Source organism: Pseudomonas sp. SG20052, from assembly GCF_031766055.1.
In the GTDB taxonomy this organism is placed as follows: domain Bacteria; phylum Pseudomonadota; class Gammaproteobacteria; order Pseudomonadales; family Pseudomonadaceae; genus Aquipseudomonas; species Aquipseudomonas mandelii.
Window position 1 is genome coordinate 3,082,111 of record NZ_CP134498.1, and the last position, 113,096, is coordinate 3,195,206.

At 57.9% G+C, this 113,096-nt stretch carries 110 protein-coding genes and 1 pseudogene (2 of these 111 only partly in view); 67 read left to right on the forward strand and 44 right to left on the reverse strand.

Annotated elements, in window-relative coordinates; genetic code table 11:
• The 3 genes from RHP74_RS14045 to RHP74_RS14055 all read right to left on the reverse strand — a co-directional run.
• Positions 1-937 carry the 5' portion of an FAD-binding oxidoreductase gene (locus tag RHP74_RS14045; protein WP_304873853.1) on the reverse strand. It extends 356 nt beyond the left edge of the window, so 937 of the gene's 1,293 nt are visible here — the first part of the coding sequence; its start codon is at positions 935-937; the stop codon falls past the left edge of the window.
• A complete protein-coding gene (locus RHP74_RS14050) occupies positions 934-2,022 on the reverse strand; it encodes a polyamine ABC transporter substrate-binding protein (protein WP_221109489.1) in 1,089 nt (362 codons plus the stop codon). The genes RHP74_RS14045 and RHP74_RS14050 overlap by 4 nt, the downstream gene beginning before the upstream one ends.
• Positions 2,023-2,168: 146 nt before the next feature.
• Positions 2,169-3,527 carry a glutamine synthetase family protein gene (locus RHP74_RS14055; RefSeq protein ID WP_077748402.1) on the reverse strand — a complete coding sequence of 453 codons (1,359 nt, stop codon included), beginning with the start codon at positions 3,525-3,527 and terminating at the stop codon, positions 2,169-2,171.
• 162 nt (positions 3,528-3,689) lie between these two features.
• On the opposite strand from RHP74_RS14055, the gene RHP74_RS14060 reads away from it, so the two are divergent.
• Positions 3,690-4,604, forward strand: a complete 915-nt coding sequence (locus tag RHP74_RS14060; protein ID WP_311100026.1) for a helix-turn-helix domain-containing protein — start codon at positions 3,690-3,692, stop codon at positions 4,602-4,604.
• A 62-nt stretch (positions 4,605-4,666) separates the two neighbouring features.
• Here RHP74_RS14060 and RHP74_RS14065 read toward each other — a convergent pair whose 3' ends face one another.
• Positions 4,667-7,054: a DUF3772 domain-containing protein gene (locus tag RHP74_RS14065; protein ID WP_311100028.1), complete on the reverse strand. Its 2,388-nt coding sequence runs from the start codon at positions 7,052-7,054 to the stop codon at positions 4,667-4,669.
• Positions 7,055-7,263: 209 nt separating this feature from the next.
• Here RHP74_RS14065 and RHP74_RS14070 point away from each other — a divergent pair, with 209 nt between their 5' ends.
• Positions 7,264-7,719, forward strand: a complete 456-nt coding sequence (locus tag RHP74_RS14070) for a YMGG-like glycine zipper-containing protein (RefSeq protein WP_145307195.1) — start codon at positions 7,264-7,266, stop codon at positions 7,717-7,719.
• Here RHP74_RS14070 and RHP74_RS14075 read toward each other — a convergent pair.
• The 5 genes from RHP74_RS14075 to RHP74_RS14095 all read right to left on the reverse strand — a co-directional run bounded on the left by RHP74_RS14075 (position 7,704) and on the right by RHP74_RS14095 (position 13,646).
• On the reverse strand, positions 7,704-8,729 hold the full coding sequence (locus RHP74_RS14075) for a DUF2955 domain-containing protein (protein WP_311100030.1): 1,026 nt from the start codon (positions 8,727-8,729) through the stop codon (positions 7,704-7,706). The two genes, RHP74_RS14070 and RHP74_RS14075, sit on opposite strands and share 16 nt — an antisense overlap.
• On the reverse strand, positions 8,719-9,858 hold the full coding sequence (locus RHP74_RS14080) for an HlyD family secretion protein (protein ID WP_311100032.1): 1,140 nt from the start codon (positions 9,856-9,858) through the stop codon (positions 8,719-8,721). The genes RHP74_RS14075 and RHP74_RS14080 overlap by 11 nt, the downstream gene beginning before the upstream one ends.
• Positions 9,855-11,393, reverse strand: a complete 1,539-nt coding sequence (locus tag RHP74_RS14085; RefSeq protein WP_102593790.1) for an efflux transporter outer membrane subunit — start codon at positions 11,391-11,393, stop codon at positions 9,855-9,857. Before RHP74_RS14085 ends, RHP74_RS14080 begins: the two co-directional genes overlap by 4 nt.
• A 219-nt stretch (positions 11,394-11,612) precedes the next feature.
• Positions 11,613-12,245, reverse strand: coding sequence for a response regulator transcription factor (locus RHP74_RS14090; RefSeq protein WP_010460104.1), 633 nt, complete (start codon positions 12,243-12,245; stop codon positions 11,613-11,615).
• Between the two features lie 33 nt (positions 12,246-12,278).
• Positions 12,279-13,646 (reverse strand): cache domain-containing protein, encoded by a 1,368-nt coding sequence (locus RHP74_RS14095; protein WP_077748407.1) that lies wholly within the window; start codon positions 13,644-13,646, stop codon positions 12,279-12,281.
• A gap of 380 nt (positions 13,647-14,026) precedes the next feature.
• Between RHP74_RS14095 and RHP74_RS14100 the strand changes: the two genes are divergently transcribed.
• From RHP74_RS14100 to RHP74_RS14115, 4 genes are all read left to right on the forward strand, one after another.
• Entirely contained in the window at positions 14,027-16,084 is a 2,058-nt protein-coding gene (locus RHP74_RS14100; RefSeq protein ID WP_010460108.1) for a carbon starvation CstA family protein, read from the forward strand.
• Between the two features lie 16 nt (positions 16,085-16,100).
• Positions 16,101-16,298 (forward strand): YbdD/YjiX family protein, encoded by a 198-nt coding sequence (locus RHP74_RS14105; RefSeq protein WP_010460111.1) that lies wholly within the window; start codon positions 16,101-16,103, stop codon positions 16,296-16,298.
• 220 nt (positions 16,299-16,518) lie between these two features.
• Entirely contained in the window at positions 16,519-17,340 is an 822-nt protein-coding gene (ppk2, locus tag RHP74_RS14110) for a polyphosphate kinase 2 (protein ID WP_010460112.1), read from the forward strand.
• Positions 17,341-17,481: 141 nt separating this feature from the next.
• Positions 17,482-20,367 carry an EAL domain-containing protein gene (locus RHP74_RS14115; RefSeq protein ID WP_311100036.1) on the forward strand — a complete coding sequence of 962 codons (2,886 nt, stop codon included), beginning with the start codon at positions 17,482-17,484 and terminating at the stop codon, positions 20,365-20,367.
• An 11-nt stretch (positions 20,368-20,378) separates the two neighbouring features.
• On the opposite strand, the gene RHP74_RS14120 is transcribed toward RHP74_RS14115, so the two are convergent.
• The 6 genes from RHP74_RS14120 to RHP74_RS14145 form a co-directional block, all read right to left on the reverse strand.
• On the reverse strand, positions 20,379-21,287 hold the full coding sequence (locus RHP74_RS14120) for an amino acid ABC transporter substrate-binding protein (protein WP_083376791.1): 909 nt from the start codon (positions 21,285-21,287) through the stop codon (positions 20,379-20,381).
• Between the two features lie 47 nt (positions 21,288-21,334).
• A complete protein-coding gene (potE, locus tag RHP74_RS14125; protein WP_083376790.1) occupies positions 21,335-22,675 on the reverse strand; it encodes a putrescine-ornithine antiporter in 1,341 nt (446 codons plus the stop codon).
• Between the two features lie 113 nt (positions 22,676-22,788).
• Positions 22,789-24,222, reverse strand: coding sequence for an efflux transporter outer membrane subunit (locus RHP74_RS14130; protein ID WP_311100040.1), 1,434 nt, complete (start codon positions 24,220-24,222; stop codon positions 22,789-22,791).
• A gap of 1 nt (position 24,223) precedes the next feature.
• On the reverse strand, positions 24,224-27,433 hold the full coding sequence (locus RHP74_RS14135; RefSeq protein WP_169857770.1) for an efflux RND transporter permease subunit: 3,210 nt from the start codon (positions 27,431-27,433) through the stop codon (positions 24,224-24,226).
• A complete protein-coding gene (locus RHP74_RS14140; RefSeq protein ID WP_371857840.1) occupies positions 27,430-28,512 on the reverse strand; it encodes an efflux RND transporter periplasmic adaptor subunit in 1,083 nt (360 codons plus the stop codon). The genes RHP74_RS14135 and RHP74_RS14140 overlap by 4 nt, the downstream gene beginning before the upstream one ends.
• 208 nt (positions 28,513-28,720) lie before the next feature.
• Entirely contained in the window at positions 28,721-29,911 is a 1,191-nt protein-coding gene (locus tag RHP74_RS14145; RefSeq protein ID WP_010460127.1) for a sodium:proton antiporter, read from the reverse strand.
• Positions 29,912-30,379: 468 nt separating this feature from the next.
• Between RHP74_RS14145 and RHP74_RS14150 the strand changes: the two genes are divergently transcribed.
• From RHP74_RS14150 to RHP74_RS14195, 10 genes are all read left to right on the forward strand, one after another.
• A complete protein-coding gene (locus tag RHP74_RS14150; RefSeq protein WP_077748412.1) occupies positions 30,380-30,823 on the forward strand; it encodes a CopD family copper resistance protein in 444 nt (147 codons plus the stop codon).
• 116 nt (positions 30,824-30,939) lie between these two features.
• Positions 30,940-32,286 carry a coproporphyrinogen III oxidase gene (locus tag RHP74_RS14155; protein ID WP_311100045.1) on the forward strand — a complete coding sequence of 449 codons (1,347 nt, stop codon included), beginning with the start codon at positions 30,940-30,942 and terminating at the stop codon, positions 32,284-32,286.
• Positions 32,287-32,308: 22 nt separating this feature from the next.
• On the forward strand, positions 32,309-33,697 hold the full coding sequence (gene hemN, locus RHP74_RS14160; protein ID WP_311100047.1) for an oxygen-independent coproporphyrinogen III oxidase: 1,389 nt from the start codon (positions 32,309-32,311) through the stop codon (positions 33,695-33,697).
• Between the two features lie 110 nt (positions 33,698-33,807).
• On the forward strand, positions 33,808-35,988 hold the full coding sequence (gene nosR / locus RHP74_RS14165; RefSeq protein ID WP_311100049.1) for a transcriptional regulator NosR: 2,181 nt from the start codon (positions 33,808-33,810) through the stop codon (positions 35,986-35,988).
• Between the two features lie 53 nt (positions 35,989-36,041).
• Positions 36,042-37,964, forward strand: a complete 1,923-nt coding sequence (gene nosZ, locus RHP74_RS14170; RefSeq protein ID WP_370654475.1) for a TAT-dependent nitrous-oxide reductase — start codon at positions 36,042-36,044, stop codon at positions 37,962-37,964.
• Between the two features lie 27 nt (positions 37,965-37,991).
• A complete protein-coding gene (locus RHP74_RS14175; protein WP_077748417.1) occupies positions 37,992-39,281 on the forward strand; it encodes a nitrous oxide reductase family maturation protein NosD in 1,290 nt (429 codons plus the stop codon).
• Positions 39,278-40,201, forward strand: a complete 924-nt coding sequence (locus RHP74_RS14180) for an ABC transporter ATP-binding protein (RefSeq protein ID WP_010460143.1) — start codon at positions 39,278-39,280, stop codon at positions 40,199-40,201. Before RHP74_RS14175 ends, RHP74_RS14180 begins: the two co-directional genes overlap by 4 nt.
• On the forward strand, positions 40,198-41,028 hold the full coding sequence (locus tag RHP74_RS14185) for an ABC transporter permease (protein WP_010460145.1): 831 nt from the start codon (positions 40,198-40,200) through the stop codon (positions 41,026-41,028). Before RHP74_RS14180 ends, RHP74_RS14185 begins: the two co-directional genes overlap by 4 nt.
• A gap of 33 nt (positions 41,029-41,061) precedes the next feature.
• Positions 41,062-41,565, forward strand: coding sequence for a nitrous oxide reductase accessory protein NosL (locus tag RHP74_RS14190; RefSeq protein ID WP_311100053.1), 504 nt, complete (start codon positions 41,062-41,064; stop codon positions 41,563-41,565).
• Positions 41,566-41,673: 108 nt separating this feature from the next.
• On the forward strand, positions 41,674-42,417 hold the full coding sequence (locus RHP74_RS14195; RefSeq protein ID WP_311100055.1) for an SDR family oxidoreductase: 744 nt from the start codon (positions 41,674-41,676) through the stop codon (positions 42,415-42,417).
• A gap of 705 nt (positions 42,418-43,122) precedes the next feature.
• On the opposite strand, the gene RHP74_RS14200 is transcribed toward RHP74_RS14195, so the two are convergent.
• The 11 genes from RHP74_RS14200 to nirS form a co-directional block, all read right to left on the reverse strand.
• Positions 43,123-44,616, reverse strand: coding sequence for a cytochrome D1 domain-containing protein (locus RHP74_RS14200; protein WP_311100057.1), 1,494 nt, complete (start codon positions 44,614-44,616; stop codon positions 43,123-43,125).
• Positions 44,613-45,452 (reverse strand): uroporphyrinogen-III C-methyltransferase, encoded by an 840-nt coding sequence (gene cobA, locus RHP74_RS14205; RefSeq protein WP_311100059.1) that lies wholly within the window; start codon positions 45,450-45,452, stop codon positions 44,613-44,615. The genes RHP74_RS14200 and cobA overlap by 4 nt, the downstream gene beginning before the upstream one ends.
• Positions 45,453-45,522: 70 nt before the next feature.
• Complete coding sequence (gene nirJ / locus RHP74_RS14210) at positions 45,523-46,701, reverse strand: heme d1 biosynthesis radical SAM protein NirJ (RefSeq protein WP_311100060.1); 1,179 nt, start codon at positions 46,699-46,701, stop codon at positions 45,523-45,525.
• A gap of 26 nt (positions 46,702-46,727) precedes the next feature.
• Positions 46,728-47,231, reverse strand: coding sequence for a nitrite reductase (locus RHP74_RS14215; RefSeq protein WP_311100062.1), 504 nt, complete (start codon positions 47,229-47,231; stop codon positions 46,728-46,730).
• Positions 47,206-47,649, reverse strand: a complete 444-nt coding sequence (locus RHP74_RS14220) for an Lrp/AsnC family transcriptional regulator (RefSeq protein WP_010460162.1) — start codon at positions 47,647-47,649, stop codon at positions 47,206-47,208. The genes RHP74_RS14215 and RHP74_RS14220 overlap by 26 nt, the downstream gene beginning before the upstream one ends.
• Positions 47,642-48,157 (reverse strand): Lrp/AsnC family transcriptional regulator, encoded by a 516-nt coding sequence (locus RHP74_RS14225; RefSeq protein ID WP_010460165.1) that lies wholly within the window; start codon positions 48,155-48,157, stop codon positions 47,642-47,644. Before RHP74_RS14225 ends, RHP74_RS14220 begins: the two co-directional genes overlap by 8 nt.
• The gene (locus RHP74_RS14230; protein WP_010460166.1) at positions 48,154-48,612 is read right to left on the reverse strand and encodes an Lrp/AsnC family transcriptional regulator; all 459 of its coding nucleotides are present in this window, start codon (positions 48,610-48,612) and stop codon (positions 48,154-48,156) included. The genes RHP74_RS14225 and RHP74_RS14230 overlap by 4 nt, the downstream gene beginning before the upstream one ends.
• Position 48,613: 1 nt before the next feature.
• A complete protein-coding gene (locus tag RHP74_RS14235; protein WP_169857764.1) occupies positions 48,614-49,792 on the reverse strand; it encodes a cytochrome D1 domain-containing protein in 1,179 nt (392 codons plus the stop codon).
• Positions 49,789-50,112: a cytochrome c gene (locus RHP74_RS14240; RefSeq protein WP_017338897.1), complete on the reverse strand. Its 324-nt coding sequence runs from the start codon at positions 50,110-50,112 to the stop codon at positions 49,789-49,791. Before RHP74_RS14240 ends, RHP74_RS14235 begins: the two co-directional genes overlap by 4 nt.
• A gap of 19 nt (positions 50,113-50,131) precedes the next feature.
• Complete coding sequence (locus RHP74_RS14245; RefSeq protein ID WP_042932083.1) at positions 50,132-50,446, reverse strand: c-type cytochrome; 315 nt, start codon at positions 50,444-50,446, stop codon at positions 50,132-50,134.
• Between the two features lie 24 nt (positions 50,447-50,470).
• The gene (gene nirS, locus RHP74_RS14250) at positions 50,471-52,039 is read right to left on the reverse strand and encodes a nitrite reductase (RefSeq protein ID WP_311100483.1); all 1,569 of its coding nucleotides are present in this window, start codon (positions 52,037-52,039) and stop codon (positions 50,471-50,473) included.
• Between the two features lie 322 nt (positions 52,040-52,361).
• Here nirS and RHP74_RS14255 point away from each other — a divergent pair, with 322 nt between their 5' ends.
• The 6 genes from RHP74_RS14255 to RHP74_RS14280 all read left to right on the forward strand — a co-directional run bounded on the left by RHP74_RS14255 (position 52,362) and on the right by RHP74_RS14280 (position 58,026).
• Positions 52,362-53,153 (forward strand): CbbQ/NirQ/NorQ/GpvN family protein, encoded by a 792-nt coding sequence (locus RHP74_RS14255; protein WP_010460176.1) that lies wholly within the window; start codon positions 52,362-52,364, stop codon positions 53,151-53,153.
• A complete protein-coding gene (locus RHP74_RS14260) occupies positions 53,137-53,724 on the forward strand; it encodes a cytochrome c oxidase subunit 3 (RefSeq protein WP_077748427.1) in 588 nt (195 codons plus the stop codon). Before RHP74_RS14255 ends, RHP74_RS14260 begins: the two co-directional genes overlap by 17 nt.
• 10 nt (positions 53,725-53,734) lie before the next feature.
• On the forward strand, positions 53,735-53,992 hold the full coding sequence (locus RHP74_RS14265) for a cytochrome C oxidase subunit IV family protein (protein WP_077748428.1): 258 nt from the start codon (positions 53,735-53,737) through the stop codon (positions 53,990-53,992).
• A gap of 242 nt (positions 53,993-54,234) precedes the next feature.
• Complete coding sequence (locus RHP74_RS14270) at positions 54,235-54,675, forward strand: cytochrome c (protein WP_311100067.1); 441 nt, start codon at positions 54,235-54,237, stop codon at positions 54,673-54,675.
• Between the two features lie 3 nt (positions 54,676-54,678).
• Complete coding sequence (locus tag RHP74_RS14275) at positions 54,679-56,106, forward strand: cbb3-type cytochrome c oxidase subunit I (protein ID WP_311100069.1); 1,428 nt, start codon at positions 54,679-54,681, stop codon at positions 56,104-56,106.
• Between the two features lie 78 nt (positions 56,107-56,184).
• Positions 56,185-58,026, forward strand: a complete 1,842-nt coding sequence (locus RHP74_RS14280) for a VWA domain-containing protein (RefSeq protein ID WP_311100071.1) — start codon at positions 56,185-56,187, stop codon at positions 58,024-58,026.
• A 15-nt stretch (positions 58,027-58,041) separates the two neighbouring features.
• On the opposite strand, the gene RHP74_RS14285 is transcribed toward RHP74_RS14280, so the two are convergent.
• Together RHP74_RS14285 and RHP74_RS14290 are read right to left on the reverse strand one after the other, a co-directional pair.
• Complete coding sequence (locus tag RHP74_RS14285) at positions 58,042-58,242, reverse strand: protein DnrP (RefSeq protein WP_077748430.1); 201 nt, start codon at positions 58,240-58,242, stop codon at positions 58,042-58,044.
• On the reverse strand, positions 58,239-58,922 hold the full coding sequence (locus RHP74_RS14290) for a Crp/Fnr family transcriptional regulator (RefSeq protein ID WP_010460193.1): 684 nt from the start codon (positions 58,920-58,922) through the stop codon (positions 58,239-58,241). Before RHP74_RS14290 ends, RHP74_RS14285 begins: the two co-directional genes overlap by 4 nt.
• Before the next feature lie 485 nt (positions 58,923-59,407).
• Between RHP74_RS14290 and RHP74_RS14295 the strand changes: the two genes are divergently transcribed.
• A complete protein-coding gene (locus RHP74_RS14295) occupies positions 59,408-60,598 on the forward strand; it encodes an NnrS family protein (protein ID WP_304818695.1) in 1,191 nt (396 codons plus the stop codon).
• 28 nt (positions 60,599-60,626) lie between these two features.
• Positions 60,627-61,064: a CopD family copper resistance protein gene (locus tag RHP74_RS14300; RefSeq protein ID WP_145307128.1), complete on the forward strand. Its 438-nt coding sequence runs from the start codon at positions 60,627-60,629 to the stop codon at positions 61,062-61,064.
• 137 nt (positions 61,065-61,201) lie between these two features.
• Here the strand turns inward: RHP74_RS14300 and ytfE are convergent, their stop codons facing one another.
• Positions 61,202-61,876 carry an iron-sulfur cluster repair protein YtfE gene (gene ytfE / locus RHP74_RS14305; protein WP_017338886.1) on the reverse strand — a complete coding sequence of 225 codons (675 nt, stop codon included), beginning with the start codon at positions 61,874-61,876 and terminating at the stop codon, positions 61,202-61,204.
• 155 nt (positions 61,877-62,031) lie between these two features.
• Here ytfE and norR point away from each other — a divergent pair, with 155 nt between their 5' ends.
• The 8 genes from norR (at position 62,032) to RHP74_RS14345 (ending at position 69,985) form a co-directional block, all read left to right on the forward strand.
• Positions 62,032-63,561 (forward strand): nitric oxide reductase transcriptional regulator NorR, encoded by a 1,530-nt coding sequence (norR, locus tag RHP74_RS14310; protein WP_010460201.1) that lies wholly within the window; start codon positions 62,032-62,034, stop codon positions 63,559-63,561.
• An 88-nt stretch (positions 63,562-63,649) separates the two neighbouring features.
• On the forward strand, positions 63,650-64,297 hold the full coding sequence (pdxH, locus tag RHP74_RS14315; protein WP_311100080.1) for a pyridoxamine 5'-phosphate oxidase: 648 nt from the start codon (positions 63,650-63,652) through the stop codon (positions 64,295-64,297).
• A gap of 316 nt (positions 64,298-64,613) precedes the next feature.
• Positions 64,614-65,561, forward strand: a complete 948-nt coding sequence (locus RHP74_RS14320; RefSeq protein WP_042932411.1) for an IS110 family transposase — start codon at positions 64,614-64,616, stop codon at positions 65,559-65,561.
• A gap of 154 nt (positions 65,562-65,715) precedes the next feature.
• Entirely contained in the window at positions 65,716-66,270 is a 555-nt protein-coding gene (gene moaB / locus RHP74_RS14325; protein WP_010460206.1) for a molybdenum cofactor biosynthesis protein B, read from the forward strand.
• Positions 66,267-67,502 (forward strand): gephyrin-like molybdotransferase Glp, encoded by a 1,236-nt coding sequence (gene glp, locus RHP74_RS14330; RefSeq protein WP_311100082.1) that lies wholly within the window; start codon positions 66,267-66,269, stop codon positions 67,500-67,502. Before moaB ends, glp begins: the two co-directional genes overlap by 4 nt.
• Before the next feature lie 122 nt (positions 67,503-67,624).
• Positions 67,625-68,620, forward strand: a complete 996-nt coding sequence (locus RHP74_RS14335; RefSeq protein ID WP_010460211.1) for a peptidase U32 family protein — start codon at positions 67,625-67,627, stop codon at positions 68,618-68,620.
• 10 nt (positions 68,621-68,630) lie between these two features.
• Positions 68,631-69,521 carry a U32 family peptidase gene (locus tag RHP74_RS14340; protein WP_010460213.1) on the forward strand — a complete coding sequence of 297 codons (891 nt, stop codon included), beginning with the start codon at positions 68,631-68,633 and terminating at the stop codon, positions 69,519-69,521.
• Positions 69,515-69,985, forward strand: coding sequence for an SCP2 domain-containing protein (locus RHP74_RS14345; protein ID WP_010460215.1), 471 nt, complete (start codon positions 69,515-69,517; stop codon positions 69,983-69,985). Before RHP74_RS14340 ends, RHP74_RS14345 begins: the two co-directional genes overlap by 7 nt.
• 120 nt (positions 69,986-70,105) lie before the next feature.
• On the opposite strand, the gene RHP74_RS14350 is transcribed toward RHP74_RS14345, so the two are convergent.
• From RHP74_RS14350 to RHP74_RS14365, 4 genes are all read right to left on the reverse strand, one after another.
• Positions 70,106-70,492, reverse strand: coding sequence for a putative zinc-binding protein (locus RHP74_RS14350; RefSeq protein ID WP_102593695.1), 387 nt, complete (start codon positions 70,490-70,492; stop codon positions 70,106-70,108).
• Between the two features lie 74 nt (positions 70,493-70,566).
• Positions 70,567-71,241, reverse strand: a complete 675-nt coding sequence (locus tag RHP74_RS14355) for a Crp/Fnr family transcriptional regulator (RefSeq protein ID WP_010460219.1) — start codon at positions 71,239-71,241, stop codon at positions 70,567-70,569.
• Positions 71,242-71,327: 86 nt separating this feature from the next.
• Positions 71,328-71,975: a two-component system response regulator NarL gene (narL, locus tag RHP74_RS14360; protein WP_010460222.1), complete on the reverse strand. Its 648-nt coding sequence runs from the start codon at positions 71,973-71,975 to the stop codon at positions 71,328-71,330.
• Positions 71,972-73,774, reverse strand: coding sequence for a HAMP domain-containing protein (locus RHP74_RS14365; RefSeq protein ID WP_311100089.1), 1,803 nt, complete (start codon positions 73,772-73,774; stop codon positions 71,972-71,974). The genes narL and RHP74_RS14365 overlap by 4 nt, the downstream gene beginning before the upstream one ends.
• 304 nt (positions 73,775-74,078) lie before the next feature.
• On the opposite strand from RHP74_RS14365, the gene RHP74_RS14370 reads away from it, so the two are divergent.
• The 13 genes and pseudogenes from RHP74_RS14370 (at position 74,079) to RHP74_RS14425 (ending at position 90,444) form a co-directional block, all read left to right on the forward strand.
• The gene (locus tag RHP74_RS14370; RefSeq protein ID WP_077748434.1) at positions 74,079-75,383 is read left to right on the forward strand and encodes a nitrate/nitrite transporter; all 1,305 of its coding nucleotides are present in this window, start codon (positions 74,079-74,081) and stop codon (positions 75,381-75,383) included.
• Entirely contained in the window at positions 75,361-76,758 is a 1,398-nt protein-coding gene (locus tag RHP74_RS14375; RefSeq protein WP_145307108.1) for a NarK family nitrate/nitrite MFS transporter, read from the forward strand. The genes RHP74_RS14370 and RHP74_RS14375 overlap by 23 nt, the downstream gene beginning before the upstream one ends.
• A 69-nt stretch (positions 76,759-76,827) precedes the next feature.
• Entirely contained in the window at positions 76,828-80,601 is a 3,774-nt protein-coding gene (locus RHP74_RS14380; RefSeq protein WP_311100092.1) for a nitrate reductase subunit alpha, read from the forward strand.
• Position 80,602: 1 nt separating this feature from the next.
• Positions 80,603-82,141, forward strand: a complete 1,539-nt coding sequence (gene narH / locus RHP74_RS14385; RefSeq protein WP_010460230.1) for a nitrate reductase subunit beta — start codon at positions 80,603-80,605, stop codon at positions 82,139-82,141.
• Positions 82,142-82,143: 2 nt separating this feature from the next.
• The gene (gene narJ / locus RHP74_RS14390) at positions 82,144-82,899 is read left to right on the forward strand and encodes a nitrate reductase molybdenum cofactor assembly chaperone (protein ID WP_010460232.1); all 756 of its coding nucleotides are present in this window, start codon (positions 82,144-82,146) and stop codon (positions 82,897-82,899) included.
• Positions 82,892-83,572, forward strand: a complete 681-nt coding sequence (gene narI / locus RHP74_RS14395) for a respiratory nitrate reductase subunit gamma (RefSeq protein WP_010460234.1) — start codon at positions 82,892-82,894, stop codon at positions 83,570-83,572. Before narJ ends, narI begins: the two co-directional genes overlap by 8 nt.
• A gap of 10 nt (positions 83,573-83,582) precedes the next feature.
• Positions 83,583-84,542: a peptidylprolyl isomerase gene (locus RHP74_RS14400; RefSeq protein ID WP_311100096.1), complete on the forward strand. Its 960-nt coding sequence runs from the start codon at positions 83,583-83,585 to the stop codon at positions 84,540-84,542.
• 25 nt (positions 84,543-84,567) lie between these two features.
• The gene (moaA, locus tag RHP74_RS14405) at positions 84,568-85,560 is read left to right on the forward strand and encodes a GTP 3',8-cyclase MoaA (RefSeq protein ID WP_311100098.1); all 993 of its coding nucleotides are present in this window, start codon (positions 84,568-84,570) and stop codon (positions 85,558-85,560) included.
• Positions 85,561-85,823: 263 nt separating this feature from the next.
• On the forward strand, positions 85,824-87,839 hold the full coding sequence (locus RHP74_RS14410; protein WP_311100100.1) for a ribonucleoside triphosphate reductase: 2,016 nt from the start codon (positions 85,824-85,826) through the stop codon (positions 87,837-87,839).
• 32 nt (positions 87,840-87,871) lie between these two features.
• The gene (gene nrdD / locus RHP74_RS14415; protein WP_010460242.1) at positions 87,872-88,039 is read left to right on the forward strand and encodes an anaerobic ribonucleoside-triphosphate reductase; all 168 of its coding nucleotides are present in this window, start codon (positions 87,872-87,874) and stop codon (positions 88,037-88,039) included.
• Entirely contained in the window at positions 88,036-88,731 is a 696-nt protein-coding gene (locus tag RHP74_RS14420) for an anaerobic ribonucleoside-triphosphate reductase activating protein (RefSeq protein ID WP_311100102.1), read from the forward strand. Before nrdD ends, RHP74_RS14420 begins: the two co-directional genes overlap by 4 nt.
• Before the next feature lie 162 nt (positions 88,732-88,893).
• Positions 88,894-89,304 (forward strand): annotated as a pseudogene (locus RHP74_RS31395) (MCP four helix bundle domain-containing protein); the annotation flags it as partial.
• A gap of 3 nt (positions 89,305-89,307) precedes the next feature.
• Positions 89,308-90,444 carry a methyl-accepting chemotaxis protein gene (locus RHP74_RS14425; protein WP_409201936.1) on the forward strand — a complete coding sequence of 379 codons (1,137 nt, stop codon included), beginning with the start codon at positions 89,308-89,310 and terminating at the stop codon, positions 90,442-90,444.
• Positions 90,445-90,477: 33 nt separating this feature from the next.
• Here the strand turns inward: RHP74_RS14425 and RHP74_RS14430 are convergent, their stop codons facing one another.
• The 5 genes from RHP74_RS14430 to RHP74_RS14450 form a co-directional block, all read right to left on the reverse strand.
• Positions 90,478-91,857 carry a 4Fe-4S binding protein gene (locus RHP74_RS14430; protein WP_311100105.1) on the reverse strand — a complete coding sequence of 460 codons (1,380 nt, stop codon included), beginning with the start codon at positions 91,855-91,857 and terminating at the stop codon, positions 90,478-90,480.
• A complete protein-coding gene (locus tag RHP74_RS14435) occupies positions 91,845-92,696 on the reverse strand; it encodes an FTR1 family protein (RefSeq protein ID WP_311100106.1) in 852 nt (283 codons plus the stop codon). Before RHP74_RS14435 ends, RHP74_RS14430 begins: the two co-directional genes overlap by 13 nt.
• Positions 92,697-92,718: 22 nt before the next feature.
• Positions 92,719-93,051 carry a cupredoxin domain-containing protein gene (locus RHP74_RS14440; RefSeq protein WP_010460251.1) on the reverse strand — a complete coding sequence of 111 codons (333 nt, stop codon included), beginning with the start codon at positions 93,049-93,051 and terminating at the stop codon, positions 92,719-92,721.
• Positions 93,052-93,582: an iron transporter gene (locus tag RHP74_RS14445; protein ID WP_017338861.1), complete on the reverse strand. Its 531-nt coding sequence runs from the start codon at positions 93,580-93,582 to the stop codon at positions 93,052-93,054.
• A gap of 87 nt (positions 93,583-93,669) precedes the next feature.
• Positions 93,670-94,008: a hypothetical protein gene (locus RHP74_RS14450; RefSeq protein ID WP_311100109.1), complete on the reverse strand. Its 339-nt coding sequence runs from the start codon at positions 94,006-94,008 to the stop codon at positions 93,670-93,672.
• A gap of 157 nt (positions 94,009-94,165) precedes the next feature.
• Between RHP74_RS14450 and RHP74_RS14455 the strand changes: the two genes are divergently transcribed.
• The 3 genes from RHP74_RS14455 to RHP74_RS14465 all read left to right on the forward strand — a co-directional run bounded on the left by RHP74_RS14455 (position 94,166) and on the right by RHP74_RS14465 (position 96,191).
• Complete coding sequence (locus RHP74_RS14455) at positions 94,166-94,405, forward strand: DUF3079 domain-containing protein (RefSeq protein ID WP_077748447.1); 240 nt, start codon at positions 94,166-94,168, stop codon at positions 94,403-94,405.
• Positions 94,406-94,788: 383 nt separating this feature from the next.
• The gene (locus tag RHP74_RS14460) at positions 94,789-95,367 is read left to right on the forward strand and encodes a hypothetical protein (protein WP_311100111.1); all 579 of its coding nucleotides are present in this window, start codon (positions 94,789-94,791) and stop codon (positions 95,365-95,367) included.
• 299 nt (positions 95,368-95,666) lie between these two features.
• Complete coding sequence (locus RHP74_RS14465; protein ID WP_311100113.1) at positions 95,667-96,191, forward strand: hypothetical protein; 525 nt, start codon at positions 95,667-95,669, stop codon at positions 96,189-96,191.
• A 398-nt stretch (positions 96,192-96,589) separates the two neighbouring features.
• On the opposite strand, the gene RHP74_RS14470 is transcribed toward RHP74_RS14465, so the two are convergent.
• Both RHP74_RS14470 and RHP74_RS14475 read right to left on the reverse strand, forming a co-directional pair.
• Positions 96,590-96,889 carry a hypothetical protein gene (locus tag RHP74_RS14470; protein WP_311100115.1) on the reverse strand — a complete coding sequence of 100 codons (300 nt, stop codon included), beginning with the start codon at positions 96,887-96,889 and terminating at the stop codon, positions 96,590-96,592.
• Positions 96,890-97,004: 115 nt separating this feature from the next.
• A complete protein-coding gene (locus RHP74_RS14475) occupies positions 97,005-97,334 on the reverse strand; it encodes a helix-turn-helix transcriptional regulator (protein ID WP_311100117.1) in 330 nt (109 codons plus the stop codon).
• 159 nt (positions 97,335-97,493) lie between these two features.
• On the opposite strand from RHP74_RS14475, the gene RHP74_RS14480 reads away from it, so the two are divergent.
• The 9 genes from RHP74_RS14480 (at position 97,494) to RHP74_RS14520 (ending at position 103,748) form a co-directional block, all read left to right on the forward strand.
• Positions 97,494-98,627 (forward strand): phage/plasmid replication protein, encoded by a 1,134-nt coding sequence (locus RHP74_RS14480; protein WP_311100119.1) that lies wholly within the window; start codon positions 97,494-97,496, stop codon positions 98,625-98,627.
• A complete protein-coding gene (locus RHP74_RS14485; protein ID WP_311100121.1) occupies positions 98,624-98,857 on the forward strand; it encodes a hypothetical protein in 234 nt (77 codons plus the stop codon). Before RHP74_RS14480 ends, RHP74_RS14485 begins: the two co-directional genes overlap by 4 nt.
• Entirely contained in the window at positions 98,857-99,117 is a 261-nt protein-coding gene (locus RHP74_RS14490) for a hypothetical protein (protein WP_311100124.1), read from the forward strand. The genes RHP74_RS14485 and RHP74_RS14490 overlap by 1 nt, the downstream gene beginning before the upstream one ends.
• A 9-nt stretch (positions 99,118-99,126) precedes the next feature.
• Entirely contained in the window at positions 99,127-99,423 is a 297-nt protein-coding gene (locus tag RHP74_RS14495) for a propanediol utilization protein (protein WP_311100126.1), read from the forward strand.
• A 234-nt stretch (positions 99,424-99,657) separates the two neighbouring features.
• A complete protein-coding gene (locus tag RHP74_RS14500) occupies positions 99,658-99,885 on the forward strand; it encodes a hypothetical protein (protein ID WP_311100128.1) in 228 nt (75 codons plus the stop codon).
• Between the two features lie 177 nt (positions 99,886-100,062).
• On the forward strand, positions 100,063-101,112 hold the full coding sequence (locus RHP74_RS14505; protein ID WP_311100129.1) for a hypothetical protein: 1,050 nt from the start codon (positions 100,063-100,065) through the stop codon (positions 101,110-101,112).
• Positions 101,113-101,121: 9 nt separating this feature from the next.
• Positions 101,122-101,409, forward strand: a complete 288-nt coding sequence (locus RHP74_RS14510) for a DUF2523 family protein (protein ID WP_311100131.1) — start codon at positions 101,122-101,124, stop codon at positions 101,407-101,409.
• A 3-nt stretch (positions 101,410-101,412) separates the two neighbouring features.
• Positions 101,413-102,450, forward strand: a complete 1,038-nt coding sequence (locus RHP74_RS14515) for a zonular occludens toxin domain-containing protein (RefSeq protein ID WP_311100133.1) — start codon at positions 101,413-101,415, stop codon at positions 102,448-102,450.
• 53 nt (positions 102,451-102,503) lie between these two features.
• Positions 102,504-103,748, forward strand: coding sequence for a hypothetical protein (locus RHP74_RS14520; protein ID WP_311100135.1), 1,245 nt, complete (start codon positions 102,504-102,506; stop codon positions 103,746-103,748).
• On the opposite strand, the gene RHP74_RS14525 is transcribed toward RHP74_RS14520, so the two are convergent.
• Positions 103,720-103,986, reverse strand: a complete 267-nt coding sequence (locus tag RHP74_RS14525) for an XRE family transcriptional regulator (RefSeq protein ID WP_311100138.1) — start codon at positions 103,984-103,986, stop codon at positions 103,720-103,722. The two genes, RHP74_RS14520 and RHP74_RS14525, sit on opposite strands and share 29 nt — an antisense overlap.
• Positions 103,987-104,124: 138 nt before the next feature.
• Entirely contained in the window at positions 104,125-104,679 is a 555-nt protein-coding gene (locus tag RHP74_RS14530) for a hypothetical protein (RefSeq protein ID WP_311100141.1), read from the reverse strand.
• Between the two features lie 392 nt (positions 104,680-105,071).
• Here RHP74_RS14530 and RHP74_RS14535 point away from each other — a divergent pair, with 392 nt between their 5' ends.
• On the forward strand, positions 105,072-105,596 hold the full coding sequence (locus RHP74_RS14535; protein ID WP_311100113.1) for a hypothetical protein: 525 nt from the start codon (positions 105,072-105,074) through the stop codon (positions 105,594-105,596).
• Between the two features lie 398 nt (positions 105,597-105,994).
• Here the strand turns inward: RHP74_RS14535 and RHP74_RS14540 are convergent, their stop codons facing one another.
• Positions 105,995-106,294: a hypothetical protein gene (locus tag RHP74_RS14540; RefSeq protein WP_311100115.1), complete on the reverse strand. Its 300-nt coding sequence runs from the start codon at positions 106,292-106,294 to the stop codon at positions 105,995-105,997.
• 115 nt (positions 106,295-106,409) lie between these two features.
• Positions 106,410-106,739 (reverse strand): helix-turn-helix transcriptional regulator, encoded by a 330-nt coding sequence (locus tag RHP74_RS14545; protein ID WP_311100117.1) that lies wholly within the window; start codon positions 106,737-106,739, stop codon positions 106,410-106,412.
• Between the two features lie 159 nt (positions 106,740-106,898).
• Between RHP74_RS14545 and RHP74_RS14550 the strand changes: the two genes are divergently transcribed.
• The 9 genes from RHP74_RS14550 to RHP74_RS14590 all read left to right on the forward strand — a co-directional run.
• Positions 106,899-108,032: a phage/plasmid replication protein gene (locus tag RHP74_RS14550; protein WP_311100119.1), complete on the forward strand. Its 1,134-nt coding sequence runs from the start codon at positions 106,899-106,901 to the stop codon at positions 108,030-108,032.
• Positions 108,029-108,262 (forward strand): hypothetical protein, encoded by a 234-nt coding sequence (locus tag RHP74_RS14555; protein WP_311100121.1) that lies wholly within the window; start codon positions 108,029-108,031, stop codon positions 108,260-108,262. The genes RHP74_RS14550 and RHP74_RS14555 overlap by 4 nt, the downstream gene beginning before the upstream one ends.
• Complete coding sequence (locus RHP74_RS14560; RefSeq protein WP_311100124.1) at positions 108,262-108,522, forward strand: hypothetical protein; 261 nt, start codon at positions 108,262-108,264, stop codon at positions 108,520-108,522. Before RHP74_RS14555 ends, RHP74_RS14560 begins: the two co-directional genes overlap by 1 nt.
• Positions 108,523-108,531: 9 nt before the next feature.
• The gene (locus RHP74_RS14565; protein WP_311100126.1) at positions 108,532-108,828 is read left to right on the forward strand and encodes a propanediol utilization protein; all 297 of its coding nucleotides are present in this window, start codon (positions 108,532-108,534) and stop codon (positions 108,826-108,828) included.
• Between the two features lie 234 nt (positions 108,829-109,062).
• On the forward strand, positions 109,063-109,290 hold the full coding sequence (locus RHP74_RS14570; RefSeq protein ID WP_311100128.1) for a hypothetical protein: 228 nt from the start codon (positions 109,063-109,065) through the stop codon (positions 109,288-109,290).
• Between the two features lie 177 nt (positions 109,291-109,467).
• Positions 109,468-110,517, forward strand: a complete 1,050-nt coding sequence (locus tag RHP74_RS14575) for a hypothetical protein (protein WP_311100129.1) — start codon at positions 109,468-109,470, stop codon at positions 110,515-110,517.
• 9 nt (positions 110,518-110,526) lie between these two features.
• Positions 110,527-110,814: a DUF2523 family protein gene (locus tag RHP74_RS14580; protein WP_311100131.1), complete on the forward strand. Its 288-nt coding sequence runs from the start codon at positions 110,527-110,529 to the stop codon at positions 110,812-110,814.
• A 3-nt stretch (positions 110,815-110,817) separates the two neighbouring features.
• The gene (locus RHP74_RS14585) at positions 110,818-111,855 is read left to right on the forward strand and encodes a zonular occludens toxin domain-containing protein (protein WP_311100133.1); all 1,038 of its coding nucleotides are present in this window, start codon (positions 110,818-110,820) and stop codon (positions 111,853-111,855) included.
• Between the two features lie 53 nt (positions 111,856-111,908).
• A protein-coding gene (locus RHP74_RS14590; RefSeq protein ID WP_311100135.1) for a hypothetical protein crosses the window boundary here: on the forward strand, positions 111,909-113,096 show its 5' portion. 57 nt of this gene lie beyond the right edge of the window; 1,188 of the gene's 1,245 nt are visible here — the first part of the coding sequence; the start codon lies at positions 111,909-111,911; its stop codon lies off the right edge, out of view.

Here is a 113,096-nt window from a genome sequence, read left to right on the forward strand (position 1 = left end):
CAGCCGGATCGCGCCCGGAATAATGGCAGGCGCCGCCAAACAGCAAGCGCCGGTCCGCCGAGAGCCGGTAGTAATCCAGGCCGACTTTCTGGTCGCATAACGCGAGGTTCTGCGGGATCAACTGCGCGGCAACCTCAGGTGCCAACGGCTCGGTGGCAATGATATAGCTGCCGGCCGGGAGCACCTTGCCGCTGAGCTTCGGTTCGAGTTCTTCAAGGTGCGCGTTGCAGGCCAGCACCAGACTTCCCGCGCGTACCGTGCCACCGGCACAGCGAACCTGCACCGTGCTGCCATGGATCAACTCCAGAACCGGGCTCTGCTCGAAGATCTGCACCCCAAGGGATTGCGCCAGCCTTGCTTCGCCCAGCACCAGATTGAGCGGATGCAAATGGCCCGAACCCATGTCGACCAGACCACCGGCATAGACGCTTGAGTCCACCACTTGCTCACGGATCTGCTCCGGCCCGACCAGACGGGTTTCGTGGGCGTAACCTGATTCGGCCAGACTGTCGCGCTCCGTCTTGAACGCCGCGAATTGCGCCTTGGTGTTGGCCAGCTCGCAGAACCCCCAGCGCAGGTCGCACTCAATCCCGTGTTCACGGACGCGATTGCCCACCAGTTCCACCGATTCGATCCCCGCACGCTCCAGATAGCGCACCCCGTCCTCACCGACGTACCGGGTGAAACCGCTGACGTCATGGCCGATTCCGCGGATCAACTGCCCGCCATTGCGCCCGCTGGCGCCCCAGCCAATCCGCCGGCCCTCCAGCACAATCACCGAGAGCCCGCGCTGAGCCAGCTCGATCGCGGTGTTGACCCCGGTAAAACCGCCGCCGATCACGCAGACATCGGCCACCAGGTCCGAGGCCAGCGTGGGGTAGGGCGTCAGGCCTTTGGCGGTGGCCGCGTAGTAGGAATGTGCGTGTTCGTTATTCATTTGTTGGACTTCACTTTGCTCCAGGAACGGGTCATCAGTCGCATGATCGCCTGGGGCGGGGTGGTCGAAATGTAGAGTTTGTCGAGGACTGCCTGAGGTGGGTAAACCTCAGGGTTGTTCACCAGCTCCGCGTCCATGTATTCCTTGGCGGCGGGGTTCGGGTTGGCGTAGCCGACCGAGGCGCTGACCTTGGCAATCACTTGCGGGTCCAGAAGGTAGTTGATGAAGGCATGGGCTTCTTTCGGGTTGCTGGCATCGGCAGGAATCGCCAACAGGTCAAACCACAAGTTACTGCCTTCCTTCGGAATGGCGTAGGCGATGTTCACGCCGTTTTTGGCTTCCTTGGCCCGGTTGGCGGCCTGGAACACATCACCGGAATAGCCGAAGGCAACGCAGATGTCGCCGTTGGCCAGGTCCGACACGTATTTGGAGGAGTGGAAATAGGTGATGTAAGGCCGGATGCTCAACAGTTTGGCTTCGGCTTTTTTGAAGTCTTCAGGGTTCTCGCTGCGCGGGTCCATGCCCATGTAATTGAGAATCGCCGGAAACACCTCATCGGCCGAGTCCATCATCGATACGCCGCACTGGCTGAGTTTCTTGATGTTTTCCGGTTCGAACAGCACTTCCCAGGAATCGATGCGGTCGATGCCGAGCACTTGCTTGACCTTGTCGACGTTGTAGCCGATGCCGTTGGTGCCCCACAGGTACGGCACGGAATGCTCGTTTCCCGGATCGTTTTTCTCCAGCAGCGTCAACAATTTCGGGTCGAGGTTCTTGAAGTTGGGCAACTGCGCACGGTCCAGCTTGAGGAACGCGCCGGCCTTCACCTGACGGGCGAGGAAGTGGTTGGACGGCACGACCACGTCATACCCGGTACGCCCGGCGAGCAACTTGCCCTCCAGGGTTTCGTTGGAATCGAAGACGTCGTAGATCACCTTGATCCCGGATTTGGCCTGGAAGTCGGCGAGGGTGGTTTCGCCGATGTAATCGGTCCAGTTGTAGACGCTGACGGTGGGTTGAGCCTGGGCAACGGCACTGAACAGCACGGCAAGCGCGGCCGGCACCATGGATTTCAATAGACGCATTCGACACCTCTTTAGTTATTAGACTGTGTAGGAGCGAGGCTTGCCCGCGAAGGCGGCCTGACTGTCAACGATGATGTTGAACGGACCGGCCTCTTCGCGGGCAAGCCTCGCTCCTACAGGGGGGGGCGCGTGATCTCGCGTGGTTTTCAGACGCTAAGCATCAAGAACTCACGCTCCCAGGAACTGATCACCCGCTTGAAGTTCTCGTGTTCGGCACGCTTGACCGCCACGTAACCGCGCACGAATTTGTCGCCCAGATACCGTCCGATGGTTTCGCTCTCTTCCATCTGCGTCAGCGCATCCTCGATGGTGATCGGCAGGCGCAGGTTGCGGCGCTCGTAGGCTCGACCTTGCACCGCCGCACTCGGTTCGATGCGTTCAACCATGCCCAGATAACCGCACAACAAACTGGCCGCGATCGCCAGGTACGGGTTGGCGTCAGCCCCCGGCAAGCGGTTCTCCACGCGCATCGAATCTGGCGTCGAAGTCGGCACTCGCAGGCCGACGGTGCGGTTTTCTTCGCCCCATTCAACGTTGACCGGGGCCGAGGTGTCCGGCAGGAAGCGGCGGAACGAGTTGACGTTGGGCGCGAACATCGGCAGCACTTTGGGGATGTACTTTTGCAGACCGCCGATGTGGTGCAGGAACAGCTCGCTCATCGTGCCGTCGGCATTGGCGAAGATCGGCTGACCGGTGGCAATGTCGACTACGCTCTGGTGGATGTGCATGGCGCTGCCGGGCTCGTCGCCAATCGGCTTGGCCATGAAGGTTGCCGCGACGTTGTGCTTGAGCGCCGCCTCACGCATGGTGCGTTTGAACACAGTGATCTGGTCGGCCAGGTCCAGCGCATCGCCATGACGGAAGTTGATTTCCATCTGCGCCGGGCCGTCTTCGTGGATCAGTGTGTCGAGGTCCAGGCCTTGCAGTTCGCACCAGTCGTAGACGTCTTCGAACAGCGGATCGAATTCGTTCGCGGCGTCGATGGAAAACGACTGACGACCGCTTTCCGCACGGCCCGAACGACCCAGCGGCGCCTTGAGCGGCAAGTCCGGGTCTTCACAGCGCTGGGTCAGGTAGAACTCCATTTCCGGCGCGACAATCGGCCGCCAGCCTTTGTCGGTGTACAGCTGCAGCACTTTCTTCAGCACGTTGCGCGGCGACAGTTCGATCGGGTTGCCGAACTTGTCGAAGGTGTCGTGGATCACGATGGCGGTCGGCTCGATGGCCCATGGAATCACATACACCGCGTCGGCGACGGGCTTGCAGACCATGTCGATGTCGGCCGGGTCGAGCAGGTCGTAGTAGATGTCGTCGTCGACAAAGTCCCCGGTTACCGTTTGCAAAAGCACACTTTCCGGCAGGCGCATGCCTCGCTCATGCAGGAACTTGTTGGTGGGTGCGATTTTGCCGCGTGCAATGCCGGTCAAGTCACTGACCACACACTCGACTTCGGTAATCTTGTGATCTTTCAGCCACGTGAGGAGCTGATCGAAAGGGGCATTCATAAAGACCTCGTTATTGGTTTTTTTTAACGCCGGGGAGGACGGTTACATCCACCGCACACTTCCCCTGAGACGCGTTGACGACTATCTTGGGCGAGCCTTGCGGTTCCATCTATCCACTTTCAGCAGCACCAAAACGCACCAAACGAGTGCGTAAGGTCATTCATGTCAGCGTCCAGTCCAATACAGGTTCAAGCGTTCAACACCGACGATGTCGCTGCGCAAATCCGCGCCACGCCGGGTTGGGTCCAGCATTACCAGCAAATGTCGCCGGGGCATTTCGCCGGGCGTGTGCGCTACCTGGACCTGCAAGGCGTGGAGATTTACGAAGAGCAGATGAACACCCGGGTCGAACAGAATTTCAGCGCGCCCGAGGGTTCGCTGGCGTTCTGTTTCGATCGCAGCGACAACACGCTGTATGTGTTGAATGGCGAAAGCCGCAACATCTGGATCACCCCGGAGAACTACCAAGAAGTCGCCGTGGTATTTGGTCCGGAGTTCGTGCAGCGTCACGGTTTGAATGTTGCGCGGCTGGAAGGCTTGTTCATGTCGCCGCTGAACTCGGGGCAGAACGCCTTGTTCAGCCGCTGGTTGAGCGGCACCTTGACCCGCCTCGCCGAAACGCTCGACCCGCCGAGCAAAGAAGCGCTGACCCAGCAACTGCTCGAAGACTGCCTGTACATCCTCGACAACGCCTGTGTGTGCCTCGATCACGGCGGCCTGCAGCGCCGCACCGAAGAACGCGCAGTGATGAAACGCATCGGCGAATGGGCCGCCGACTCACCGGAAGAAACCCTCAACCTGCTGGAGCTCTCCCAGGTGGCCGGGGTTTCCCTGCGGCAGTTGCAGCACGCGTTCAAGGCCTTCACCGGGATGACGCCCACCCATTGGCTGCGCCTGCGCCGCCTCAACAGCGCCCACCGCGAATTGCTTGCGCGAACACCGAATGACACCACCGTTGCCGAAGTGGCGATGAATTGGTCGTTCTGGCATCTGGGGCGGTTTTCCAGCAGTTACCGGGCGCTGTTCAAGGAACTGCCGAGTGAAACGCTCAAGCGCATTCGCCCGAGCAGGACCTGATTCACCAGTTCAGCCTCGCCGAGAGGGCGCAGTGACTGGCTGAACGACCGGTTTCTTGTTGTTCAAACCGTCGATGCAGGTTTCGCCAGTTCAATACCCGCCGCCCCCAATCGCTTGAGGATCTCAAACAGCAGATCGCTTTTAGTCGTGCCGACGATTCTCGGGCTGCTGACGTAGCCCGTGACCGTCAGCGTGATGCCTTCGGGGGTCAGTTTGCTGAACCGGACGAAGGTAGCCGGTTTGTCGAGGATGGTTTCGTTCTCGCGGTACGTGTCGTACAGCAGGTTTTGAACTTGCTCCGGATCGATGTCCAGCGGGAACATCAGCTCCAGAGTCGCCACCCCTTGTGCGCTGCCGCCGAGGGTGACGTTGCGCAGGTTCTGCGAGATCAGTTGTGAGTTGGGCACGATGACGATCGAGCGGTCACTGAGTTGTATTTCGGTGGCCCTGACGTTGATGCGGCGGATGTCGCCTTCGACGCCACTGATGCTGATCAGGTCGCCGACCTTGACCGGGCGCTCGGTCAGCAGAATCAGCCCGGAGACGAAGTTCTTGACGATTTCCTGCAAGCCGAAGCCGATCCCCACCGACAGGGCGCTGACAATCCACGCCAGGTTGGTCCACTCGATGCCCAGGGATGACAAGGTCAGCAGAATCACCAGGGCGTAGCCGATATTGGAGAACAGTGTGCTGAGCGAGGCACACATGCCGGGGTCCATGTCGGTCTTGGGCAGGAACTCGTTATCCAGCCATCGGCGCAGTGCGCGAATCAGATAGATGCCGATGAACAGGGCCAGTAGCGCATTCAGCAAATGGCCCGGGATGATATTGAGTTTGCGCAGGCCATCGCCGCCGAGGATGGCGAACGTCTGGGTAAACAGTTGCCCCAGCGTCGTGCCGACGCCACCGACAAACAGTGAAATGACCGCCAGCAGCATTAAACCGGCGCGACCGACACCGGACAGAATGATCGACGCTTGCTCAAGGCGTACATCGCCGATTCCGAGCAATTGTTTGAGCGCCTTGCCGCTTGGACTCTTGGGTGAAAACAAGTACTCACAGCTGTCTCTGAACAATTGCGTCAGCAAGTAGAAGCCCGACAGGATGATAAAACCCCAGACCAGTTGGTACGTGATGAACCGTGCCAGGGAGATGTAGCCGATCAGCAGCGCAATCAGCGATACCACCGTCGCAAAACCGGCCAACGAATAAATCAGGCCGGCAAGGGTGGTACTCGATTCGGGCGCTTCCCCGGTAGCCGCAACGGCTCGGCGGACTCTGCTGGCTCGCCGGAACAACGTGCCGATAATCAGCGTGACCACCAGCGCGATCAAACCGCGGCCAAACAGAATGGCCGGCGGGCTCATGCCGGTGACGTTGGTGATTTGTGCCAGGCTGACCAGAATCAGCAGTGTGACGGCCAGTATCCTGGGGAAGGGCTGGATTGCCAGTGCCACGGGATCGGAGATGGCCGGCAGCCGCCAGGAAGGATGTCGGGTCGACAGCAGCGCCCGGCTCAGACCGGTAATCAGGATGCACACATAGATGATTTTTTCGAATTCATCGGCAAAGTTCTGAATCAAAGGCGACAACGGCAATTGCCGGGTGAGCGCATAAAACAACAGTTGCATTGCAAAAGCCGTGGTCAGCAGCGTGGCCACGACAGAGGCCAGTGCGAGCGAGCTTCGACGCAAACGTCCTTCCGGCATTCGATGAATACACACCCAGGTCAGCCCGCGCTCCGCGATTCTTCGGCCCCAGGACCAAATCCCCAGGGCCAGCACGATCAATGCGACGGCGAACAGGCGCTCGCCGGGTTGCCAGGCGGCCTTGATTGCGCTGGAAGCCTGCTGGATGAATTCGCTCAGCCGCTGGCGGTCCTCCTTCAGCGGACTGAACAATGGCGCCCAGAACCCCGGCCCCAGGATACTGCCGCTGCGCAGCGTGACTTCGGATTCCAGCAGGTTGCGGCGAATGCCGGCGATTTGAATAAGGAGACCGGCAGCATTGTTTCTGAGTGCTGTCAGGGTTTTGAGGCTGGAATCGACTTTGGTCTTTTGCTCGGAGAGATAGGCTCTTTGCGTCGCGATATCCGATTTCTCTGACTCTACATCGTCGAGTGATACCGGGCCCAACACATCAAGTTGGGCTTGCAGTTGCTTCTGTTCGGGCAGCAGGGATGACTGCAGGCTATCCACGTCGTTGATAAACGACTGAACAGCATCTTGCAGGCCGACCATCTGGGTGAGGTTATTGGCCAGCGAAATCTGTTGCTTGATTCGGTCAAGGCGAATTTGCAGGTTTTGCAGATCACTCTGAGAAATGACTAACGACGAAGTACCCGATGTAATACCTGCAGCCGGCAGTATGTCGGCGGCCGACAGCGCTCCGTCACTGGTTGCAAGCAGCGTGAGCACGACGAACATCATTGACTTCAATGCATTACGCATGGGGGTGCTCGACTCTGTGGTGGGTCGCTCAACCTATGAGGTTAGGCCATCAAGCCAAAACGATCGAAAAGAATCCTGTTCGCCGTCAGGATCAGGCAATACCGTGCAGAGAGTGGGTGCCGCGTGATCTACACTCTTTGTTGCTGAATCAAGCCCGGGATCAGCTACCCGGGGTTAATGCAGAGTGACGGGCTGCGTTGGAGGTCATTATGAGCAAGGTGTCATCCATCGGCCTGAGCATCGCATTGGCGGTTGCGTGCACCCAGGGTTGGGCTGCAACGGTCGTTCCGATGAAAGGGCAGAGTTCGCAACAGACCCAGCTGGACATCAATGAATGCAACAGCATCGCGTCCAGTCAGGCCGCGTCGACCGCACAGCCTGCTTCCGGAGGGCGATTGCGCGGTGCTGCCGCGGGGGCCGCCGCGGGATCGGCCGGGGCAGAAGTGCGCGGGCGTCAGCATGACGAGTTTTATGAGCGCATCGATGACGACACGAAACAGGACTATCGGCAGGACCGCGCGAAAGAGACCGCCGTGGCCGGTGCCGTGGTGGGCGGCTCGCGTCAGCGTCAGGAACGCCGGGCACAAGAGAAAACCAGTGCCGCAACGACCTCGACGGCGTACACCAGTTGCCTGCAGGGCAAGGGGTATCAGGTTAACCCCTGAGCCTTTCGCGGCCGCTGCTCGAGCAGATAAACCATCAGGCAGGCGTACAACGTGACGGCAAGGAACAAGCCCATGCGCACCGCAAACGCGGTGTACACGTCCTTGCCTGCGATGCTGTCCTGAACCGACTGGCCCAGCAGGATAATCAGCGTGATCAGGGTGTTGAGCCAGAACCCCGGGCTGAACCCGGTCGGGCTCAACGCGTAGAGCTTGCGCGCCAGCACCAGGCCGAACAGCAGCATCCACAGAAAGAACATCCACAGGTGCACAAACAGGCTGAGGGCGCTCCAGAACAGGATCGCCAGCAGGCCTGCGAGCAAGGTTGAGCCAACGAGTTCGCGACCGGCTGTGTGGGCGTTGGTCGTGGAGCTTTGTTGGCCCAGGCTGACGGCCTTGAGGATGATCGGCAGGTAACCGGCCGGGTCGATCAACGCGAGCAGGAACGTCGGTAACACGATCAGGGTTGCACGTAGCGCCACTCGGCTGACCTCTTCGGCGGGCAACGTCGGGGCAGGCGGCGGGGAAGGGGCGTTGGGCGGATCCGGGAATAACCCGTGACTGACCGCCACGACCGCTACGGCGAGCAGCAAGCCCTTGACCAGGGCACCGATGACCATCGCCGCCAGATCGAATTCGGCAACGCCGGCCGAGGAAATCATCGTCAGGCCAATCACCAGAAAGGTCACGATCAGGGCATTTCCACCGCGCAGGCCAAAACGGAAGACCAGGAACAGGCTCAGACCGATCAGCAGCACGCCGCTGAAGGGGTAATAACGCAGGATCGGGATCAACAACAGGCCAAGGCCCGTGGTCAACATCGCAGCCAGTGCGAGCACCACGGCTGCCTTGAACGGCAACGGGCGATTGATCGAGGCCAGCAGGATCAGGCACAGCACCGGCGCGAGAAAGGGTATCGGCAACCCGAGGCCGAAGCTGGCGGCAAGGCACAGCGCCGTGCCAGTGGCCAGGCGTAATGCGCGCTGTTCCCGGGGCGTGCGTTTAGTAGGCATAGCTCAGCCAGCTCATGAAACCCACAAACAGCCGACCCAACGGGTTCAGCGGGTTGCCTTGAGTCGGGAAGGCCATGACTTCGGCCTGCCCGCCAGCACGGATGGCGCCGCTGTCACGCAAGGTTTTTCGGGCGTCTTCGGAGAGCTCGATAATCACCGGAAAACGCTGGGCCGGTCGCAGCCAGTCGCGGCTGTTCTGGACACTGGGCAAGGTGCCAGGCGCCGGTGTCTGTCCGACACTGACGCCATAACCGACACTGCGCACGCGTCCGTCGAACACTTCGCCCGGGAATGCATCCAGGACGATCGCCACGGGCGTATCGACTTTCACCAGACCGAGGTTGTTTTCAGTCATGTCCGCGCTGATCCACACATCGTGGATGGCAATCAGGGTCATGACCGGGCCACCGGCCGCGGCGAACTGCCCGGCGTCGGTGCGCAGGTCGGTGACCAACCCCGCCGAACGGGCGCGGATCTGTGTGTTGGACAGATCCAGCTCGGCTTTCGACAGCGCCGTGGCGGCGCTTCGCAGCAGGGCGTTGTCTTCCTCGCTGCCACCTTCTTGCTCGCGGGCGCGTTGCACTTCGGCGTGGGCGGCCGCGACCTGGCTGACCGCCTGTTCACGATTGGCGCGGGACACTTCGAGCAGACGCACGGAAATGGTTCCGGGGTCTTCGCGGTACAAACCTTCCAAACGTTGATTGTCTTGTTTCGCCTTCAGTTCGTTGGCCTGGGCCGCGCGCAAGTTGGCTTGCGCCGAAGCGATGCCGGCGGTGCTGGCGCCGATCTGCCGACGGGTCGATTCAAGGTCTGCGCGGGCGCGGTCGACGGCGATCTGATACGGCTGCGGGTCCACTTCGAACAGCACGTCGCCCGCCTGGACGTCCTGATTGTTGCGCACGTTGACGCGGATCACCCGGCCGGCGACTTCCGAGGCGACCGGAATGACAAAGGCGCCTACGCGGGCTTGTTGCGTATAGGGCGTGAAACGGTCGGCCGCCAGGTACCACGCCAGGCTCAGGAGGATCAGGAGCAGCACCCATTTGATGCCTTTTTTCGCCGGGTCGGCGGCAGGCTCAGGAGGCTTTGGGGCGGGCGCCTCGGGGACAGGCTGCGCGGTTTCACTCATGGCTGTTTACCTTGTGAGGCAGGGAGGGCGGCGGGCTCGCTCAGCAGGTCGCCCCAGTCGGTGCGTTTTTCCATCTGCTGGCGGGTGGCTTCATCGACTTTGGGCTGGGCGCTGTACCAACCGCCACCGAGGGATTTGTACAGGGCAATCAGGTTGCTCACCGCGTTGCTGCGGGCGACCAGGTAGCTGTCCTGCTGTTCGAGCAGTGCTCGCTGAGCATCGAGCACCCGCTGAAAGTCCGAGTAGCCTTCGCGGTACTGCGTGCTGGCCAGCACCAGCGAGCGTTTGGCGGCCACTCCGGCTTCGCTCAGGATGCGTTCGCGCTCCAGCGATTTGATCAAACCAGTGGCGGCATCGTCAGCCTCCCGCGCGGCCTGGCGGACTTTGTCGCGGTACGCCTCGATCAGTTGCTGCAACCGCGCATCCTGGACGCGCACGTTATTGCTGATCTGGCCATGGTCGAACAGGTTCCAGCGCAGGCTGGGACCGCCGATCAGGTCCAGGCTTCTGGACGTACCGTTGAGCGTGTCGGCCGACCAGACGATGCTGCCAAGCAAGGTCAGCGACGGATAGAAATCACTTTCGGCCACGCCAATCAATGCCGACTGGGCGGCGACATTCAGCTCGGCGGCGCGCACATCGGGCCGACGCAGCAGCAGATTGGCCGGCACATCCTGGAGCACGGCGCGATCGACCAGCGGGATCAAGCCTTCGTTGCTCACGAGCATCGGTAACGCGCCGGGCGGTTGCCCGATCAGCACGGCCAACGCATTACGCGTTCGTTGCAACTGGTCTTCGAGGGAGGGGATGGTGCTCAGGGTGCCGAGGTATTGGGTTTTGGCCTGTTGCAGGTCGAGTTCCGCTTGCTGGCCGCTGTTGAACAGTTTTTCGGTGATCTCGAAATTACGCTTTTGTTGTTTGGCGTTCTCCCGGGCGACGCGTAACCGGGCCTCAGTGGTGCGCAATGAAAAGTAGGTGTCCGCGACCTGGGCGCGCAGCAATACCAGCACGTCTTCATAGTTGGCCTGAGCGGCAAAATAACTGGCGTCGGACGATTCAATGGCCCGGCTGAAACGCCCCCAGAAGTCCAGCTCCCAGCCCATGTCGAACCCAGCGCTGTATTGCCAGAAATGGCTGTCCTGGGGATTGGTGCCACCCGATTGCCGGCGATTGAAGTACAAACTGTCGGCGCTGGCTTGCTGCAGTTGCGGGTACAGAGCGCTTTGCGCAATGCCCAGCTGGGCACGGGCTTCCATCACGCGCAAGCCGGCGATTTTCAGGCTGGAATTATTTGCATCCGACTCGGCGATCAGCTGATTCAGTAGCGGATCGTTGAAGACCTGCCACCACTGGCGGATATCCGGATTCGGTCCGCGTTGACTGGCGTGTTCAAGGGCTGCGGTATTCCAGTGTTCGACCCACGTTTCGCCCGGCGGCTGGAAGTCCGGCCCCAGCCGCACGCAGCCACTCAGGCCAAGTGCGCCGAGCAGGAGGAGGTGGCCTGGCAGTCTTTGCAAGGAACGGCCTCGAGGCATCGCGTATCGTCCAACCAGAGAAGGTCACTGGAGCATAGCCGTCCAAATGAGCAACCGGCTGTTAAGCTTCTCAGGCAACCTCAAACCTTCTGCGATCATTGATAGGCAGGACACTCATGAGTCTTTTTGTGCTGGGGGGCAATTTCTGGGAGAAGGTGCGGGCGTTGTTTATCCGCTCTGCCAAGGTGGTCAATCCCGAGGCGGGGTAAGGCGTGCCTGCTAGCGCGAAATGATCCCGTGATCGATCGCGTATTTGACCAGGGCTGCGGGTTTGTCGATGTTCAGTTTGCGGCGGATGCTCAAACGATGGGTTTCCACAGTGCGCACGCTGATGTCGAGCTCGCGGGCCATTTCCTTGTTGTTCAATCCTTGCGCCATTTTGTACAACACCTGGCTTTCGCGAGGGGTCAGCTCATTGTCGGTGCTTTTGTCGGCTATCAGCCGCTGGGCGATTTCGGCGCTGTAGAACGTGCCGCCACTGACGATGGCTTCGATGGCCGCAATGATTTCCCGCGACGGTGAATTTTTCAGCACATAGCCGCTGGCGCCGGCGCGAACGGATTCACTTACGTATTCATAATTGTCGTACATGCTCAGCATCAGCACCTTGAGCGACGGATACTGGCTGCGCAGCACGCGGGTCAGCTCAAGCCCGTTCATGTCGCGCAGGCTGATGTCGACCAGCAACAAGTCTGGCTGGCAGCGCCCGACCATCTCGATGGCCTGCGCGCCACTTTCGGCTTCGCCCACCACTTCCAGGGGCGCCATGACCGCGAGCAGCGCTTTGATCCCGTCGCGGACCAGGGAGTGATCGTCGACCAGGGCGACGCGGATCGGATAGGGCAGGTTCATCGCAGATATTCACTCTTGTTGTAAGGGGGTGGGTCAGCGTTTCGCACCGGGCATTTTCATCGGCAGCAGCACGTCCAGCTCACTTCTTCCAGGCATCGATATCAGGTCGAACCGCCCGCCAAAATGTTCGACACGCTCACGGATATTACGCAGACCGATGCCCGCGTGGCGACGTTCGACCTGGGCGACATTAAAACCGACACCGTCGTCGACCACCGTCAACCGCACGGATTCTTGTGACCCATGCAGGGTAATCGAAACGTTTTTGGCCTGTGCGTGGCGTTCAATGTTGGTCAGGCCTTCCTGCACAATCCGGAACAGCGAAACCGCCGCGCCGTCGACCAGGTCACAGTCAAATTCATTATCGTCGTAAGTCACGGTGAGACCGCTGCGCTGCTCGAATTCGGCGGCGAGCTGCCCGATCGCCGCCGGCAGGCCCAGCGTGTCGAGCAATGACGAGCGCAGATCGTGAGAGAGGCTGCGAACCTCGCCAATCGCGTCGCCAAGGCGTTCCGTGGCATCTTTCAGCGTATTCAAACCCTTGTCGTTGGCCTGGCCATTCTCCAGCAGCAGGCTGGCCAGTTCGAACTGGAATTTTATGGAGACGAGCACCTGGCTGATGCCGTCGTGCAGCTCCCGGGAAACCCGTGAGCGCTCTTCCTCCTGGAGGCTGACGATCCGCTGGGTCAGGCGCTGGAGCTTTTTGTCCGCCAGGCGATGCTCGCTGACGTTGAGCGTCATGCCGCTGGCGAAGACAAACAGCACGGCCACGAGGGCCACCGCGGCAATCGCCAGCATGGTCTTGCGGATGCCGTGGGCCACTTCGTCACGCGCCTGCTGGGTGGCGCGCTCAACGTCTTCAAGGTAGATGCCGGTACCGAGCATCCAGCCCCAACGGTCCAGCATCACTACATACGCGAGTTTGTCGGTGACCTGACCGGAGGAAGGCTTGTTCCAGGCGTAGCGCTGAAAACCTTCGCCGGATTGCGCACTTTTGAGCAGTGCCTGAATCACCGGCAAACCTTGGGGATCTTTCATGTCCCACAGGTATTTGCCCACCAGTTCCGACTGGCGCGCGTGCATCAGGCTGCGACCCTCACGGTCGTAGACGAAGAAGTAGCCGTTGATGCCAAAGCTGAGCTTGCGCAGTTCTTCCAGCACCTGTTGCTGGGCGTGCTCGTCACCGTGGCCGTCGTCGTAGAGCGGCGCGATCAGGCTCTGGGCCATTTCCACGTAGTTTTTAAGCTCGGCGCGTTTGCTCGCCAGAATGCTGTCTTCAATCAGCTGCGCCTGTTGATCGCCGAGTTGGCGATTGAGGGAAATCACCAGCGCGCAGATCACCGCGATCGCCAACACCAGCGGCAGAATCCCGAGCGCGACGATTTTGTGTTTGAGCTGCATCTTGGCTCCTGACCGGACCGAGGGAAGGCGATGGCCCGGCATCATATGCCAAAGATACGCGCGTCCAGTAGCGGTGCTGGACGGAATAACCTGCGGCGGGGATGTCTGTCAGGTGAAATGCAAAACCCTTGTAGGAGCGAGCCTGTTCGCGATAGCGGTAGTCAGACGACATTGATGGTGAATGTCAGTCCGCTATCGCAAGCAGGCTCGCTCCTACAGAGGAATCAGCGCATCTACGTAGAACTACGTAGGCGCCATGTACGTAGTAACGCGGATTTATTTGTGGACGGCATGCGGGGATATTGGGCCAGCTCCGCACCGCGGACACAATTATAAAAAATTACCGCCGCAGTCCACTGGCTGTCGGCAGGAGACACGCTATGCCCCGTATGGCTAAACACCTCGCCTGGTTTGCCGTGGCTGTTCTGGGAGCGTTTGCGCTAAGTGTCGTGGCCTTGCGCCGCGGCGAAGCGATCAACGCCCTGTGGATCGTAGTCGCAGCAGTCGCTATCTACCTCGTTGCCTACCGCTACTACAGCCTGTTCATCGCCACCAAGGTGATGCAACTCGACCCCAATCGTGCCACGCCCGCCGTCATCAACAATGATGGCCTGGACTACGTGCCGACCAACAAACACGTACTTTTTGGTCATCACTTCGCGGCCATCGCCGGCGCAGGTCCGCTGGTCGGTCCCGTTTTGGCGGCGCAGATGGGCTATCTGCCCGGTACGCTTTGGCTGATTGCCGGCGTGGTGCTGGCCGGTGCGGTTCAGGACTTCATGGTCCTGTTCATGTCCACCCGCCGCAACGGCCGTTCCCTGGGCGATATGGTCCGGGAAGAAATGGGCCGCATCCCCGGGACCATTGCGCTGTTCGGCTGCTTCCTGATCATGATCATCATCCTTGCGGTGCTGGCATTGATCGTCGTGAAAGCCTTGGCCGAGAGCCCGTGGGGGATTTTCACGGTGATGGCGACCATCCCGATCGCGATGTTCATGGGCATCTACATGCGCTACATCCGCCCGGGTCGCATTGGTGAAATCTCCATCATTGGTGTGCTGTTGCTGCTCGGTTCGATCTGGCTCGGTGGGCAGATTGCTGCTGATCCGGTCTGGGCCAAAGCGTTTACGTTTACTGGCATTCAGATCACCTGGATGTTGATCGGCTACGGTTTTGTCGCCGCGGTATTGCCGGTGTGGCTGATTCTGGCCCCGCGTGATTACCTGTCGACTTTCCTGAAGATCGGCACCATCGTGGCCTTGGCGATCGGCATTCTGATCACCATGCCCGACCTGAAAATGCCGGCACTGACCCAGTTCATCGACGGCACTGGCCCGGTGTGGAAAGGCGGGTTGTTCCCGTTCCTGTTCATCACTATCGCCTGCGGCGCGGTCTCGGGTTTCCATGCACTGATTGCCTCCGGCACCACGCCGAAACTGTTGGCCAGCGAAGGTCATGCCCGTTACATCGGTTACGGCGGCATGCTGATGGAATCCTTTGTCGCCATCATGGCGATGGTCGCGGCTTCGGTGATCGAACCGGGCGTGTACTTCGCCATGAACAGCCCGGCGGCGCTGGTTGGCTCTGATGCTGTTTCGGTTGCTCAGACCGTCAGCAGCTGGGGTTTTGCAATTACTCCGGAAGCGCTGCAAGCGGTGGCCAAGGACATCGGTGAAACCACGATCCTGGCCCGTGCTGGCGGTGCGCCGACCCTGGCGGTCGGTATCGCGCAGATCCTGCATCACGTTCTGCCAGGTGAAAACACCATGGCGTTCTGGTACCACTTCGCGATCCTGTTTGAAGCGTTGTTCATCCTGACAGCCGTCGATGCGGGCACCCGTGCCGGGCGTTTCATGTTGCAGGATTTGCTCGGTTCGTTCGTACCGTCGCTGAAGCGCACTGAATCCTGGACCGCCAACCTGATCGCGACCGCTGGTTGCGTGGCGATGTGGGGTTATCTGCTGTACCAAGGCGTGATCGACCCTCTGGGCGGCATCAACACCTTGTGGCCGCTGTTTGGTATCTCCAACCAGATGCTGGCCGGTATCGCGCTGATGTTGGCGACCGTTGTGCTGATCAAAATGAAACGTCAGCGCTACGTCTGGGTGACCATGTTGCCAGCCGTGTGGCTGCTGATCTGCACCACCACCGCAGGCTTCATCAAGCTGTTCGATGCCAACCCGGCGATCGGTTTCCTGGCCCTGGCCAAGAAGTACAGCGATGCGCTGGCCAACGGCCAGATCCTCGCCCCGGCGAAGAGCATCGACCAGATGCACCACGTGATCTACAACGCCTACACCAACGCAACGCTGACCGCGCTGTTCCTGCTGGTGGTCTTCAGCATCCTGTTCTTTGCGCTCAAGGTCGGCATTGCGGCCTGGGGCTCCAAGGAGCGTACGGATAAAGAAGCCCCATACCAGGCGCTGCCGCAAGCGTGAGGGAGGAGGGCGCCAAATGTTCAATGACCTGAGTCGCCTCGGTAAATACCTCGGTCAGGCCGCGCGCTTGATGGTGGGCATGCCGGACTACGACACCTACGTCGAACACATGCAGGGCAAACACCCGGACAAGCCGGTGATGAGCTACGAAGTGTTCTTCCGGGAACGCCAGGAAGCGCGTTACGGGAGCAAGGCCGGGCCTAAATGTTGTTGAGGTAACTGGCGGCTTGATGCAATCCCCGTGGGAGCGGGCTTGCTCGCGAAAGCGGTGTGTCATTCAACACTGATGTTGAATGACACGACCTCTTCGCGAGCAAGCCCGCTCCCACTTTTGTTTTGTGTTGTCTTTTAAATCCTCGACGGCGTCCTCGGCGCCGGTAAATCTTCAACCATGGACTAAACTCAGCGAGCCAATCGACTGCGAGGTGTTGTTCATGGCAAAGGACAAGAAATCCACCAAGAAACGTCATTCCGTCGACATCGCGAAGATGTCCAATAAGGACTACCTGAGTGAACTGCGCCGACTGCATGTCGAAATAGTGAAGTTGCAGGAATGGGTGCGGCATGAGGGCATCAAGATCTGCATTGTCTTCGAGGGCCGCGACGGGGCGGGCAAGGGCGGCACCATCAAGGCGCTGACCGAGCGCGTGAGCCCACGGATCTTTCGCGTTGTGGCGTTACCTGCCCCGACCGATCGCGAAAAAAGCCAGATGTATGTGCAGCGTTACCTGCCACATTTGCCTGCGGCTGGCGAAGTGGTGATCTTTGATCGCAGCTGGTACAACCGTGCGGGCGTCGAGCGCGTGATGGGGTTTTGCACCAAAGAGCAGGCGGTCAGTTTCCTGAGGGCTGTCCCCTTGGTCGAGCGCGCAATCGTCGACTCGGGCATCATGCTGTTCAAGTATTGGCTGGAAGTCAGCCCGCAGGAACAGACCCGACGGCTTGAAGCGCGGATTGAGGACGGCCGCAAAATCTGGAAGCTCACCCCAATGGACCTGAAGTCGTACAGTCGCTGGTATGACTACTCGCGTGCACGTGATGACATGTTCAAGGCGACGGATACCGGACATGCTCCCTGGCTGGTAGCCAACTCGAACGACAAACGACGGGCTCGCCTGAACATCATCACCGATTTGCTCAGCCGCATTCCTTATGAAGAGGTGCCTCGCGAGAAAGTGAAGTTGCCCAAGCGTCAGCGGCCAGGCGGTTATCACGAACCGGATTACCCACTAAAACGCATTCCCGAAAAGTTCTGAGTGCGTCGTCAAATCTTTCATGGGTACTAAAGCGAATAAAACTATTGATAAAAAGGTACATAAGCTTTAAACGGGAAGAACACTGGCGTATTGCTAGCAACTAAAAAGTGGATATCGCCAGTTTTGGCACAGGGAGCGCTGATGAGTTTTTGTCCATTGTCCGACTCCCCGCAGCAATCCGTTGTCGCCACGCTACCGAAGAGTCGGCCGGATGCTGTCGGCACAGCCTGCAAGGGCCATGAAGAAACGGTTGAACAATTGCTGACTTCGGCTCGCCACTGGGCACACACCACCGCATGGGTGGTGTACCGTGCCGGCGAACACATGCACCTGGTCGGGCAGGGCGACCCGCAGGCGAAGTGGCCGTCCAGCGTGGCGAGTGAAGAATTTGAGACCTTTTGCCAGGCCCGGCACTTGCACCGATGGCCGACCGGTCGAGGCGAAAGTGTATTGGGATGGCTGCTCGCGCCCATCAAGGATGCTGCGGAACCGGCGCTCGCCGAATTTGCCCAGCGCCTGGGCATGCAGGTACAGACCGATACCCTTGCCCGAGCGCAAATTACTCAACGGGTGCTGTATGAAATTACCTACCTCGCGAGTTCGACCCGCGACCGGTTTGTATTTCTGGTGGGGGTTCACCGGCTACTCGCCAGCCTGATCGACGCCGAGAACTTCTATCTCGCACTGTATGACCCGCACACCGGCAAGATTGACTATCCGTATTACGTCGACATCATCGACGTTGATGCCGTGGAGGCCGAACACTACGAGTACCTTGATGTTTCACACCTGTCGTTGACCGGCCAGGTGTTGACCACCGGCCAGCCGTTGCTGATCGACGCCGCCGGCATTCGCGCGGCTCAGGCCGAGGGCCGCTTCTACTGCGTGGGGGATCGTCCCGAGTTCTGGATGGGCGCGCCGTTGAAAAATGCCTCGGATGACGTGTTTGGCATGCTGGCCATGCAGGTCTACGACGTTTCCCGTACCTACAGCGCTGAAGACCGCGCATTGTTTCTGGTGGTGGTCCGCCACGTGGCCATGGCGCTGGACCGGATCCTGCACCGCGAGAATCTCGAAGGGATCGTCATGCGTCGCACCCTGGAGCTTTCGGCACTCAACGACGCCTTGAGGCAGGAAGTGGCAGAACGTGAGCGCGCCGAACATTTGCAGAGCGCGCTGTTCCAGATTGCTGAACTGTCAAGCCAGCCTGGCGATATGGCTGAACTGTTTCAAACATTGCATGGCATCGTCGGTGATCTGCTGTTCGCGCAGAACTTCTACATCGCACTGTTCGACGACACGACCACTGAAGTGACTTTTCCGTATTACGTTGATGAGCGGCAGACAACTTGTCCGTCGGCACGGCGTGGACGCCGGGGCCTGACTGAGTACGTTATTCGTCAGCGTCGACCTTGCTTGATTGACGCCGACGAGGCTGAACGATTGCATGTGCACGGTGAAATCGAAATTGCCGAAGAGTGTTACCGGTCCTACTCCTGGCTGGGCATTCCCTTGTTCGATGGCGATGTGGTGCGTGGTGTACTGGCGGTACAAAGCTATACCTCGCAAGTGCGGTATACCCTGCGTGATCAGGAACTGCTGACGTTTGTGTCGCGGCACATCGACACCGCGTTGTCGCGACGCACGGCCGCCGAAGCCATCCATTCCGCCAACCTCAAGCTCGAAGCCCGGGTGCAGAGCCGCACCCGAGAACTCGATCACGCCAATGCCAAGCTGCAACACGAAAACTCCCACGATGCGCTGACCGGGCTGCCGAACCGAACCTACCTGCAACAGCACCTCAATCAGGCCTGGTTGCGATTCGGCAGCGAAGGCGGGCACCTGGCGGTGATGTTCATCGACCTTGATCGTTTCAAAATGGTCAACGACAGCCTCGGCCACCATTTTGGCGATCTGTTGTTGAGGCAAGCCGCCCACCGTTTGCGCAGTTGCCTGCGTGACACCGACATGCTCGCGCGACTGGGGGGCGATGAATTTTCGGTGCTCGCTCCCGACGCGCCGCTGGACGTGGTGATCGAAATCGCCGAACGGATCCTGGTGGCGTTTGACCTGCCATTTTTTATCAATGGCCATGAGGTTTTTTCATCCTGCAGTATCGGTATTGTCAGCGCCGACAATCAGTTCCATCACGAACCGGCCGACTTGCTGCGCGATGCCGATGCGGCGATGTACCGGGTCAAGAGTGCCGGTCGCGACAGCTACGCGGTGTTCAATCAGGAAGTGCGCCGAGAAGTCTCGGACCAGATGGAGCGCGAAGGGGCCTTGCGCAATGCGCTGAAACGCACCGACGAACTGCTGCCGTATTTTCAGCCGATTGTCAGCGTTGAAACGGGTGAACTCCTGGCCCTTGAAGCGCTGATCCGCTGGCATCAGCCGGGCGCCCGAGTGATCGCACCAGGGGAGTTTTTGCCGAACGTCGAAGGGTTGCGCCTGATCGGTCGACTGGACCTGTACATGCTCACCAGCGTTGCAGTAATCCTCGCACTCCCTCAACACGCCAATTGGCCGCCGGTGCATGTGAATTGCTCCAGCTACAGCATGACGCGCCCGGACTTTGCCAGTGATGTGCTTGCCCTGTTGGCGCAGCACCGGGTCGCGCCGTCGCGGATCTGCCTGGAGTTGACCGAAGGTGCCCTGGTGGCCGAGCCGGCTATTGCCCGGCAGAACATGCAGCAATTGGCCGACAATGGCATGTCGGTGGTGCTCGATGACTTCGGTGCAGGATTTTCATCCCTGAGCTACGTGCATCAATACCGTTTCAGCGGCTTGAAGATCGACAAGTCTTTCATCCTTGAACTGACCACCAGCGCCCGCAGTCGGGCGATCGTGCGGGCAATTGTGCGGATGGCCGAATCGCTGGACCTGAGCGTGGTGGCCGAAGGTGTCGAGGATGAAGCGACGCTGATCTTGCTGCGCGAAATGGGGGCAGGGCAGGCTCAGGGTTATTATTTTGCCAAGCCGATGGGGCTGCAGGCGTTGCTGGATACGTTACTTGTCGCTCGCTAAAACGGGGTGTGTTATTGCGGCAATGCATAGACCTTGAACAGCTTTTTAGCCGTGTCGTCGGCGCCACCCAGGTATTTGTCGAATGCCTGCTCAATCTCGCCCGAACGGTACATGTCACTTAGCGCGGTATCGACCAGCAAACGGAAGTCTTCATCGTTTCGATCCACTGCCATTGCAGTCGGTGCGTACTCGAAAATTCGGTCGAGCAAAACCAGATTGCTTGCAGACTTATCCGTGGCGAGAAGATTTTTCAGCACCATGCGTTCGGCGAAGAAGGCATCGGCCTTGCCTTCGGCGACCTGCTTGAGGCCTGCCGCGGTATTTTCGACAGTGACAAGCGTGGCCACGACCCCGAGTAATCGCATCCGCTCACGGATCCATGTCTCGGTGACTCCGCCTGCAATGGCTGCATAGGTCTGGTTGGACAACCCATGGTTGATCGTCGCTCGCCACGTTGGTCCGGTGTTAGCCACCTTGCCAGCAAGCGCATTGAGCAACGGCTGCGGTGCATCCTGACGCACCACTACCGAAAGGCCAGCCGTGTAGACCGGTACTGAGTAGCTCACCCTCTTGCGCCGCTCCAGAGTGGGGGCGGTCGGTGTACAGAGAATGTCGATTTTCCCCGAGCTGACGGCATTTATCTCGTCGGTGGGTGAGACCGACAGGTAGCGTATTTGCAAACCAGGCAGAGCCAGTTCGGTCTTGACCTTGTCGGCGATCTTCAGGCACAGATCGATCGCATAACCGCTCGGTATATCGCTTGCCTGGGCGCTAAAAGGGGGGAAGTTCGGCAAGTAGCCGAGGGTGAAGGATTGAGTCGTCCGCACGCGCTCAAGCGTATCGGCACCCGCCAATACCGGCATCAGCGTGAGCAGGCAGACGAGCAGCAGGTTGTTGGCTTTGGACAATTTAACGTTCATATCCTGGTTCCCCGAATTCAGATGGCTGGCAGTCCTGAAGACGACGGTCAAGGGATGTTGGCCTGAGTCTGAGGCGGTGCAGATGGCTCGACAAAACGTTTGGAGAGGAAGCCGTAAAGCAGGTAGCCGAACGCCAGGACAAGGGCGCCGCCGAACACGGCTTCTTTGCCGCAGGCATACAAAGCGTACAAGGAGTAAGCCACGGCAATCAGTAACAGCGCCGTATTGCGGGTGTATACGCCTGCGCTGACTTTGGCTTTGTACATCATGACCAGCAGGCCGGTGGCCGCCGTCACATAGGGGATCAGGTTGGTCACTGCCGCCAGGCTGACGAGTTTTGCAAACTGAGCGCTGGCGTTGGGCGAAATGGTCGACAGCGCCATCAAGGTCTGCAACACACCGCAGACAAGCATGCCGACAATGGGCGCGTTCAGCGCGCTGACCTTGCTGAACAGTTTGGGAAACATGCCCTGGTCAGCCGTCATCTTGGCCGTTTGCGCCAGGGTGAACTGCCAGCCCAGCAGCGAACCGACACAAGCCAATACAGCCAGCGCCATGATGATGTTGCCGACTGTCGGGTTGAACATGTGTGCGTAGACGAGCGCGAAAGGGGCCGATGAGTTGGCCAGTTCGGCATTGGGTATGATGCCCTGAATAACGGATGTCGACAGCACGTAAACCACTGCTGCACCGAGCGTGCCGAACAGGCAAGCCAGCGGCACCGTGCGCTTGGGATCTTCCACGGCATCGGAAGCCTGAGCCGCCGACTCCATGCCGAGGAAGGCCCACAGCGTCAGGGGGATCGCTTTGCTGATGGCTTCGGAGATGGGCAGTTCGTTCGGGTTCCATGCGGCAGCCAGCACGTCAGGCTTGAACCAGAACCAACCGATGATGCACAAGCCGGCCACCGGGATGATGACACCCCACACGGTGATCGCACCGATCTTGCCGGTGATGCCGGGGCCGCCAAAGTTGGCCACGGTGGTCAACCAGAGCAAGCCGACCGTTCCGATGAACAATGGAATGGCGCCACTTCCCAGCCACGGCAGGAACGATGTCATGTACCCCACCGCGGAGATGGCGACGGCCACGTTGGCGATGGCCAGCGAAAGGAAGTACAGGTACGAGCAGAGGAAAAACCCTGATTTGGCGTGTGCCTCTTCGGTGTAGGCAGACAACCCTCCTGGACGCGGGCAGAAAATACCGCACTGGGAAAAGCAGTAGGCGATGGACATTGAGCCAATGGCCGTGACGATCCATGACAACAATGAAACGGCCCCGAGTTGCGCCATGCTTGTCGGCAACATGATGATGCCTGAGCCCATCATGTTCACCGTCACTAGTGTGGTGAGCCCCATGAGGCTCATTTTCTTGCTTGAGTCGGCCATCGGAAACTCCTGGATCTGCTCGACGCATTGACCCTGTGCCCGACGCTTGGATACTTGGCGTCGGGCAAGGGCTTAACCTTGGTGTTTTTGTGACCCCATCTGTCTAGCGCTAATCAGGGTGGCTTTTCGCTGGCAGTGACAGTCAGCTTGTCCGCTTCGGTAACCCAGCCTCCGCCAGTGGCCTTGTAAACATCGACCATGGCGCTGAACACCGAACCCCGGGTCCGGGTGTAATTCAACTCGGCGTCGAACAAGCTGCGTTCGGCATCCAGTACTTCTATGTAGCTGGTGTACCCGTTGTCGTAGCGCAGGCGCGCAAACCGGGTGTAAGTGCGCAACGCCTCGACCTGATTGGCCTGGGACATCATCTGCTCGCGGGATTTGCTCGCCGCCACCAGTGCGTTTTCAACATCCCTGAAAGCCGACTGAATGGTCTTTTGGTAGGCCAGCAAGGTTTGTTGCTGGAACGCCTCGGCTTGCTGGACTTCACCGGCGATGCCACCCGCGGTGAAAATTGGCATGCTCGCGGCGACACCATAGGACCAAGTGGCGGCCGGCCCGGTGAACAAATTCGAGAGTTGATCACTGACTGAGCCCAGTAGCCCGGTCAGGGAGATCGTCGGGAAATACAGCGCCTTGGCGGCACCGATGCGGGCATTGGCGGAAATCAGATCCAGCTCGGCCTGACGCAGATCGGGGCGTCGTTCCAATAAGTCCGAAGGCAAACCGGCAGGCACCAACGGTAGCGTCAGTTGGGCCAGGTCACGTCCGCGCAGGATTGGGCCCGGGTTGCGTCCCAACAGCACGGCCAGGTTGTTTTCCTGCTGCGCAACCTGGGACTCGAATTGCGATACAGAGGCCTGGGTGCGCTGGAACTCGGAGAGGTTTTGCGCCAGTTCCATTTCGGAAATGGTGCCGGCACCAAAGCGCAGTTTGAAAATTTCGTAGGAGTCGCCGCGGGCCTTGGCAGTGGTGCGGGCGATTTCCAGTTCGCGGTCGAGATCGCGAAGCAGGATGTAGCTGGATGCCACCGACGACACCAGGCTCAGAATGACCGTGCGCCGGCCTTCTTCAGAGGCCAGCAGGTCAGCGCGTGCGGATTCATTGAGGCGCCGCAAACGACCCCAGATATCCAGCTCCCAGCTGACACTGAGGGTGGCCTGGTAGTTGTTGTAAATCGGATCGACGTTGGCATCCAAAGGCACCGGACCGTTGTCGCGTGGCGCCCTGGACCGACTGCCTTGCGCGCCGGCGCCGATTTGCGGAAACATCTGCGAGCGCACCACTCCGTAACGGCCCTGGAATTCCTCGACCCGGGCGGCGGCAATCTTGATGTCTTTGTTTTCCGCCAGCGCCGTGCGAATCAGGTCATTGAGCGCCGGATCCTTGAACTGTTCCCACCACAGCGTATTGGACAGGTCATGGGCTTCCTGGTCTGCATAACGGTAGGTTGCCGGGGTGTCCGTGGTCGGACGCTGGTAATTCGGGCCGAGCATGCAGCCCGTCAGGCCCAGGCACACCACGAGGGGAAGATGAAAGGTGCGCATCTCAATCCCCCTCATGTCGGTGTTGCGCAGCGCCGCCGGGAATCTCCCCGGTCGACGTAGACGGCGGTGGTTGAGTGGTCTGCTTGACCGTGCCTTTTTTCTCGGTCAACCGTTCGACCAGGTAGTAAAACAGCGGGATAAAGAAGATTGCGATGACTGTCGCCGCCAGCATCCCGCCAATGACCCCGGTGCCGATGGAGTGGCGACTGTTTTCGGATGCACCGACGGCAATGGCCAGCGGGACGCAGCCAAGAATAAATGCCAGGGATGTCATCACAATCGGGCGCAAGCGCTCCTTCGCGGCGGTCATGGCGGCATCGTAGGCAGACATGCCGCTTTCGCGGTTCAGCACCGCAAACTCGAAAATCAGGATGGCGTTCTTGGCGGCCAGGGCCACCAGCATGGTCAAGCCGATCTGGAAGTAAACGTCATTGCTCAACCCTCGGATCAGCACAGCCAGCAGCGCACCGAACAATGCAAAGGGCACCGCCAGCAGCACCCCGACAGGCAGTGACCATTTCTCGTATTGAGCCGCCAGGATCAGGAACACCATGATCAGGCCGAAGATGAACACCCGGGACGAGGCACCGCCGCTTTTTTTCTCCTCGAAGGCTTCACCACTCAAGGCCAGGGCGTAGTCGTTGGTCATGATTTCAGCGCTTATTTCTTCCAGCGCCTTGAGTGCCTGGCCGGAGCTGTAACCGGGGGCTGCGTTGGCGGTGAGTTTGACTGCGGGGAAGTTATTGAAACGGGTCAGCAGGTCGGGACCGGTGACGTAGCGGGTGGTCAGCACGGCTTTGAGCGGCACCATCTCCTGGTTTTTGTTGCGCACGTAGATCTGTTGCAGGTCCTCGGCCTTGAGGCGATAGCTTGGTTCTGCCTGCAGGATCACCTGCCACAGCCGGCTGAATTTGTTGAATTGCGACACATAGAGCGAGCCGAACATGGTCTGCATGGTGCTATAGACTTCTTCCACCGGCACACCCAGCGACTCTGCCTTTTCCCGGTCTACGTCGACCAGCAATTGCCGGGAAAACACGTTGAAGGTGGAGGTGATGGCGCCGAGTTCGGGGCGCTGCCTGGCTTTGGCGACAAACGTGCCGACCATTTCTGCCAGTTGATTGACGCCGGCGTCCCCCTTGCTCTGAATCCATACCTCCATGCCGCCGGTGGTGCCAAGGCCGGGAATGGACGGCGGATTCACCGGCAGAATGATCCCGCCTTGAACGTTGGCAAAAGCATGGACTGCTTTCTGGATGACGGCGGGGGCGCTTTGTTCCTTGATTGTGTCCGAGTCCTTGTAGCGCTCCTCGAAATCCTTGAACCCGACAAAAAAGGCGCCGGCATTGTTCTTGTTCTGGCCGTCGAGCAGGCTGTAACCATTAACGATGGCAACGCCCTCGACGGCCTCATCGTTCATGAAGAAGTCACTGGCTACTTTGCCCACCTCGCCGGTGCGATCGAGACTGGCGGCATCGGGCATGATCACGGCCCCCAGCAGATACCCCTGATCTTCCGGCGGCAAAAAGGCGCTGGGAATGCGCTGCGCCATGAGCAGAATCAACGCGATCATGCCGGCGAACAGTAACAACGCCAGCACGAAGCGCTTGATCATGAAGGCGACCGAGCGCGAGTAGCCCTCGGTCATGCGTTCGAAGCTGTGCTCGAACCAGCGGAAAAAAGCATTTTTTTCGCCATGTTGGGGTTTGAGCAGCAGGGCCGCCAAGGCAGGCGAAAGTGTCAACGCCACCAGACCGGATATCACCACAGAGATGGCGATGGTGATCGCGAACTGTTTGTAGAGCTGACCTGTGATCCCGCCCATGAAGGCCACCGGGATGAACACCGCGCACAGCACCAGCACGATGGCCACCACCGGGCCTGCCACTTCATCCATGGCTTTTTTCGCGGCGTCCTTGGGCGTCATCTTGTGGACATGCATGTTGCGTTCGACGTTCTCGATCACCACGATGGCGTCGTCGACCACGATACCGATGGCCAACACCATCCCGAACAGCGTCAGCATGTTCACTGAAAAGCCCAATGCCGACATCCCGATGAAGGTGCCGACGATCGACACCGGCACCGCAAGCACCGGGATCAGAGTGGCACGCAGGCTCTGCAGAAAGATGAACACCACGATGACCACCAACACCAGCGCTTCGAAAAAGGTGTATATCACCTCGGAAATCGAGGCGCGGGTAAACGCGGTGGTGTCCATTACGATCTTGTATTCGATGCCCTCGGGGAAGGTCGTCTTCATGTCTGCCAAGGTTTTGGTAACCGCTGCAGACACGTCGAGGGCGTTGGCGCCCGGTTGTTGATACACCGCAATCAGCGTTGCCGGACGGCCCTGATAGGTGCTGCGCAGCGAGTAGTCTTTTTGTCCGAGTTCGGCACGGCCGATGTCCTTGAGACGAACGATTGCCGCCCCTTCGTTGCTGGCGCGCAGAATGATGTTCTCGAACTCTACCGGCTCGGTCAGACGTCCCTTGGTGGTCACGGCAAACGACTGCTCTACCGCCTGGCCGGTGGGCGACTGGCCAACGCGACCGACAGCAAATTGCTGGTTCTGATTGGACACGGCTTTTTGCACATCTGCCGCAGTGATGCCCAACTGGGCCATCCGGTCGGGCTTGAGCCAGATCCGCATGGCGTAGTCGGGTGTGCCGAAAATACTGGCCTGGTTGGCGCCTGGAATACGCTTGATCGCATCCAGAATGTAGAGGTTGGCGTAGTTGGCCACATAGGTGCTGTCAAAACGATCACCTGCGGAGTACACGGCGAGGACCATCATGAAGGCCGATGATTTCTTCTGCACCTGAATACCCTGGCTCTGAACCGCGGAGGGCAGTTGAGGCAGGGCCAGGTTGACCCGGTTCTGCACGTCTACCTGGGCAAGGGAAGGGTCGGTGCCAATCTCGAAGAACACATTGAGGGTCATGTTGCCGGTCGCTGAGCTCGACGAGTTCATGTAGATCATGTTGTCGGCGCCGTTGACCTGCTGCTCGATTGGCGCTGCCACATTATTGGCCACGACCTGGGCATCCGCGCCCGGGTAGGTGGCTGACACCGTAATCTGTGGCGGTGTGATATCCGGGTACTGGGCGACCGGCAAACTGACCATCGCCACTGCACCGGCCAAGGTGATGATGATCGAGATAACGGAAGCAAAAATGGGGCGATCAATGCAATAGTGAGAGATGCTCATGGGCGACGCCCACTGTCTTGCACCGACGCGGTGGCTGTCGGTTTTGCCGTCGTCTCGGTTGCCGGGGGAGGGGGGGCGATGATATTCAGCGGCCCTCCGGGGGTCACTCTGATCGCACCATCGACCACGATGCGTTCACCGGCTTGCAATCCTTGGGTGATAAACCAGTCATTGCCATGCCAGTCACCCACTTCGACCACCCGTTGCTCGGGCTTGCCCTGTGCATTGATCACCCAGACGAAACGGCTTTTGGCTCCCTCCAGAACGGCCTTCTGCGGCACCGTAATGGCGTTCGGCCTGGAAGCCCCGATGGCCCGCACCCGCACGAACTGTCCGGGTCTGAGTAGGCCTGTCGGGTTGGCAACCACCGCCCGGACCAGAAAGGTCCCGGTATCCTGGCTATAAGAAGGCGCTGCAAAATTCAGGCGGCCACGCTCAGGGACAACGGTGCCGTCGGCCAGCACGACCTCTACGACGAACTCACTGCGCAGGGGAAATATAAGGTGTCCAGACGCAATCTCGTCGCGGAACTTGAGCGTCTCGTTTTCCGAAAGACTGAAGTTGACGTAGATAGGGTCCATCTGTGAAACGGTGGTCAGCAGCCCGGATTCACCCGGCGTGACGTAACTGCCTTCCTGCTTTTTGGCAAAACTTGAAAGGCCGGTGAGGGGCGAGGCTATGGTGGTGTAACTGAGGTTCAACTGTTCGGTTCGAACCGTGCCCTCGGCGGCAAGCACGGCAGCCCGTGTCTGACGCTCATCACCGACAGCATTGTCCAGATCCATCTTGCTGACCGCATTCTGCGCCGCCAAGGGACGGACACGGGCCAGCGTAGCCTTGGCGACTTCCCAGCGTGCCTGTTGTTGAGCCAATTGGCCCTGAGCCGACAGCAATGACGCTTCAAAAGGTTTACGGTCCATCTGGAACAGCGTTTGCCCGGTTTTTACCAAATCGCCTTCGGTGTACAGCCGCTTCTCCAGGAAGCCGGCAACCCGGGCGCGGATCTCAACCTCGCGGGAACTTTGTGTCTGGGCAACGAATTCGAATGTTACCGGGGTGTCGCGGGCGGTGACCGTCATGACCGTCACATCGGGGGCTTGGCGAGCCAGGGTCACGGGCTCTTTGCCGCAACCGACCAGGCTCAAGACCCCGACCATAATGGCAACAGGCAAGCCGACGAGCTGCCTGACAACAATCATGTTTGCGCCCATTCTCACGCTCCCTAAACGCTTAGCCACGCTTTCGTAAAACGCTAACACCCGCAGACCGTGGCATTTCTGACAATAATCAATGAATACGACCGGCCAGCCGCGAGACCCATGGATTGGCGCTCAAGCCGTGCAGCAGCACGCTGAGTAAAACGGTACAGGCAGCGACAGATACCAAGGTGCGACTGGTTTCTAGAGGGTAGTCCAATATCATGACGGCGAAGACGATGCTGGCCAGGCCGCGTGGGCCGAACCAGCCGATGAACAGGCGGGTTTCGAAATCAAAGCCGGTTCCTGTCAGGCTGATCAGCACGGGCACTATGCGAATCACGGTCAGACTAAGCACTGCATACAGGCAGATGTTCAGGGTGAGATTGTTCCAGGCCCAAGGGATCACAATTGCGCCGAATACGACCCACGTGATGACCGACAGCAGGCTGGCGAATTCTTCACTGGCTTCGAGCAGATGATGCTTTTGTTCGGTAAACAAAAAACTGGCGAGCAACCCACCGACGAACGCGCCGATAAAACCGCTACCGCCCAATGTTTGCGCGGTGGCAAAGCACAAAATGGCGAGCCCCGGCAGTGTCAGTTGCGACCACATGGGGGCTTGCCAATGGTGTTTTGCGGCGTAACGCTGCAACAGCCAGGCAATGAGCGTAAGCGCCACACCACTGATTGCACCGATGCCCAGCTCCTCGATAACCAACTCTACCGCGAGTGAAAGCGGCGACTGCGTCTGCTCTTCGACCAGCAGTGCAAGGAACATCAGCAGCACTGGAACACAGATCCCGTCATTCAGCCCGCTTTCTACGTTCAGTCCTTCACGCACGGGGGCGGGCACCTTGGGATTACTCACCACCGCCTTCCCCAGCGCAGCGTCGGTGGGCGCCAGAAGGGTCGCCAGTATGGCCAGTTCCAATGGCGGTACTTGCGGGAACAGCCAGATACCGACCAGCCAGCCACTGAGCATGGTCAGTGGCAGACCTATCATCAATAAACGCAACGGCAACCCTTCGTGCGCCCTTAAAACCTTGAGGTCAGCATTGGCCGCATCGCTAAAGAGAACAATGGCCAATGTCAGCTCTGCCAGAATCCTGAGACCATCCTTGTCAATCCGGGGTTGCAGAATTCCCAGGAACGCAGGGCCAAGAATCAGGCCGGCAAGCATGAACATGAGTGGACCGTTGAGCAGGCGAGATTCGAAGCGCCCCGCAAATATGCTGTAGGTCAGGAGGAAGGCGGCAAGCAGAGCTAAGTTCTGATACATCGCAGACCTGCTTATCCAGGTTGATGTAAAGGCAATGGTGTCATTGCCAGGACGAGGCGCAGCCGAAATCAAAACATCAGGTTAGTCCACATGCTCGGGTTTGACCGGGTCGCCCGACTTCAAACCCAACTGCGCCCTGACATCGTCGAGACTGGAGAAGCGATAACGCAGGATGAGTTCGTTCGTTGTCGATTCGTCTGATTTAAATCAAGGCAGGGCCACTCGGTACGTCCATTGAAACAAGTATTGCCTTGCCAACTGACTCAGTGGTGACCCAGGTTTCAGTTTTTTCTCTCGACCAACGATAAGAACGGTCGCTCCTGCACGTTCGATACTGATGGAGTGCGGTGAGTGTGGGTTTTGTGCTTTCTTGATCGATGTCAACCACATGGAGCGGACGGCTCTGTAGTCTCCAGAGATCGACATACCCGTGCGTAACGGGTTGCCTTGACTCAAGGCGACACCTCCATGATCTATCCGCTGATTCTGACGTTGCATCTGTTTGCCGCCCTGATCTTTATCGGCACGGTGTTCTTCGAAGTGCTGTTCCTTGAAAGTATCCGCAAACAGCTACCCACCAGGGTCATGTTGCTGGTGGAGGAAGGCATCGGCCGGCGAGCGCGCTCGCTGATGCCGTGGGTGCTGCTGGTATTGTTCGGTGCGGGGCTCGGCATGGTCTGGCTGCGCTACCTGCCGGTCCTTGCCTCACCATTGGCTTCATCGTTAGGCACATTGCTTGCCTTGAAAGTCGCGGTGGCCGTGAGCGTACTGCTGCACTTCCTGGTGGCCATGTTTTTGTTCAAGCGTGGCCGAATGAGTCCGCGGTACCTGCAGTTCATCCACGGCAGCCTGTTTTGTCACATGATCGTTATCGTGCTGCTGGCCAAGGGAATGTTTTATCTGACCTGGTGATCGGCTTTGACGGGTAGTCTGTTCTTCCAAGACTTTGCTTGTGCTTGATGCAAATCAAGGCGTATTGATCGTTGAACCCCGACACTGATGATCCGCAGCCAGTGTCGGAGACCTTCATGCTCGATTTCTTTTACAACCCCGGCGAGCTGGTCGCCCGGTGCGATCAGGGCGTGCTCGACCCCAACTGTCATGCCGACACACAAAAATTCCATGAGGGTATCGGATCACTGGATCTGCTTCGCGCGTTGCGCGTCAGCCGCCAGAAGCGACATCCGCTGTCCCTGAACGTGCAGCTACCCTCCAGTCTCAAGCTTTCCTTTTGTTCCCCTCGTGACAGCGCCGACGAGCACCAGGTTATTGAGCAGTACCTCCAGCATCTGGAGCAGGAGATCGACCTCGTCGGTTGCCACCTGGATGCGCAGCAACGGGTGGAACAGTTTCATCTGGGCGGCGGAACACTCACCACTGCTCACATAGGGCGGCTGATGAGTCACCTGCGTAGCCGTTTCAACTTTCTCTTACATGATTGCGGCGACTACAGCGTCGAGGTGGACCTCTATCAAACCGATTGGGCGACCATGGGCGTGCTGCGCGACCACGGTTTCAACCATGTCAGTATCGGCGTTCCGGATTTCGACAGCGACTGTGAAAGGTCGGTGGCCTGTTACCAGAACCCGGCGCCGATCCAGTCGCTCATGGACGCGGCGCGGACCTTTGGTTTTCGATCCATTAACGTCGATCTGGGTTTTGGCCATGCCTGGCAGACGCCAGACAGTTTTGCGTTGAAGCTGGCGAGCATTATCAAGCTGGAGCCAGACCGGCTGATGGTGTTCGATTATGCCCGGCCACCACGGCGCTATCGTCCGGTGCCCGGTGACAAAGTCAGAGCGCCGTGCAGCCAGGTCGATAAAGGCACGATGCGCCAAATCTGCTTTGATCAACTGCTTTGCGCGGGTTATCACTACATCGGTATGGGGCAGTTTGTCCGGCCCGATGATGATTTGGCCGTCGCCCAGGAGCGAGGCCGGTTGCGCCGCACCTGTGAGGGTTTCTCCCGTCACGGCTATTGCGATCATGTTGGATTCGGTTTGGGTGCCATTAGCCAGATCGACGATTTGTACACGCAAAACACCGACGAGATTGAACGCTATCAGCAGCAACTGGACATGCGGCAATTGCCGACGTGTCGAGGCTGGCGCTTCGAGGCGGGGGAGCAAATCAGGCAAATGGTCATGGAGCGACTGGCGTGTGATCTGGAACTGGATATACGCGCCATCGAAAGACGTTATGGGCTGGTTTTTTCCAGGTATTTCTCGTCGGTCTGGCCGTTGCTGGAGCAATTGAGTCGTGAGGGGTTGATTGAGTTGTCGGACCGCTTCATCAGCATTCTCCCTGCCGGTCGGCCGGAAGTGGATGCCATCTGCAACCTGTTTGAAAAGGATGTGGGCGGTGCGAGGTGTTAACCCATTTGCGAGTTGATTGATCATGAAGCCTTCCTTTGATTTCAATCGCGCCCTGGTCGAAAAGTATGACCGCCCGGGGCCGCGCTACACTTCTTATCCAACCGCGCCACAGTTCCATCAGGCCTTTGCCGTTGACGACTACCAGCGTGCCGCCCGCGAGAGCAACCAGGCGAGCGCGTCGAAACCGCTGTCGGTGTATATCCACATTCCGTTTTGCAAAAGTCTTTGTTACTACTGCGCCTGCAACAAAATCATTACCCAGAAAACCCATCGCGCCGTCGAGTACCTTCGGTACCTCAAGCTTGAGATTGCGATGCAGGCGGCCTTGTTCGACAGCACCCGTAAACTCACGCAATTGCACCTGGGCGGCGGCACGCCTACTTATTTAACCAGTGAACAGCTCGCGGACCTGATGGATTGCCTGCACCAGGCGTTCAACATGGATGACAGCGATGACCATGAATTTTCCATCGAAGTCGACCCGCGCACCATCAGCACCGAGCAGATCCAGTCGCTGCGCCAGTTGGGCTTCAATCGCCTGAGCTTCGGTGTTCAGGATTTCGACCCCGACGTGCAGGCCGCGGTCAATCGCCAGCAAAGTGAAGAGCAGATTTATGCGCTGGTTGCTGCGGCACGCGAGGCGCAATTCAAGTCGATCAGCGTCGATCTGATCTATGGCCTGCCGTTGCAAACCGTGCAGAGTTTCGACGTCACCCTCGGCAAGATCATCGCGCTGCGTCCGGACCGGATTGCCGCCTACAGCTACGCGCATCTGCCGGAAATGGTTCGCGCACAACGGTTGATTCGTCCCGCCGACATGCCGCCGCCGGAGCGCAAGCTGGAATTGCTTGAACTGACCATCCGCCGTCTGACCGCGGCCGGTTACGTCTATATCGGCATGGATCATTTCGCCTTGCCGGACGACGAGCTGTCGCTGGCCCGGGCCAATGGCACCCTGCAGCGTAACTTTCAGGGCTACTCCACCCACGCCGACTGCGACTTGATCGGCCTCGGCGTGTCCTCGATCGGCAAGGTCGGCGACAGCTACAGCCAGAGCGTCAAGGAGCTGTCTCAGTACTACGCGCGTCTGGACCAAGGCCTGCTACCGGTGCATCGCGGCTACCGCTTGAGCGCAGACGACTTGCTGCGCCGTGAAGTGATCAGCGACCTGATGTGCCATGGCCGTATTACGTTTAACCGCTATGAAATGCGTCATGACATTCTCTTCACCGAGTACTTTGCCGATGCCTTGGCCCAACTGGAGGAATATGTTCGCGACGGACTGCTGCAGATCCACTGCGACGAACTGGTGCTGTTACCACAGGGGCACTTGATGATGCGCAGTGCCGCGATGGCGTTTGACGCCTATCTGGGTAGTGAGCAAAAAGGCCTGTTTTCACGCACGGTTTGAGTCATTGGCGCCTGTCCTCATGGGCTAATTTCTCAAGTTGATTTCAATCAAGGGCAGGGGGCGCAACGCTCCCTAACATGACCGAAAGCCCTTTTGAAATCAGCGAGCCCATGACAATCCATCCGCCTTCGGTACACGGCAACCTGCGCGCCTGGGGCGTCGGGCTGGTGGTCATGCTAATGCTGATGCTCGCCACCTTTGAGGCGGTGCAAGCCAAGCAATACGGCGATATCGAGCAGCAGCGCATCGAGAAAACTTTCCCTCAGACCGATTCCGTTTCCGCCCCCGAAGGCCGGTTCAAGGTGCGCACGCTGTCCGCCGCCGGCAAAGTGCTCGGCTATGTGTTCCAGAGTCTGGACGTGGTGGACATTCCTGCCTACTCGGGCAAGCCGATCAATACCCAGGTGATCCTCGACACTGCTGGTGCGATTCAGGATGCCTATGTGCTGGAGCACCATGAGCCCATTCTGCTGATCGGCATTCCTGAGGCAAAACTTCACGGCTTCAGCGCCAGGTACAAGGGCATCAAGGTCAGCCAGCGGGTGGTCGTCGGCCATTCCAGCGACCCGAAGGCCGTCACCGTCGATGCGATTGCCGGGGCTACCGTCACGGCGATGGTGGTCAACGAGGTCATCATGCGCGCCGCCCACGACGTGGCCGTATCGCTCAAGCTGATCGAGGACACGGGCGGTGTGGCACGCATGCCTGCCACCGTGCGCCAGGACTTTTTCGAACCCGCCACCTGGGAGCAACTCACCGGCAACGGCGCCATCCGCCGCTTGAACCTGACCCGTGGTCAGGTCGACGCCGCCTTCAAGGGCACCGACGCCGAAGGCGTGGAAAACGCCGCCGCCGATCAGGTGGATGAGACCTTTATCGAGCTCTACACCGCCGACCTGAATCCGCCGACCATCGGCCGTGCGCTGCTGGGCGACAATCAATATCGCTTACTTATGCAGGACCTCAAGCCCGGCGAGCAGGCCATTGTGGTGCTGGGTCGTGGGCTTTTTTCCTATAAAGGCTCGGGGTATGTGCGCGGCGGGATTTTCGATCGGGTGCAATTGCGCCAGTTCGGCAACGTCATCAGTTTTCGCGACATGGACCATCAGCGGCTCTCCGACGTCTTTGCCAAGGGCATGCCGGAATTCACTGAAATGTCGATTTTCATTGTGCGCGAGCCGGCCCGGTTCGACCCGGGATCGCCCTGGTCCCTGGAATTGCTGGTGCGTCGTCAAACCGGGCCGCTCAGTGGCACGTTCAGCAGCTTCGAACTGCCTTATCAACTGCCCGAGCCATACCTTGAGCGGCCACTGCCCAGCGCCGAAGAATTGGCCGCCCTCGAGGAAGCCGGTCGGCCGATGTGGTTGACCATCTGGTACCAGAAATCCTTTCAGATCACCGTGCTCGGCAGCGCATTACTTCTGCTGATGGCGATCCTGTTCCTGCAGGACTCCTTCACACGTCGGCCACGTTTTCTGCACTGGCTGCGCCGAGGTTACCTGGTCTTTACCGTGGTGTTTCTCGGCTGGTATGCGCTGGGGCAGCTGTCGGTGGTCAATGTGCTGACCTTCGCCCATGCGCTGTTCGATCACTTTCGCTGGGAGCTGTTTCTCACCGACCCGCTGATCTTCATGCTCTGGGTCTTCACCGCTGCGAGCATTCTGCTGTGGGGGCGGGGCGTATTCTGCGGCTGGTTGTGCCCGTTCGGTGCCTTGCAGGAGCTGATCAACGAAGCCGCGCGCAAGCTGAGAATCCCCCAATACGAATTGCCTTTCGCGGTGCATGAACGGCTGTGGGCCATCAAATACATCATTTTGCTGCTGCTGTTCGGCCTCTCCCTTGAGTCGATGTCCACCGCCGAATTGTTCGCCGAGGTGGAACCGTTCAAGACCGCTGTCACCCTCAAGTTCGACCGCCAATGGTGGTTCGTCCTCTACGCGGTGGCACTGCTGGTCATCAACCTCTTCACCCGCAAAGTCTATTGCCGCTACATCTGCCCGTTGGGAGCCGCGCTGGCGATTCCGAGCAAATTTCGCCTGTTCGACTGGCTCAAACGCCGCAAGGACTGTGGCACACCCTGCCAGCTGTGCGCCAAGGAGTGCGAGATCCAGGCGATTCATCCCGATGGCCGAATCAATGCCAACGAGTGCCACTACTGCCTCGATTGCCAGATGACTTACCAGAACGACAACAAGTGTCCGCCGCTGATCAACAAGCGCAAGAAGCGCGGCAAACCGGCACCCATCGCTGTGCAACTGATACCTGTCGTGGAAGTGAGCGCTCTGGAATGAACCCCGCGAGCGCCTGTGCGCTGCGACCGTTTTTATCCCTTCAAGGAACACACCTGATGAACGACACAGAATCCAAGAAAACCACTGAAGTGCCGGAATCGACCGGCCTCAGTCGTCGCGGTTTCCTGGGCACCAGTGCGGTAACCGGCGCGGTACTGGCCGGTGCCACGGCCATCGGTGGCGCGGTGTTTACCCGTGAGACCTGGGCGGCTGCGGCCAAGGACGCGCAACTCAAAACCCACGTCGGGCCGGGCGAACTGGACCAGTACTACGGTTTCTGGAGTGGCGGTCATCAGGGGGAAGTGCGGATCATGGGCATTCCGTCGATGCGCGAGCTGTTGCGTGTACCGGTGTTCAACGTCGACTCCGCCACTGGCTGGGGCCTGACCAACGAAAGCAAACGGATCATGGGCGACAGCGCGCATTTCCAGAATGGCGACTGCCACCACCCGCATTTGTCCATGACTGACGGCAAGTACGACGGCAAATACCTGTTCATCAATGACAAGGCCAACAGCCGTGTTGCGCGAATCCGTCTGGACATCATGAAGTGCGACAAGATGCTCACCGTGCCCAATGTGCAGGCCGTTCACGGGCTGCGCCTGCAAAAAGTGCCGCACACAAAATACGTGTTCGCCAATGCCGAATTCGTGATTCCACACCCCAATGACGGCAGCACCTTCGACCTGCAGGACAAGAACAGCTACACGATGTTTAACGCCATCGACGCCGAGAAAATGGAGATGGCCTTCCAGGTCATTGTCGATGGCAACCTGGACAACACCGACGCCGACTACACCGGCAAATACGCGGCGTCCACCTGCTACAACTCGGAGAAGGCCTACGACCTGGGCGGCATGATGCGCAACGAGCGCGACTGGGTGGTGGTGTTCAACATCCCGCGCATCGAAGCGGCGATCAAGGCTGGCAAGTTCATCACCCTGGACGGCTCGAAAGTGCCGGTGGTCGACGGTCGTAAAACCGATGGCAAGGACAGCGCATTCACCCGTTACATCCCGACGCCGAAGAACCCCCACGGCCTCAATACCTCGCCTGATGGCAAATACTTCATTGCCAACGGCAAGCTTTCGCCGACCTGCACCATCATTGCCATCGCCAAGCTTGACGATCTGTTCGACGACAAATTCAAGGACCCGCGCGACGTGGTGGTCGGTGAACCCGAGCTCGGTCTGGGCCCGCTGCACACCACTTTCGACGGCCGCGGCAATGCGTATACCACGCTGTTTATCGACAGCCAGGTGGTTAAGTGGAACGTGGAGGAGGCCATTCGCGCGTACACCGGCGAGAAGGTCAACTACATCAAGCAGAAACTCGACGTGCAATACCAGCCAGGTCACAACCATGCGTCGCTGACCGAAACCAGTGAGGCCGACGGCCAATGGCTGATGGTGCTCAGCAAGTTTTCCAAGGATCGCTTCCTGCCGACGGGCCCGCTGCACCCGGAAAACGATCAACTGATCGATATCTCCGGCGAGGAAATGAAACTGGTGCATGACGGCCCGGCCTTCGCCGAACCCCACGACTGCGTCATGGCCCGCCGCGACCAGATCAAGACCAAGAAGATCTGGGACCGCAACGACCCGTTTTTTGCCGAGACGGTGGCGATCGCCGCCAAAGACGGGATCAAGCTGGAGACCGACAACAAGGTCATCCGCGACGGCAACAAAGTCCGCGTCTACATGACCTCGATGGCCCCGGCCTACGGTTTGCCGGAGTTCACCGTCAAACAAGGCAACGAGGTCACGGTGACCATCACCAACATCGACCAGATTGAAGACGTGACCCACGGCTTCGTGATGACCAACCATGGCGTGAGCATGGAAATCAGCCCGCAGCAGACCTCGTCGATCACCTTCATCGCCGACAAGGCCGGCCTGCACTGGTACTACTGCAGCTGGTTCTGCCATGCGCTGCACATGGAAATGGTCGGCCGCATGAAGGTCGAGAAGGCCTGACCGTTGCCCATCGACAGGAGCGAAGCAATGACTGATAGCAAGGGAAACCCGGTGACGGTCATTGCATTTGCGCTCCTGCTGATGTCCGGCAGCGCGCTGGCGGTGCAACCCATCACCTCGTTGCCGCTGCGGGTGGACGCCAATCAACGCTGGCACCTGCCGGTGGGGGAATACCGGGGCTCGTTCAGTGTCGATCAACCGATGCAGATTCTCTGCGAGCCCGGCGCGGTATTTCAGGGGGAGGGGCAGGGCAACGGTGTGATCATCAGCGCGCCGGATGTCGCCATCGAAGGCTGCACCTTTCTAAACTGGGGACACGACCTCACCGCCATGAATGCGGCGGTGTTTATCCAGCCCAAGGCCCATGGTGCGGTGATTAAAGGCAATCGCCTGCAGGGTAAGGGCTTCGGTATCTGGGTCGACGGCACTCAGGATGTGAGCCTGATCGACAACCGCATTCAGGGTGATCCGGCGATGCGTTCGCAAGATCGCGGCAACGGCATTCACCTGTATGCCGTGCATGGCGCCAAGGTCATTGGCAACCAGGTGCGCGACACCCGCGATGGCATCTACATCGACACCTCCAACGGCAACCTGCTGCAGGGCAATACCCTTGAAGACCTGCGCTACGGGGTGCATTACATGTTCGCCAACGATAACCAACTGATCGGCAACACCACCCGCCGCACCCGCACCGGCTACGCCTTGATGCAAAGCCGCAAGCTCACGGTGATCGGCAATCGCTCCGAACAGGACCAGAACTACGGGATCCTGATGAACTACATCACCTATTCAACCTTGCGTGACAACTTCGTCACTGACGTGCGCGACGGCTCGACCGGCGACAGCATGATCAGCGGCGCCGAGGGCAAGGCGCTGTTCATCTACAACTCGCTGTTCAACAGCATCGAACACAACCACTTCGAGCACAGCGCCGTGGGCATCCATCTCACCGCCGGCTCGGAAGACAACCGCATCGCCGACAACGCGTTTGTCGGCAACCAGCGGCAGGTCAAGTACGTCGCCACCCGCTTGCAGGAATGGTCGGTGGATGGCCGTGGTAACTACTGGAGCGATTACCTGGGCTGGGACCGCAACAACGACGGCCTCGGCGATATCGCCTACGAACCCAATGACAACGTCGACCGCCTGCTCTGGCTGTACCCGCAGGTACGACTGTTGATGAACAGCCCCGGCATCGAGTTGCTGCGCTGGGTGCAACGGGCCTTTCCGGTGATGAAATCGCCGGGGGTGCTGGACAGCCATCCGCTGATGAAATCATCCACTCAACCCCTGACCCAGGAGCCCAACTCATGAACGTCATCGACATCGAAGGCGTCAGCCAGCGCTATGGGCATGCCACCGTGTTGCATCAGCTCAACCTCAGCCTGGCGGAAGGTGAAGTGCTGGGTTTGTTCGGTCATAACGGCGCGGGCAAGACCACCAGCATGAAACTGGTGCTGGGCCTGCTCCAGCCCAGCGAAGGGCAGGTCCGGGTGTTCGGTCGCTTGCCCTGCGATCCCCACGTACGACGCCTGCTCGGTTATCTGCCGGAGAACGTGACGTTTTACCCGCAGCTGAGCGGTGTTGAAACCTTGCGCCATTTCGCGCGACTCAAAGGCGCCGCGTCCGCCCAAGTGGACGCACTGCTGGAGGAAGTCGGCCTGGCCGGTGCGGCGCATCGGCGGGTCAAGACCTACTCCAAGGGCATGCGTCAACGGTTGGGGCTGGCGCAGGCGCTACTCGGCGAGCCGCGTTTGTTGCTGCTCGACGAACCAACAGTCGGCCTCGACCCCATCGCCACTCAGGACTTGTATCGGTTGCTCGATCGCCTGCGCAGCCAAGGCACCAGCATCATTCTGTGTTCCCACGTCTTGCCCGGTGTCGAGGCGCACATCAACCGCGCCGCGATTCTGACCCAGGGACGTCTGCTGGCACTGGGGAGTCTACGCAGTTTGCGCGAGGAAGCCGGGTTGCCGACGCTGATTCGCGCCAACGGCCTCAAGCACGCCGGGCCCTTGCAGCAACGCTGGAACAACGCCGGGCACCTCACCGAGCGCTGGGGCGTCGAAGGTCTTGAAGTGGCCGCACTCAATGGCAGCAAGCTCGGGCTGTTGCGCCAGCTGCTCAATGAAGACGAGCCGGCCGACGTGGAAATCCATCAACCGTCGCTGGAAGATATTTACCGCTACTACATGAGCCGGGCCGGTGCGGCGCCAATCGGGGAGGCCGTATGAACGCTGTCTGGAACATGGCCCGCAAGGAATTCAGTGACGGTTTGCGCAATCGCTGGTTGTTGGCAATCAGTGTGTTGTTCGCGGTGCTGGCCATCGGCATCGCCTGGCTGGGCGCCGCGGCCTCCGGGCAGTTGGGTTTCACCTCGGTGCCGGCCACCATCGCCAGCCTCGCCAGTCTGGCGACGTTTTTGATGCCGTTGATTGCGTTGCTGTTGGCCTATGACGCCATCGTCGGCGAGGACGAGAGCGGCACGTTGCTGCTGTTGCTGACGTACCCCTTGGGTCGCGGGCAGATTCTGCTCGGCAAGTTTGTCGGCCACGGGTTGATCCTGGCGCTGGCGACGCTGATCGGTTTCGGCTGCGCCATGCTGGCCATCGCGGTGCTGGTGGACAACGTCGAACTGAGCCTGCTGCTTTGGGCGTTTGGCCGGTTCATGGCGTCGTCGACGTTGTTGGGTTGGGGGTTTCTGGGGTTGGCCTATGTGCTGAGCAGTGCTTCGGCCGAGAAATCCACGGCGGCCGGGCTGGCGCTGGGCGTGTGGTTCTTCTTCGTGCTGGTGTTCGATCTGGCCCTGCTGGCGCTGTTGGTGCTCAGCGAAGGGCAGTTCAACCCGAAAGTGCTGCCCTGGTTGCTGCTGCTCAACCCCGCTGACATCTATCGCCTGATCAACCTTTCCGGTTTTGAACCCGGTGCCGGCAACACGGGTGTGCTGACGCTTGGCAGCGATTTGCCGATGCCGGGCTCGATGCTCTGGCTATGCCTGTCGCTGTGGGTGGCGGTGCCATTGGGTTCGGCCTGGTTGTTGTTTCGTCGCCGAGCGACATGAATTTTCACTTTGATGGTTTTGGAGTAGTTGACGATGAATGCGTTTTATCTGACGACGATGCGCGCGGTGGCGGGCCTGATGATGTGCCTCCTGCTGACGGCCTGTGACAACCCAGTGCAAGCCACTTACAGCGACGCCGCCGCAGCCTTTCATCCCAGTGATGAATGCCATGTCTGCGGGATGATTATCGACGGATTCCCCGGGCCCAAGGGCGAAGTGGTCGAGCGGGCGGGGATCAAGAAGTTCTGTTCCACGGCGGAAATGATCGGCTGGTGGTTGCAGCCGGAAAACCATCATGGCGATGCCAAACTGTATGTCCACGACATGGGCCGCAGCCCGTGGAACGCGCCGAATGACGCCCACCTGATCGATGCCAAAGACGCCTTCTACGTGGTCGGTACCCAACTCAAAGGCGCCATGGGCGTGGTGCTGGCGTCGTTCTCAAGTCGCGAGGCCGCTGAAAAGCTTGCCGCTGAACAGGGCGGTCGCTTGCTGCGCTTCAGCGAGATCACTCCGGCGCTGCTGCAACAACACTAACGTCGTTTTAAAAGCCTGATCGCCGTCAAGTCGTTTTTTTGTCTCCTGCTCAAAGATAGGGCTCGCTACGTCCTCAGTGCTGGCATCCGTGATGCCCAGGAGAAAATGATGAAAACCGAGTTTCAAGATCGTTTGGCGGTGGTCACAGGTGCCAGCTCCGGGATCGGCCTGGCGCTGTGCGCCGCGCTGTTACCGCGCGGGGTCAAGGTGCTGGCGATGTCACGGACCCTCGGTGAATTGCCGGCCTTGCAGCAGATCTACGGCGAGCGGTTGCAGTGGTTTGCCGGGGACGTCACAAGTCAGCAAGACCTGAGCGAACTGGCCGAGCGCGCTGCGGCGATGGGCCCCGTGGACTATTTGGTGCCTAACGCGGGTGTCGCCGAGATGGCCGACAGCCTGGATATGCAGGCCTTCCAGCGTCAGTGGGCGGTCAACGGCGCCGGGGCGTTGAACACCCTGGCGGCGTTACGCGGTGAATTGGCGAGCCCGGCTTCGGTGGTGTTTGTCGGGAGCTTCCTGACCGGATCGAGCTTTCCCGGGTTGGCCGCTTGCATTGCCAGCAAGGCGGCGCTCGCGGCTCAGGCGCGGACGTTGGCGGTGGAGTTTGCGAGCTTTGATGTGCGCATTAATCTGGTCTCGCCGGGACCGACGGCTACCTCGATGTGGGATCACTTGGGGTTGAGCGATGGGGAGCTTGACGATGTTGCCGACACGCTTGGTAAACGTCTGTTGCCGGGGCATTTTCTTGATGCGGCGGCGGTGGCCAATGTGATTGTTTTTCAGCTGTCGCAGGGGGGTCGGGGTGTTTACGGCCAGGACTGGAAGGTTGATAACGGTTACACCTTGGGCTGAAGTCCGTTCGGGGTACATATCCGTTTCTGCGGTAACGGCTACTATTGATTCCGCTTTTACAGCGGGTCACTTGGAAAAGCGCCAAGTAACCAAACGCTTTCGCCCCTGACGTACGGTGCCTCGCCTAGGCTCGGCATGCCCTCGCTCCGGTCCTGCTCCGTGGGCCCGCCGCCATCGGCCATCCATGGCCGGGGGCGGCTACCGCGGCATCCTTGCCGCGGTGCCCACTGCGCAGAACCTGCGCTCGGCCTTCCGACGGGGCAGATCAAGATCAAGTTCAAAAGCCAGATCAAAAGCCAAAGCGAGGCGGCCTGATAGCCGACCTGATGTCTGTCAGGGGCATCGGCGGTGGACCTCCATGTCATGCCCGCCAAAAATCCAACTGTGGGAGCGAGCCTGCTCGCGAAGGCGGACTTACATTCAACATTGATGTCGACTGACAGGGCCTCATCGCGAGCAGGCTCGCTCCCACAGGGGAATGCGTACGCTTGAAGATACAGGCCGGCCGGTAGGCCGCCTCGCAGTGTTTTTGCGGTAGTCGCCCCCTCGAGAGGCCCACGGAGCAGGACCGGAGCGAGTGTATGGCGAGCCTCCGAACGAAAGGGGTAAAAGCGTTTTGGTTACTTGGCGCTTTTCCAAAGTGACTCGCTGTAAAAGCGAAACCAATAGCCGCCGTTACCAAAGAAACGGATATACCCCCAAGGCCTAGTGCGAAGTCCCCTCGGCAAACTCAATCTTGTTCCCCACGTTGTACTTGCCCGAAGGCTTGTTCATCGGAATGCGTTTGATCTCCTGCAAGGTGTTGCTGTCGTAGACGATCAGCGCGCCATCGGTGGCCCAGATGCTCAGCAGCAAGTAGCGGCCGTCGCGAGTGAACTCAACATGAGCGGCGGTTTTGCCGGGTACCGGGCGCAGTGTGTGGGCGATTTCCAGGGTCTGTTTGTCGATCAGGTGGATCGCATCGTTGTCGGGCCCGAAGAACACGTCAGTCCAGGCGTACCGCGAGTTGACATGACTGCGCATGAAGAAGCCCGGCCCCAGGGTCGGGATTTCCTTGATCAGTTTCCAGGTCTTGAAGTCGATGACCGAGATCAGTCCCTTGCTGATATTCGGCGTGGCGAACACCCATTCACCGTTGCGTTTCCAATAGGTCCCCGACCCCAAATGCGGCATGCCCGGCAGCGGTATGTCGGTGACCACCTTGCCGCTGTCGAGGTCGATGACCTGGCCGCCCTGGGCCTTGCGCGACGTGGCCAGCAGCTGTTTGTAGTCCGGCGAAAAGGAAAAATCATCGAGAAAATCCCCGGCAGGAATCCGCCGGGGTTCGAAATCCGGTGTGCCCGCCCAGGACAGCTCCCAGACTTCCTTCACGTCCTTGAGTGCGACGATGAAACTGTCGCGCGGCGGGGCGGAGTAAACCGCGCTGACCCGTGACGCGGTACCGTTCTGACCGATGGTCGGGATGGTTTTGACCAGCGACAGATCGCGGGCATCGAGCACCACCAGGTTGCCGGGCAAATAGTTGCCCACCAGCACCCAGCGTCCATCCTTGCTCACCGCCAGGTTGCGGGTGTTAAGGCCGGCGCGGACCTCGGCGATCAGCTTCAGGTTGTGCAAGTCATACAGACTGATCCAGCCGTCACGGGAAGCGAAGTAGACGAAGCGCCCGTCGGGCGAGAACTTCGGTCCGCCGTGCACGGCGAAGTGCGAAGCGAACCGCGCGAGCACCTCAAATCGGTCACCGTCGACGATGTCGATGTGATGGTCGCCAGCTTCTACCACCACAAACAGGTTCATCGGGTCGGCGCCGTGCTGGGGCGTGGAGGGCAGTTTGCTCAGGTCCGCGAGCATCGAGTAACTGCCGAGTATGTCGTCATTGCTCCAGGTGGGCGGGGTGGCGGGCGGTTGCTGAAGGTAATCCACCAGCGCGTCGACCTGCGCGGGGCTGAACACGTTGGCATAGCCGGTCATCTGGCTCGCGGGGCGACCGTTTTGAATCACGCTGCGGATTTCATCAGGTTTGATCCGGCTGAGGCTCTCAGGCAACAACGCCGGCCCTGCGCCGCCGAGACGGTTGATACCGTGACAGCTCTGGCAATGCTGCTGATAGAGTTGCGCCGCGTGTTCAAGTGCCGGCACTGCTGCGCCGGCCTGGGCCGCACTGACCCCTAACAGGTGGGCAAGTACGATGCGCCTCATATCGCCACCTTGGCGCGACGTAGCAGGGCTTGGGTCGGGTAGAGTCGCGCCGGGTATTCCAGCTGTTCTGCGTCAAACATATCGACCACTGAGCCGATTACCGTCAGTGTCGGAATACCCGGTGGACAATCCAGCGCGAGGGTCGGCAATTGGTGCAGCTTGCCGCGGGCGACGTGCTGGTCGGGTCGCGTGCCGTTGCTGATCAGCGCCGCCGGTGTGTCGGCCGACAGCCCGGCTTCGATCAAGCGTTGAGCGATGATCCCCAGGTTCGACAAGCCCATGTAAAACACCAGCGTCTGGCTACTGTCGGCGAGGCTGCTCCAAGGCAACGACAATTCGCCATCGCGTTGCAAATGGCCGGTGATGAACCGGCAGGAATTGACCAGGTCGCGGTGGGTCAACGGTATGCCTGCATAGGCGCTGCAGCCGGAAGCGGCGGTGATTCCCGGCACCACCTGGCAATCAATGCCGCGTTGCAGCAGGTACTCCAGCTCCTCGGCACCGCGACCGAAAATGAACGGGTCGCCGCCCTTGAGCCGGACCACGCGTTGCCCTTGATCGGCGAGGTCGGCCAGCAGCTCGTTGATCTGTTCCTGGGGCAGGCTGTGGCAACCGCTGGCCTTGCCGACGTAATGACGGGCGCAGGCGAGGGGAATCAGGGTCAGCAGTTCGGGGCTGATCAGCCGGTCGTACACCACGGCGTCGGCCTGCATCAACAGGCTCCACGCGCGCAGGGTCAGCAGGCGTGGATCGCCGGGGCCGGCGCCGACCAGGGCAACTTCGCCCGGCCGGAACGTCGACTCAAGTGTGGCCGGTATAGCAATTGATGGAGGCATGGGACGTCCTTGGTGCTTCATCAGGTTGGCCGGCCCCAGCCTTTGTCAGGTGGTTGGCCGGACGGGCTATTCAGTGGGTGATGCAAGGGATGTTCGTTGACGGCGTAACACCGATTTCGTCATCGCTGAGGTGGCAGCCGGGGTCCTGGTCCCACAGATCTCCCTCGGCCCAGGCACGCGTGCGGGTGTTGCCGTTGCAGATGGGCAACCAGCGGCATTGCGCGCAACGACCACCGACAGCGCGGGGATGCTCACGCAGGCGCAACAGCAGGGCATCCGGCTGATCCAGCCACAACGTGCGGAACGGCGTGCGGCGGACATTGCCCACCGAGTGCTGCCACCAGTAGGTGTCCGGGTGCACTTCGCCGGTGTTGTCGATATTGGCAATGCCGCTGCCGGAGGCGTTGCCACCCCAGGCGCGGAGCATGTTTTCCAGGCGTGGGTAATGCTCGGGAATACGAAGGGCTGCCCATTGCAGCAGCAGAATGGCATCGGCATCGTTGTTACCGCTGACAAAATCGCTGTCGCGCCCCTGTTGGATGTCTTCCCAGGCTCGCTCAAAGATCAACGTCATGGCCTCGCGGCTCATCTGCTGGTGCGCGTCGAGTTTGCGACTGCGTTTACCGCGACCGCTGTAGTTGAGGTGCGACAGATAAAACTTCTGCACGTCGTACTCGCGCATCAGCGCCAGTAATTGGGGTAACTGCGGATGGTTTTCCTGGGTCAGGGTAGTGCGCAGCCCGACGCGAATGCCTTGTTCGCGACAGAGCCGGATCGCCTGCATGGAGCGGGCGAAGCTGCCCTTGAGTTGGCGGAAAGCGTCATGGGTGGCTTCCAGTCCATCGATGCTGATGCCGACGTAATCGAAACTCGCTGCGCTGATCTGCGCAATGTTCTGCTCATCGATCAGCGTGCCGTTGGTGGACAAGGCCACATAGAAACCTTTGGCCCGGGCGTAGGCGCTGAGCACAAACAGATCCTCGCGCAACAGCGGTTCGCCACCGGAAAGTATCAACACCTTCACCCCGGCATCGTGCAAATCGTCGATCACGGTCAGCGCGGCGGCCGTATCCAGTTCGTCGCGAAAGACACTGTCGGCCGAGGTGGCGTAGCAATGTTTGCAGGTCAGGTTGCAGCGCCTGAGCAGGTTCCAGATCACCACCGGCGCCCGGTTACTGCCCGGTGGACTGGTTCTGGGTGCAGGCGCCTGGCCTGCCAGCGCACGCAAGTATTGGCTGATCCTCAACATGCAACTCTCCTTGAGTCAGGGCGTGTTCAGTGCGAAGCGACAGGTAATCGCAAGCCGGTTTTCTTCAGGATGCGGCTGCTCACCAGCATCTCGTCGCCAACACAGGCCTCGCCCAACAAATAGCGCAGGTGCTCGTGGTAGCTGTTGATCTCATCGCGGCTGCGGCCATGCACCATGGCGAACAGGTTGTAGCGCCATCCGGTTCGGCGCGGGCGGCGATAGCAGTGGCTCACGAAAGGCTGCGCGCCGATCAGCGCGCCGAGGCGCGTTATGTCGGTGTCGCGCACATCCCAGACCGTCATGCCGTTGTGGCGATAGCCCAGTCGGTAGTGATTGGGTACGGCGGCAATGCGCCGAATCGCGCCCTCGGCCTGCAAGCGCTTAAGTAGGTCCAGGGTGGATTCGATGCTTAATTCCAGTTGTTCGGCGAGCCACGCCCACGGGTCATCCAGCAACGGCAGACCGGCCTGGGTCAACGCAATCAGACGCTGGGCGAGGGTGTCTTCAGACCGGGAAATACAGACCGACATGGTAAGTCTCCTCCTTAGGCAGGTTGAGCAGGGGCAGGCCGGTCAGGGTTTCGATGCGCTGCAGCGTCTCGGCGATGCCTTCTTCGGTCGCGCAGCCAAGCACGAACCACATGTTCCAGGCGTGTTCGCGTCGGTAGTTGTGCGCCACTTCCGGCAGGCCATTGAGCTGTTCGGCGACGTCATCGAAACGTTCTTCCGGCACCGCCAACGCGGCGAGGGTGAAGGCGCCGCCCAGCCGTTCAATGTCGAACATCGGGCCGAAGCGTGTGAGCACGCCATCAGCGAGCAGGGTGTGCAATCGGTCGAGCAGTTCAGTGCTGCTGCTCTGCAGTTCGGCCGCCAATACCCGCCAGGGGTGGCGCACCAGCGGCAAGCCCAATTGCAAACGGTTGATCAGTCGGCGGTCCAGGTCATCCATGGGTCGGTACTCCGGTGCGCGAGGGCGCAAAACGGCCGCCGCACTGTTTGAAGACCTGGGTGCTGAACAGTAATTGATGGGGCAGGTCGCTCAGTAGATGCTCCTCCAACAACGCCTGGATCTGCGCCTCAACCTGCTCACGTTGACGCCCGTGCACCATGCAAAACAGGTTGTACCGCCACTGCGGCAGGCGCCGGGGCCGTTGATAGCAGAGGTTGATGCCGGGCGCTCGCCCCAGGCGCTGGCCGACTTCGTCAATCAGCGCATCGGGAATATCCAGCACCAGCATGGCGTTGGCGGTAAAACCCAGTGCGCGATGGTGCAGCACCAGGCCGATACGGCGAAACAGCCCTTGCTCGCTCCATTGGCGCATCTGTTCGAGTACCTGGTTTTCGTCAGCGTTGAGCCGTTCGGCGAGAGCCTGATACGGGCGCGACACCAGCGGCAACCCGCCTTCGAGGTGCCGGCGCAGCGCCAATGCTTGTTTGGGGTTCAATCCTGGTGTCATGAGTTTTCTCCCAGGGCAAAGCCCAGGTCGATGCGGTAGGCGGTCAACATCGGCAGGTCCAGCGGCATGAGGCCGGTGTCGTCCTCCAGTTCCTTGAGCACGCGGTCGATGTGTTGGCGATCAGGGCCGGTCAGCACAAACCACAGGTTGTAGAAATGCTCCCGTGCGTAGTTGTGATTGACCTCCGGGTACTGACTGACGCGATCGGCCACCTGTTGCAGGCGGTCAGCGGGCACGGCGAGGGCGGCGAGGGTGCTGGCCCCGGCGCGGCTGTGTTCGAACACCGGGCCGATGCGTGAGAGGGTGCCGGCCTGATCCATTTCTTCCAGGCAGGCCATCACCTGGGATTCGCGGCAACCGAGAATCCTGGCCATCTCCTTGTACGGTGACGGACACAGCGGCATGCCGTGCTGAAAGCGGTCGATGAGTTGGCGGCTGAGTCGTTCAAGGTCCATTTCAATACCCCATTTTCTGCGCGCGACTGCTGAAGAAGATGCCGCTCGGTGCCCTGGCGGGCAGGGTGCTCAGCAGCTTCAGGCGGTACGGATCCCAGACCTGGACCTGATCACCGTCGCGTAATGACAGCCACAATTGGTCGCCGCGAGCGGTGAATTCCATGTGCAGCACCGCTGGCCCGGGGCGCAGATCGGCGACCACGGCGTGGGTTTCGGTGTCGATGACCTGAACCCGATCGTTGTCCGGGTAGGCGAAATTGACCCACAGCTGCCGACCGTCCGGGCGCGATGTGACGAACACCGGTTGGCCGGCCACCGGAATCACGGCGGTCTGCTGCCAGGTGCGTGAATCCATCACCAACACTTGATGCCGGCCGACGGCGGGCACGAAGGCCTGGTTATCGGCGACGGCCCAGCCTTCCAGGTGCGGCATCTTGTAGACCGGGAGTTTCGCCTGACCGCGTCCGTAATCGCCGAGTACTCGCTGCACGCCGCGTTCTGGATGCCAGAGGTCGAGTTGCGCCATGCCGTCTTCACCGAACAGGCCGGCCATGTAATAGCGTCCGTCCGGGGTGATCAAGGCATCGTAGGGTTGCTCACCAATGCCGGTGAAACGGCTGATTTGTGGTGTGCTGCCCTGACTGAAATCGGCGGTCCAGATCTCGCCGGTATCGAACAGGCTGAAGACAAAACGTTGCCCCGGCGCGTCGACCAGGCCGACCACCCGGGAGCGCTTGCTGCCATCGGCCAGGGGCGTGGCCGGAATATCGGCCACCAGTTGCAGGGTGTCGGCATCAAAGACCTTGACCCCGCCGGGCACGTAGTTGGACACGGCGATCAGCTTGCCGTCCTGACTGATGGCGCCACCAATGCTGTTGCCGCCCTGGATGACGCGATGGTCGATACGCCAGGTCAGCAAGTCGATTTTGCTCAACCCGCCGTCGCGCCCGAACACATAGGCGTAGCGCTGGTCACGGGAGAACACCACCGAGGCATGGGACAGATCGCCCAAACCCTCGAGTCGGGCCAGTGCGGTGTGGGTGTCGCTTTCGATGATTTGTACGCTTGCGGTGGCGCGCTCCACGACCAGGCCCAAGTCGCCGGTGCCACGCAATGGTGGCTGAACGCAAGCGGACAACAACAGCCCGGTCGCCGCTGACAGCAGGATTGAACGGATCATGGTGCGGGATATCCCTGGAGAAGTAGATCGACCAGCCAACGGATGTCGCCGGGGCTGAGCAACGGGGCCCAACCGGGCATCGCGGTGCCGGGCCGGCCTTGGGTGACGGTGGCAATCAGGCTGTCCCTGGATTTGCCGGCCAGCGCTGCGCGCGTCAGTTCGGGGCCTAGCCCGCCAGTCAGGTGCAGCCCATGGCAGGCACCGCAGTCCTGGGTCAGCAGGTGTTCGAGTTGCGCCTGACGCTGGGCGTCCGGCGCCGCAACCGCGGTTGCGCAAATGAGGAGGAGGGCCGCCAGAATCACAGCGTGTCGATACACCATCAAGACGCCCTCCTGGCGGTTATTTGAGTGTCAGTACCCAAGTCGCGAGCGTTTTCGCTTCTTCTTCAGTCACCGGGTTGGCCGGCATGGGCATCGGCCCCCAGTTGCCTTGTGTACCGTTCTTGATGTGGCTCGCGAGGGTGTCCACGGCTCCGGGTACGCCAGCGTTCTTGGCCGCTACATCCTTGAGCGCAGGGCCGACAATCTTGGTGTCGATGGAATGACAGGCTGCGCAGGGTTTGCTCTTGAACAGCTCCAGCGCGTCTTGGGCCATGGCCGGTTGCACACTCAGCGCAGCGGTCAGGGCGAACAGTGAAAACAGAGTATTTTTCATGGTGTTTCCTTGCATTGATGGAGCTCAATAGATGTCGTGTTGGGTGTTGTAGACGTTGAACTTCCCGGTGGGTGTGATCAGTCGTTTGTCCTTGATGACTGACTTGAGCTTCAGTGTTTTGTCGTCGATCACCACCAGCGCCGACTCGTCTGCCTGGCCACTCCACACGGAGAACCAGACTTCATCGCCGGCCTTGTTGTATTCCGGTTGCACGACGCGCATGGCGCCTTGCTTGATGCCCGCGTATTCAGCGATGGGCAGCACGGTGTAGCCGGCGTCGAGTTTGTCGAGGTTGAACACCGCCACTGACTGACTGAGTTTTGTATCCGGGTTGAGGGTGGTATCGACGTACAGATGACGGGAGTTGGGATGGGTTTTGATGAACAGCGATCCACCGCCCTGACCCTTGAGTGAGGCGACCTGCTTCCAGGCGTATTGCGGGTGTTTGGTCGGGTCGGTGCCGATCAGCGAGATGCCGTCATCACCCAGGTGGCTGGTGGCCCAGACCGGGCCATAGGTCGGGTGGTTGAAGTTGGCGCCGCGACCCGGGTGAGGGGTTTTGCCGACGTCCACCAGCGCGGTCAACTTGCGCTCCTTGGAGTCGATCACGGCGACCTTGTTGGAGTTGTTGGCGGCGGTCATGAAGTAGCGGTGCGTGCTGTCCCAACCACCGTCATGCAGGAAGGGCGCAGCATCGATGTAGGTGACAGTGAGGTTTTTGATGTCCTGGTAATTGACCAGCATCACCTTGCCGGTTTCCTTGACGTTGACGATGAACTCCGGCCATTCGTGGGAGGCGATGATCGCCGCGACCCGAGGCTCGGGGTGATATTCCTGTTTGTCGACGGTCATGCCGCGGGTCGAAACGATCTGCTTCGGCTCCAGGGTTTCGCCATCCATGATGGTGAACTGCGGCGGCCAATAAGAACCAGCGATGGTGTATTTGTCTTCGTAGCCCTTGAACTTGGAGGTCTCGACCGAGCGCGCCTCGATGCCCACTTTGACTTCGGCGACCTTGGTCGGCTCCACCGGCCACAGGTCAATCATGTCGATCCGGGCGTCTCGACCGATCACCAGCAGGTAGCGGCCTGAGGCAGAGATCCGCGAGATGTGCACCGCGTAACCGGTCTCGATGAGTTTGACGATCTTCTTGCTGTCACCGTCGATCAGGGCGATCTTGCCGTCATCGCGTAACGTCACCGAAAACAGGTTCGGCAGGTAGAGTTTGCTCAGCTGCTTCTTCGGACGATCTTCGGGTTTGACCAACACTTTCCAGGTTTTCAGCGTCTCGGCCATGCCCCATTCCGGTGGCGTCGGCGGCGTGTGCTGAATGAACTTGGCCATGACCGTGATCTGATCCTTGTTCAGTGCATTGGACGTCCCCCAGTTCGGCATGCCCGCCGGTGACCCGTAGGTAATCAAGGCTTCCAGATACGGTTGCCCGCGGCTTTGGGTAATGTCCGGCGTCAGCGGTTTGCCCGTGGCCCCTTTGCGCAAAACGCCGTGGCAGCCTGCGCAGCGCTGGAAATAGATTTCCTTGGATGAGTCGAACTCGGCCTGGCTCATGTCGGGAGCGCCAGCAGTTTTAACCATGGGCAGGTTGGCCACCACTGCGGCGGGCTCTTCAGCGCTGGCGGCATGACCCACCACCAGGGCCAGTGACGAACACAATGCAGCGCGGGTCAGGGCAAACGTTTTTCTATTGCTGATCAGCATTCCATTTCTCCTCAGGCAAGACCTTTGCGATGTGCTGAAACGGCAGCGCAGAACGCAGGTTCTCAGTGCCGTGCAAGGCTATGCCCGAGCAGGCCAATGTTCGCTTGACGACGATCAAGTTTGCCGGCCATCTCACTTGCCAGGTTGTCGCAGGGGCCCGTAGCGTGTTCCTTGAATCCGCTTTTGGAACAGGCAGCCCATGGACCGTAACCCGTCTTGCGAACCCTTCTATCAACCGCTCAACAATGAGGAGGCGCTGTTCGAGCAAGCCTGGCGACACGGCATGCCGGTGCTGATCAAAGGCCCGACGGGATGCGGCAAGACCCGCTTTGTCCAGCACATGGCCCATCGGCTGAAACTGCCGCTGTACACCGTGGCTTGCCATGACGATCTGAGCGCGGCCGACCTGATCGGCCGCCACCTGATCGGTGCCCAGGGCACCTGGTGGCAGGACGGACCGCTGACCCGCGCGGTGCGTGAAGGCGGCATCTGTTACCTCGACGAAGTGGTCGAGGCGCGTCAGGACACAGTGGTCGTATTGCATCCATTGGCCGATGATCGTCGTGAACTGTTCCTGGAACGCACCGGCGAAGTGCTGAAGGCGCCGCCGTCCTTCATGCTGGTGGTCTCCTACAACCCCGGTTACCAGAACCTGCTCAAAGGCATGAAACCCAGCACCCGCCAACGTTTCGTGGCGATGCGTTTCGGCTATCCACCGGTGGCCGACGAAGAACGTATCGTGGCCCGGGAAGCCCAGGTGGACACCGCGCTGGCGGCGCAAGTGGTGCGGTTGGGCCAGGCGCTGCGCCGGCTCGATCAACATGATCTGGAAGAGGTCGCCTCAACGCGGCTGCTGATTTTTACCGCGCGCATGATCCGCTCCGGCATGAGCCCGCGTGAGGCCTGCATGGCCTGCCTGGCCGAGCCGCTGAGCGACGATCCGTTGACCGTTGCCGCGCTGATGGACGTGGTTGATGTCCACTTCGGCTGAGTCCGCGGGCGTCTTGCGCCGTCACTTGCCGGGCGATCTGGCGATGTGGTTTTTCATTCTGGCCGAGCTGTCGGTGTTCGCCATCCTGATCCTGGCGTTCGCCGTGACCCAAGCGCTCAAACCGCAGATGTTCAGTGAAAGCCGCCTGTTGCTGAACACCTCAACCGGGTTGGCGATGACCCTGAGCCTGCTCACTGCGGGGCTGTTCGCCGCGCTGGCGCAAGAGCAAGTCAGGCACTCGCGGCCGCGTCACGGAGCGGTCTTCCTGCTGATGGCGTTACTCGCCGCCAGTGTCTACGTGGTGCTGAAACTCACGGAATACAGGCACTTGCTCGCCTCGGGGCTGGGCATGGAGCACAACACCTTTTTCACCCTCTACTGGATCCTCACCGGTTTTCATTTTCTCCACGTACTGCTCGGCATGGTCATTCTCGGGTGGCTCGCGGAGCGCTGTCGCCGTGGCTTGTACGACGCCAGCAAGCGCAGCGGGTTTGAATCCGGCGTGCTCTATTGGCACATGGTCGATCTGATCTGGGTCATGCTGTTTCCGCTGGTCTACGTGCTGAGTTGACGAGGTTCTCATGTCTGTTTCCAGGGTATTGCTCGTCTGTTGGGCGGCGCTTGCCACGTTAAGTGTGTGCACGGTGGTGTTGGCCCACGTTGGCGCGACATCGCTGCTGTCGATGGCCATCTTGCTGGTGGCGGTGGGCAAGGCGTGGCTGATCACCGACGGCTTCATGGAGATGCGCCACGCACCGCGACTGTGGCGCCGGTTGATGTTGAGCTGGGCGCTGGTGTTGGCGACGGTTGTAGGCCTGACGCTGGAGGTGGTCCGCTGAAGGAATACAGCCCGTAAAACAGCACAACTTTTAACGTGGGAGCGAGCCTGCTCGCGAAGGAGCCGTCACATTCAACATCCAAGTTGACTGACACTCTGCCTTTGCGAGCAGGCTCGCTCCCACATTCGATCTGCGTTGTCAGTAATACCCGACCAAAACCATCTGACTTTCTTGATCGCCATCAAGCAGGTTTCAACCCTTCGCTTCCTATCATGGACGGGCCAAGCAAAGAGGAAGCGACCATGTCAGAGACCTTCACCAAAGGCATGGCCAGGAATATCTATTTCGGGGGAAGCATCTTCTTCTTCCTGATATTCCTGGTCTTGACCTATCACACGGAACAGACCTTTCCGGCCCGCAGCAATGAGGCGCAGCTCACCGAATCCGTGGTGCGCGGAAAGTTGGTCTGGGAGCAAAACAATTGCATCGGCTGCCACACGCTGCTGGGCGAGGGCGCCTACTTTGCGCCTGAGCTGGGCAACGTGTTCCAGCGGCGCGGTGGGGAAGCGGGCTTCAAACCCTTTCTGCATGCCTGGATGAAAATGCAGCCACTGGGTGTACCCGGCCGGCGCGCGATGCCGCAGTTCAAGTTGAGTGACCAGGAGGTGGATGACATCGCCGAGTTCCTCAAATGGAGCTCGAACATCAACACCAATGGCTGGCCGCCAAACAAGGAGGGCTAAGCGATGAGCATTGCTAATCCGCATCTGAAATTTGCCTCGCAAGCCGTGGCCAAACCGTACTTCGTGTTCGCCCTGATGCTGTTTCTCGGGCAGGTGCTGTTCGGGTTGATCATGGGCCTGCAATACGTGATAGGGGACTTTCTGTTCCCGATCATTCCCTTCAACGTGGCGCGGATGGTGCACACCAACCTGCTGATCGTCTGGCTGCTGTTCGGGTTCATGGGCGCTGCCTATTACCTGATTCCGGAAGAGGCCGACCGTGAACTGCACAGTCCGAAGCTGGCGATCATCCTGTTCTGGGTCTTCGCCGCCGCGGGTGTGCTGACGATCCTGGGCTATCTGCTGGTGCCGTATGCCGGCCTGGCCAGGCTGACCCACAACGAACTGCTGCCGACCATGGGCCGGGAGTTCCTGGAGCAACCGACCATCACCAAGATGGGCATTGTGGTGGTGTGCCTGGGCTTCCTCTACAACATCGGCATGACCCTGCTCAAAGGTCGCAAGACCACCGTCAGCATGGTGATGATGACCGGGTTGATCGGGCTCGCGGTGTTCTTCCTGTTCTCCTTCTATAACCCCGGCAACCTGGCCCGCGACAAGTTCTACTGGTGGTGGGTGGTGCATCTTTGGGTGGAAGGCGTGTGGGAACTGATCATGGGTTCGATGCTCGCGTTTGTCCTGATCAAAATCACCGGGGTAGACCGGGAAGTCGTGGAGAAATGGCTGTATGTGATCATCGCCATGGCGCTGATTACCGGGATCATCGGCACCGGTCACCACTTCTTCTGGATTGGTGCGCCTGAGGTCTGGTTGTGGGTCGGTTCAATCTTCTCGGCCCTCGAACCGCTGCCGTTCCTGGCCATGGTGATTTTCGCCTTCAGCATGGTGAAGAACCGCCGCCGACAACACCCGAACCGAGCCGCCACCCTGTGGGCCAAGGGAACCGTCGTCACAGCGTTCTTCGGTGCTGGCGTCTGGGGCTTTTTACATACCCTGGCACCGGTCAACTTCTACACCCACGGTTCGCAACTGACGGCGGCGCACGGCCACCTGGCTTTCTACGGTGCTTACGCGATGATCGTGATGACCTTGATCAGCTACGCCATGCCACGACTGCGCGGGTTGGGTGAAGCAGGCGATGAGCGCTCGCAGACCTTCGAAATCTGGGGCTTCTGGTTGATGACCCTGTCGATGGTGATGATCACGCTGTTCCTCACCGCTGCCGGTGTCGTTCAGGTCTACCTGCAACGCTGGCAGGTCGATGGTGTCGCGTTGCCCTTCATGGCCACGGTCGAACATCTGCAGGTGCTGTTCTGGGCCCGTTTTGGCGCCGGTCTTGGTTTCCTTGCGGGACTGCTCTGTTACCTGTTCAGCTTCAAGCAACGTGCCCGCGCAGCCTTGCGCGCCCCGGCGGCCGTGGTGCCTTCATGAGCTGCTGTCAAGGTTAGAAAAGGTCGGCCCGGCTGATACAGCGGGCCGTTTTTTTGCTTTACAAAAAGGGCAATGATCATGGCCTTTACCGTCGAACTGGAAGAGTGGGTCGGCAGCGTCTGGCATCGCTTCATCACCCGGCGCGCCAGCCCGGACTTCCCCGAAGCACGCGTTGAACTGGCCAGCCAGCAACGTCCGCTGGCGCTGCTGTTTCGCGCCATGGGCGGCGCCAGTGGCATCGGTGTCGAAGCCGCCAGCGACCGCGATCTGCTGTTGCGGCGCAACGTGTTGCAGCAGATCGCCGGCACCTGCAAGCAAGTGCCCCTGGCGTGGTGCGATGCGAGCAACCTTCGTCTACCGTCGAGCCTCGCGGTGTTTCCCGAAGTCGCACTGAACGAAGAACTCTATCGTTGGCTCGCCTTGCTGGCGGCACAGGCCGGCCAGATGCGGCACTGGGGACGGGACAATCAACGCTGGACGCAACTGCTGTTAGGGCGTTATCCCGCGTTGCGTGCCCGGTACAAACGTCTGGTCGATGCTCACCTGCAATTGCGCCCGGATCCGGCCACATTGAGTAGCGGCGAAGCGGCCCTGGAACGGGCGTTATGCCAGGCGCTGCGCGAGCCCGGCAGTGTCGAACATTTTCCCCGCAGCGAACGGGCCGCGTGGCCGTTGCCGCTGTGGTTGTACCCGCCGCAAAACCTCGCGAGCCCTCAGGCTGCCGACCTGGGGGAGGAGTCCGAAGAATCGTTGACGACCCCGCCCGGTGAGCAAAAGGGCGCAAGCAAACGCGCTAAGCGGATAGATGAAAGCACCCGCGACGGCGGGTTGTTGATCGTGCGTCTGGAGAACCTGTTCAGCTGGACCGAACACGTGGACCTGGATCGCTGGTCGGACGACAGCGAGGACCCGGACGCGGCCAAAGTCGCCGAGGACCTCGACGAGTTGAGCCTGTCGCGCACCCGTCTGCGCAAGGGCGGCGGCCTCAAGCTGCACCTGGATTTACCGCCGGCCGATGTCGACGATATTCCCCTGGGCGAGGGCATCAAGTTGCCGGAGTGGGACTATCGCAAACAGCAGATGCAAGACGCCTTCGTCAATCTGCAAATGATGGTGCCCCGGGACTGCGAGGCGCAGCCACTGCCGCCACGGCTGAAAGCTTCGGCGCACCGTCTGCGGCGCCAGTTCGAGCACCTGCGCAATGACCGCCAATGGTTACGCCAGCAACCCCAAGGGTCTGAACTGGATATGCAGGCCTGGCTGGATTTTCACGTTGAACGCGAGCATGGCCAGTGTGCGGAACGCGGTTTGTTCATGGAACAACGGCAGACACGCCGTGACCTGGCGTGCCTGTTGCTGGCCGATGTGTCGATGTCCACCGACGCGCACCTGAACGATGTGCATCGGGTGATTGATGTCATCCGCGACAGCCTGCTGCTGTTCGGTGAGACCCTGTCGGTGCTCGGTGACGATTTCGCCCTGTACGGGTTTTCCTCGTTGCGCCGTCATCAAGTGCGGATGCAGGAACTCAAGTCTTTCACCCAGCGTTATGACGACAACACCCGCGGTCGTATTCAAGGGCTCAAACCGGGTTATTACACGCGCATGGGCGCCGCCATCCGCCAGGCCACCCAACTGCTGGGCAAGAGCACGCGCCGCAGCAAATTGTTGCTGCTGCTCACGGATGGCAAACCGAATGATCTGGACTTGTATGAGGGACGTTATGGTGTTGAAGACACCCGCGAAGCGGTGCTGGAGGCGCGGCGCAAGGGGTTGACGCCGTTTTGCATCACGATTGATCGCGAGGCCGGGGATTACCTGCCTTACATGTTCGGCGCCAATGGCTACACCTTGATCCGTCAGCCCGAGCAATTACCTCTGCGATTGCCGCAGCTGTACCGCCAGTTGACCCAACCTTGAGGGGGGGACGCAGCATCAACTGATGCCGCGTGGCAGCCAGAAAAACATCGTCACGCAGAAGATCGTCAGGCCAATGCAGAACCACGTGAATCGGCGCAGCCGACATTGCGCCGCGTGTGCGGCCAATACTGGCAAGGGCATGCCGCACTGGCGGCACTCGGTTTCTTGTGCGGGGTTGGCGCGTTGGCAATACAAGCAGACGGGCATGGCACTCACTCAAACTGCTCCAGGCGCAGACGATCGAGAATGGCGATCTGGCGGCCGTCTTGGGTGATGATGTTTTCATCGATCAGGCGACGGATAATCCGCGAAAAGGTTTCCGGCTGGATCGACAGGTGCCCGGCAATCAGTTGCTTGGCCATTGGCAATTCGAATTGGCTGCCAACGGTTTGCTGGCGCACCAGTTGCGTCAGCAGATAACGCACGACCCGGTGGGTGGCGTTTTTCAGTGACAGGGTTTCGATTTCGTTGACCCGTTGATGCAAGCGAACGCACAGCTTGCCGAGCAGCGCAAAGGTCAGTCGGCTGTTACTTTGCAGCAGGCGCATATAGGTGCTGTTGGATAACCGATAGAGCTGAGTGGGGCAGATCGCTTCGGCCGAGGCCACATAGTTCGGGGTGTCCATCAGCATCATCGCTTCGGCGAAGGTTTGCCGGTCACCAATGACCTCAAACACTTTCTCCTGCCCGTCCGGCGTCAGGCGATAGATTTTCACCGCGCCGGCAATCACGAAATAGAACGAGTCTGCCGGCTCGCCCTGACGGAACAACGGTTCGCCTTTGTCGATGCTCAGCAAATGGCTGGTACTCATCAACTCATCCAGCTGTTCTTCGTTCAGGGGCTCGAACAAGTGATGACTGCGCAGAATCTGGTGATGGACGCGATGAAGCACCATAAGAATTCATCCTGAAGTTTGAAGAGGGGATGGCGATCAAGTCAAACGAGGCCCAGCGAGACACCGCTGGCCAACGCCAGCACCGAGGTCAGCACCACAAACCAGGCCAATGGCTGGATGACTTTTTTCATGACGACTCCTGGGGGATCGAGAAGGATCAGGTTTTCCTTAATTTCTGAACCATTGAGCAAGACGCGGGCCATGCCTGGAGCCCTTTGTTTACTGGGGTTGTCAGATAGGAGGGTGAAAACGACCACGAGGTTTAGGGTTCAAATAACCCTTTAATGGTCATTTTTACCCTTGGGCTGGTTCCGCAGGGGGCAGGTCCTCTCACCACAGCGGGCGAATGAACATCAGGGCACGGCCCTTGCACACTTGATCTGCGACAAAGGCAATTAATCGTCAATACCCGATGATTGCCCCCGGACTTGCCTCGACGCGTGTGGGTTGGCGTCAGGTCAGCAGCAAGGTAAAGGAGTAGCTTTATGCAAGTGCTTGACCGCCGTAAAGCGATGGCTATCGCGCCGCTGTTGCGTTTGGCCTTTCGGCCGTTTTTCCTCGCCGGCTGCCTGCTGGCGGTGCTGGTCATTCCGCTCTGGCTGTTCGCCTTCAGTGGTGAGCTTTCCGGCTGGCAGCCGGCGGGTGGCTGGCTGAGCTGGCATCGACACGAATTGCTGTTCGGATTCGGCTTGGCGATCATCGCCGGCTTTCTGCTGACGGCGGTGCAGACCTGGACCGGTCGCCCCGGCATCAGCGGGCAACCACTGGCCATGCTGGCGCTGCTGTGGTTGTTGGCGCGCGTGGCCTGGCTGGTCAATGCACCGTTGCCGGTGCTCGCGGTGCTGGAACTGGCGTTCCCGCTGGCGGTGGCTGCGCTCATGGGATTCACCTTGTGGAAGGTGCGGCAGAAACGTAACTACCCCATTGCGGTGGTGTTGCTGCTGTTAGCGGCGGCCGATGGGTTGTCCCTGTATGGTCTGGTCGAAGGTCATGAAGGCTGGCAGCGTCAAGGCGTGTTGACTGGTTTGTGGCTGGTGGCGGCAATGATGGGTTTGATCGGTGGGCGCGTCATTCCGTTCTTCATCCAGCGCGGCCTCGGCAAGGTCGAGGGCGTTACCCCTTGGCCGTGGCTGGATTGGCTGCTGCTGATTGGCTCACCGCTGGTAGCGTTGCTCTATGCCGCGGGACCTGCGCTTGCCCCCGATTTCTGGGTGGGCCTGTTGTTCGCGGTGTTGGCCGCTGGGCATCTGGTGCGCCTGGTGCGCTGGCATGATCGCGCCCTCTGGCATGTGCCGTTGTTGTGGTCGTTGTACCTGGCTTATGCCTGGTTGGCGGTGGCCTGTCTCGGGATGGCGCTGTGGCATTTCGGTGTGCCGATCAATCCGAGTCTGGCGGTGCATTGCCTGACCATTGGCGCCATGGGTGGCCTGGTGCTGGCGATGATTGCACGGGTCAGCCTGGGGCATACTGGCCGCGCGCTGGAGCCGCCGTCGGGCATGACCCTGGCGTTCATTCTGCTCAACCTGGCCTGTCTGAGCCGGGTCGTGTTGATCCTGTTTTTCCCCTTGCCGGCGTTGTGGCTGGCCGGTCTGTGTTGGGTGCTGGCGTTTGCGCTATACGCCTGGCGCTATGGGCCGATGCTGTTGCAGTCCCGGGTGGACGGCCATCCGGGCTAAGCACGCTAACTGATGGAGGCTGCCGGTGATGTATCCCTTTTTACTGGTCACCCACTTGCTGGCGGCGATTGCCTTCATCGGCACGCTGTTTTTCGAGGTGGTGATCTGGCACAACGCCCGCCAGCAGGTGGCGGTTAGCGCGCAAACGAGCGCCGATCAAGCGATTGCAGTGCGTTCGCGCAAGGTGCTGCATGGCGTGGTGCTGCTGTTGTATGGCGCCGGTATCAGCCTGGCGTGGCAACACCGGGGTGTATTGAGTCAGCCGCTGGCGAGCAGTTTTGGTACGTTGCTGAGCCTGAAGATCATCCTGGCCCTGAGCATCATCGGCCATTACTTTCTGCTGGCGTACTGGCTGAAAAGCGCATGCCTGACCACGACCCGCGCCACTTGGATTCGCCGCAGCATCCTCGGGCACATGGTGTTGATCGTGATCCTGGCCAAGGCCATGTTCTATTGGCACGGTTGATCGCGCTGGAGAACCCGCAACCCTGTAACGGCGCCATTCGCGAGCAGGCTCGCTCCCACATTGGGATACCGTTCCCCCTGTGAGAGCGAGTCGGCTCGCGAAAGCTGTGTCACTGGTTTTGTATGACTCGCAATCGATCAATGGCGAGGTTTAAGTGCGTTGACGAACAACACGTTGTTTTCCAGATGGATGTGTTGCATCAAGTCATCACGGAACTCCAGCAGCCCGCGATACAGGGCACGCCAGGTATTACAGGCATCGGCCGGCGGGGTGATGTTGTTGGTCAGCGCAAGCAGCCTTTCCAGTGCTTCGCCATGTTGATCATGTTCAAAGCGCAGCACCTGGATCGGCGGTGCGGCCTGAGGGCCGATGCCTTGTTGCAGCATCGGGAAGAGCACTTGTTCTTCCTTGAGCATGTGGCCTTCAAGTTCTTGTTGCATGTCGGTCAAGAGATCGGCCAGGCCGTTGGGGCAACTGCTGCGGGCACCATGGACCTGCTCGACGCGGCGGGCCAGACGAATCAGTTCCGGCAGTTGTTCGCGATGGCGGGCGTGGTAGCGCGCCAGAAGATGGGCGATCAACAGCTCCGAGGGTTCGTTGCGCCAGTCGTGCTGGGTTTCGCCGGTGTCTTGCAGCCGGTGCAGCGCATCGGCAATCAGGGCCGGATCGAGGCCTTTGCCAGCGGCCGCTTCAAGCAGGCTTTTATGCCCGCCACAACAGAAGTCCAGTTTAAAGGTGTGGAAAATCCGCGTGGCGCCGGGAATGTCGCACGCCAGTTGGCCGAGGCTTTGTTCCAATAGAGTCAGGCTCATCAGGGGTTCCTTGTTTGGATTTCAACGGTTCCCCAAGCTCATTGCACCCGGCATGCCATATTTAACGCATTGAAAAATATGGCTTAATTTTTAGTTGTGGTGATAGACACCCGGACGCTTTAGGGTGAATCCAACCATAGAGGGTAATAACTACCATGCTGCGTGAAAGCCTGGCGGCCGACCTGATCGTCGAGTTGCCGAATGCTGTGCGGTTGCAACGTTTGGTCCAGACCCTGCGCGAGTACTTCAACAGTGGCGCCGTGGGATTGCTGCGTCTGGATGACGACAGCCTCAGGCCGGTCGCGACGGTGGGGCTGGTGCATGAAGCGTTGGGCCGCCGGTTTGTCATCGCTCAGCATCCGCGGCTGGCGGCGATCATGGCGTCGCGCGAACCCACCTGGTTCGAGCCCGACAGTCGGCTGCCGGATCCCTATGATGGCTTGCTCGACAATCACGCCGGCGAACCGATGCCAGTGCATGACTGCATGGGCGTGAGCCTGTATGTGGAAGGTCGGATCTGGGGGGCGATCACCCTCGATGCGCTGCATGCCGGGACCTTCGACAGCCGTGCGCGGGAAGAACTCAAGCGCTGCACCTTGCAGATCGAAGCCGCCGTGCGAGTCACCCGACTGGAACAGGAAAACCGCAGCCTGCGCTTGTCCCGCAGCGATATTCAAGACGTACGCAGACCGGCGGACGAAGGCGAAATCCTCGGGCAAAGTGAAGTGCTGCACCAGTTGCTCAATGAACTGGATGTACTGGCCGATTCCGAGCTGCCGGTGTTGCTGCTGGGCGAGACCGGCGTCGGCAAAGAGCTGTTCGCCCGGCGTTTGCATCGTCTGTCGCGTCGCAGTCATAAGCCGCTGGTGCAGGTCAACTGCGCCGCTTTGCCGGAGTCTCTGGCGGAAAGTGAATTGTTCGGCCATGTCAAAGGCGCGTTTTCCGGCGCCACCAGTGACCGTGCCGGGCGTTTCGATGCGGCCAACGGCGGCACGCTGTTTCTCGATGAAGTCGGTGAATTGCCATTGGCGGTGCAGGCGAAACTGCTGCGCACCCTGCAGAACGGCGAGATCCAGCGCCTCGGCGCCGACAAGCCGCTGCACGTCGATGTGCGCATCATCGCCGCGACTAACCGGCACCTGCCGGACAGCATCCGCGATGGTTTGTTTCGGGCGGATCTGTATCACCGGCTCTCGGTCTATCCGGTGCCGATTCCGCCGTTGCGCGAGCGGGGTAACGATGTGTTGATGCTGGCCGGGCACTTCCTTGAGCTGAATCGGGCGCGGCTTGGCTTGCGCGGTTTGCGTCTGTCGCCGGCCGCCGAGCGCGCGCTGCTGACTTACAACTGGCCGGGCAATGTGCGCGAGCTGGAACATGTGATCAGCCGAGCCGCGTTGAAGACGCTCAGCCGCGGCACGAGTCGCACCCTGATCATGACGCTGGAACCCGAGATTCTGGACCTCGACAGTGCCATGGGCGGGCAGGGCGTGGTCGTCGAAAGTCCTCTGGACGAAACGGCTGACGCGCCGTTCCAGCCCCTGGGGGAAGCGGTCGACGATTACCAGCGCAAGAAAATTCTCCAGGCCTTGAGCCTGTCCGGGGATAACTGGGCCAGCGCCGCGCGGATCCTGGAAATCGATCCCAGCAACCTGCACAAATTGGCGCGGCGGTTACGCCTCAAATAAGGCTGGGCATGCTCAGTGTTGATGGTGATCAAGGTGCTGTTGCGCGAAGTCTCGCACGCTGGGCAGAACCTTTTCGGAGATCACCGTCATGCCCCTTTCCCTGGCACAGATGCGCCGCAACTACACCCTTTTTGGCCTGCAAGACGAGGCGGCGCTGGACGACCCGCTGGCCATGTTCCGACAGTGGATGCAACTGGCCCGCGACACCGAGCGCGCGCCTGTCGAAGCCAACAGCATGGTGTTGGCGACTGTCGACAGTGAAGGTCGCCCGCACTGTCGGGTCCTGCTGCTCAAGGGCTTTAGTGATGAAGGCTTCACGTTTTTCGGTCATTACCAGAGCGACAAGGGGCAGCAATTGGCTGCTAATCCGTATGCTGCGATGACCTTTTTTTGGCCGGGGCTGGAACGTCAGGTGCGGATCGAGGGTCAGGTGTCCAGGCTCGCCCCGACGCTGTCGGATGCGTACTTCGATTCCCGCTCACAGGACAGTCGCCTGGGCGCCTGGGCCTCACCGCAAAGCCGACCATTGGCCAATCGGGCCGAGCTTGAATCGCTGTTGATACAAACCACCCAACGGTTTGCCGGCCAGACCGTGCCGCGGCCCGAGCATTGGGGCGGCTACTGCTTGCAGCCGGATCGCCTGGAATTCTGGCAAGGCCGTGCCGACCGCTTGCATGACCGCCTCGATTACCGGTTGCGCGATGGCGTATGGCAACGCAACCGCCTGGCGCCTTGAACCCGCAGAACGCGCAGCGATGGAGAACAATGTGGGAGCGAGCCTGCTCGCGATAGCAGTGGGTCAGTCGACATCAATGTTGCCTGACAAGCCGCTATCGCGAGCAGGCTCGCTTGTATGGTAGGACTTGAAGGGAGGAGGAGGGACAAGGCTCGATTCTGACTGTTGACGCAGTACAGACTGTGGGAGATTTCGCCCCTCCTCCTTTCACCCAAGCGCCGATAAAGAATGCATCTGGCTAGACCGACGATAGGAACAAGCCTGCGCCTCTGGGTGAGCCCTTCAAGTGCTCAAACCTTATCTCGGAGGAAATCCTATGGCAATGCCGGTCTCTCTATCAAAACCGATCGTGGGCGTGGATGTCGCCAAGAATGAACTGGTGATTTATCAGGCTGATAACGATTTGCTTAAAGAGATTCCCAACACTAAAACATCCATCAAGCAGTGGCTGAATACGTTGCCGGGGACGGTGGCTATTGCCATTGAGGCGACCAACATCTATCACCTGGACTTTGCTGATCTGGCCTATGAGGCCGGATGTGCGATTTACATGGTGGGAGGCTATGAACTCAAACATTATCGCGAAGGCGTGAAAATCCGCGCCAAAACCGACGCGCTGGACGCCAAGTTGCTGGCCCGTTACCTGAAGAACGAAGCCGAGGAGTTGCGCCCCTGGACCCCTCCATCACCGCTGTACCGCCAGCTCCTGAGCCTCTTCCGCCGCCGGGCTGCCTTGGTCCAGGCTAGGGTTGGCCTGGTGCAGAGTTGGTCGAATGAGCCGCTGCTGAAAGCGGCTTTTGCAGAACAAGTGAAGTCCATGCAGCAGCTTGAAACGCTGATCGAAAAGACGATCAACGATCAGCTCAAAGAAGCCGGTTTACTCGGTCAACTGAAACGTTGCCTGAAAGTTGAAGGCATTGGATTTTTGACTGGGGCTCGCTTGATAACTGCATTTCAGCGCGGGGATTTTAGAAACGCGGATGCGTTTATCGCCTTCCTGGGCATGGATTTACGGGTGTCTAAATCAGGACAGAAGGACGGTCGCCGCAGTTTGACCAAGCGCGGTGACCCCGAGGCCCGCCGGCTTCTGCACAATGCAGCGATGTCGGCTAGCCGTACGAAAGCCTGGAAAGGGTTTTACGAAGCCCAAAGAGCCCGGGGCTTCAGCACTACTGAGGCGCTGGTGATGCTGGCTCGCAAGCTTGCGCGGGTGGCATTCGCCTTGCTGAAAGGGCAGAGCGAATATCAGTCAAAGGTCAGTTGAGGGTTTCCCCTCAACCATAGAATCTCCCACAGGTATCGTGTGGCCTACACGTTCTTCATATGTCCCTGTAGAGGTACCTCCTTGGAGGAATAGGCTCATCGGGCATTCCAGTTCAGGCTTTGCCCCATACCCTCATTTACGGGAAGGCTTGGATATGGCCCATCTGGCGCAACGCACGTTTGAACCCCTGAACATTGCCGTGCTGACCATCAGCGATACGCGCACCTTTGACACCGACACCTCGGGGCAGACCCTCACGGATTTGCTGCAAACGGCCGGGCATGTATTGATCGATCGTGGTCTGGTCAAGGACGACATTTACCAGATCCGCGCCAAGGTTTCCCACTGGATCGCCGACCCCAAGGTGCAGGTGGTATTGATGACCGGCGGCACCGGTTTCACCGCGCGCGACAACACACCACAAGCGGTCTTGCCGTTGCTTGACAAACACGTGGAAGGCTTCGGTGAACTGTTCCGTCAGGTGTCCCTTGCGGAAATCGGCATGTCCAGCCTGCAGTCACGGGCATTGGCGGGGATGAGCAATGGCGTGCTGGTGTGCTGCGTTCCGGGTTCGCCGGGCGCGTGTCGAACGGCCTGGAACCAGATTCTGCTCGAACAGCTGGACAGCCGCACCGGCCCATGCAATTTCGCCCCCCATTTGAAACCGCAAGGGCAACGGGTCGTCGACGCCTGCGAGACCCGCTCATGACCGGCCGGGTGTGTGACCTTGGTCACTTGATGCCGGTGGACGAGGCCATCAATCGTTTGCTGGACCAGGCACCGCCGCCGCCCCTGGCGCAAAAGATCGACCTGGATCAAGCCTTGGGTCGGGTGCTGGCGGCGGACATTCATTCCCCCGTCAACCTGCCGGCCTGGGACAACAGCGCCATGGACGGTTATGCCCTCAGGGCCGCTGACCTGCCACCGGAGGGTGGCTGGTTGTTGATTGGCGGACGAATCGCAGCGGGGGATTCGGCGTGCTCACCGTTGCTCGCGCAGCAAGCAGTGCAGATTTTTACCGGTGCGCCATTACCTGCAGGCGCCGACACCGTGGTGCCGCAAGAGCGTTGTCGGATCGAGGGCGAGCGCGTGTGGTTCCCGCCCGTCAGTACTGGCGATCACGTGCGCAAAGAAGGTGAGGAGGTTCGCCGCGGCGACCTGTTAATCCAGGCCGGCAAACGTCTGCGTGCGCAAGAAGTGGGGTTGCTGGCTGGCGCTGGCATCGGGCGGGTCGAGGTCTATCGACCGTTGCAGGTGTGCTTGCTCAGCAGTGGCAATGAACTGCGTGAACCGGGTGATTCATTGGCGCCCGGGCAGATTTACAACAGCAATCGCTACTGCCTCGCCGCGTTGTTGAGCGGTTGGGGGGTCGAGGTGCATGACTATGGCGTCATGGCCGATGAGTTGGCCACCAGCCGGCATGCCTTGAGCCTGGCGTCTTCGGAATGCGACCTGTTGTTGAGTTCGGGGGGCGTCTCGGTGGGTGAGGAAGATCACCTCAAACAAGCGATCGAGGAACTCGGCAGCCTGGATTTCTGGCGGCTGGCCATTCAGCCGGGCAAGCCGCTGGCCTTCGGCGAAGTCGCCGGCAAACCCTGGATCGGCATGCCGGGCAATCCTTCGGCGGCGCTGATTACCGCGTTGGTGGTGGTGCGCCCGTTCCTGCTCAGGGCTCAGGGCGTCAGCGATGTGTTGCCGGCGCCACTGGCCGTGCCCGCCGGGTTCGATTGGTTGCAGCGCAACAAACGTCGGCAGTACCTGCGGGCTCGGCTGACACCCGGTGCTGATGGTCAGTTGAGCGTGGAGCTGCACCCTCAGCAAAGCTCGGCGATGTTGACCGCCGCGTGCTGGGCCGATGGCCTGGCGGTGATCGAGTGCGAGCAGCAAGTGCTCAAGCACGACAACGTGATGTTCCTGGCCTTCGCCGACCTGATGCATTAATCGCAATTGATTGCCGTCAAGGCCGTGCCTGCCGGTCTCGCTAGACTGGCAGCGCCTTTTTCGATCGCTGTGCCACAGGCATCGAGGGAGGGTCCAGACGCGTTTTTCCATGAGGATTACCCATGCAACTGGTCTGCCCGGCAGGCAACCTGCCTGCGCTGAAAGCGGCGGTGCGCCAAGGCGCCGATGCCGTTTATGTCGGTTTTCGCGATGACACCAACGCCCGGCATTTTGCAGGGCTGAACATGGACGACAAACAATTCGACGCGGCGGTCGCCCACATCCGCCAGCACCAACGCAAACTCTATGTCGCGGTCAACACCTACCCGCAACCCAAGGGCTGGGAACGCTGGCAGCGCGCGGTTGATCGCGCCGCCGATTTTGGTGTGGATGCGCTGATCGCCGCCGACCCCGGCGTACTCAACTACGCCAGCCAGCGGCATCCGCAACTGGCGCTGCACCTGTCGGTGCAGGGCTCGGCGACCCATGCCGCGGCCCTGGAGTTTTATGCGCAACGCTACGGAATTCGTCGCGCGGTACTGCCTCGGGTGTTGTCGTTGGCGCAGGTGCGCCAGGTCGCTGCAAGCAGCCCGGTGCCCATCGAAGTCTTTGGCTTCGGCAGCTTGTGCATCATGGCTGAAGGGCGTTGCCATCTGTCTTCGTACATTACCGGTGAGTCGCCGAACCTCTGTGGCGTCTGTTCGCCGGCCAAAGCGGTGCGCTGGAGCGAAGACGCCGACGGCTTGAGTGCACGGCTCAGTGAAGTGCTGATCGACCGTTACACCCCTGAGGAACCCGCCGGTTACCCGACCCTGTGCAAAGGCCGTTTCCTGGTCGGCGGCAAACGCTTTCATGCGCTGGAAGAACCCACCAGCCTCGACACCCTGGACTTGCTGCCGGAATTGACGGCCATCGGCGTCGAGGCGGTCAAAATCGAGGGCCGGCAACGCAGCCCGGCGTATGTCGAACAAGTCACCCGTGTCTGGCGTGCGGCGCTGGATGCCCATCGTGGCTCGCCGGGCAGTTTTCGGGTCAAGGAGGAATGGCGCCGGGTGTTGGCCGGTTTGTCCGAAGGCAGCCAGACCACTTTGGGTGCTTACCATCGATCATGGCAATGAGGGAGGCGACATGAAGCTCAGCCTTGGACCGGTCCTGTTTTATTGGGACAAAGCGCAACTCAGCAATTTTTACGCCGAGATGTCGGCCTTGCCCCTGGATGTGATTTATCTGGGAGAAACCGTGTGCTCGAAACGCCGGTCATTTTCATTGGATCAATGGTTGGGCCTGGGGCGCGAGTTACAAGAATGCAGCCAGGCACAACTGGTTCTCTCCAGCCTGACGCTTATCGAAGCGGCCTCTGAGCTCTCTAGCCTGCGGCGGCTCTGCGACAACGGCCAACTGTTGGTGGAAGCCAACGACATGGGCGCGGTGCAGTTTCTGGCCGAGCGCAAGTTGCCGTTCGTGGGCGGTCCTGCGCTGAATGTGTACAACGGGCATACGCTCACGCAACTGCTGGACGGCGGGATGACCCGTTGGGTGCCGCCCGTGGAGTGTTCGGCGACGCTGATTAGCGATGTGCTCGATCAGGTGCGGGAACTGGGTCGAGAGGTCCCGGAAGTCGAAGTCTTTGCTTACGGGCATTTGCCGTTGGCCTATTCCGCACGCTGCTTCACCGCGCGGGCGGAAAACCGGCCCAAGGACGACTGCCAGTTTTGCTGCATCAACTACCCCGACGGTCTGCCGCTGACCAGTCAGGAAGGGCAAGCACTGTTCACCATTAACGGCATTCAAACGATGTCGGCCGAGGTGACCAATCTCCTGGCAGATTACGCGGGGCTGGTGGCCTGCGGCGCTGATTTGTTGCGACTGAGCCCTCGTTATCAAGGCATGGCGCAGGTCATTGCCGCCTATCAACGGGTTCGTCTGGGCGAGACACCGCCGGTGTTCGTCGACGGTTGTAACGGTTACTGGCATGGCCAGGCCGGCATGTTGCGCATCGAGGAGGTCGGCCTGTGTTGAATCGGAAGAAGTGGCTGCTCAAAGGCGCCGACCGGTTGTTGCCGTTGGTGCGCCGGGTGCCTTTTGCGGTGCAGCGTCTGGCGTTGCAGCAGGCGTTGAATCGTTGCCTTGCCGAGCCGTTGCGCGACGGCGAGTTTGAAGTGTTGCGCGGGCGCTGGTTGTGCCTGCGGATTCCGGATTTGGGCTTGTCCTGGTATTTGACGCTGACCCGTCAAGGGTTGCGAATTGCCGAGCATGCCACGGCGCATGTGACCATCAGCGGTAACTGGCGCGAGTTTTTATTGCTGGCCAGCCGTCAGGAGGATCCGGATACGTTGTTCTTTCGCAGGCGTTTGGTGATTGAGGGTGATACGGAGTTGGGGCTGGCGCTGAAGAACCTGATCGACAGCCTCGATCCCGACGTGTTGCCTGTGTGGCTGTGGCGCAATCTGGAGCGGGCAGGGAAGGGGTTGGCGACGGTTTGACCCACACAGATTAACAGTGGGAGCGAGCCTGCTCGCGAAGGGGGGAGGCTGACTGACACGCCGCCTTCGCGACCAGGCTCGCTTCCCCTGTTGGATTGTCGGTGGCTGTCAGACCATCGTTTACTGGCGTTTTTCATGCTGGCGAGCATCACTCGCAATCAACTGCCTGATCTCTTCGAACAACTCATCCCCCTGCGCTGGCGTGCAATCCTCGCCATTGCGTTTACGCAACCCGTAATGGCTAAGAATCAAGTGCACGTTCGCGTGCAGGCCATGTTGCTTCAGGCAGTTTTCGACGCATTGCAGCGGGCAGCCGTCCAGCGCAAAAATCCGCCGTCCCGAACGGGCCTTGTTGACCAGCGCCGCCACATGCCCGCCAACACCGACGATGCAGGACATTTCCGCCAGTCCGCTGCGATCAAGCCGCACGGCCAGGGTATTGGCCAGTTGGGCAACGTTGGAACAGCCTGAGCAGGCATAAATCAGCGGCAAGGTTGAACGGGGCATCAGCACTCTCCATGGATGGACTTGTTCAGTCTGCAAGAGCGGTGGCATTGCGCATTGACGGCGGTCAATTACGACTATTGGAAGGCCGCGAGATCCTCTTCGGCGAGGATGCTGATATTGCGGCGTTCCATCGCGATCAGGCCGCTGTCCACCAGGCGGTGCAAGATCCGCGAAAAGGTTTCCGGCTGAATGCCCAGCTTCGAGGCCACCAGGCGTTTGGACACCTGCAACACAATCAAACCGCTGACCGGGTTGCGTTCCTGCAACAGGAAATTGATCACCCGGCGGCTCGCACTGGCCATGGTCAAGGTGTCGATGTCGCGCAGACGCAGGTGCAGGTGCACGCTCATGCTCGCCAGGATCGCCAGGCAGACTTTCGGCTGATCTTCCAGGGCATTGCGGTAGTGGTTGCCCTCGATACTCACCAGTACGCTGTCTTTCAGCGCCGTGGCGCTGACCGGGTAGAGACGGGCCTGGCTGAACAGTAAGGCTTCGGCAAAGGTCTGGCCCGGCTGGATGATCTCCACCAGATTCTCCTGGCCTTCGCCGGTCAGCCGATACAACTTGATCTGGCCGCTGACCAACAGGAAGAAACGCTTGGCCGGATCCCCTTGGTGCATGAGTGTGCTGTGACAACTCAGGCGCTTGAGCATCGCCAGGCCGCAGACTTCCTCGAAGATTTTCTCCGGTAGTTGGCTGAACAGATGGTGACGGCGCAACGTTAAAACGATGGAAGGGTGGGTCAGCATGGCGTACCTCCGCTGACGCTCATAGTAGAGAGCGTCGGCCAGATGACCTATGCCTCTGCCGGCCTACCTCCAAAGAGGCATACCCGTCATCCGGCATTGCGCAGATGTTCCATGGCCCATACGGCGGCCTCGACCCGCGAGCGCAAGCCGAGTTTGTGCAGCAGGTTTTTCACATGAACCTTGACCGTCCCTTCAGTGATGCCGAGCTTGTGCCCGATGACTTTGTTGCTGAAGCCGCTGGCGATGGTTTTCAGCACCTGACGTTCACGCTCGGTCAGTTCCACCACGGTCTGGCGCTGGGGTGAGCGCAGTGCCTGGGCCATGACCTGGGTCAGCCCCGGGCTGATCACCAATTCGCCGTTCAAGGCATTGCGGATGTACTGAATCAACAGTTCGGGCTCCATGTCCTTGAGCAGGTAGCCGTCGGCATCCAGACGCAGTGCGTCGCGAATATCGTCTTCGGCATCCGATACCGTGAATAGCAGCACCTTGCCGGTGTAGTGCATCGCCCGTAACTGGCGCAGGGTTTCAATGCCATTCATCACCGGCATGTTGTTATCGAGCAACACCAGATCCGGTTGCAGCGGCTCGATCAGTCCGAGCGCTTCTTCACCGTTGCTGGCTTCACCGACGATCAGGAAATCATCTTCGAGTTCGAGCATCTGGCGGATGCCGTGACGCATCATCGGATGGTCATCGACCAGCAGGATGGTGTGTTGCAGGGACGGGTTCATGTGACGCTACCTTCTGTTTTTTGTCCCAGAAACTCCGGTTGGAATTCCAGTTGGACACGGGTGCCTTGCGGCTCCCTGGAGACTATTTCGAGTTGACCGCGCAAGCTGCGGGCCCGCTCATCCATGATTTTCAGGCCGTGATGCTCGCGTTGGTCGACGTTGCCGCTGAAGCCACGCCCGTCGTCTTCGACGATCAGCCTCACGGTTTCACCGTCCTGACGCAGTTGCAGCCAGGCGTTTTGCGCATGGGCGTGACGCAGGCAATTGGAGAGCGCCTCGCGGGTGATCTGCAGAATGTGGATTTGTTCGCTGGCCGATAATTGAAAGGCCAGCGCGTCGACGTGCAGGTGCACCTGGCACTCCCCGCGACGGGAGAACTCTTCGGCGGTGTCCTTGAGCTCCTGCACCAGCCCCGCATCGTGAATCTGCAAGCGAAAGGTGGTCAGCAATTCGCGTAACTGGCGGTAGGCATTGTTCAACCCTTCGCGCAGTTCGGCGGTGACGTTTTCCAGGGTCTCGATCGGTTCGCCACGACGCATCAGGGTTTGCAGGCGGCTGACTTGCAGCTTCATGTAAGACAGGGCCTGGGCCAGTGAGTCGTGCAGCTCGCGGGCAATGATCGTGCGTTCGTCGAGCAGCAGCAGGCGATGATCCTGTTCCCGTTGGCGCTTGAGCGAGAGCGAGGTGCCGATCAGGTTGGCCAGGGCCTGGATCAGTTGGGTTTCCCAGGCTTGCGTCGGGTGTCCATCGACAAAATGCGCCTTGAGCTCACCCAGTTCGCTGCCCTGGTTGCTGATGCTGAAGGTTTGTGGGCTGGCTTTATGGTGCTTCTGGCACGTGGCGCAATCGCTGCTGGCGCAGACTTCGCGGATGTTGGCGCCATGCAGGGCGAGCAACTGTTGGGCCGGGGCCTGCAATTGACCTTGAAGGCACAGCGACAGGCGCAAGCCGGGCAGGCGTTGCTGGAAGCGCCGGATCAACTCATCCAAACCTTCGGCATTGGCCAGGCGTGTGGCAAGGCTTCGACTGCTTTGGTACAGCAATTCAAGGGCAGCATTGGCTTGTTGCAGGTTCAGGGTTTTTTGCTGCACCTGACTCTCAAGGGTGCGATGCGAGTCTTCGATCGTCTCGGCCATGGCGTTGAAACTCATGGCCAATTGGCCCAATTCGTCCTGGGACTGATGGTTGACCCGCACCTTGAAATCGCCACGACGAAAACGCTGGGTCGCGTCCACCAACTCTTTCAAGGGCGTGACCACGCCATATTGCAGTTCGTAAAGCCCAAGCAGCAGGACGATCATCGTGGTGAACAGCGCCAAGCCCTGGATAACTTGTTGCCAGCCTTGCTTCTGTTCGCTTTGGCGCTGCAACAGGTCGACGAAATGGTTCAGTTGCTCAACGAAGGACAAGGCCTGGGCCTGAAAATAGGCGGCATCACCGCGCTCCAGTGCCGGACGCAAATCCTCGTTCCATTGTTGCTGGATTTGCCCGTAGCTGATCTGCAGCGCAGTGGTCGGGCCATCTTCCAGCACGGCTTTGAGTGACTGGCTGTTTAGACGGGTTTGCAGGCTGTCGGTGATGGCGAGGATTTCTTCGCCGGTTGCCCCTGCGGCCAGTTTCCAGCTCAGGTGGTAAGTCTCCATGCGCACAGAGCCTGCGGTGTTGATGGCAGCCGCATCACCCTGGCTGAACCAGGCGATCAGTCCGGCGCTCAACGAACTGGCGAGGGCGAGCACGGCGATCAGGATTACGGCCAGCCCGGCGCGAGCGGGCAGGGAGCTGCGCAACCAGCGCATCATCAGCGCAGGTCCCGGAAAATTTCAGGAAAACAGAGCATGTGGAACCCCAGATCAGGGCTTTGCCGCCGATCCCGGGCGCGCTACCTCTAAAGAGTTGTCGACTGATCCTTGTCAGCAAAAACCTTGGCGAAAAACCTTAAGACACTGATAAATAAACGGTTTCAGGGTTCTTCTGTACTACCTCCTTAGAGGTAGACCCCGCAAGCATAGGCCTATGCCCCCATGGGCTTCGTTGACGTAGGTCAAGTTTTTGCGGGGTTGGCCTCTCTAGTCTGCCGCCATGGCTAACTGACTGGAGAGCATTGTGACCGAACCCCGTGTACGACAAGGCCTGGTGCTGGGCATGAGCACATTGGCCTTCACTGTCTGCTTCATGGTCTGGATGATGTTTGCCGTGCTCGGGGTGCCGATCAAGGACCTTCTCCAGCTCAACGAAACCCAGTTCGGTCTGCTGGCCGCGACGCCGGTGCTGACCGGTTCGCTGGTGCGTCTGCCACTGGGGCTGCTGACCGACCGCTTTGGTGGGCGCAGCGTGTTCTTCCTGCTGATGCTGGCCTGCGTCGCGCCGCTGTACCTGATCAGTCACGCCACCGCCTATTGGCAGTTCCTGGTGCTGGGCTTGTTCGTCGGCCTGGCCGGCGGCTCGTTCTCGGTGGGGATTGCCTACGTCGCCAAATGGTTCGACAAGGAGAATCAGGGCTTCGCCATGGGCATCTTCGGCGCCGGTAACGCCGGAGCCGCGGTGACCAAGTTTCTGGCCCCGGCATTGATCGCTGCCGGCAGCTGGCAGTTGGTGCCGAAAGTTTTCAGCGCCATTCTATTTATCACCGCGCTGTTGTTCTGGTTCCTCAGCGCAGAGAACAAAAACCACCGCAGCGCTTCGGGCGCCACGTTGCGTGAGCAATTGAGTTCGCTGAAGGACCCGGCCGTGTGGCGCTACTGCCAGTACTACTCGATCGTCTTCGGTGGCTACGTCGCCCTCGCGCTGTGGATGACCAAATACTACGTACAGGAATACGGTTTCAGCCTGCAAAGCGCGGCGCTGCTGGCGGCCTGTTTTTCCCTGCCCGGTGGCGTGCTGCGTGCGGTCGGTGGCTGGATGTCGGATCGCTGGGGTGCGCAAAGCGTGACCTGGTGGGTGTTGTGGGTCAGCTGGATCTGCCTGTTCCTGCTCTCGTATCCCCAGACCCAACTGCAAGTGCAAACGATCAACGGCCCGGTGGATTTTCACATCGGCCTCAACCCTGCGCTGTTCACCGTACTGCTGTTCGTCATGGGCATCGCCTTCGCGTTCGGCAAGGCCTCGGTCTTCAAATACATCGCCAATGACTACCCGAAAAACATGGGTGCGGTGTCCGGCATCGTCGGCCTCGCCGGTGGCCTGGGCGGCTTCGTGTTGCCAATCCTGTTCGGCGCCTTGGTGGACCTCACCGGCGTGCGCTCTTCCTGCTTCATGTTGATGTACGGCGTGGTCTGGGTCTCCCTCACCTGGATGTACTTCAGCGAAATACGCAAAAGCCCGGTGCTGGGTAAAGCGCCGCTGCTGACACCGTCCCCGATTTCCAGCATTGCCCTAGGAGAAGAACATGTCCGTTCTGCAAAAGCCTGACAAAGGCCCGGTCATTCATGACTGGCGCCCCGAGGACCCCGCGTTCTGGGGAAGTAGCGGTAAACAGACCGCCACGCGCAACTTGTGGATTTCCATTCCTGCGCTGCTGCTGGCCTTTGCGGTGTGGATGGTCTGGAGCACGGTGATCGTGCGTTTGAACGCCATCGGTTTCTCCTTCACCACCGACCAGCTGTTCTGGCTGGCGGCGTTGCCGGGGCTGTCCGGGGCGACCTTGCGGATCTTCTATTCCTTTATGGTGCCGATCTTCGGTGGCCGTCGCTGGACCGCCCTGAGCACCGCGTCGCTGTTGTTGCCATCGATCTGGATGGGCTTCGCCGTGCAGGACCCGAGCACCTCCTACAGCGTGTTCGTGTTGATTGCGTTGCTCTGCGGTTTTGGTGGCGGCAACTTCGCGTCGAGCATGTCCAACATCAGTTTCTTCTATCCCAAGTCGCAGCAGGGCACTGCCCTTGGCCTCAACGCGGGGCTGGGTAACCTGGGCGTCTCGGTGATGCAGTTCTGTGTGCCGCTGGTGATTACCTTCGGTGTGTTCGGTTTCATGGGCGGCTCGCCGCAAGCACTGCCGGACGGCGGCCAGTTGTGGTTGCAGAACGCCGGCTTCATCTGGGTGCCGTTTATTGTCCTGGTGACCGTGCTGGCCTGGTTTGGCATGAATGATCTGTCCAGTGCCCGGGCCTCGTTCAGCGAACAGGCGGTGATCTTCAAGCGCAAACACAACTGGCTGATGTGCTGGTTGTACCTGGCGACCTTCGGTTCGTTCATCGGTTTCTCCGCCGCGTTTCCGCTGCTGATCAAAACCTCGTTTCCTGACGTCATTGCCTTGAAGTTTGCCTTTCTCGGTCCACTGGTTGGCGCTCTGGTACGGCCATTGGGTGGCTGGCTGGCCGACAAGCTCGGTGGCGCGAAAGTGACCTTGTGGAACTTCGTGCTGATGATCGTGATGGTCTTCGGTGTTCTGCACTTTCTTCCCGAAAGCGGCCAGGGCGGTAACTTCTACGGCTTCCTCGGTATGTTCATGCTGCTGTTCATCACCACCGGCGTCGGCAATGGCTCCACCTTCCGCATGATCCCGGTGATCTTCCGCACCCAGCATGAGAAAGCCTCGGCTGGAAAATCAGCCGCCGTGCGCGAACAAGCGCTGAAAAATGCCGGCAAAGAGTCCGCCGCCGTCCTGGGCTTCAGTTCGGCCATGGGCGCCTTCGGTGCGTTCTTCATTCCCAAATCCTTCGGTTCTTCGATGGCCCTGACCGGCGGCCCGGAGATGGCCTTCTACATGTTCGTCGGCTTTTACCTGAGCTGCATCGTGGTGACGTGGTGGTGGTACGCGCGCAAAGGCGCCGCGACACCCTGCTGAGTCGAGCCGAATCCAACCATTGCGTGGGCGGGGCACAGACCCCGCGACAAAGCCTGAGAGGACTACACCGTGAGTCATTTACTGGATCAGTTGCGGTTTTTCAACCGCAAGCAAAACGAATTTTCCGACGGTCATGGCGAGACCCGCAAAGAGTCGCGTGACTGGGAGAACGTCTACCGTTCGCGCTGGCAGTACGACAAGATCGTGCGTTCCACCCACGGGGTGAACTGCACCGGTTCCTGCTCGTGGAAAATCTACGTCAAGAACGGCCTGATCACCTGGGAAACCCAGCAGACCGACTACCCGCGTACCCGTAACGATCTGCCGAACCATGAGCCCCGTGGCTGTCCGCGTGGTGCCAGTTACAGCTGGTACATCTACAGCGCCAACCGGCTCAAGTACCCGAAAATCCGCAAGCCATTGCTCAAGCTCTGGCGCGATGCGCGGCAGACCATGGCGCCAGTGGAAGCCTGGGCCAGCATCGTCGAGGACAAGGCCAAGGCCGACTCCTATAAAAGCAAGCGTGGCATGGGTGGCTTCATCCGCTCCAACTGGGAGGAAGTCAACGAGATCATTGCCGCGGCCAACGTCTATACGATCAAGCAATACGGCCCGGACCGGATCGTCGGCTTCTCGCCGATCCCGGCCATGTCGATGGTCAGCTATGCCGCAGGCTCGCGTTACCTGTCGCTGATCGGTGGCGCCTGCCTGAGTTTCTACGACTGGTACTGCGACTTGCCACCGGCCTCGCCGATGGTCTGGGGCGAGCAGACCGACGTGCCGGAATCGGCCGACTGGTACAACTCCAACTACATCATTGCCTGGGGTTCCAACGTCCCGCAGACCCGTACCCCCGACGCGCACTTCTTCACCGAAGTCCGTTACAAGGGCACCAAGACGGTCGCGATCACCCCGGATTACTCGGAAGTCGCCAAACTCACCGACCTGTGGCTGAACCCTAAACAAGGCACCGATGCGGCGCTGGCCCAGGCGTTCAACCATGTGATCTTCAAAGAATTCCACCTGGACAAACCGAGCGCCTATTTCACCGACTATGCCAAGCGCTTCACCGATTTGCCGGTGCTGGTGCTGCTCAAGCAAATGGTCGACAAGGCACCGGGCGCCGGTTACCAGCCAGACCGTTTCCTGCGCGCCAGCGACCTGACCGACAACCTCGGCCAGGAAAACAACCCGGAATGGAAAATCATCGCGCTGGATGTCAGTGGCGAACTGGTGTCCCCTCAGGGCTCCATCGGCTATCGCTGGGGCGAGAAGGGCAAGTGGAACATCCTTCCCCGCGAAGGCGGCGAAGGCCGTGAGATCGATCTGAAGCTGAGCCTGATCGGCGATGACGTGGCCGAAGTGGCGTTCCCGTATTTTGCCGGCGAGTCCCACGAACACTTCCAGCACGTGGCCGGCGATGCCGTGCAATACCGCCGCGTGCCGGTACACAGCGTGGTGCTGGCGGACGGCAGCGTGGCCAAAGTCGCCACCGTGTTCGACCTGTCGGCTGCCAACCTGGCCATCGATCGCGGCCTCGGCGGCGAAAACGTGGCCAAGGATTACAACGACGCCTCGGTGCCCGGCACCCCGGCCTGGCAGGAGCAGATCACTGGCGTCAGCCGCGAGAAGGCCATCCAGATCGCCCGTGAGTTCGCCGACAACGCCGACAAGACCAAGGGCCGCTCGATGATCATCGTCGGCGCGGCGATGAACCACTGGTACCACATGGACATGAACTACCGCGGGCTGATCAACATGCTCATGCTCTGTGGGTGTGTCGGTCAGACCGGTGGCGGTTGGGCGCACTACGTTGGCCAGGAAAAACTCCGTCCGCAATGCGGCTGGCTGCCATTGGCGTTCGGCCTGGACTGGAACCGTCCGCCTCGCCAGATGAACGGCACCAGCTTCTTCTACGCCCACAGTTCGCAGTGGCGCCACGAGAAGATGAGCATGCACGACGTGCTCTCGCCATTGGCCGATAAATCAAAATTCCCCGAGCATGCCCTGGACTACAACATCCGCGCCGAACGCGCCGGCTGGTTGCCCAGCGCACCGCAACTCAACACTAACCCTTTGCACATTTGCCGTGACGCGGCGGCGGCCGGCATGGACCCGAAAGACTACGTGGTCAAGTCGCTGCAGGACGGTTCGCTGCGCTTCTCTTGCGAACAGCCGGACAGCCCTGTCAACTTCCCGCGCAACATGTTTATCTGGCGTTCCAACCTGCTGGGCTCCTCGGGCAAGGGCCACGAGTACATGCTCAAGTACCTGCTGGGCACCAAAAACGGGGTGATGAACGAAGACATCGGCCAGGTCGGCGATTGCAAACCTGAAGAAGCCGAATGGGTGGATGAGGGCGCCATCGGCAAGCTCGATCTGGTCACCACGCTGGACTTCCGTATGTCCTCGACCTGCGTCTATTCCGACATCGTGTTGCCGACCGCAACCTGGTATGAAAAAGACGACATGAACACCTCGGACATGCACCCGTTCATTCACCCGTTGTCGGCAGCGATCGACCCGGCGTGGGAATCGCGTTCCGACTGGGAAATCTACAAAGGCATCGCCAAGGCGTTTTCCAGTATGTCCGAAGGGCACCTGGGCGTTGAAAAGGATCTGGTGACCATCCCGCTGATGCACGACAGCGTTGGCGAACTGGCCCAACCGTTTGGCGGCACCGACTGGAAAAGCGACGGCGTGGCACCGGTGCCGGGCAAGAACGCACCCAACCTGCATGTGGTCGAGCGTGACTACCCGAACATCTACAAACAGTTCTCGTCCCTCGGGCCATTGCTGGAAAAACACGGCAACGGCGGCAAGGGCATCAACTGGAACACCGAAGACGAGGTGAAGTTCCTCGGTGAACTCAATCACAAAGAAGGCGATGCCGGTATCAGCCAGGGTCGGCCGAAAATCGACACGGCCATCGATGCGGCAGAAGTGATTCTGTCCCTGGCACCAGAAACCAACGGCCAGGTTGCGGTCAAGGCCTGGGCTGCGCTGTCGGAATTCACCGGCATCGATCACAGCCACCTGGCGCTGTCCAAGGCCCACGAGGCGATTCGGTTTCGCGACATTCAGGCACAGCCGCGCAAGATCATTTCCAGCCCGACCTGGTCGGGCCTCGAAGACGATCACGTCAGCTACAACGCCGGCTACACCAACGTTCACGAAGGGATCCCGTGGCGCACCATCACCGGTCGCCAGCAGTTCTATCAGGATCACCCGTGGATGCAGGCGTTCGGCGAGCAACTGATGAGTTATCGGCCGCCGGTCAACACCCGCACCATCGAAGGGGTGAAAGGCAAGCGCAGCAACGGCGAGATCGAAATCGTCCTGAACTGGATTACCCCGCATCAGAAATGGGGCATCCACAGCACCTACAGCGACAACCTGCTGATGCTCACCCTCAGCCGCGGCGGGCCGATTGTTTGGCTTTCGGAGAATGACGCGAAAAGCGCCGGCATCGAGGACAACGACTGGATCGAGTGCTTCAACGTCAACGGTGCACTGACCGCCCGGGCGGTGGTCAGCCAGCGCGTCAAGGACGGCATGGTGATGATGTATCACGCACAGGAACGGATCGTGAACGTGCCAGGTTCGGAAACCACCAAGACCCGTGGCGGCCATCACAACTCGGTTACCCGCGTCGTGCTCAAGCCGACCCACATGATCGGCGGCTATGCGCAGCAAGCCTACGGTTTCAACTATTACGGCACGGTCGGTTGCAACCGCGATGAATTCGTCGTGGTGCGCAAAATGTCCAAAGTCGACTGGCTCGATGGTTCAAGTGGCGATGACCTGCCACGTCCGCTGCCGACCGATATTGAGGAGAACTGAGATGAAGATTCGCTCACAAATCGGCATGGTTCTGAACCTGGACAAATGCATCGGTTGCCACACCTGTTCGATCACCTGCAAAAACGTCTGGACCAGCCGCGAAGGCATGGAATACGCCTGGTTCAACAACGTCGAATCAAAACCCGGGATCGGCTACCCGAAAGAATGGGAAAACCAGGACAAGTGGAAGGGCGGCTGGATCCGCAACGCCAACGGCACGATCAACCCGCGCATCGGCGGTAAATTCCGCGTGCTGGCAAACATTTTCGCCAACCCGGACCTGCCGAGCCTCGACGACTACTACGAACCGTTCGACTTCGATTACCAGCACCTGCACACCGCGCCGCTGGGCGAGCATCAGCCCACCGCGCGTCCGCGTTCGCTGATCTCCGGCAAGCGCATGGAAAAAATCGAGTGGGGTCCGAACTGGGAAGAAATCCTCGGCACCGAATTCGCCAAACGTCGCAAGGACAAGAACTTCGACAAGATTCAGGCGGACATTTACGGCGAGTACGAAAACACGTTCATGATGTATTTGCCGCGCCTGTGCGAGCACTGCCTCAACCCGACGTGCGCGGCATCGTGCCCGAGCGGTGCGATCTACAAGCGTGAAGAAGACGGCATCGTCCTGATCGACCAGGAAAAATGCCGTGGCTGGCGGATGTGCATCAGCGGCTGCCCGTACAAGAAGATCTATTTCAACTGGAAAAGCGGTAAGTCCGAGAAATGCATCTTCTGCTACCCGCGTATCGAAGCCGGGATGCCGACCGTTTGCGCGGAAACTTGCGTCGGGCGCATCCGCTACCTCGGCGTGCTGCTGTATGACGCCGACCGCATCAGCGAAGTGGCGAGCACCGCCAATGAGCAGGACCTGTATGAGAAACAACTGGAGATCTTCCTCGATCCGAACGATCCGGCAGTGATTCGTCAGGCCCTGGCCGATGGCGTACCGCAATCGGTGATCGATTCCGCTCAGCGTTCGCCGGTCTACAAAATGGCCGTGGACTGGAAACTCGCCCTGCCGCTGCACCCGGAATACCGCACCTTGCCGATGGTCTGGTACGTGCCGCCACTGTCGCCGATCCAGAACGCCGCGACCGCCGGCACCGTCGGCATGAACGGGGTGATCCCGGATGTCGACAGCCTGCGTATTCCCCTGAAGTACCTGGCGAACCTGCTGACGGCGGGTGATGAAAAACCGGTCAAGCGTGCGCTTAAACGCTTGCTGGCGATGCGCGCCTACAAACGTTCCGAACAAGTCGACGGCGTGCAGGACCTGCAGGTGCTGGCGGATGTCGGCCTGAGTGTGGCGCAGGTCGAGGAGATGTATCGCTACCTGGCAATCGCCAACTACGAAGACCGCTTTGTGGTACCGAGCGCGCACCGTGAAGACGCCATGAGCGACGCCTTTGCCGAGCGCTCCGGTTGCGGTTTCAGCTTTGGTAGCGGCTGCAGCGGCAGCTCCGACACCAACATGTTCGGTGCGAAGAAAGCCAACCGCCGCGACATCCTGAAAACCGTCCAGTTGTGGGAGGAATGAGCATGCAAATTCTCAAAGTGATTTCGCTGCTGCTCGATTACCCGACCGAGACACTGATTGGCGGTCGCGACGAACTCGAGCAAGCGATCATCCAGTCACGGGAAATCAGCCCCAAGCAACGCGGCGCGTTGTTCGAATTGTTGGAGTTGATCTGCGCCAATGACCTGATGGATGGGCAGGAGCACTACGGTGCGCTGTTCGGTCGAGGCCGCTCGCTGTCGCTGCTCTTGTTCGAGCACGTGCATGGCGAATCCCGCGATCGCGGCCAGGCGATGGTCGACATGATGGCGCAATACGAAGAAGCCGGTTTTGCCATCGGTGTCAAAGAGCTGCCCGATTACATACCGCTGTACCTGGAGTTCCTGTCCACCCGCGAAGACATCGAGGCCCGGGAGGGCCTGGCGGATGTGTCGCACTTGCTGGCCTTGCTCGCGGCGCGTCTGGAAGAGCGTGAAAGTGCCTATGCCAGCTGCTTCCGGGCGCTGCTGCAAATTGCCGGGGCCGAGCCGCATCAAGCGGTGGCCGACCTGCGGGCGCAGGTGGCGGCGGAGCCGCGCGACGACTCCCTGGAAGCCCTCGACAAGATTTGGGAAGAGGAGGCCGTGGACTTTCTCCAGGCCGAACAGCAGGACCGTTGCAGTGGACTGCCAAGCGCACCGGGCAAGGCCCGGGAAGAAAGCGCGGTGCCGTTGCACTGGGTGGATTTTCAGCATGAAGGGTTGGCCGTCGTGCCGGCCAAGGAGGTAGGCAATGTCTAAATGGAACCTGTTGTTGTTCGGGGTCTATCCCTACGTCGCCCTGGCGATTTGCCTGATTGGCAGCTGGGCGCGCTTCGATCTGTCGCAGTACACCTGGAAGGCCGGCTCGAGCCAGATGCTCAATCAGCGCGGCATGCGCGTGGCGAGCAACTTCTTCCACATTGGTGTGTTGTTCGTACTGGCCGGACACTTTGTCGGCCTGCTGACCCCGGCGTCGGTGTATCACCACGTGATCAGCACTGAGAACAAGCAGTTGCTGGCGATGGTGTCCGGTGGCTTCTTCGGTCTGTTGTGCCTGATTGGCTTGCTGATGTTGGTCAATCGGCGGCTCACCGATCCACGGGTCCGCGCCACGTCCAGCCCCTCGGACATTCTGGTTCTGCTGGTGCTGCTGGCGCAGTTGCTGCTGGGGCTGCTGACGATCGTTGCGTCCACCGCGCACATGGACGGCTCGGTGATGGTGATGCTCGCCGATTGGGCACAGAACACCGTGTTGTTGCGTCCGGTGGAAGCCGCGGCGGCCATCGCGCCGGTCGGGTTGATCTACAAGCTGCATGTGTTTCTCGGTTTGACCCTGTTTGTGCTGTTCCCCTTCACCCGTCTCGTACACATGATCAGCGCACCGATCTGGTACCTGGGGCGTCGTTATCAAATCGTTCGTCAGAAGTACTGAGGAGACAATCATGTCAGGTGGATGCGGATGTGGTGGCGGTAATGGGGGCAGCGGTGGCTGCGGTTCTTCAAAAAAAGCGGAGGCCATTCTCGACATGGCGCCGGTCGCAGAGGCGCAGTTCGAGGCGCTGCCGGTTGAGCCCGCAGGGGCCGATGACGCCCCGGCGCAGTTGATCGCCAGCAGTGAACAGGAGTGGCCGATCATCAGCGTCAACGAGGTGTCGATCACGCCGGAATCGATGGCGCTGGAGCTGCAATATCACCCGGCCGAAAGCCGCGAAGAAGCGGTGTACCTGGCCGCCAGGGCGTTGGTGATCCGCGAGTTGTTGCAGCAGCGCATTGCCGAACTCGGCGTATCGATGGAGATCGGTGTTGGCGAGAACGAAGAAGAAGCGGCCACGCGTTTGTTGCTTGAACGCGAGGTGCATGTGCCGCAGTGCGACGAGGAAACCAGTCTTCGTTACTACGAAAACAATCGCGGGCGCTTTCACAGCGCACCATTGCTGGCGGTACGGCACATCCTGCTCGAATGTGCGCCGGACGATGTCGAGGCGCGCAGCCTTGCGCATGTTCAGGCGGAAGTCCTGCTGCAACGTCTGGATGAATTCCCCGGCACTTTCGCCGAACTGGCGTTGAAATATTCGGCCTGCCCGTCGAAGGCTCAGGGTGGTTCTTTGGGGCAGATCAGTAAGGGCCAAACCGTGCCTGAACTGGAACGTCAGTTGTTCACTCTGGCACCGGGCCTGGCCAGCAAACCGCTGGAAAGTCGCTACGGCTGGCATGTGGTCAGTGTCGATCAGCGAATCGAAGGCATGCCGTTGCCCTATGAAGTGGTGTCGACGGCGATCCGCACGCAGTTGCAGCAAGGCGTGTGGCAAAAAGCCCTGGTGCAATACCTGCAAACCCTGATCGGTGCGGCGGATATTCGCGGTATCCATTTGCAGGGCGCCGACTCACCGCTGGTGCAGTGAGCATCGAGGCAAACCGGGAGATGTGATGAACGCTGTAATGCAGGATGGCTTTGGACGGCAGATTGATTATCTGCGGATGTCGGTGACGGACCGCTGTGATTTTCGCTGTGTGTATTGCATGGCGAAAAACATGACCTTCCTGCCGCGTCAGCAGGTGCTCACCCTTGAAGAGTTGCAGCGTTTGGCAACGCTGTTCGTTGGCCTGGGTGTACGCAAGATTCGCCTGACCGGCGGCGAGCCGCTGATTCGTCCGGGCATTGTCGACCTTTGTCGCAACATCGCCGCGTTGCCCGGTTTGCGCGAATTGGTGATGACCAGCAACGGCTCGCAGCTGGGCCGTCTGGCCCGGCCGTTGGTCGATGCCGGGGTGAAGCGGATGAACATCAGCCTCGATAGCCTGGACGGGCAGAAGTTTCGCGCGATCACCCGCATTGGCGATCTCGATCAAGTGCTCAACGGCATCGAGGCAGCACGGGGCGCGGGGTTCGAGCGAATCAAACTCAACTGCGTGGTGATGAAGGGCCGCAACTTTGATGAGGTCCCGGCGTTGGTGCAGTACGCCATCGACCAGCGCATCGATATCAGTTTCATCGAGGAAATGCCCTTGGGCGATGTCGGGCGTTCCCGGGGTGAATCGTTTTGTTCCAGCGACGAAGTTCGGGCGCTGATCGCCAGCCAGCATCGGTTACTCGACAGCACCGAGAACAGCGGCGGACCGGCACGCTATGTGCGTCTGGAACGCCATCCCGAGACCCGGATCGGCTTCATTTCACCCAACAGCCACAACTTCTGCGGCAGCTGCAACCGGGTACGGATGACCGTTGAAGGGAAGCTGTTGCTGTGTTTGGGGCAGGACGATGCCCTGGATTTAAGAGGATTGCTGCGGCGTTATCCGCTGGATGATCAGCCCGTGATCAATGCCGTGCAGAAGGCTTTGCGCGGCAAACCGTTGCGCCACGATTTCAGCCCCGAAGGGGAGGTGCAGATTGTACGGTTCATGAACATGAGTGGCGGTTGAGCTGATCTGTAAAGCACAGCAAATCACTGTGGGAGCGAGCCTGCTCGCGATAGCGGTAGAACAATCGACATCAATGTTGAGCGTGCTGCAGTCATCGCGAGCAGGCTCGCTCCCACATTAGATTTTCTTCTGCCGTTATCGGACGTTCTTTCGCCGGGGAATCTTGATGTCGATCAATTGCAGATCAGCACTTTTTCCGTAGCCTTCACTGCATGTTGTGGTTCTGGATTTTTTTAGATCTATATGTAGTGTCTGGAGGCCAAATGCAAAGCACGCTGATCGCAGTAGGATGTAACCGTTTGCACAAACGCGATGGCAGTCAGGTCGCCTTCGATGCCGACAAAATCCGTCAGGCATTGATCGCCGCCGGCAAGGCGACGGGGGAATACGCCGAGGTTGAGGTTGAAGGCTTGCTTAACGCGGTATTGGCCAGGCTCGAAGGTTTGCCAAGACTCCATGTCGAGCAAATCCAGGACCGTGTTGAACGGGTGTTGATGGACGCCGGATATTTCCTCGCCATGCGTGCCTACATCGTCTACCGCGAACAGCACGGGCGCTTGCGCCGCGACCGCCGGACCATGGTCGAGGTGGCGACTTCGATGAACGAATACCTGGACCGTGAAGACTGGCGGGTCCAGGCCAACGCCAATCAGGGGTATTCACTGGGCGGACTGGTGTTGAACGTGTCGGGCAAGGTCACTGCCAACTACTGGCTGGACGAGGTGTACAGCGAGGCCATAGGCCAGGCCCACCGCGAGGCGGATTTGCATGTGCACGACCTCGACATGCTCGCCGGTTACTGCGCCGGCTGGTCGCTGCGCACCCTGTTGCACGAAGGGCTCAACGGTGTGCCGGGGCGTGTTGAAGCCGGTCCGCCAAAGCACTTGAGCAGTGCCTTGGGGCAGATGGTGAATTTTCTCGGCACCCTGCAAAACGAATGGGCCGGCGCCCAGGCGTTCAGCTCGTTCGACACCTATCTGGCGCCCTACGTGCGCAAGGATCAACTGAGTTTTCAGGAAGTACGCCAGGCGATCCAGGAGTTCATCTACAACCTCAACGTACCGTCACGCTGGGGCACGCAGACGCCATTTACCAACCTGACCTTCGACTGGGTGTGCCCCCAGGATTTGCGTGAGCAAATACCCGTCATCGGCGGTGAAGAAATGCCGTTTGCCTATGGTGACCTGCAAGCCGAAATGGAGCTGCTCAACCGCGCTTACATCGAAGTGATGCAGGCCGGCGACGCGAAAGGGCGGGTGTTCACCTTTCCGATCCCGACCTACAACATCACCCATGACTTTCCGTGGGACAGTGAAAACGCCGATCGTCTGTTCGAGATGACCGCGCGGTACGGCCTGCCGTATTTCCAGAACTTCCTCAATTCTGATCTGCAACCCAATCAGGTGCGTTCAATGTGCTGCCGTTTGCAGCTCGATGTGCGCGAGTTGCTCAAGCGTGGCGGCGGCTTGTTCGGCTCAGCGGAACAGACCGGATCGCTTGGCGTTGTCACCATCAACTGCGCACGGCTGGGCTATGTGTTCAAGGGTGATACCAGTGGATTATTGCAGCGACTGGACACACTGATGGAACTGGCGATGGAAAGCCTGGAGGTCAAGCGCAAGGTGATTCAGCACCACATGGATGCCGGTTTGTACCCGTACACCAAGCGCTACCTCGGAACCCTGCGCAACCATTTCTCGACCATCGGCCTCAACGGCATGCATGAAATGCTGCGCAATTTCACGGGCGACGAGGAGGGCATGCACACCGAGCATGGCCGGCAGTTTGCCCTGAACATGCTCGATCATGTGCGCGCCACGTTGCTGCGTTTCCAAGAGGAAACCGGCCACATGTACAACCTGGAAGCGACGCCAGCCGAGGGCACGACTTACCGCTTCGCCAAGGAAGACCTCAAGCGTTACCCCGGCATTCTCCAGGCTGGCAGCGTGCAAGCGTCGTATTACACCAACTCTTCCCAACTGCCCGTGGGCTACACCGAAGACCCCTTCGAGGCCCTGGAGCTTCAGGACGAACTGCAATGCAAATACACCGGCGGTACCGTCTTGCATCTGTACATGGCCGAGCGGATTTCCTCGACCGAGGCGTGCAAGCAACTGGTGCGCAAAGCGCTTGGCCGCTTCCGCCTGCCGTACCTGACCGTGACCCCGACGTTCTCCATCTGCCCGGTGCACGGCTACCTCGATGGCGAGCATGAGTTCTGCCCCAAATGCGACGAGGTCTTGCTGCTGCAAGAACAGAAGCTCGGCACCGTTCATTGATTTCGATCCACTCAACCGCAAGGAGCTTCACCATGACTGCATCGCAAGCACTGCCCCAGGCTCAACGTCAACGCTGCGAAGTCTGGACCCGGGTGATGGGCTATCACCGCCCTGTGTCGGCGTTCAATCCGGGTAAACAGTCGGAGCACCGTGAGCGGGTGCACTTCACTGAAAGCGCGGCGCTGGCCGGGCGCCAATGAGTCGAACGCTTCGGGTCGGGGGCATGGTGCCCCTGACCACTATCGACTATCCGGGACAGCTCGCCTGCGTGCTGTTTTGCCAGGGTTGCGCCTGGCGTTGTCGTTACTGCCATAACCCGCAGTTGATCCCGCCTCGTGGCACAGACGAAGTGGATTGGCGGCGGGTGCTGGCGTTTCTGCAACGGCGTCAGGACCTGCTCGATGCGGTGGTGTTCAGTGGCGGTGAGCCGACCCTGCAGGACGGTTTGCTCGGCGCCATGGAGGAGGTGCGGGCGATGGGGTTTCGCATTGGTTTGCACAGTGCCGGTATCAAGCCGGCTGCGTTCGCCAAGGTATTGCCTGGCGCTGATTGGGTCGGCTTCGATGTGAAGGCGCTGCCCGAGGATTGCCAGGCGATCACCCGGGTCGAAGGCAGCGGTACCGCCAATTGGCGCAGTCTTGAGCATCTGCTGGCCAGTGGTGTCGATTATGAATGTCGTACCACTGTGCACTGGCATCTGTTCGAGCCGGCGCGGTTACTGGTCCTCGCGCAGCGTTTGAGCGAACTCGGCGTCAAGCGTTTCGCCGTGCAACTGGTTCGCACCGAGCGGATGTTCGATCCGCTGCTGCCGAGTGTTTCGGCACAAGCCTTGCTACCTGACTTATGGGAAGCCATGCGCGAGCTGTTTCCCGCTTTCGTGTTACGGGGGTAACCGTGGCTGCGAATTAACGTTTAACGGTGACATCCATCATTAGGTTTTCAAATGCGCTGCCAATCGGCAGGTATCAAACAGGGAGCATTTGATATGGCCAAATTAACGACAGCACAACGTATCGTCATCGGCTTTGCCATCGCGCCGTTGGCGCTGATTGGCATGGCGTTTTACGCGTTGCACGATCTGGCAACGCTCAAGGAACAGGCGGTAGTAATCGTCAAGCAGGACTGGCCGAAGATCGATCCGATCATGGTCATCGCCACCGGCGTACGTGATAACGCCAGGAACACCCGGGATCTACTGATCGATAAAGATAATCAGCAGGTGCAGCAGTCAATCGACGCTACCAAGAAACGGATTACCCAGGCACTCGATACGCTTGAACCATTGTTCTATTTGCCAGAGGGCAAAACCGCTTATGCCGCGTTGAAGAAGAATCGTGAAGCCTACGTGGCGGCGTTCACTCAAGTGCAGGTGTTGATCCGGCAAGGGGCTTTCGATGACGCCATGGCACAGCTGAAACAAAAGGTCGTGCCGGCCGAACGCGAGGTTTATGGCAGCCTGGATCAGTTGATGGCGCTGCAAGGCAAAATATTCGCCGACAGAGAACAGTCAGCGCAGGCACTGTACAGCGATGCCCGGCGCAATATGCTCGGGTTGTTTTTGTTCTGTGTGGCGCTGGTCATCGCCGCGGCGGTGATCGTCACGCGCAGTGTGACCCGTCCATTGGGCGGCGAGCCGGACGATGCCGCACGGTTTTTAAGTCAGATCGCTCAAGGCGACCTGACGATTCAGGTACCCGTGAACTCAAGTGCCGGCGGCAGCGTGATGATGAACATGCATCAGATGCAGCAAAGTCTGAATGCCATGGTCAGGCACATCGCGATGTCGGTGGACCAGGTGGCCAGTTCCTCCGAAGAGCTGAGTGCGGTCAGCAGCCAGACCAGCAGCAACCTGCAATTGCAAGGGCTGGAGATCGAGCAGGCGGCCACCGCCGTGAACCAGATGACCGCTGCGGTCGATGAAGTGGCGCGCAATGCGGTCAGCACCTCCGAGGCCTCGCGGCAGTCCGAGCAAACCGCGCAACGCGGGCGTGAACAGGTTCAGGAAACCGTGGTTTCAATCGGCGCACTGGCCGATGGGGTCACCGACACCTCACAGCGCATCGAGCAACTGGCGGGCCGGGTGCAGGACATCAGCAAGGTGCTGGACGTGATTCGCAGCATCGCCGAGCAGACCAATTTGCTGGCCCTTAACGCGGCCATTGAAGCGGCTCGTGCTGGTGATGCCGGACGCGGTTTTGCCGTGGTCGCCGATGAAGTGCGCGCCCTGGCGCATCGCACTCAAGAGTCCACCCAGGAAATCGAGCAGATGATCGGCAACATTCGTCTCGATACCGGGCATGCGGTGACGGCCATGCAAAGCAGCAGCAACCTGGTGCGGGCCACCCTGGAAGTGGCGCAACGGTCGGGCGATGCATTGGATGAAATCACCCGGTCGATCTCGCAGATCAACGAGCGCAACATGATGATTGCCAGCGCTACGGAGGAGCAGGCATTGGTGGCGCGTGAGGTGGACCGCAATCTGATGGGGATTCGCAACTTGTCAGAGCAGGTCTTGCTGGGTGCCCAACATACTCACACCGCAGGTCAGGATTTGGCGCAGATGGCCGGGGCGCTGCACCAGACGGTGGCGCGTTTTAAAGTCTAGGTAATTCGGGTTGGTGGTTGTGGATGAGGGCGCTCAGGACCAGCCCCAGAACTGCAACCACCAGTCGAACCCTACCAAGCCGATGGCGAGTAACAGGCAAGTGCTGCCAGCGCAGCGACGAACCTGGGAAAGGCCTTCGCGGTCCAGCCGTTTCCAACCCAGCAACAGGCTCCAGCCCATCGCAGCCATTAACAGACAAGCCCTGGCCGGTTGTACCCACTCCAGCAGCAGACCTTCATAGCGCAGCAATTTCACCGTTGTGGCCGACAGCCCTAGAAACAATCCCGCACCCCCCAAGGGCGTGAGTGTCAGCGCCAGGGGCCAATACAGTGCAGGATCTTGCGCCAGTCGAGCCGTCAGGCGCAGAAGGATCATCAACGCCGTGCCCAACACCATCGAACTCAAACTCAAGTAAGCGACGATGCTGAAACCGTCGAGCCAGCTGAAGCTGTCGTTGAGCTGCGGGTAATGGGTCAGCAGCCACCAGGGCGCGTTGTCCTCAAGGGCCCAGAGTTGGTCGTGCTCGACCAGCCATTGGGCGAGGGTTTGTTTGAGGGCGACGAACCATGGGCTGACCGTCCACTGAAAGGCGCCCATGGCCAGACCGATCACACCGAACAGCAATAGACGCGCGTCCCATGGTGAAAGCGTCTGCGCCGTCGCATGAAGAATCTCTTGGTTGCTGGAGCGCGCGATCAGCTGAACCGCGCCGCGTTGTCCGCTGCAACGTCCGCAGGCATGGCAGTCACTGGCGCCTTGCATACGACGGATATCGAGCAAGGGCGCGCAGTTGGGCGGCGGCAGGCGTGGCGCGGCGTTTTCCATCCAGCGTTGTTCGTCGACCTGAAAATGCACGGGCGCCAGTCGGGCGAGCAGGGCGAAGACGCCACTGACCGGGCACAGGTAACGGCACCAGACCCGCTTGCCTCGGGCGAACAGCAACCCGACGACGATCGCGGCGACGGTCGAACCGCCCAGAATCAACAGCGCCGCCTGGGCGTAGTCATAGACGCTGATCAACTGGCCGTAGAGGGTTGTCAGGCAGAACGCCAGGGTTGGCCAGCCGCCCCAGCGCAACCAGCGCGGTACACCCAAACCTTTGCCGTAATGGCTCGCCCATTCGCTGAGTGAGCCTTCCGGACAGAGAACGCCACACCAGATTCGTCCAAACAGTACGATCGACAGCAACACGAACGGCCACCAAATGCCCCAGAACAAAAACTGCGCGAACAGGGTCAGGTTATCGAGCAGCCGTGCCTGGCTGTCCGGCAGCGGCAACACCGCCGGGATCACCAACAGCAACGCGTAAAACAGTACAACGACCCACTGCACGGCACGGATGACGGGCGCGTGACGACGCATGCCGTCGCCCAGGCGCTGCAGCCATTGATTGCGGCGACTCAGCTCAGGCATGGGACTTTTTCCACAGCACGCTGGCGCAGCCAACCTCCGACGGTCAGCCAATAACCGGCCAGCACCAGTAACGTCATGCCGCTGGGCGTCGCACGATAACCGGCAAAACCGGCAAGAAAACCACCCAGTCCATGGCTGTCGCTGAGCAAGGCACTGCTGTCCCAAAGCGCATCACCAACGAGGCTGTACATCACCTCCGGTAAATCCATGGCGAGTAATTGGCCGCCAATTCGCTCGGTACCGCTGACCAGCAACGCCGCGCCGAGTATCAGCAAAACAGCTTCGCTGATGGAAAAGAATCGCTGCCACGAGATGAACCGGCGACTGCTGTGCAGCAGGGCAATGGTCAGCGCCGACAGCACCAATCCCATTGCGCCGCCGACGGCAAACAAACCGAGCTGCGGACCTCGCAACTGAGCACCGGAGCCATAGAGAAAGACTACCGTTTCACTGCCTTCGCGGCTGACGGCGAGCAGGGCCAGCAGTAACAGACCCGCGCCACCTTGCCGAGCCAGGTGGCTATCAGCGTGTCGTTGCAAATCGTGCTTGAGCGTGCGCCCGTGGCGGTGCATCCAGCCGACCATTTGCACGATCAGCAGGCTGGCCACCAGCGCAAGTGCAGCCTGGAACCATTCACTGGCTGAACCGCTCATGGCCTCACCGGCAAACAGAATCAACACCGCCAGCAGGCCCGAAAGCATCAACCCCAGCACGACGCCTGCCCACAAGTACTTCGCCAGTCGATCACCCTGATGCTGACTGACCCAGGCCTGGAGAATGCCGATCACCAGCAGCGCCTCGACGCTTTCGCGCCAGACAATGAACATTGATTGATACATGAAAACTCCGTGTTTGAACGGGTTATTTCGCGAGGATGCCGCCCTCGGGCAGTTGTGGATTGAACTCGTCGAAGAAGGGGTAGTGGCCGGGCCTGAGCGGGTGAATGACCACGAAGGTTGTCACGCCCGGCGACAGGACTTTTTCGACCCGCAACGGCGTGCTCTCAAATTCGGCTGGGCCTTGGCCGATATTTCTCAGGATGATCTTGAAGCGCTGACCGGCCGGAACCTCCAACAGGGCAGGAGTGAAGTGGCCATCGCGCAGGCTGAGTTCATAGCTGGGTAATTCGGCATAGGCCATGAACGGCGCCACTGCTCCGGCAAGCATCAGCCAGGCAATCTGCAGGCGCTTCATTCAATAGCCGCCTTTTTTACCAATGCCGGCGTAGATGAACTCGTAGTGCAATTCGCAGCGTTCAAACCAGGGGGCTACGCCGGTTTCCTTATCGGTATGACGGCCAAGGGACCCATGACCGCCGGGTGGCAGGACGGTGAAGGTCAGCTGATATTTGCCTGGGCCGAGCAGCTTTACATTGTCGCCATAGTGCGGCCCGTCATTGGCGACCATGGCGTGGAAATCGCCTTTGAGTTCGTTCTCGCTGCCCTGTTTTTTCAGATTGAACGAGACATTGAGGTAAGGCACGAAACTGCCTTCCTGAAAGCCCTGTCGATTGTCCGCCGTGGCGCGAATGTCGGCTTCCAGATGCACATCGGAATCCGCGGTGGCCCGCATCATTCCGGCAGGTGCCATCTCGATCGGCTGCAAATACACCGCCCCGACTTCCAGCCCAGGACACAACTGTGGCTCACCGATCGGGTATTCCTTGGCGTGAGCCAGCGGTGTGAGCAAGAGCAGGGCAAGCGAAAGCGACAAGGGGGTACGCATAATTTCTTCCTGGGCATTGACGAGTAGGAGCCCGAGTCTAGGAAGCTTTGCTGCGAACAATAATGATTGGCATCAAGTTTCGAGCAATTAAACCGATGCCTCATCACGCTGGCGAAATCGCTGGGCGCGCTCGACGCTGTGAGTCATCTGTTCGGCTGCGTGAATGGTCAGCGGATGCTGGGTAAAGCCGGGTCTGGGGGAAATGTAGGTGGCCATCTCGCGCGCAACGGCGAGCTGGTGTTCCGAACCATCGGCCAGCAGGGCGATGACCAGGTTTTCCAAGGCAATCACTCGGACACGCAGATGAACCAGTTCGGCATTGGTCAAGGCGGGCGGACCGGTAAACGCTTTGTCATCAAGAGATGTTGCAGCATCTTGATCGTCCCATGTTGATAGGCCGCTTGGGAAAGGATTTTTATTGAGCATGAGAGGCGTCTCCAAGTCTGTTAAAGCGTTAGCTTAGCCCCGGGATTGCGAAGGAGGTGAGCGCAGTCATCTGATGTCGATTCTTGATGTGTATCAAGGCTGGTTTTGCGTAAGGGCTATAGGTTGGAAGAACGCCTCCCAATGACCGGAGATCGGCATGGCTAAAAACTTCCCCATCAACCCCAAGCACCCCGAACGGATTTGTTGGGGGTGCGACCGTTATTGTCCGGCGAAGTCCTTGGCCTGCGGCAATGGTTCCGACCGTACGATGCACCCGGCCGAACTTTTCGGCGAGGATTGGAATGTGCCTGGTGACTGGGGCATCGAGAAGCTCATCACTACTGACAAACCGACAGATGATGTAGCGGACACCTGGACTGGCAGTCGGAGCGAGTAGCGGGTGACAGAAGCAAACAACCAGACAGTTTCATGCTGTTAGTTACCATTTTTTAGGATATTTAGTTCGGATAGCTGGCAGGCTGCTCAAAAAAACATCACATCGATCATCGATGCGATTTCGCCACATTAATATAACTAAACTAAATAGGCATTTAGCTTAGTTATAATTATCCGTTATTAACGGGGAAGGGTAGTGCATTAAATGAACTAGGGGTCGTTCTTCCTTGGTCGCTATCTTTCAATCATGTGCGGTATCTTTCAAAGCTTCAAGCAGACACGTGTAATCGGTAACAAGCCAAGTAAATCAGGGGCTCCAGCGTTGTGAAGCTTCTGGCTTTGGCTTCTAAGAGCTGAACGAAAACGAGTGAAAAGACTGTTGTAATGACATATTTATCGCCCTGGATGGTTGAAAGCGCTTATCGCTATTTGAAGGCTGCGAAGCACCTTAGACGTGGCCATGACATGCTGGACATTGCGCAGATCAATGCTGCAATTGGCATGGAAATCCTGCTCAAAAGCTTCGTGTCAAAGCCCAATGGCAACCTTGGCCAGGTCAATGAAACTTACGAACTGGACCTGGACGCAATAAAAGCTGCGCATGAGCATTTGAAAGCGACAGACAGAATTCCGGCTTATCGGAAAGACAGAGGTCCAAATAAGCACGATCTGCTTACGTTGTTTCATGCGATACCTGAACCGATCAGGCAGCATATTCGGCTTGATCGTCACGAGCATTGGATCGAGAAGGATCGTGAAGTTTTCACCAATGCGCGTTATCGATATGAAGCCGGTGCTCCTGGAGGTTACGACGATATTTTGATCGGTGTCTTGGACGAACTGATTGAGGACGTTGTGCACTGGTATCGTGAGCTGGGCAGCAAAGATGTGTTCATCGTGTTTTATGGAATGCCGCCGCTGGAGCAGTTGCCGGATTCCGATCAGGAGCCGGACAACCTGTGAGCCTGCCTTCAAATCTGATCACAGAGCCCCCCAGCCCCATACAATATATTACGCATAATATCGATGACGTTATGGTAGCTATGCCGTCAGAATCGACGAATTTAGCGTCGGGATAATAGCGAAGCCCCGACGCTGAATTTAGCCATAACGTCCATTATGCGAGGCATTTACGTACCTATTTATTGTTTTTTAACGATATATAAACAATAAAAGGTACGTTTTTATGCTGGCATAAAGGTACCATTGTCGTAACCTGGTGAAATCACCAAGGCTGCATTTTGGTACCTTTTGGAGGTTGCATGCTTATCAAATTTCAATCTGACAATGATGACTTTCATGATCGGCTGTTGGCCGCTACTGGCCTAGGCACTGTTACTGGGGCTTATCGATCTGCTGCCGTTCAGTTCCCCGGTCTTCAACTGCAGGTTAGGCATTTAGAGGCTCAGCTTAATGAGGCGAAGCGTGAGAATGCTGTCCTTAGGCAGACACTCTATGATGCGCGGGATGCTGCCATTGCGCTGTCTGAAAGAGCTTTGCAGCCTGGTCTTGACTCGTTGGCAGAACGTTATCTTCAATCCGATTACGTTCTCAAGTCTTGGAGCACGAGCTTGTCCCCTCACTTTTTGATTAATCATGTAAGCACCCCGGTTGATGAAGCAGGGCGCGTTTACCAGGTCTTTGAGTTTTCAAATGAAGGTTTTCTCAAGGCATCTTGGAAACCTGATGGCAGCGATATGCAGGTTATCGAGCTTTCAAACCTCTCCCTTTCCTTTATCCCAGGAAAGGAGGAAGGCACGTTCTCTCTCGAGTTTTTTCCGGCATAGACCTCATTACTCACGTAAACAAGTATTTCCGTGAGTAATGACCATGTGAACCTGGTCTGAAAGCCCCAGTTTCGCGTCCGCGAAATTCATCGAAAGCTTGTCTCGCTACGGATATTAGCCTTACCTCGACCTGCCCGCAGGGCATTAGGCGCTTCGCAAATCTGCAGCCAGGCTAATCAACATCCGCGCCGATACCCGGCAAAGCCGGCCAATTTCACGCCCAACAAAAAACCCCCGGCGATCTTCAAATCACCGAGGGTTTCTTCGCGTAAACAGCTCGTCTTATCACTGCCGTGTCACTTCGCGATCTGATTTACCCGAGTCTCTATCCCGGCTCTGTCGCGTAGCTTGCACGGTCCCGTGACGATCTGACGCCATCGCAGGTCAGGTCCCGGAGGTCAGTTCAGAGCTTTTTCTAATTGCCGGAGCAAAGCGTCTTCAACTGCTCCCAACAGAACAGCCTCCTTGACCTGGAGGCGTCCGTATTTTTCCCCGTCGACGACAGCGTAGTGACCTGGCTCTTGGCCTGGCCACCGCAGGGTGAGGGTGTTTTGATGTTTGGGTTCATCACCACCATCATGTTTGAAAACTATGGCACCAGAGCGCATATCGAGCACCGCACCATCAAGCAGCTTTGTATGGAACTGCGGCAGATCAGCGAGAAACTTAAGCAGCGGATGATTTGTCGTGGTTGGCATGGCGTTCTTGCTCCAGAAATGAACGGTGACTCAAGCGAAGCGGGTGGGGGTGCTGTTACACCCCCACTTTGGTATGGTTTTCCATACTTTCCAACCTTCACGCGACCTGCTTTTTCTATCTCAGGGCTTCTTGCTCGTATCCGAAAAGCACACCTTTCAAGGCGATTTTGGCCTGATTTCGGATATCTACTGGTAGAGCCTCAAATCGCCTAAGAATAGGCAGCATGTCTTGAGATACGACCATTTCCGAAGGCTCTAGCAGCAGTTCATCCGTGGTTGTTCCCAGTACCTGGGCAAGGTTTACCACCTTGTCAGCTGCTGGGATTCCGCGGCCCGCCTCGTAGGAGGTATAGCTCGACTTGCTAATCCCCGCAGCCTCCCAAACGGCTTGCTGGGTCAGGCCTTTGGCCTCCCGATACCGTCTCAGATTTGTTCCGATGGTCATGGCTCTGTTGCCTGCGTGGTTGCTCATGTCTTCCATCGTATTAACTGGTCATCCATACAGTACCTATATATCGGTACATTTCTGCTTGCATTTGAGTATTCGAGAGTCTCATAATCCTGCCACTTCTGTATCGGAATACAGATATTGACAGGATTTCACATGTTCATCGATTGGCTGACGATTTCGCAGGAGCACGACCATGACCTACCGGTCGTGTGCGGCATCTTCACCTTGACGATAGACGCGAACACCAATGAGGTTCTGAGCACCCGTCAGCCACGTTTCAAACACGAAGCCAGTTTTTCGACTTCGGTCACTGTTCACGTTCAGGGCCGGAAAGTCCGCGTTGAAGGAAATCCTAGCCGGGTAGGGCGGCTAGATAACCTGTTTGGCTTTATCTCTATCGAGCAATGCGTGTCGGTGTACAACGCGCTGTTGCGTGAGTACGGGCTTCCTGGGTTTACCCGCTGCACTCGCCTTGATATTCGTCAGGGTGAATCCGGTGCGAAGTCGGGCGACCGTATCGCTGATGGGGCAAAGATTGAACGGATTGACCTAACCACCAATATTTCGTTGGGGGAGGGCAACGTCCTTGCCTATCTGCGCGGTGTTTCTAGTCAGAGAATCGGGCACTCCATCGGCTTCTTGTACCCCAACGGGCGCACTGTTGCTTGGACGCCGAAAGGCAATGGCAAAGGCGGTCGTCTCCAGTATCGAAAGGCGTACGACAAAGCTTTTGAAATGGGTCAGAACTGCCTTCCAAAGATAAAACGTGTCTTTGGTGAACAATCAGATGAATACAAATATGTTCAGCGGGTTAAAAACTACTGCGCACAAGAAGGCGTGGTCCGCATGGAACAAGAGCTTAAAAGCGAATATTTACAGCGTGAAGCCCTGTGCTATTGGGGCCTATTTGATGAAAGGCGTCTGGCCGAACTCCACAGCGAGTTTCTTAAGATAGATGAAAAGTTAAAGGTGACAGCCATGGATATTGTGAGCATTGCTGAGCAGTTAGTTTCTGAGGGTGTTTGTGACACCTTACGTTCTGCTCGTACCACGGCTAGTTATGCTCTTGAGTGGATGTCTGGAACATCTAACATCGACTTTTCAAAGTCACAAGTTAAAGGCCATGCAGCCAAGCTCAATCGCATAGGCATCAACATTCGTAACGCCTGCGATACCAGCCGCTTTGCTCCTGTGTTCGTCCGTCAGTGTCGCGAGGTGACAAAAAGTACCTTGGCTATTCCAACGTGGTATCAACGTCCTAATCATCTCCAGCAGGTCGCTGCATGAGGACTGTAAAGTTCGATGCAACGGTGCTTAGTTCTGGCCAGCGTCGTCGTCTAGCTGAACAGCAGCAAGTGCGCAGCTCATTTACCAATCCCGTTCTTGCTCAACAGGTCGAACAAACGCTCAAGGCAGTCGAAGCCCGGAAAGAGCAGGGCGTCAAGCCAGAGCGTATCTGGACGCTTGAACGTCAAGAAACAGGAACAACCTCTGTTGCTGAATGGATGGGCTACTGATGGATCGGGTTTCTTATCAAAATCTACGTTTTGCTGTTGAGGCGGAGTTCATTAATGCACTTAACAATCCTCAATATGATGAATGCGCTGGGATTAATAGTCTTATGCGGCTGTTTCTATCTGCACTGGCTCAGCAAGAAGTAGCTCGTCAACGCTCTGCACGCAAATTTAAAACATTCAGGCGCAACCCTGAATCTATCGCGCCCAGTTGGGCATATCGTAAGCCCGGCACTGCTCCTGGCTTTCCAACACTGAGGTAAGGGCATTACATGTCTAATGTTATCGTAGTCGAAGTAACTGGTAATCACCGTAGCGGTACTGCCGCGAAGAGCGGAAAACCTTACTGCATGTTTGAAGCGTATGCTCACTTGCCCAATATTCCATATCCTCAAAAATGCACTTTTTACGCTGAAACTCCACAGCAGGTTCCTCAGCCGGGAAAGTATGAGTGTGATGTTATTGCACAGGTTCGTGATGATCGTCTTATTTTTGAAGTCGATCCTCGCCAAGGGCGTCGTGTCAGTTCCAGCGCTCCTATTTCTTCGGCAACTCAAAAGTCTGCGTAATGCCCGGCATTCTTTTCTGTCCATCTGAGATTTCTACCGATGGCGGTTTGCCGGTTTGTTCTACTTCTTGGGAGGCTTTGCCGTATACGCCTCCCTTTGATCCGTCTCAGCTTGATCCAACTACGTTGGCTCAAGCATTTGGGGCCGGATTCACACTAGTCGCGTTCTTTATGGTCGGGTCTATGGGTATCCGGGCGTTTCTTAATTTCATCAAGCAATCCTGAGGATTCAACCATGTTTAAAAAGACTGCCGCTGTAGCTGTATCTGCTGTTGCCCTGGCTGTTGTTACACCTTCGGTTTTCGCTGCTGACCCTGCCGGTGGCTGGGACTATACCGGCCTGACTTCGTCCATCGACTTCAGCACCATTTCCGTGGGTGTTCTTGCTGTTGCTGGCATCTTGGCTGGTGTTTATGCCGGTATCAAAGGTGCCAAGATCGTGTTGGGCTTCCTGCGCGGTTAAGTCACATCATCTGATTGACCTGGGTGTCTTCGGGCACCCTTTTTTTTACTTAAATATTCGCAACAGCGAAGATATTTCGCTATTTACCTGAGGTAGGCCAAATGGATCAGCTCTATTACTTCGCCATGTTCTGCATCGGTTGTGGTTGCTCGTTTGCCACCTTCACGGGATGGTGATATGAGAACCAAACTCTTATTTCTGTTAACCATGCTTTTGAGTGCTAACAGTAATGCAGCCTACTACTACAGCAAAGACGATGGGGCGACTCAATATCCTTCCGCTGAGGCAGCCTGCACCGTTATCCTTTCTACCTACACTGATGTTGGCCAGACTAATCTCTCATTCAATCACTGGGGCACTATCGATGATACTGGTGATCCCTCCGTATCCGGTTCTGGTTATTGCTACTACAACCGAACTAACAAATGGGATGAGATTACCGTTAGGCGTCACCCTAGTGTTGTTAAGCGATATGGCACTGCTGACCATGTGCCCAATGCTTGTGCAAATGCTGCCTCCGCCATAGTTAGCCGTGGCCCATATGGTTCAGTAGTTCAGAGTGATGGTAAGAATTATGTCGTTGCCCCTTCGCCTTCTTCTGTATGTTCTGATAATTGCCTTTATGAAAAGCCGGAATCAGCTAATACAAAAGATTGCTTTCTATTGGCAACTGATGCGCAGACCGGATTTTGCAATTATGGTTTTACTCTAGTTACTGATGACGCTGGTGATGGCAGCAGTTGTGCCGTTAACACGTCTGTTGCTTATGAGACGGGAACGAGCTTAAACGGTACTGGCTCTGGTACTGGTGATGATGAGTGTGACACCACTGTTCCTAACAACACCTGTGATGCCTCTGGTGATGGTAGTGGTGACGGTTCTGGCGATGGGAGCGGTGATGGTAGTAGCTCCAACGATGGGTTCAAAACCCCCGGAAAGCCTGACCTTGACCCTCGGGAAGGCGAGCGAAAGCCCCGGATCGAGTCCCAATATCTAGGCTTCAGCTCAACGTTTCAGGAGTCTCTTACCTACACGACAATCAAGAGCTCTTTTCAAAATATCGGTGATCCTGGTGCAGCGTGCCCAGTTGCAACTATTGATCTCTTTGGATCGAACATAACCTTTGATTCTCACTGCGTTATTTTCGAGTCTATTGCACCAACGTTGTCATTTGTATTCATGGCTGCATGGGCCTTGTTGGCCGTTTTTATTATTCTATCGGCGTAGGTAAACCAAATGCTTAGTGATTTTGCTGCTTGGCTCAGGGACGTATTTAGTGATGTCGCGCAGTTCTTTATTGATATGTTTCTCAGTTTGTTGGATTGGATCTGGGCTGCTTTTATTACCTTGATCGATACACTTCCAATTGCAAGCACTGCTGAGCAAGCGGCTGGATTGTTTTCAGCCATACCGGCATCAGTTTGGTATTTCATGAATGTATTCCAGATACCACTTGGGATTGTTAGTGTCTTAAGTGCGTATTTGATTCGTTTTCTTATTCGTCGCATTCCTTTTATTGGGTGACTTATGGCTATTCATGCTTATGTTGGCAAGCCGGGTCATGGTAAAAGTTATGGTGTCGTCGAGCATGTTGTAATCCCTTCGCTTAAACAAGATAGGCATGTGGTTACTAATATTCCCCTGTCAATAGATGACCTTCTGTCCACCTATGGTGGCAACATCACTCAGCTACCAGCGAACTGGTTTGAAGTTAACGATCTTTCGGAGATTATCCCTCCCGGTTCTGTTGCGATCATAGATGAATGCTGGAGACGATGGCCGGCAGGTCAGAATACAAACCACGCAAACTTTATTGATAAGTCCTTGCTCGCTGAACACCGTCACCGCGTTGACGATAAGAACAACTCAATGCGTGTTGTCCTGGTCACGCAAGATTTAGCACAGATTTCATCTTGGGTTCGCCTGTTGATCGAAACCACTTATCGAATCAGAAAGCTGAACAAGAAGGCTTTCAAAGTCGATATTTATAACGGTGCAGTCACTGGTGACTCTCCCTCCAAGTCCAAACTTGTCAGAACAACGGCAGGAACTTTCAAGCCTTCTGTTTATTCTTTTTATAAGTCTGCAACTCAATCTAATTCTGGAGCCGTAGGTGATGAATCGTCTGCTGATGGTCGCGCCAGTATTTTGCGATCTTTCGGCCTTTGGTCGACCATTGTCATTTTTGTTCTGTTCATTTGTTTGGGGATATATGGGGTGAAAAGCTTCTTTTCTACTGGCTCCCCTGGTGTGACTAAGCATGATTCCTCTGCCTCTGATGCCCAACTACCTAAAAAGCCCGCTGAGCCACCTATCTCAGCCGCTTGGCGCTTAGTTGGGTTTGTTCATCCATCAAGGCCAGATCCATCGTCTAAAGCGGTCTCTGAGGCCCTCGCTTTGATTGCTGACAATAACGGTAATACTCGATATATCTCATTTTCTCATTGCCGGTATTTTCCTGACTTTACGGAAGCTTATTGTGTTGTAGACGGCTTTAAGATTACAAATTGGTCGCTCAAAAAGCCTATCCCCATCGTAGGTGGATTAATTGGAGGTGGTGTTTAGCGTAGCGCAAACGACGCCGCCAATTAACCCACCAAGCATCGGGAACTAAAGCCATGACTAACTTTAAGACTATTCACCATTTTTTCTTAACCTTGGGTCTTTTTCTTTTTGCCTCTGTTTCTCAGGCAGAAGCTGTTACCCAGCCTCTTAACTTTGATTTTCAGAGCATTCAAGTGTCGTCGGCATTGCAGCTTCTTGCTGACTATCGTGGCTTGAATCTCGTACAAGACGAAAATATTCGTGGATCACTTTCCATGCGAATGAAAGACGTTACTTGGGATGAGGCAATTGAATATGTAACTTCCGCGAAAGGTTTGCTATATAGCGTAGAAGGTAATTTCTTGCGTGTAAGCTCGCTTCAGCGCCCTAGTGAATATTCAAAACAGTCTTATGGGGCATTCCAACAATCTCAAGACTCCATTTCATCTGCCGTTAATCCTTCTTTCAAAGTTACTATTTTCAAGGTTCATAACATTTTGTCGTCTGACGCTATAAAAGCGTTTCCTCTGGATCAAGGCGAGAGCCTCAATTTTGAAGATGGGTCTTCTGTTATTGTTGCCCGAATGGCTGACAGTAGACTTTCTGATTTTCGTACTTACCTTGCTGCTGTTGATTACTCCAGAAAACAGGTGATGATCGAAGCTCGTATTGTCGAAGTTGATCGTTCTTACTCCAAGAACCTCGGCGTCGAATGGGGTGGATCTGTTGGCAGCGGGGCCGGTACTGTCATTGGGTCTGTGCCACTGGGGCTTTCGGCGGCAGCTGTTGCTGGTTTTGGCATTGTCTCCAAGTCGGTCAACCTTGACGCAACACTTAGCGCGATGGAGCAACGTGGAAAGGGTCGTGTTATCTCCAGTCCTCGCGTGTACACCTCTGATCGACACCAAGCCAAGATCGTTAAGGGTTCTCAGGTTCCTTATCAGCAGGCTGCAGGGGAGGGGTCGACATCGATTTCTTTTAAGGAGGCTGCGTTATCTTTGGATGTCACTCCATTTGTTAACGAGAAGGGTGTGTTGCTCGATATCATCCTTTCTAAGGATGAACCAGATTATTCCAATGCGATGAATGGTGTTCCACCAATCAACACCACGTCGCTTACTTCCCGGGTTTTTTCTGGATTCGGGCAGACTGTGGCCCTTGGCGGTGTCTATTCGGACGTGGATACCACAGTGATTAAAAGTGTTCCGTTCTTCGGTAAAATTCCCGGCTTCAAGTGGTTATTTACCAGCAGCTCGACTGTCTCAAATAGTACAGAGCTTGTGCTTTTTCTCACGCCGGTCTTGGTCGAGAAGCGATGATTTTGTCCAGGTACTGGATCAAAACGTCTTCTTCGATATCTTCAAACCTTCCGAGCAGTAAGTGTTTCAGCTGGTCATTATTCAGCTGAATTACCTTGGCAGCTTGAGCCAGGTCGTTTTCCGATTTGCCAATCAAGGCGTGTAGTTGCGACACAATTTGAGCCTTGCGTAGCATTGATACTGGGTTTTCAAAGCCCAGATCCGCGTACACATTGGTGGAGCCGGGTTCTGATTCCATGATGGTTCCTTTCAAGACTGGCCGTTTATTGGTCTAGTTTCGCGCCCGCGAAACCCGAGCCAATATAACTAAACTAAACAGTCATTTAGCATAGTTATATTATTTGGCTATTAAAGTGGAGTAGGGTAGACCTAAACCTTAATAGGATTTTCCGGCTTTTAAGAGAGCCTGGAAGGCTTCCTCAGTGGCTTGTTCCGCCTCTTTGATTTGGTTGAGAACCGCCATAAGGTGCTGGGAAATTTCTTCTTCTAACGCCGAGTCTGGTAGATCAGCTAGGAGGCTCGACATCTTTTTTAGACGGTTCACTTGTGAGAATGCATTCGCAAGCCTGTTGTTGACTGTCTCGCTGAAGATGTCAGCTTTATCTAAGAATTGAGATGGTAGATCGATGGTGATTTTCGATGCTTGAGCAGCCAAATCTTTTCGGGCGTTTTCATCATTTAGCACGTCCAGTAAGTATGTTTGGTCGCTATCAGAAGGCACCACATAGCATCTGAATTTTGCGATTTCTATCTGGGTAGCTCCAACGGGTGTTGTCATGATCTGAGCTAGGAGCTTCGCGCTTGCGGCCCGTTCACGTTTTCTTTGAGCCTTGTCGAAGCTCCAGATAATAAGTGCGATGATTGCAGCAGCAGCCGTTGCGACAGCAGCTACAGCGTCCCAGTCGATTTTCCATTCTGTACAAAGCCACATGCAATTTCTCCGTCAATTGGTGAGGCAACGTTTGTCGGGCGGCATTCAAGCACGCAGTGATCAGCATCGCCAAGCTGAAAGCAGGAGGCGCCGTCAGGCTTCAAATCTGACCACCAGAGCCCCCCAGCTCCGTATAGGACGGTTCGCATAATATCGATGACGTTATGGTAGCTATGCCGTCAGAATCGACGAATTTAGCGTCGGGATAATAGCGAAGCCCCGACGCTGAATTTAGCCATAACGTCCATTATGCGAGGCATTTACGTACCTATTTATTGTTTTTTAACGATATATAAACAATAAAAGGTACGTTTTTATGCTGGCATAAAGGTACCATTGTCGTAACCTGGTGAAATCACCAAGGCTGCATTTTGGTACCTTTTGGAGGTTGCATGCTTATCAAATTTCAATCTGACAATGATGACTTTCATGATCGGCTGTTGGCCGCTACTGGCCTAGGCACTGTTACTGGGGCTTATCGATCTGCTGCCGTTCAGTTCCCCGGTCTTCAACTGCAGGTTAGGCATTTAGAGGCTCAGCTTAATGAGGCGAAGCGTGAGAATGCTGTCCTTAGGCAGACACTCTATGATGCGCGGGATGCTGCCATTGCGCTGTCTGAAAGAGCTTTGCAGCCTGGTCTTGACTCGTTGGCAGAACGTTATCTTCAATCCGATTACGTTCTCAAGTCTTGGAGCACGAGCTTGTCCCCTCACTTTTTGATTAATCATGTAAGCACCCCGGTTGATGAAGCAGGGCGCGTTTACCAGGTCTTTGAGTTTTCAAATGAAGGTTTTCTCAAGGCATCTTGGAAACCTGATGGCAGCGATATGCAGGTTATCGAGCTTTCAAACCTCTCCCTTTCCTTTATCCCAGGAAAGGAGGAAGGCACGTTCTCTCTCGAGTTTTTTCCGGCATAGACCTCATTACTCACGTAAACAAGTATTTCCGTGAGTAATGACCATGTGAACCTGGTCTGAAAGCCCCAGTTTCGCGTCCGCGAAATTCATCGAAAGCTTGTCTCGCTACGGATATTAGCCTTACCTCGACCTGCCCGCAGGGCATTAGGCGCTTCGCAAATCTGCAGCCAGGCTAATCAACATCCGCGCCGATACCCGGCAAAGCCGGCCAATTTCACGCCCAACAAAAAACCCCCGGCGATCTTCAAATCACCGAGGGTTTCTTCGCGTAAACAGCTCGTCTTATCACTGCCGTGTCACTTCGCGATCTGATTTACCCGAGTCTCTATCCCGGCTCTGTCGCGTAGCTTGCACGGTCCCGTGACGATCTGACGCCATCGCAGGTCAGGTCCCGGAGGTCAGTTCAGAGCTTTTTCTAATTGCCGGAGCAAAGCGTCTTCAACTGCTCCCAACAGAACAGCCTCCTTGACCTGGAGGCGTCCGTATTTTTCCCCGTCGACGACAGCGTAGTGACCTGGCTCTTGGCCTGGCCACCGCAGGGTGAGGGTGTTTTGATGTTTGGGTTCATCACCACCATCATGTTTGAAAACTATGGCACCAGAGCGCATATCGAGCACCGCACCATCAAGCAGCTTTGTATGGAACTGCGGCAGATCAGCGAGAAACTTAAGCAGCGGATGATTTGTCGTGGTTGGCATGGCGTTCTTGCTCCAGAAATGAACGGTGACTCAAGCGAAGCGGGTGGGGGTGCTGTTACACCCCCACTTTGGTATGGTTTTCCATACTTTCCAACCTTCACGCGACCTGCTTTTTCTATCTCAGGGCTTCTTGCTCGTATCCGAAAAGCACACCTTTCAAGGCGATTTTGGCCTGATTTCGGATATCTACTGGTAGAGCCTCAAATCGCCTAAGAATAGGCAGCATGTCTTGAGATACGACCATTTCCGAAGGCTCTAGCAGCAGTTCATCCGTGGTTGTTCCCAGTACCTGGGCAAGGTTTACCACCTTGTCAGCTGCTGGGATTCCGCGGCCCGCCTCGTAGGAGGTATAGCTCGACTTGCTAATCCCCGCAGCCTCCCAAACGGCTTGCTGGGTCAGGCCTTTGGCCTCCCGATACCGTCTCAGATTTGTTCCGATGGTCATGGCTCTGTTGCCTGCGTGGTTGCTCATGTCTTCCATCGTATTAACTGGTCATCCATACAGTACCTATATATCGGTACATTTCTGCTTGCATTTGAGTATTCGAGAGTCTCATAATCCTGCCACTTCTGTATCGGAATACAGATATTGACAGGATTTCACATGTTCATCGATTGGCTGACGATTTCGCAGGAGCACGACCATGACCTACCGGTCGTGTGCGGCATCTTCACCTTGACGATAGACGCGAACACCAATGAGGTTCTGAGCACCCGTCAGCCACGTTTCAAACACGAAGCCAGTTTTTCGACTTCGGTCACTGTTCACGTTCAGGGCCGGAAAGTCCGCGTTGAAGGAAATCCTAGCCGGGTAGGGCGGCTAGATAACCTGTTTGGCTTTATCTCTATCGAGCAATGCGTGTCGGTGTACAACGCGCTGTTGCGTGAGTACGGGCTTCCTGGGTTTACCCGCTGCACTCGCCTTGATATTCGTCAGGGTGAATCCGGTGCGAAGTCGGGCGACCGTATCGCTGATGGGGCAAAGATTGAACGGATTGACCTAACCACCAATATTTCGTTGGGGGAGGGCAACGTCCTTGCCTATCTGCGCGGTGTTTCTAGTCAGAGAATCGGGCACTCCATCGGCTTCTTGTACCCCAACGGGCGCACTGTTGCTTGGACGCCGAAAGGCAATGGCAAAGGCGGTCGTCTCCAGTATCGAAAGGCGTACGACAAAGCTTTTGAAATGGGTCAGAACTGCCTTCCAAAGATAAAACGTGTCTTTGGTGAACAATCAGATGAATACAAATATGTTCAGCGGGTTAAAAACTACTGCGCACAAGAAGGCGTGGTCCGCATGGAACAAGAGCTTAAAAGCGAATATTTACAGCGTGAAGCCCTGTGCTATTGGGGCCTATTTGATGAAAGGCGTCTGGCCGAACTCCACAGCGAGTTTCTTAAGATAGATGAAAAGTTAAAGGTGACAGCCATGGATATTGTGAGCATTGCTGAGCAGTTAGTTTCTGAGGGTGTTTGTGACACCTTACGTTCTGCTCGTACCACGGCTAGTTATGCTCTTGAGTGGATGTCTGGAACATCTAACATCGACTTTTCAAAGTCACAAGTTAAAGGCCATGCAGCCAAGCTCAATCGCATAGGCATCAACATTCGTAACGCCTGCGATACCAGCCGCTTTGCTCCTGTGTTCGTCCGTCAGTGTCGCGAGGTGACAAAAAGTACCTTGGCTATTCCAACGTGGTATCAACGTCCTAATCATCTCCAGCAGGTCGCTGCATGAGGACTGTAAAGTTCGATGCAACGGTGCTTAGTTCTGGCCAGCGTCGTCGTCTAGCTGAACAGCAGCAAGTGCGCAGCTCATTTACCAATCCCGTTCTTGCTCAACAGGTCGAACAAACGCTCAAGGCAGTCGAAGCCCGGAAAGAGCAGGGCGTCAAGCCAGAGCGTATCTGGACGCTTGAACGTCAAGAAACAGGAACAACCTCTGTTGCTGAATGGATGGGCTACTGATGGATCGGGTTTCTTATCAAAATCTACGTTTTGCTGTTGAGGCGGAGTTCATTAATGCACTTAACAATCCTCAATATGATGAATGCGCTGGGATTAATAGTCTTATGCGGCTGTTTCTATCTGCACTGGCTCAGCAAGAAGTAGCTCGTCAACGCTCTGCACGCAAATTTAAAACATTCAGGCGCAACCCTGAATCTATCGCGCCCAGTTGGGCATATCGTAAGCCCGGCACTGCTCCTGGCTTTCCAACACTGAGGTAAGGGCATTACATGTCTAATGTTATCGTAGTCGAAGTAACTGGTAATCACCGTAGCGGTACTGCCGCGAAGAGCGGAAAACCTTACTGCATGTTTGAAGCGTATGCTCACTTGCCCAATATTCCATATCCTCAAAAATGCACTTTTTACGCTGAAACTCCACAGCAGGTTCCTCAGCCGGGAAAGTATGAGTGTGATGTTATTGCACAGGTTCGTGATGATCGTCTTATTTTTGAAGTCGATCCTCGCCAAGGGCGTCGTGTCAGTTCCAGCGCTCCTATTTCTTCGGCAACTCAAAAGTCTGCGTAATGCCCGGCATTCTTTTCTGTCCATCTGAGATTTCTACCGATGGCGGTTTGCCGGTTTGTTCTACTTCTTGGGAGGCTTTGCCGTATACGCCTCCCTTTGATCCGTCTCAGCTTGATCCAACTACGTTGGCTCAAGCATTTGGGGCCGGATTCACACTAGTCGCGTTCTTTATGGTCGGGTCTATGGGTATCCGGGCGTTTCTTAATTTCATCAAGCAATCCTGAGGATTCAACCATGTTTAAAAAGACTGCCGCTGTAGCTGTATCTGCTGTTGCCCTGGCTGTTGTTACACCTTCGGTTTTCGCTGCTGACCCTGCCGGTGGCTGGGACTATACCGGCCTGACTTCGTCCATCGACTTCAGCACCATTTCCGTGGGTGTTCTTGCTGTTGCTGGCATCTTGGCTGGTGTTTATGCCGGTATCAAAGGTGCCAAGATCGTGTTGGGCTTCCTGCGCGGTTAAGTCACATCATCTGATTGACCTGGGTGTCTTCGGGCACCCTTTTTTTTACTTAAATATTCGCAACAGCGAAGATATTTCGCTATTTACCTGAGGTAGGCCAAATGGATCAGCTCTATTACTTCGCCATGTTCTGCATCGGTTGTGGTTGCTCGTTTGCCACCTTCACGGGATGGTGATATGAGAACCAAACTCTTATTTCTGTTAACCATGCTTTTGAGTGCTAACAGTAATGCAGCCTACTACTACAGCAAAGACGATGGGGCGACTCAATATCCTTCCGCTGAGGCAGCCTGCACCGTTATCCTTTCTACCTACACTGATGTTGGCCAGACTAATCTCTCATTCAATCACTGGGGCACTATCGATGATACTGGTGATCCCTCCGTATCCGGTTCTGGTTATTGCTACTACAACCGAACTAACAAATGGGATGAGATTACCGTTAGGCGTCACCCTAGTGTTGTTAAGCGATATGGCACTGCTGACCATGTGCCCAATGCTTGTGCAAATGCTGCCTCCGCCATAGTTAGCCGTGGCCCATATGGTTCAGTAGTTCAGAGTGATGGTAAGAATTATGTCGTTGCCCCTTCGCCTTCTTCTGTATGTTCTGATAATTGCCTTTATGAAAAGCCGGAATCAGCTAATACAAAAGATTGCTTTCTATTGGCAACTGATGCGCAGACCGGATTTTGCAATTATGGTTTTACTCTAGTTACTGATGACGCTGGTGATGGCAGCAGTTGTGCCGTTAACACGTCTGTTGCTTATGAGACGGGAACGAGCTTAAACGGTACTGGCTCTGGTACTGGTGATGATGAGTGTGACACCACTGTTCCTAACAACACCTGTGATGCCTCTGGTGATGGTAGTGGTGACGGTTCTGGCGATGGGAGCGGTGATGGTAGTAGCTCCAACGATGGGTTCAAAACCCCCGGAAAGCCTGACCTTGACCCTCGGGAAGGCGAGCGAAAGCCCCGGATCGAGTCCCAATATCTAGGCTTCAGCTCAACGTTTCAGGAGTCTCTTACCTACACGACAATCAAGAGCTCTTTTCAAAATATCGGTGATCCTGGTGCAGCGTGCCCAGTTGCAACTATTGATCTCTTTGGATCGAACATAACCTTTGATTCTCACTGCGTTATTTTCGAGTCTATTGCACCAACGTTGTCATTTGTATTCATGGCTGCATGGGCCTTGTTGGCCGTTTTTATTATTCTATCGGCGTAGGTAAACCAAATGCTTAGTGATTTTGCTGCTTGGCTCAGGGACGTATTTAGTGATGTCGCGCAGTTCTTTATTGATATGTTTCTCAGTTTGTTGGATTGGATCTGGGCTGCTTTTATTACCTTGATCGATACACTTCCAATTGCAAGCACTGCTGAGCAAGCGGCTGGATTGTTTTCAGCCATACCGGCATCAGTTTGGTATTTCATGAATGTATTCCAGATACCACTTGGGATTGTTAGTGTCTTAAGTGCGTATTTGATTCGTTTTCTTATTCGTCGCATTCCTTTTATTGGGTGACTTATGGCTATTCATGCTTATGTTGGCAAGCCGGGTCATGGTAAAAGTTATGGTGTCGTCGAGCATGTTGTAATCCCTTCGCTTAAACAAGATAGGCATGTGGTTACTAATATTCCCCTGTCAATAGATGACCTTCTGTCCACCTATGGTGGCAACATCACTCAGCTACCAGCGAACTGGTTTGAAGTTAACGATCTTTCGGAGATTATCCCTCCCGGTTCTGTTGCGATCATAGATGAATGCTGGAGACGATGGCCGGCAGGTCAGAATACAAACCACGCAAACTTTATTGATAAGTCCTTGCTCGCTGAACACCGTCACCGCGTTGACGATAAGAACAACTCAATGCGTGTTGTCCTGGTCACGCAAGATTTAGCACAGATTTCATCTTGGGTTCGCCTGTTGATCGAAACCACTTATCGAATCAGAAAGCTGAACAAGAAGGCTTTCAAAGTCGATATTTATAACGGTGCAGTCACTGGTGACTCTCCCTCCAAGTCCAAACTTGTCAGAACAACGGCAGGAACTTTCAAGCCTTCTGTTTATTCTTTTTATAAGTCTGCAACTCAATCTAATTCTGGAGCCGTAGGTGATGAATCGTCTGCTGATGGTCGCGCCAGTATTTTGCGATCTTTCGGCCTTTGGTCGACCATTGTCATTTTTGTTCTGTTCATTTGTTTGGGGATATATGGGGTGAAAAGCTTCTTTTCTACTGGCTCCCCTGGTGTGACTAAGCATGATTCCTCTGCCTCTGATGCCCAACTACCTAAAAAGCCCGCTGAGCCACCTATCTCAGCCGCTTGGCGCTTAGTTGGGTTTGTTCATCCATCAAGGCCAGATCCATCGTCTAAAGCGGTCTCTGAGGCCCTCGCTTTGATTGCTGACAATAACGGTAATACTCGATATATCTCATTTTCTCATTGCCGGTATTTTCCTGACTTTACGGAAGCTTATTGTGTTGTAGACGGCTTTAAGATTACAAATTGGTCGCTCAAAAAGCCTATCCCCATCGTAGGTGGATTAATTGGAGGTGGTGTTTAGCGTAGCGCAAACGACGCCGCCAATTAACCCACCAAGCATCGGGAACTAAAGCCATGACTAACTTTAAGACTATTCACCATTTTTTCTTAACCTTGGGTCTTTTTCTTTTTGCCTCTGTTTCTCAGGCAGAAGCTGTTACCCAGCCTCTTAACTTTGATTTTCAGAGCATTCAAGTGTCGTCGGCATTGCAGCTTCTTGCTGACTATCGTGGCTTGAATCTCGTACAAGACGAAAATATTCGTGGATCACTTTCCATGCGAATGAAAGACGTTACTTGGGATGAGGCAATTGAATATGTAACTTCCGCGAAAGGTTTGCTATATAGCGTAGAAGGTAATTTCTTGCGTGTAAGCTCGCTTCAGCGCCCTAGTGAATATTCAAAACAGTCTTATGGGGCATTCCAACAATCTCAAGACTCCATTTCATCTGCCGTTAATCCTTCTTTCAAAGTTACTATTTTCAAGGTTCATAACATTTTGTCGTCTGACGCTATAAAAGCGTTTCCTCTGGATCAAGGCGAGAGCCTCAATTTTGAAGATGGGTCTTCTGTTATTGTTGCCCGAATGGCTGACAGTAGACTTTCTGATTTTCGTACTTACCTTGCTGCTGTTGATTACTCCAGAAAACAGGTGATGATCGAAGCTCGTATTGTCGAAGTTGATCGTTCTTACTCCAAGAACCTCGGCGTCGAATGGGGTGGATCTGTTGGCAGCGGGGCCGGTACTGTCATTGGGTCTGTGCCACTGGGGCTTTCGGCGGCAGCTGTTGCTGGTTTTGGCATTGTCTCCAAGTCGGTCAACCTTGACGCAACACTTAGCGCGATGGAGCAACGTGGAAAGGGTCGTGTTATCTCCAGTCCTCGCGTGTACACCTCTGATCGACACCAAGCCAAGATCGTTAAGGGTTCTCAGGTTCCTTATCAGCAGGCTGCAGGGGAGGGGTCGACATCGATTTCTTTTAAGGAGGCTGCGTTATCTTTGGATGTCACTCCATTTGTTAACGAGAAGGGTGTGTTGCTCGATATCATCCTTTCTAAGGATGAACCAGATTATTCCAATGCGATGAATGGTGTTCCACCAATCAACACCACGTCGCTTACTTCCCGGGTTTTTTCTGGATTCGGGCAGACTGTGGCCCTTGGCGGTGTCTATTCGGACGTGGATACCACAGTGATTAAAAGTGTTCCGTTCTTCGGTAAAATTCCCGGCTTCAAGTGGTTATTTACCAGCAGCTCGACTGTC

Bases quoted from the DNA above. Each gene is read 5' to 3' on its own strand.
- RHP74_RS14155 (WP_311100045.1), top strand. From the start codon at position 30,940: ATGCTCGATTTCTTTTACAACCCCGGCGAGCTGGTCGCCCGGTGCGAT.
- RHP74_RS14240 (WP_017338897.1), bottom strand. From the start codon at position 50,112: ATGGTGTATCGACACGCTGTGATTCTGGCGGCCCTCCTCCTCATTTGC.
- hemN (WP_311100047.1), top strand. From the start codon at position 32,309: ATGAAGCCTTCCTTTGATTTCAATCGCGCCCTGGTCGAAAAGTATGAC.
- RHP74_RS14105 (WP_010460111.1), top strand. From the start codon at position 16,101: ATGTTCAATGACCTGAGTCGCCTCGGTAAATACCTCGGTCAGGCCGCG.
- RHP74_RS14335 (WP_010460211.1), top strand. From the start codon at position 67,625: ATGCAACTGGTCTGCCCGGCAGGCAACCTGCCTGCGCTGAAAGCGGCG.
- RHP74_RS14565 (WP_311100126.1), top strand. From the start codon at position 108,532: ATGTCTAATGTTATCGTAGTCGAAGTAACTGGTAATCACCGTAGCGGT.
- RHP74_RS14375 (WP_145307108.1), top strand. From the start codon at position 75,361: ATGTCCGTTCTGCAAAAGCCTGACAAAGGCCCGGTCATTCATGACTGG.
- RHP74_RS14550 (WP_311100119.1), top strand. From the start codon at position 106,899: ATGTTCATCGATTGGCTGACGATTTCGCAGGAGCACGACCATGACCTA.
- RHP74_RS14235 (WP_169857764.1), bottom strand. From the start codon at position 49,792: ATGATCCGTTCAATCCTGCTGTCAGCGGCGACCGGGCTGTTGTTGTCC.
- RHP74_RS14570 (WP_311100128.1), top strand. From the start codon at position 109,063: ATGTTTAAAAAGACTGCCGCTGTAGCTGTATCTGCTGTTGCCCTGGCT.
- RHP74_RS14320 (WP_042932411.1), top strand. From the start codon at position 64,614: ATGGCAATGCCGGTCTCTCTATCAAAACCGATCGTGGGCGTGGATGTC.
- RHP74_RS14545 (WP_311100117.1), bottom strand. From the start codon at position 106,739: ATGACCATCGGAACAAATCTGAGACGGTATCGGGAGGCCAAAGGCCTG.
- potE (WP_083376790.1), bottom strand. From the start codon at position 22,675: ATGGCCGACTCAAGCAAGAAAATGAGCCTCATGGGGCTCACCACACTA.
- RHP74_RS14100 (WP_010460108.1), top strand. From the start codon at position 14,027: ATGCCCCGTATGGCTAAACACCTCGCCTGGTTTGCCGTGGCTGTTCTG.
- RHP74_RS14080 (WP_311100032.1), bottom strand. From the start codon at position 9,858: ATGAGTGAAACCGCGCAGCCTGTCCCCGAGGCGCCCGCCCCAAAGCCT.
- RHP74_RS14445 (WP_017338861.1), bottom strand. From the start codon at position 93,582: ATGCGTACCCCCTTGTCGCTTTCGCTTGCCCTGCTCTTGCTCACACCG.
- RHP74_RS14140 (WP_371857840.1), bottom strand. From the start codon at position 28,512: ATGACGGTCACCGCCCGCGACACCCCGGTAACATTCGAATTCGTTGCC.
- RHP74_RS14440 (WP_010460251.1), bottom strand. From the start codon at position 93,051: ATGAAGCGCCTGCAGATTGCCTGGCTGATGCTTGCCGGAGCAGTGGCG.
- RHP74_RS14500 (WP_311100128.1), top strand. From the start codon at position 99,658: ATGTTTAAAAAGACTGCCGCTGTAGCTGTATCTGCTGTTGCCCTGGCT.
- RHP74_RS14450 (WP_311100109.1), bottom strand. From the start codon at position 94,008: ATGCTCAATAAAAATCCTTTCCCAAGCGGCCTATCAACATGGGACGAT.
- RHP74_RS14115 (WP_311100036.1), top strand. From the start codon at position 17,482: ATGAGTTTTTGTCCATTGTCCGACTCCCCGCAGCAATCCGTTGTCGCC.
- ytfE (WP_017338886.1), bottom strand. From the start codon at position 61,876: ATGAGCCTGACTCTATTGGAACAAAGCCTCGGCCAACTGGCGTGCGAC.
- narL (WP_010460222.1), bottom strand. From the start codon at position 71,975: ATGAACCCGTCCCTGCAACACACCATCCTGCTGGTCGATGACCATCCG.
- RHP74_RS14495 (WP_311100126.1), top strand. From the start codon at position 99,127: ATGTCTAATGTTATCGTAGTCGAAGTAACTGGTAATCACCGTAGCGGT.
- RHP74_RS14465 (WP_311100113.1), top strand. From the start codon at position 95,667: ATGCTTATCAAATTTCAATCTGACAATGATGACTTTCATGATCGGCTG.
- RHP74_RS14540 (WP_311100115.1), bottom strand. From the start codon at position 106,294: ATGCCAACCACGACAAATCATCCGCTGCTTAAGTTTCTCGCTGATCTG.
- RHP74_RS14490 (WP_311100124.1), top strand. From the start codon at position 98,857: ATGGATCGGGTTTCTTATCAAAATCTACGTTTTGCTGTTGAGGCGGAG.
- RHP74_RS14525 (WP_311100138.1), bottom strand. From the start codon at position 103,986: ATGGAATCAGAACCCGGCTCCACCAATGTGTACGCGGATCTGGGCTTT.
- RHP74_RS14435 (WP_311100106.1), bottom strand. From the start codon at position 92,696: ATGTATCAATCAATGTTCATTGTCTGGCGCGAAAGCGTCGAGGCGCTG.
- RHP74_RS14480 (WP_311100119.1), top strand. From the start codon at position 97,494: ATGTTCATCGATTGGCTGACGATTTCGCAGGAGCACGACCATGACCTA.
- RHP74_RS14200 (WP_311100057.1), bottom strand. From the start codon at position 44,616: ATGAGGCGCATCGTACTTGCCCACCTGTTAGGGGTCAGTGCGGCCCAG.
- RHP74_RS14485 (WP_311100121.1), top strand. From the start codon at position 98,624: ATGAGGACTGTAAAGTTCGATGCAACGGTGCTTAGTTCTGGCCAGCGT.
- RHP74_RS14245 (WP_042932083.1), bottom strand. From the start codon at position 50,446: ATGAAAAATACTCTGTTTTCACTGTTCGCCCTGACCGCTGCGCTGAGT.
- RHP74_RS14060 (WP_311100026.1), top strand. From the start codon at position 3,690: ATGTCAGCGTCCAGTCCAATACAGGTTCAAGCGTTCAACACCGACGAT.
- RHP74_RS14475 (WP_311100117.1), bottom strand. From the start codon at position 97,334: ATGACCATCGGAACAAATCTGAGACGGTATCGGGAGGCCAAAGGCCTG.
- RHP74_RS14400 (WP_311100096.1), top strand. From the start codon at position 83,583: ATGTCAGGTGGATGCGGATGTGGTGGCGGTAATGGGGGCAGCGGTGGC.
- RHP74_RS14580 (WP_311100131.1), top strand. From the start codon at position 110,527: ATGCTTAGTGATTTTGCTGCTTGGCTCAGGGACGTATTTAGTGATGTC.
- RHP74_RS14180 (WP_010460143.1), top strand. From the start codon at position 39,278: ATGAACGTCATCGACATCGAAGGCGTCAGCCAGCGCTATGGGCATGCC.
- RHP74_RS14300 (WP_145307128.1), top strand. From the start codon at position 60,627: ATGTATCCCTTTTTACTGGTCACCCACTTGCTGGCGGCGATTGCCTTC.
- RHP74_RS14225 (WP_010460165.1), bottom strand. From the start codon at position 48,157: ATGACACCAGGATTGAACCCCAAACAAGCATTGGCGCTGCGCCGGCAC.
- RHP74_RS14070 (WP_145307195.1), top strand. From the start codon at position 7,264: ATGAGCAAGGTGTCATCCATCGGCCTGAGCATCGCATTGGCGGTTGCG.
- RHP74_RS14575 (WP_311100129.1), top strand. From the start codon at position 109,468: ATGAGAACCAAACTCTTATTTCTGTTAACCATGCTTTTGAGTGCTAAC.
- nrdD (WP_010460242.1), top strand. From the start codon at position 87,872: ATGACTGCATCGCAAGCACTGCCCCAGGCTCAACGTCAACGCTGCGAA.
- RHP74_RS14065 (WP_311100028.1), bottom strand. From the start codon at position 7,054: ATGCGTAATGCATTGAAGTCAATGATGTTCGTCGTGCTCACGCTGCTT.
- ppk2 (WP_010460112.1), top strand. From the start codon at position 16,519: ATGGCAAAGGACAAGAAATCCACCAAGAAACGTCATTCCGTCGACATC.
- RHP74_RS14290 (WP_010460193.1), bottom strand. From the start codon at position 58,922: ATGGTGCTTCATCGCGTCCATCACCAGATTCTGCGCAGTCATCACTTG.
- RHP74_RS14215 (WP_311100062.1), bottom strand. From the start codon at position 47,231: ATGTCGGTCTGTATTTCCCGGTCTGAAGACACCCTCGCCCAGCGTCTG.
- RHP74_RS14195 (WP_311100055.1), top strand. From the start codon at position 41,674: ATGAAAACCGAGTTTCAAGATCGTTTGGCGGTGGTCACAGGTGCCAGC.
- RHP74_RS14535 (WP_311100113.1), top strand. From the start codon at position 105,072: ATGCTTATCAAATTTCAATCTGACAATGATGACTTTCATGATCGGCTG.
- glp (WP_311100082.1), top strand. From the start codon at position 66,267: ATGACCGGCCGGGTGTGTGACCTTGGTCACTTGATGCCGGTGGACGAG.
- moaB (WP_010460206.1), top strand. From the start codon at position 65,716: ATGGCCCATCTGGCGCAACGCACGTTTGAACCCCTGAACATTGCCGTG.
- RHP74_RS14510 (WP_311100131.1), top strand. From the start codon at position 101,122: ATGCTTAGTGATTTTGCTGCTTGGCTCAGGGACGTATTTAGTGATGTC.
- RHP74_RS14185 (WP_010460145.1), top strand. From the start codon at position 40,198: ATGAACGCTGTCTGGAACATGGCCCGCAAGGAATTCAGTGACGGTTTG.
- RHP74_RS14130 (WP_311100040.1), bottom strand. From the start codon at position 24,222: ATGCGCACCTTTCATCTTCCCCTCGTGGTGTGCCTGGGCCTGACGGGC.
- RHP74_RS14340 (WP_010460213.1), top strand. From the start codon at position 68,631: ATGAAGCTCAGCCTTGGACCGGTCCTGTTTTATTGGGACAAAGCGCAA.
- RHP74_RS14260 (WP_077748427.1), top strand. From the start codon at position 53,137: ATGTCCACTTCGGCTGAGTCCGCGGGCGTCTTGCGCCGTCACTTGCCG.
- RHP74_RS14270 (WP_311100067.1), top strand. From the start codon at position 54,235: ATGTCAGAGACCTTCACCAAAGGCATGGCCAGGAATATCTATTTCGGG.
- pdxH (WP_311100080.1), top strand. From the start codon at position 63,650: ATGCCCCTTTCCCTGGCACAGATGCGCCGCAACTACACCCTTTTTGGC.
- RHP74_RS14175 (WP_077748417.1), top strand. From the start codon at position 37,992: ATGACTGATAGCAAGGGAAACCCGGTGACGGTCATTGCATTTGCGCTC.
- RHP74_RS14515 (WP_311100133.1), top strand. From the start codon at position 101,413: ATGGCTATTCATGCTTATGTTGGCAAGCCGGGTCATGGTAAAAGTTAT.
- RHP74_RS14190 (WP_311100053.1), top strand. From the start codon at position 41,062: ATGAATGCGTTTTATCTGACGACGATGCGCGCGGTGGCGGGCCTGATG.
- RHP74_RS14530 (WP_311100141.1), bottom strand. From the start codon at position 104,679: ATGTGGCTTTGTACAGAATGGAAAATCGACTGGGACGCTGTAGCTGCT.
- RHP74_RS14560 (WP_311100124.1), top strand. From the start codon at position 108,262: ATGGATCGGGTTTCTTATCAAAATCTACGTTTTGCTGTTGAGGCGGAG.
- moaA (WP_311100098.1), top strand. From the start codon at position 84,568: ATGAACGCTGTAATGCAGGATGGCTTTGGACGGCAGATTGATTATCTG.
- RHP74_RS14460 (WP_311100111.1), top strand. From the start codon at position 94,789: ATGACATATTTATCGCCCTGGATGGTTGAAAGCGCTTATCGCTATTTG.
- RHP74_RS14350 (WP_102593695.1), bottom strand. From the start codon at position 70,492: ATGCCCCGTTCAACCTTGCCGCTGATTTATGCCTGCTCAGGCTGTTCC.
- RHP74_RS14505 (WP_311100129.1), top strand. From the start codon at position 100,063: ATGAGAACCAAACTCTTATTTCTGTTAACCATGCTTTTGAGTGCTAAC.
- RHP74_RS14055 (WP_077748402.1), bottom strand. From the start codon at position 3,527: ATGAATGCCCCTTTCGATCAGCTCCTCACGTGGCTGAAAGATCACAAG.
- RHP74_RS14135 (WP_169857770.1), bottom strand. From the start codon at position 27,433: ATGAGCATCTCTCACTATTGCATTGATCGCCCCATTTTTGCTTCCGTT.
- RHP74_RS14090 (WP_010460104.1), bottom strand. From the start codon at position 12,245: ATGAACCTGCCCTATCCGATCCGCGTCGCCCTGGTCGACGATCACTCC.
- RHP74_RS14455 (WP_077748447.1), top strand. From the start codon at position 94,166: ATGGCTAAAAACTTCCCCATCAACCCCAAGCACCCCGAACGGATTTGT.
- RHP74_RS14220 (WP_010460162.1), bottom strand. From the start codon at position 47,649: ATGGATGACCTGGACCGCCGACTGATCAACCGTTTGCAATTGGGCTTG.
- RHP74_RS14425 (WP_409201936.1), top strand. From the start codon at position 89,308: ATGGCGCTGCAAGGCAAAATATTCGCCGACAGAGAACAGTCAGCGCAG.
- RHP74_RS14095 (WP_077748407.1), bottom strand. From the start codon at position 13,646: ATGCAGCTCAAACACAAAATCGTCGCGCTCGGGATTCTGCCGCTGGTG.
- RHP74_RS14275 (WP_311100069.1), top strand. From the start codon at position 54,679: ATGAGCATTGCTAATCCGCATCTGAAATTTGCCTCGCAAGCCGTGGCC.
- RHP74_RS14585 (WP_311100133.1), top strand. From the start codon at position 110,818: ATGGCTATTCATGCTTATGTTGGCAAGCCGGGTCATGGTAAAAGTTAT.
- RHP74_RS14145 (WP_010460127.1), bottom strand. From the start codon at position 29,911: ATGTATCAGAACTTAGCTCTGCTTGCCGCCTTCCTCCTGACCTACAGC.
- cobA (WP_311100059.1), bottom strand. From the start codon at position 45,452: ATGCCTCCATCAATTGCTATACCGGCCACACTTGAGTCGACGTTCCGG.
- RHP74_RS14120 (WP_083376791.1), bottom strand. From the start codon at position 21,287: ATGAACGTTAAATTGTCCAAAGCCAACAACCTGCTGCTCGTCTGCCTG.
- RHP74_RS14255 (WP_010460176.1), top strand. From the start codon at position 52,362: ATGGACCGTAACCCGTCTTGCGAACCCTTCTATCAACCGCTCAACAAT.
- RHP74_RS14230 (WP_010460166.1), bottom strand. From the start codon at position 48,612: ATGGACCTTGAACGACTCAGCCGCCAACTCATCGACCGCTTTCAGCAC.
- narJ (WP_010460232.1), top strand. From the start codon at position 82,144: ATGCAAATTCTCAAAGTGATTTCGCTGCTGCTCGATTACCCGACCGAG.
- narH (WP_010460230.1), top strand. From the start codon at position 80,603: ATGAAGATTCGCTCACAAATCGGCATGGTTCTGAACCTGGACAAATGC.
- RHP74_RS14355 (WP_010460219.1), bottom strand. From the start codon at position 71,241: ATGCTGACCCACCCTTCCATCGTTTTAACGTTGCGCCGTCACCATCTG.
- RHP74_RS14150 (WP_077748412.1), top strand. From the start codon at position 30,380: ATGATCTATCCGCTGATTCTGACGTTGCATCTGTTTGCCGCCCTGATC.
- nirS (WP_311100483.1), bottom strand. From the start codon at position 52,039: ATGGTTAAAACTGCTGGCGCTCCCGACATGAGCCAGGCCGAGTTCGAC.
- RHP74_RS14075 (WP_311100030.1), bottom strand. From the start codon at position 8,729: ATGCCTACTAAACGCACGCCCCGGGAACAGCGCGCATTACGCCTGGCC.
- RHP74_RS14420 (WP_311100102.1), top strand. From the start codon at position 88,036: ATGAGTCGAACGCTTCGGGTCGGGGGCATGGTGCCCCTGACCACTATC.
- RHP74_RS14295 (WP_304818695.1), top strand. From the start codon at position 59,408: ATGCAAGTGCTTGACCGCCGTAAAGCGATGGCTATCGCGCCGCTGTTG.
- RHP74_RS14410 (WP_311100100.1), top strand. From the start codon at position 85,824: ATGCAAAGCACGCTGATCGCAGTAGGATGTAACCGTTTGCACAAACGC.
- RHP74_RS14280 (WP_311100071.1), top strand. From the start codon at position 56,185: ATGGCCTTTACCGTCGAACTGGAAGAGTGGGTCGGCAGCGTCTGGCAT.
- RHP74_RS14050 (WP_221109489.1), bottom strand. From the start codon at position 2,022: ATGCGTCTATTGAAATCCATGGTGCCGGCCGCGCTTGCCGTGCTGTTC.
- RHP74_RS14430 (WP_311100105.1), bottom strand. From the start codon at position 91,857: ATGCCTGAGCTGAGTCGCCGCAATCAATGGCTGCAGCGCCTGGGCGAC.
- RHP74_RS14470 (WP_311100115.1), bottom strand. From the start codon at position 96,889: ATGCCAACCACGACAAATCATCCGCTGCTTAAGTTTCTCGCTGATCTG.
- RHP74_RS14265 (WP_077748428.1), top strand. From the start codon at position 53,735: ATGTCTGTTTCCAGGGTATTGCTCGTCTGTTGGGCGGCGCTTGCCACG.
- nirJ (WP_311100060.1), bottom strand. From the start codon at position 46,701: ATGTTGAGGATCAGCCAATACTTGCGTGCGCTGGCAGGCCAGGCGCCT.
- narI (WP_010460234.1), top strand. From the start codon at position 82,892: ATGTCTAAATGGAACCTGTTGTTGTTCGGGGTCTATCCCTACGTCGCC.
- RHP74_RS14520 (WP_311100135.1), top strand. From the start codon at position 102,504: ATGACTAACTTTAAGACTATTCACCATTTTTTCTTAACCTTGGGTCTT.
- nosR (WP_311100049.1), top strand. From the start codon at position 33,808: ATGACAATCCATCCGCCTTCGGTACACGGCAACCTGCGCGCCTGGGGC.
- RHP74_RS14085 (WP_102593790.1), bottom strand. From the start codon at position 11,393: ATGCCTCGAGGCCGTTCCTTGCAAAGACTGCCAGGCCACCTCCTCCTG.
- norR (WP_010460201.1), top strand. From the start codon at position 62,032: ATGCTGCGTGAAAGCCTGGCGGCCGACCTGATCGTCGAGTTGCCGAAT.
- RHP74_RS14555 (WP_311100121.1), top strand. From the start codon at position 108,029: ATGAGGACTGTAAAGTTCGATGCAACGGTGCTTAGTTCTGGCCAGCGT.
- RHP74_RS14365 (WP_311100089.1), bottom strand. From the start codon at position 73,774: ATGATGCGCTGGTTGCGCAGCTCCCTGCCCGCTCGCGCCGGGCTGGCC.